Consider the following 115,343-nt stretch of genomic DNA (forward strand, 5'->3'; position numbering starts at 1 on the left):
GGTTTTTATTTGCTCACCACCGATATTACGGAATTTAAAAAACTACAAGATATCTACAAATACGATGCTAACCACGACCGCCTGACCGGGCTGCCCAACCGGCGTGCAGTTGATCACTACCTGGAGAACTACCGAAATCCGTCATTCAAAAAGTTTTCTGGCATCAGCATTCTGTTTTTTGATCTCAATGATTTTAAACAAATTAATGATAACTACGGCCATGATGTGGGCGACAAAACATTGATAGCCTTTGCACGGATTGTGAATGGATTATTGCGCCGCGAGGATTTCTTTGCGCGCCTGGCTGGTGATGAATTTTTGCTGATTACTGAAGGTTTTAAAGATGCTCAGCAGGAAACAGACAGCCTGGTTGACAAAATCCGCCAGGCTCTGGATGCCCCGATTGTCATCAATGATACCCCAATAACTTTACGCGCCAGCATTGGCGTCGCTGTGGAAAAACAGATAAAACAAATTGATATCGATAAATTAATCATCGAAGCCGATAAAAACATGTACCTGGATAAAAAACAGCACAAGGCTGGCCCCCTGGTTTAGTAGGGGCTTGCCGACATTCGTGCTTAAACCTCGGTCCAGGTGCGTAATAAGTTGTGGTACATGTTGAGTAATGACAGAAGCTCCTCGCTGTCGCCATGGCGGGCCTTCAGGCACTGAATAGTATTATCCAGCTCATATAACATGGCGCGTTGCTTTTCATCGCGCACCATTGACTGGATCCAGAGAAATGACGCCACCCTGGCACCCGATGTCACCGGAGTCACGCAGTGCAGGCTGCTTGAAGGGTACAGCACCAGATGGCCTGCGGGGAGTTTTACCCGGTGCTCACCATAGGTATCTTTAATGACCAGTTCTCCGCCTTCATAACTCTCTGGTGCGCATAAAAACAAGGTGGCAGATAAATCTGTCCGCATCCAGCCAGCATTACCATTTTGCCTGACAGCTCCATCCACATGAAAACCATAGGTTTCCCCCTGTTGATAGCGGTTGAATAATGGCGAAGACATAGCGCGGGGTAATGCAGCGGAGAAGAATTGCGGGTTGCGGTTAAGGGCCTGCCTGACAGCATTTTGCAACGCATCATACAACGCAGTTTGGGTATTAATTTGCTGGTTATGCTTAACCTGTGCCCCCTGGTTGCCTACCGTTACTCGTCCATCCACCCATTCAGCCTGGGCAAGCTGTGCACTGAAGGTGGTCAGTTCGTCTGACGTCAGGACATCAGGAATGTGGTACATCATGATGGTGTTCTCTTCTGTATGTGGGGCCGGAGCCCCACACAAGTCAGTTAAAAATGCACGTTGGCAGTCAGCAGGAATGTACGGGGTTCACCCGGGTGATAGCGATAGCCGCTCTTATTAATAGAAGCGACATAATCTTTATCGAACAGGTTATACACGTTCAGTTGCAAGTCGAGGTTGCGGTTTACCCGGTAACCCAGTTTGGCATCTGCCACCCAATAACCTTCAGTGTGGTCCGGTGTACCCACCGCGCCATCACTCCCCCGGCGCAGGCTGCCCACATAGCGCGCACCTGCTCCAACAGAAACCGCGTCCGTTGCCTGGTACTGGCTCCACAGGGTGAACGCATGTTTAGGTGTATAGGCCAGGGCAGATGAACCATCCTGTGCCACGGTATCCCCTTCTTTCACAGAGGCATGCTGCTGGGTATAGCCCATGCTGACCTGCCAGTCAGGCGTAATATTGCCAATCGCAGAAAGTTCATAGCCTTCTACCCGTTTCTTACCGTACTGGGAATAAGTGCCGTCATCATTGCTGGCAACTTCATTCTCGATATCGGTACGGAACAGGGCTGCGTTCAGCAACAGGCGCTTATCAAGAATTTCCCACTTGGTACCAATTTCACTGGATTTGGCTTTCTGGGGTTTAAAATCTGTACGGTTCGCGCTGTTACCACTGCCACCAGCAGCCAGGGCGAAGGTGCTGCCACCCGGTGGTTGCTGAGAAATAGCATAGTTAGCATACAGGTTGCCCTGCGAAGTCAGGCGATACAGCGCCCCTGCTTTCCAGTTAACCAGGTTGCCAGATTTCGCGGTATCAACCGTGGTGACAGGCGTTCCTGTTGCCGCACCTGCCGGGCAGGCAACGGCCCGGCGCCCCGTGCCCCCACATGCTGTGGCACTGTCGTAATCAGTGTGGTAGTTATCAAGGCGGATCCCACCATTAACCTGGAAGCTGTCGGTCAGTTCCAGTGTGTCAAACGCGTAAATCCCAAACGTGTCTGTCTGCCCATTGGCATTTGCACCATTACGTGACAGGCCACCCACAGAAATACTGCTGATGGGGTGGTAAATATTGACCGCTGGCGGGGTGATAGCATCCACGCCGTAGTTGGTCTGTTTCTCTCGGGTAAACTCAACCCCGGCACTGACATCATGCCCCACAAAACCGGTGTGGAATTTCGAGGTCAGGTTGGTCTGGTTGGTAAGAATACTGTTGCTGACATCTTTGGTATTAGCCAGACGCGACCATTCCCAGGTATCCACATTGTTGCTGTCTGGCTGGGTAATATTACTCGCGCCACCCATCACTGCAGTCAGCAGATATTTCTGCTTCACGCGCGACCAGCGGGTGGTATTACGCAGCGTGGTGTTGTCAGTTAAATCATGCTCGAAACGCAGCGTGAAGCTGTCGGTTGTGGACTTATCAAAGTCAGAATCAGTACCGTAGTAATTTTTAGTGTTCACTTTCCCGGAACTATTCAGGGCGCTGGTAGCCGAAGAAGGCGCTGAGTAACCAGGCAGACCAATAGTTGGGATACCGCCATCCGGTGTATTGTTCTGGTGAACGTGCAGGTAATTAATATACAGGCGTGTTGGTGTATCCAGGCCAAATGCCAGTGATGGTGCAACGCCGTAACGCTCATTTTCGACATTATGCCGGCCAGCATCGTGGGTTTTCTCACCCATCAGGTTCAGGCGAAAGGCGCTGTTTTCCCCAAATGCCTGGTTGTAATCCAGCGTGCCACGGCGCATCCAGGCGCTGCCAATGCTGACGGACGCATCTAACCCTGAATCCAGACGGGGTTGTTTGCTGATCATATTGATGGAGCCCGAAGGTGCGCTGCGGCCATAATCAGTACCTGCCGGGCCTTTAATCACCTCTACCTGTTGGGTATTGAAGGTATCACGGGTAACACTGCCAATATCGCGAATACCATCAACATAAATGCTGTCAGAGGTATCCACTCCGCGCATATACACCGCATCACCTGTAGAAGAGCTGCCGTTTTCCCCCGCGTAAAATGCTCCCACACCCGGCACATTTTTCAGCGCATCAGTCAGGTTTGTGACACCCTGGTCCTTAATCATTTGCTCCGGAATTACGGTTACTGTGCGGGTTGTATCTACCAGTGGTTGGGTAAATTTAGGGTCTGCAGATACACCGGGTAAATAAAGTGAAGGTGCCTGAGCCTGAATGACCAGAGTCTCTTCTTTTTTCTGTGCCGTGTTATCAGCGGCATGAGCGACAGATGTTGACGCACCAAGGCATAACCCGGTGAACAACGTAAGTGAATTAAAGCTGCCAAACGGCTGGTTGCGATTTTTATCCATGTGAAATAAAGGTTTTTTATTGTTATGCAGGTATCACCGGGCTCCCTGACAGCATGCTGGCAGGCTCTCATTCCATACTACATAGCCCGAACATCAAATGATAAGGATAATAATTATCATTTTGATTATCATGCTTACACATTTTCTCCATTTTGTGAATACATTTCATTACATAAATTCACATAATCAACAATTTCGAATGAAATATGGAGGAAATGTGTTGCCCGGTTGAATAAGTCTGGTTAAGTGAAATATGCAGCCAAAACCCCAAAACACGGTCGCCGTTCACTGGGTTACCAGGCGCTGTTACTCAGACGGCACCAGAGGGAGCCCCCTGCCACCAGCGGTAATATCTGAATGTGATTAAACCAGCACACCAGACTGAAACCCCAAAATATGGAGAACCGTTAATGTGACCGTTGCCGCAAGCTGCACATATAAATGAACAGTTCAGTTAATGATTGCTAATGTTCTGCGTGGTCTTGCTGAAGTAACAAATAATCCACTTACACCTGGAACACCGCATCATTTGGCCATTTTTATAGATTAATACGCTAAAAATAGCGTTGTAGTAACAAACCAATAACCTGTCGCAACACTGAAACTTTCACAATGATTAAAATATATTTTTAAATCTCCATCACCACTATTAACAAAACTCAATAATTCACTATAAAAATAACTTGCATAACGAAGGCACAATGATTTTTGCGATAAAGATCAATGTTAATTACGTTGAACAGTGTTTTTTGTGCAAAGATACAAATATCACCAATTACATTCATTATTTCTTCCAGTGAGATTTAAATTAACCAGGTCTAGTTTTAAATCTCCTGTTCTCTTTTTAGGTAAACTTATGTCTAATCTGACGAAACTTTTCCTCGCCATAGGAATAGGCGTTATTATTTGGCTATTGCCGGTACCTGAGGGTATATCTATTGACGCATGGCATATATTTGCAGTATTCATTGCCACCGTAATTGGCTTTATTCTACAACCCTACCCTTTCAGCGTTATTTCTTTGCTGGCACTGGGTGTGGTTTCCGTACTTAAAATAATGCCAATTGGTGCTGTGTTACATGGTTATCAGTCTACTGTTGCCTGGCTAATTTTAGTTGCCTTTCTGTACTCAGCAAGCTTTGTTAAGACAGGCCTGGGTAACCGTATTGCGTACTTATTAATAAAATACATGGGCAGTAGCTCATTGCGGCTGGCCTATATTTTAGGGTTAGCCGACATTATTATTGCCCCGGCAACACCATCAAACACAGCGCGTGCGGGAGGGATAATCTACCCAATAGTGAAATCAGTAACTGAAGGGTTTGAGTGCTATCCGGATAAAAACCCGCAAAAAATTGGTTCCTACCTGATGATGTCGACTTTTTATTCTAATTCAATTTCATCATCAATGTTCATGACATCCAGCGCATCAAACCCGCTCCTGGGGTCACTGGTCTTATCAACTATTGGCGTCCATATAGGCTGGGGGTTATGGTCACTGGCAGCATTTATCCCTGCGTTAATCTCTTTTATTTTCTTTCCCCTGTACCTTTATTTTTTCTGCCCGCCCGAACTGAAATCAACACCAGAAGCACGAAAAATGGCAGAGAAAAAGCTGAATGAACTCGGCCCTGTCAGTAAACACGAGACCATTACAGTGGTTATTTTCCTGTTATCTCTGCTTGCCTGGAGCACCTCCTCATTAACCGGCGTAAACCCAACGGCAATAGCAATACTGTCTGTCGCTATTATGCTGCTCACCAAAGTTATCGACTGGGCTGACTGTTTAAAAGAAAAAGCAGCCTTTGATACCTTTGTCTGGTTAGGCGCCATGCTCTCCCTGGCAGACGGAATGAGTTCACTGGGTTTGTTTAAGTGGTTCGCAGATAATATGTCTGTTTTATTCACCAATGTACCGTGGCCACTTACGCTGGTGTTACTGGCCATATTCTATTGCTATACCCATTATTGTTTCACCGGCATGACAACACATATTGTCGCGATGTTTGTTGCTTTATTAAGTATTGCTGTGGGCGCTGGCACACCACCAATGCTTGCAGCATTAAGCCTGATTTTCCTTGATAACCTGATGGCAGTGTTAACGCATTATGGTAACGGGCCTGCCGTTATTTATTACGGCTCAGGTTATATCAAGCAATCAACATGGTGGAAACACGGGTTTATTTCCATGGGGTTATTACTGTTTATCTGGATTGGCCTGGGTTCAGTATGGTGGAAAATATTAGGTCTTTGGTAAACCCCGCCAAATAACTTTATATAAAACGCGATAATTCAAGTTTTCCAGGAGTGAAATCTCTGCTTATGAAAGAAATAAATGTAGTAATTGCCGGCAAATTAAGTGACCGGCTGATGTCTAAAGTTGAAACGGCCTTCACTGCGTACCGTTTATGGGAACAACCCAGCCAGGAAGCGTTTTTTAAGGAAAAGGGTAACGACATTCAGGCGATAGTAACCAGTGGTAACCCTGTAATGGGTGCATCGAAAGCGCTGATTGAGCGTTTCCCTAACCTGAAAATTATCGCCAGTAATGGCGTGGGTTATGACTCCATTGATATAGCGGCAGCCAAAGCCCGCAATGTGATTGTCACCAATACCCCGCAAGTGCTCAATGACTGTGTGGCAGATATTGGTATGGGGTTATTACTGGATGTCGCTCGCGGCATTACCAGTGCTGACCGTTATGTTCGGGAAGGCCGCTGGCCTGTTGAGGGCCGTTTCAGAATGGCGACTAAAGTCAGTGGTAAATGCTGCGGTATTGTTGGGTTTGGCAATATTGGCAGTGCGGTAGCCCGCCGGGCAGCTGCGTTTAATATGGATATTCACTTCTACGACCCCAGTGCCGCTCACAAAGTTACCGGCACTGCCACCTCTCATGAATCGCTGGTTTCCTTAGCACAGGCGGCTGATTTCCTGGTTCTGACCCTGCCTGGCGGCGAAAAAACCCGCGGTGTTATCAACCGCGATGTTTTCAATGCACTGGGTAGCAAAGGCTTCCTGATCAGTATTTCGCGCGGCTCTGTAGTTAACGAAGACGACCTGATTGAAGCACTACAAAACCAGACTATCGCCGGTGCAGGGATGGATGTCTATGCCCATGAACCGCATGTGCCAGAAGCATTGATGGCAATGCCTAATGTGGTGCTGACACCTCATATCGCCAGCGGCACGACCGAAACCTTTAACGCAATGGCAGACCTTGTCTATGACAACCTGGCTGCCTTTTTCTCTGGTAAACCCACACTGACCCCCGTGAAATAACTGGCAGGAAGTTTTGCCAGTTCTGCGCCCGCACCTGTGTGCTGCGGGCTGCTTCGCGAAGCGAGTACATAAAGAGGATTATTATGATTTACGGCTCACTGTACCATATCAGCAGTACACAGATGTCCGCATTCTGCCCGGCAATCAACAGGGCTATCACCTGGTTGCAGGCCCAAAACCTCTCTGCGTTACCATTGAATGAGAAGATTTTTATTGAGGATAAAATATTTTTGTCTGTGGTTGAAAAGGAAACTAAACCCCTCTCTGAGTGCCGCCCAGAGGTGCATCGCCGCTATCTTGATATTCATGTATTGATTGAAGGCGTAGAACGCATTGGCATCGCCTTTGATGACGGGCAAAACGAGATTCTTGAACAGCATCCTGGCGAACGCGACGTTATTTTCTATAACGACGCCAAAATCAATGACAGTTTCCTGGCGCTACACCCGGGGCAATTTGTGATTGTGTTTCCTGAAGATGTTCACCGGGCATTGTATATGCGCGATATACCGCAAACCGTTCGCAAAGCGGTCGTGAAGATTGACATAAGCCTGTTATAAAACTGAGAGGGTTGAAAATGACGAAAATTGCCTTGGTAACTGGCGGAAGTAAAGGTATTGGGTTCGCAGCCGCAAAAGGGCTTTATGAAATTGGCTATACCGTCGTTGTTGCGGCACGTAATCAGGAAAATTTGCAGCAATGCGCTGCAGAGTTTTCCCCGGAACGCTTCATTCCTGTGGTGGCGGATGTCAGCAATGAAGAGCAGGTAATTAACCTGTTTCAACAGATAAAAGACCGCTTTGGGCGGCTGGATCTTCTGTTTAATAATGCCGGAAACAACAGCCCGGCAAAAACCATTGAAGAGATCCCTTTTGAAGAGTGGTTGCGGGTGTTTAATGCCAATGTCCACTCAACGTTTCTCTGTGCCAAAGAAGCGATTAAGGTAATGAAAGCACAAGTGCCGCAGGGAGGAAGGATCATCAACAACGCCTCAATTTCGGCGCTGACACCACGTTTATATACTGCGCCGTACACTGCATCAAAACACGCCGTAACGGGCCTGACAAAATCCATATCTCTGGACTGCCGCCAGTTCAATATTGCCTGTGGGCAAATCAATATTGGTAACGCGGAAACCACATTATCTAACCGGATGCGTAAAGGTGTTTACCAGGCTGATGGCAGCATCAAAGCGGAAGAGATGATGAATGTCGATGATGTAGCAGAAGCCATAAAAATGATGGCGGAGCTGCCCATCAGCACCAATGTACTGGAAATGACCATTATGGCCAACCAGATGCCTTATGTTGGGCGTGGCTGATTGGTAACACAGCACCAGAGCAATACAGAGTTGTTCGTTGCTCTGGTGCATTCAGCTACCAATAATTGAACTACCAGCAGCCAGATAACCAGAAATTAAACTATCAATACCTGAAATTTAATCGGCCTTACGAATTACCCGTGCCGGATTGCCTACTGCCAGCATGCCAGGCGGAATATCTTTAGTTACCACACTCCCGGCCCCGATTACGGCGCCATCACCAATGGTGACACCCGGTAATATAGTGACATTCCCGGCTATCCACACATGGTTGCCAATGGTAACAGGCAAAGTTGTACCGATATGCTCGTCTCGTTTTCCTGCATCCATAGGGTGCAATGCGGTATACAGCGACACATTCGGGCCAATGAATACGTGGTCACCAATAGTTACGAACCCCGGGTCCAGCAACGTGAAATTAAAATTGATAAACACGTGATTACCGAGTGTTGTGGTACAGCCATAATCCACACGTAACGGTTTCTCAATATGAACATCATCGCCAACTTTGGCGAAAATTTCCCGAATCAACGTGTTCTTTTGGGAAACCTCTCTGGCTCCACACTGGTTAAACTGGTCCACCCGGTCACGGGTGCAATAACGAATTTCCACCAGCTCAGCATCGTTAATCCAGTATTCCCGGCCTTCCACCATGGCCTCAAATGCAGCACCCATTGTCATCTCCCTCATTGCCATCTGTTCCACCTGACGGGCAACGCCAGGCTACGTTAGCCTTACAACGCACATGTGCGATACCTTTCCACAGTTTATTGCGCGCCGGGAGTGATTTAACAAGAGGGGCAACATAGCAGGAAACCGGTTTAGCGGTTTCCTGTATGTTTTCAGTGTGTTTATCCATGATTCAGTCAGATGAACCGGTGGTTTTTTGTTATTCAGGTTTCGCGGTACCGGTACCGGGTTTCTCGGTATTGTCTGGTACGCCACCACTGGTTTTTGCCGCATCATTGTTTTTTGCTGCGCCATCGCCCTGTGCGGTTTCATCCTGATTCCCCGGTTCACCCGGCTCTGCTTCTTCTCCGGTGGCCGGTGAAGCGCCCGTTTGCTCTTGCAGCGCTTCCTGCTCTTCCTGCTCTTCCTGCTCTTCAGAGAGTTCAGCTTCTTCGTCTGTATTGACCATCGCAGCCTGGATATCTTCTTCTTCCAGAACCGGGTTAAGCGCAGCGCCAATTGGCGAAGTAGCCAGGCTGTCTGGCATCACCACATGGGGTAAAGGCACTTCGGTAGTCGGAACAGGGTGTAGTTTTACCGGGCGGTTGAGCAGCGCGATAACCACTGCACAAACAGCAAAAAAGATATACAGCATATTGCTGCCAAGCGGTTGCATCACCGCACCAACCATTAGCGGCCCAATACTGGCACCAATCCCAAAGGCCATTAACAGGCAGGCTGTGAGCGAAACCCGCCGCTCCGGCATCACCTGGTCATTCGCCAGAGCAACCTGGAGTGGATACAGGGAAAACTGCATCATGCTGACGGCAAAGGCCACTCCCAACAAGAACTGATAAGGCAGGGATAACAGCACACCCGGAACTAACGCAAAAATGGCATACAGCAACGCAATAATAAACAGCAGGCGCTGGCGGTCAAAACGGTCTGAGAGCCAGCTTAAAGGGAACTGGGAAACCAGACCGGCAAAAATCGTCAGGCTCATAAACATCCCCGTTTGCTCTGTGGTGAAACCTTTCTCACTGGCAAATACCGGGGCCAGGCCGTAAAACGCACCAATCGCCATGCCACTGACCAGCGTTGTCGCCAGTAATTTGGGAATAGTGCGGACAAAATACCCCAACTCCATGGGAGCCGGTGACATCGCTTTCGCATTGGTTCGGGTTGTCAGAGCAATGGGCACCAGACAAAGTGCAAAACACAATGCCACTATCAGTAATGTACTGATACCAAAGCCAGTTTGTGTTGCAAGAATCACCTGGCCGCCACTCAGCCCCAGGTAAGTTGCCACCATATACAAACCAAAAATAACACCACGCTGAGAAGATTCAGCCTGATCGTTAAGCCAACTTTCCAGCACCATATACTGGCACATCATGCACAGGCCAATTATCAGGCGCAGGAAGATCCACAAAGGAATGAAATTAGTTAACCCATGGCCTATCACCGAGGCTGTGATTATCCCCGCGCAGGCCACGTAAGCACGGATATGCCCCACTCTGGCAATCAGGTTGTGCCCGACTTTTCCCCCTACCACCAAACCTACATAGTTTGCAGCAATAATGGCGCCAATCAGTGTGCCACTGACCTGCTCATGGGCGAGGCGTAACGAAACATAAGTGGTCAATAACCCGGAACCCAACAGCATGAGTAAGGTCGTAACATACAAGGGTAAAAACGCATTAAGAACTTTTCTCATCAGGCTCCCTGTCACTACGTCGTTGGACAATAAGCAAATATATAAAGATAGTCTCTTTGCCAGTATGTATTTACCGGTTATGCCCTGTCACCCCCTTTGTTACCAGTTTTAACAATACCTTCCATGCCAGAAATACGGGCAGAACCGGGGAAATTTGCTGTAATATTAATATGATTGACCTTCGCGTTACCTCACCCTGCCGGGTTACATTGTATGAGGACGATGATGATTTCACGCTGGCAGTTTGTACTGACACAAATGTTCCATAAACTGTGGTTCAGGGCTACTCTGTTCGCCATCGCCGCCATTCTCACGGCGCTGATTTCTATTGCTGTAAAGTCATTTATTCCCCCGGCATTTTCCGGGGTAGTCGGTGCCAAAGCGGTCGATAATATTCTGAATATTCTGGCGTCCAGCATGCTGGCCGTAACGACTTTTTCACTGAGCATTGTTGTCACTGCCTATGGCTCAGCCACAACCAATGTCACGCCACGTGCAACCCGCCTGGTAGTAGAAGACACTACAACCCAAAATGTCCTCGCCACTTTTATTGGCTCGTTTCTGTTCAGCCTGGTGGGAATTATCGCGCTGAACATGGGAGCGTATGGTGAACGCGGGCGGGTAATTCTGTTTGTCGTAACGCTGGTAGTGATTGCACTGATTGTTCTGACGCTTTTGCGCTGGATTCAGCACCTGACTTCGCTGGGGCGTGTGGGGGAAACTACAGCCCGGGTGGAAGATGCAGCTTTGCGGGCGTTTCAGGCCCGGGCGCAATCCCCTTGTTTAGGTTGTTTCCCGTGGACAGAAAGTGGTGCGCAACCCGAGGGTACCCAGGCAATTTATTCACCGCAAGTGGGGTACGTTGAACATATTGATATTGGTAAGCTGGCGGCAGTGCTCACAGATAGCCCAGCCCATGTCTACCTGGTTGCCCAACCCGGGAGCTTTGTGCACTCCTCCCAGGCAGTCATGTACACCACTGAAAAATGTAGTGATGAATTGTGCCAGCGCCTGTTATCCGCGCTGAGTATTTCCGATGCGCGTTCTTTTCACCAGGACCCGCGCTTTTGTTTGTGCGTAATGGCAGAAATTGCCTGCCGGGCACTGTCACCGGCCGTGAACGACCCGGGCACCGCTATTGATGTTATTGGCCGTGCTGTGCGGGTGTTGTCGGTGTGGGCTGAACAAACTGAGCGAGCCAAACAAAGCACACAGGTTCTTTACCCACAAATTCATCTTGCGCCTCTAAGCCCGGGCAACCTGTTCGACGATATTTTTTCACCCGTGGCGCGCGATAGCGCCGCCATGCGTGAAGTGCAATTGAGGTTGTTAAAATCACTGGCAATGCTGGCTAAAGCCTGGCCAGAACGCTATGCCAGTGTGGCTCGCAAGCATGCAGAAGAAGTGATGAACCATGTCACACGAGCCGGGCATATTCAGCCAGATTTGGTGTTACTGCGCAGCACTTTTGACACGCTGTTTGCCGGGCAGTTAGCCAAAGATGAGAAAACGAGTGCAGGTTGATAATATGTACCACTCACTTACCACTTAACCAGGGATGCCCGATGTCTGTAAACCGCCTTTTACCTTTGTTTAAATATCATCCAAATCCGCTTAAAACCGGGGTATTCAAACAAGATAAATCAGTTACCTGCTCTTCCTGCCTGCAACCGACCAATGTTTACTACACCACACCATTCTATAGCCGTGAAGATGTCGAGTTCCTCTGCCCCTGGTGTATAGCAGATGGCTCTGCCGCACTGAAGTTTGGCGGAAGTTTTCAGGATGAGTCCAGTATTGAAGGCGTTGAAGCTGAGTATGACAGCAATGGAGAGTTTGCCAGGTTTCATAACCCTTATAGCGATGATCAATTGTTAACCCTCACGGAGCGCACGCCCGGCTACCCTGGCTGGCAACAAGAATACTGGCTTGCTCACTGTGGGGATTTTTGCAGTTTTATCGGTTTTGTTGGTTGGCCGGAAATTAAAAACCGTCTGGATGAATTTGCCGATTTACCTGGTGACTGTGCAAATTTTTCTATGGCAGTCCAGGATTTAGAAAAATATTTGCTAAACAACGGCGATTGCCAGGGCTACCTCTTCCGCTGTCTGAATTGTGGAAAATTACGGCTCTGGGCTGATATGTCCTGATACGAGTTCTGCGGGCCTTGTGCTCTCACCTAACCCAGTCAGAATCACAAGGGCAGTTCCCTGCCCTTTACACGATTTACAGATAGCATCGCGCCAGGTTTAATCAATGATGCGATGAAGACACAGGGTGTTGGTTATCCGTAACTGGCGTACGCCGGTTAGCTGTTGCTGGCCTGCCATCGGGTTCTTCCCGACCGGTAATGACCATGCCCTGGGTTTCACGCCCAAATGCCACCAACACACAAATCAACACAGCAACTGCCCCGGCGACACAGGCCATCGCAAGGCCGTAATTACCCTGGTGCGTTTCAGCAATACGCGCCTGGAGAGTTGCGTTAACTGACGCCAGCAGATTACCCAGTTGGTAGACAAAGCCGGGCAATACTGCACGGGCATTGGCGGGTACCAGTTCATTCAGCCAGGTTGGCACCACACCCCAGGCACCCTGCACCATAAACTGCATCAGGAAAGCCCCTAAACCAATGGTGAAAGAACCACTGGAAAACGCCCACAGCGGTAATACTGGCAACGCCAGAAACGCCGCAATAATAATGGCTTTTTTACGGCCAATATGTTCGGAAAGCGCGCCAAATAAGATCCCGCCCATCATTGCCGCAATGTTATAGCAAATGGCAATAATGCTGACGGTATGGGGAGAGAAGCCATGCTGAACTTTCAGGAAGGTGGGGTAAAGATCCTGTGTGCCATGGCTGAAGAAGTTAAAGCACGCCATCACCACCACCAGATACAAGCAAAGTTTCCAGTGCATGCGTAATATTGGCATCAGCGCGGTACTTTCTTTACGTGCGCGGGCAGACAGCCACACCGGGGATTCCGGTACTTTAAACCAAATGTAGGGCAGCATAAGCACAGGTAATGTGCCAATCAGGAACATACCGCGCCAGCCAACCAGGCTGTAGAAAAGGCCAAAAATAATCGAAGAGAGTAAGTAGCCACAAGGGTAGCCTGCCTGAAAGATCCCGGACATCAATCCACGGGAACGGTCAGGAATCGTTTCCATCGCCAGCGACGATGCAACGCCCCAAATCCCGCCCATCGCGATACCGTAAATCAGGCGGAAGGCCATAAAAGCACCGAATGTAGGAGACCAGGCAGAAAGTAATTCGAACAATGAAAACATAGCGACATTGAGCATCAGCACCGGTTTGCGCCCATAACGCTCCGCCAGGCGCCCAAACAGCAACGCACCAATTGGCCGTACAGCAAGGGTTAACATGATTGCCAGCGAGACTTCAGCCACACTGGAATGGAAATAGCTGGCTAAATCACTCAGTACAAAGACCAGGATAAAGAAATCGAACGCATCAAGAGTCCATGCGCCAAAACAGGCAAAAGCAACATGACGCTGCACTGGCGTCCAGGTAAGAGGTGTAAAAGACATGGGTATTTCCTTTCTGTATTTGCGCACCGCGCTGTGCTGGCGAGCGCAAAGCCAGGCAAGGAGGCAGGGAAAAACCCTTGTCGGATTGGCACTGCCAGCCCCTGTGATACCACGAAAAGCAGAATTGTTACTAATTTGTTATAGCAACAAAAATACAACAATTAATTAAAAAACTTGTTTCATATTGTAATAATAGGCTGCTTAGTATTTCTGGCTGAAAGACCAGGCTGAAGGGGGTTTTGCCGGAAGAATTTATGAGTATTGTCCCGGTACACGGGTTCTGTTTTTTGAATCAATAACCACAGTTCAGAGGGAGCAGCAAAACAACGCAGAGAAGAACAGGATGTGGCTGTAATTATTTGAAATTTTGCTTAAGTCTGGCCTTTGGCACCAATCCATTTGGCTGAATATGCACGGCGAATCGATGTGATTTTTGGCAGTCACGACACAAATACGACACAAGGAGAAAATCAGGCGGGTTTGAGAATTGCGTAACTGTTTGATTTTGATTGGTACGCCCTACAGGATTCGAACCTGTGACCCACGGCTTAGAAGGCCGTTGCTCTATCCAACTGAGCTAAGGGCGCATTACTGCAAGTATCTCCGGCGCAGACACCTGGAAACGCGAGGAATTATACGGTCAGGGCCTTGTGAGTCAATGGCTTTTGTTCCGGGTGCTGGCTAAATGAGCATATTACTTGCAAACGCATCACAAACAGCGAGCCACAGCCGTTAACCACCAGGCAAAAACATCACTGCGGGCTGTTGATACGCCTGGCGCTACCCACGCCAGGCCGACACACCGTTAGTGGCGATCGCGTTTATCCGCACGCTTCGCCAGCCAGTCGCCCAGAACCTGAACCACCTGGACCAGCACAATCAGCGCGACTACCGTCACCACCATAACCTGGGTTTCATAGCGGTAATAACCATAGCGAATAGCAAGGTCGCCCACACCGCCCCCGCCAACAATCCCGGCCATTGCAGAATAGCCAATCAGGCTGACCAGAGTAATTGTCAGGCCGCGCAATAACCCGGCGCTGGCTTCTGGTAGCAGGACGGTGCAAATAATGCGTAGCGGGCTGGCGCCGAAAGCTTCAGCCGCTTCAATAATCCCTTTATCCACCTCACGCAACGCGCTGTCTACCAGGCGCGCATAAAACGCAATGGCAGCGACAGAAAGCGGTACTGAGGCCGCAATGGGGCCAATGGTATTTCCCAACAAGAACTGGGTGAGCGGCAATAACAGCACCAGCAAAATCACAAAGGGGACGGAACGAATAATATTAACCAGTACAGACGTTACCAGGTAAACCGCCCTGTTTTGCCAGAACAAATGCCTGTCGGTAACAAAAATCAGAAACCCCAGGGGCAGGCCGCCTAAAATCGCCAGCACCGTGGAAATGCCCAGCATTTGGAAGGTTTCGCCAAACGCTAATGTTAAATCAGCCAGTAAATCATCCACGGATCACCTCCACTTGCGCAGTCCGCGCCTGAATCTGAGCGACTGCGTTTTCTACCGCCTGCGGGGTTGCAGCCGTAATTTGTACTACCAGCACACCCAGAGCACGCTCGCCAATATAATCAATTTTGCCGTGCAGAATATTTACTGCCACACCGAACTGTACTGCCACTTCCGACAAGACGGGCTGCTCAGCGCTGTCGCCAATAAACTGAATTTTGAGCAGAGTACCCTGCAAGTGTTGTTGCAGGCGTTCAGGCAGAGCCAGGTTCAGCGTGTGCGCCACCAACTGGCGGGTGAATTCATGCTGTGGCCGGGCGAAAATATCGAACACATCGCCCAGTTCCACCACCTTACCCGCCGACATAACCGCCACCCGGTCGCAAATCGACTTGATAACGTTCATTTCATGGGTAATGAGCACAATAGTGATGCCAAGCTGTGCGTTAATCTGGCGCAATAATTCAAGAATATTGGCCGAAGTTTCCAGATCCAGCGCCGATGTTGGCTCATCACACAGCAAGACATCCGGGTGATTGGCAATTGCCCGGGCGATACCCACCCGCTGCTTTTGCCCGCCACTCAGTTGTACAGGAAAACGGTTAGCTTTATCGGCAAGGCCAACCAGGTGCAAAATTTCAGCCACTCTGGGCGCGATATCGGCCCGGGCCCAGCCAGCGGCCTTCAGGCTGAACGCGACATTCTGCGCCACAGTGCGCGTATGCATTAAATTAAAATGCTGAAAAATCATGCCAATCCGCTGGCGTGCTTTACGCAATGGCGCACCACGAAGTGTCGAGAGCGTAACGCCGTTGACAGTGACCCGCCCTTCACTGGGCTGTTGCAGAGCATTCAGTGTGCGCAGCAAAGTGCTTTTCCCCGCACCACTGGTACCCACAATGCCAAAGATTTCACCGGCAGCGATTTTCAGGCTCACGCCTTCAACTGCTCGCGTGTGGCGCCCCTGTCCCGCATCAAAATCTACGCAGACATTTTCAAGCTCAATCATTTGGTACCTCAGAAACACCAAAGGCAGGTCATCGCCTGCCATGGTTAATCGAATATTGAATTATTGCTGCTGTGTTTGTGCGGCTGCCGCCATCCAGTCTGGTTTTTGGAAGCTGATGAAATTATTTTTAGGATCATCAATTACAGCCCGATAAGCCGGTGACTTCACAACCGCAACAATATCTTTGGCAAAGGGCTTATCCGCATCGTCACTGCGTACCGCAATGATATTTTTCAGGTTGTCATCCAGGTGTTCTTGTTTCAGCGCAGATGACAATTTCAACCCTGCGGCAATGGCAAAGTTCCCGTTGACCAGTGCGCCGGTTACGCTGTCAAGGGTGCGTGGGAGTTGTGCGGCTTCCAAAGGCTTAAAGACCAGGCCTTTCGGGTTTTCAGCGATATCGCGCTCAGAAGCTTTGGTTGGGTCAATATTCGGTTTAATGGTCACCAGGCCTAATGATGCTAAAAACCGCAGGCCGCGCGCCAGGTTTGTCGGGTCGTTAGACAGCGTGATGATGTCGCCTTTTTTCAGTTGATCAAGGCTGGTGATTTTATGGGAGTACAGCCCCATACCTGCGGTAGGCACCGAAATCAACCTAGTGAGTTTCAGCCCTTTATCTTCTTTGAATTTATTAAAATAGAGGGTGTGCTGGAATAAGTTGGCGTCAATACTGCCGTTTGCCAGCGCCATATTGGGTTGCACATAATCACTGAATTCGCGTACTACGACTTTGTAGCCTTTTTCTTTCAGTGAAGGTGCAATGGCTTCTTTTACCATGTCGCCATATGGGCCGGGGGCAACACCAAATACGATGGTGTGCGGGTCGCTGTTTGCCTGTGCGGCCTGGATACTACCGGCTAATAACAAGGCGCTGGTCAGTGCGCTGAACGTGAGGCGCAGTTTCATAAATATTCTCCCCCTGGATGAAATGTGTGTGTGGTCCTGACGCGCCATTCGCTGTGACGCATTCTGTAAAATTCGGAAATAGTCGGACAAATAAAATGGCATAAACCAGCCCGGCCTGTAATTGAAAAAAATTCAACTTCCTAATTTGCCGCCACTTCCGGGTGAGTAAATGGCACTCAGAGTTGTCTGTTCCCGCAGCCGAAACCACCCTAAACTCCCTGATTTACACCTGCAAACCAAACGAAATATGTTCTGGTGACTGACAGCGCGCCTCGCTTCTGACAAAATATACACATTCCCTTCCCTTTCTTATTACAGATGGAATTCTCACGCTGATGGCAGCAACAATTATTGATGGTAAAACGATTGCGCAGCAGGTACGGCGCGAAGTCGCGGAAAAAGTACAGGCTCGCCTGGCCGCTGGTAAACGTGCGCCTGGGCTTGCTGTTGTGCTGGTCGGGGAAAATCCGGCGTCGCAAATTTATGTAGGCAGCAAACGCAAGGCCTGTGAGGAAGTCGGTTTTATCTCCCGTGCATGGGATCTGCCGGAAACCACCACTGAAGCGGAATTGCTCAGCCTTATTGATAAGCTGAATGCTGACCCGAGTATCGACGGGATTCTGGTTCAGCTCCCGCTGCCTGCAGGCATTGATAATGTCAAAGTGCTTGAGCGTATCGCGCCCGATAAAGACGTGGATGGCTTCCACCCTTATAACGTTGGCCGCCTGTGCCAGCGTGCCCCTCGCCTGCGCCCCTGCACCCCTCGCGGTATTGTTACCCTGCTTGAACGCTACAATATTGACACCTATGGCCTGAATGCTGTGGTGATTGGCGCTTCAAACATTGTTGGCCGCCCAATGAGCATGGAGTTATTGCTGGCCGGGTGTACCACTACTGTGACTCACCGCTTCACGAAAAATTTACGCCATCATGTGGAAAATGCAGACCTGCTGATTGTTGCTGTCGGTAAGCCGGGTTTTATCCCAGGTGAATGGATTAAGGAAGGCGCAATTGTGGTTGATGTGGGCATCAACCGGCTGGAAAGCGGCAAAGTAGTGGGCGATGTGGTGTTTGAAGATGCTGCCGCCCGGGCCGCTTACATTACGCCCGTACCTGGTGGTGTGGGCCCAATGACAGTTGCGACCCTGATTCAAAATACGCTACAGGCTTGTGAAGAATACCACGATGGAGAAGTGCAATAATGGCAACGTTTTTTCTGGGTAAACACCCCCATGTTGAACTGTGTGACTTGTTAAAGCTGGAAGGCTGGGCTGAAAGTGGCGCACAGGCCAAAATTGTTATCGCCGACGGCCAGGTTCAGGTAGATGGCGCAACAGAAACCCGCAAGCGCTGCAAAATCGTTGCCGGGCAGACTGTCACTTTCGCCGGTTACAGCGTTACAGTAGAAGCCTGATTGTTGCAGCCAGCGGTTGTTCATATAACCGTGCTGGCAAATATCAAAGACAAAAAAGCGGCATAAAGCCGCTTTTTTAATTGCTGAAAACAAACTGTTATTTTCTGCGCCAGGTGGTTCCCTGCGGGCCATCTTCCAGCACAATACCCATTTCATTCAGGCGGTCACGCGCGGCATCTGCAGCAGCCCAGTCTTTTGCTTTACGGGCATCCAGGCGCTGCTGAATCAGTGCTTCAATTTCAGCCACTTCGCCGTCATCTGCCTGTGCGCCGCCTTGCAGGAAGGTTTCCGGGTCTTGCTCAAGAATCCCAAGGACAGACGCGATATCACGCAACGCTGCAGCCAGGCCATTGGCCGCAGCTATATCTTCGCCTTTCAGGCGGTTCACTTCCCGGGCCATATCAAACAGCACAGAGTAGGCTTCAGGTGTGTTGAAATCATCGTCCATTGCTTCACAGAAGCGTGCTTTGAATGCTTCGCCACCTGCCGCAACAGCCGCTTTATCTGTACCGCGCAAAGCAGTGTATAAACGCTCCAGAGAAGCACGCGCCTGTTTCAGGTTCTCTTCGCTGTAATTGAGCTGGCTGCGATAATGCCCGGACATCAGGAAGTAACGCACTGTTTCTGCATCGTAATATTTCAGTACATCACGCACGGTGAAGAAATTGCCCAGGGATTTGGACATTTTCTCACGGTCCACCATGACCATCCCGGAATGCATCCAGTAATTCACATAGTCGCCGTCGTGAGCACAGGTAGACTGGGCTATTTCGTTTTCATGGTGAGGGAACATCAGGTCCGAACCCCCGCCATGAATATCGAAATGGCTGCCCAGATGCTTGCAGTTCATGGCAGAACATTCAATATGCCAGCCAGGGCGCCCTTCGCCCCAGGGTGACGACCAGCTCGGCTCACCTGGTTTGGACATTTTCCACAGAACAAAATCCATGGGGTTACGCTTGGCATCTGCAACATCAACCCGCGCACCTGCCTGGAGCTGTTCCAGGTCCTGGCGGGATAATAGCCCGTAAGAGGCATCGGTTACGACAGAGAACATGACATCGCCGTTATCAGCAACATAAGCATGCCCGCGCTGAATCAGTTTCTCGACGATACCGATGATTTCATGAATATGGTGCGTTGCCCGCGGCTCGCTGCTGGGGCGCTGAATATTCAGTGCATCAAAATCAGCGTGCATCTCGGTTATCATCCGGTCCACCAGCGCGGTAAAACTTTCACCATTTTCCGCCGCACGTTTGATGATTTTATCGTCAATGTCAGTGATATTACGCACAAAGTTAACTTCATAGCCCAGGGAACGCAGGTAGCGCACCACCACATCAAACGCTACAAAAGTTCGCCCATGGCCAATATGACACAGGTCGTAAACAGTTATCCCACACACGTACATGCCAACTTTCCCGGCATGAATAGGTTTAAATTCTTCTTTTTGACGGCTCAGAGTATTGAAAATCTTTAACATCAGCGATTCCATGTATGTGTGTGGTAAAAAAGCAATAATCTATATTACCCCAAAAAACCTTTGTAAAGCAGCACGCATTGCAAGGTGATCGAACCTGATGAGTGTGCTATAACAACGGGCTATTGTGGCCTGCAGCGCAGGCTTAAGCACTACATGGCAGAATAGGATGCACAGCATGGTTACTTTTCATACCAATCATGGCGATATCGTTATCAAAACTTTCGACGATAAAGCGCCGGTAACAGTTAAAAACTTCCTGGACTACTGTCGCGAAGGGTTCTACAACAACACTATTTTCCACCGTGTTATCAATGGCTTTATGATTCAGGGCGGCGGTTTTGAACCGGGCATGAAGCAAAAAGACACCAAAGACACCATTCAGAACGAAGCCAATAACGGCCTGAAAAATACCCGTGGCACTCTGGCAATGGCGCGTACTCAGGCTCCACACTCCGCAACTGCACAATTCTTTATCAACGTTGTTGATAACGACTTCCTGAACTTTAGCAGCGAAAGCCTGCAAGGTTGGGGCTACTGCGTGTTTGCTGAAGTAGTGGAAGGCATGGATGTGGTTGATAAAATCAAAGCCGTTTCTACTGGCCGCAGTGGTATGCACCAGGATGTTCCGAAAGACGACGTAGTAATTGAAAGCGTGACTGTCAGCGAGTAATCGTGGCAACACTCTTTATCGCAGATTTGCATCTGTGCACAGAAGAACCGGCGATAACCGCCGGTTTTCTGCGTTTTCTGGCACAGACAGCCCCACAAGCCGACGCACTGTATATTCTCGGGGATTTATTCGAAGCCTGGATTGGCGACGATGACCCGGAGCCACTTCACCAGCAAATAGCCGATGCCATTCGCATCCTGGTTAATCAGGGTGTGCCTGTCTATTTTATTCATGGCAACCGTGATTTCTTGTTGGGCAAAGCATTTGCCCGGCGCAGCGGTATGGTATTACTGCCCCAGGAACAGTGCCTGTCACTGTACGGGCGTCCGGTCATTATCATGCACGGCGATACATTATGTACTGATGACCAGGCATACCAGGATTTTCGCCGCAAAGTTCACAAGCCCTGGATCCAGCGCCTGTTTCTTGCCCTGCCGCTGTTTATTCGCCGCCGTATCGCCCGGAAAATGCGCGCCAACAGCCAGCAGGCGAACCAACACAAGTCGCTGGCGATTATGGATGTTAACCCACAGGCAGTACAGGAAGCGTTCACCCGCCATCAGGCACAATGGCTGGTGCACGGGCATACGCATCGCCCGGCTATTCATGAGCTTGAAGCTAACGGTCAACCCGCATTACGTGCCGTTTTAGGGGCCTGGCATACAGAAGGCTCAATGATTCGTGTTAGCGCAGAAGAGATGGCACTGATCAACTTTCCGTTTTAACCCATTTCGTTATGGTTGAATGCCCATTTCATCACCACGCAACCGTTTTCCTTGCCCGTTTTACGTGCTATTCTCTGAGCCCTTCTCCGCAACAGTCTGTCGTTGTTTTTGTTTATTCACAGGAGTTTTGAGACGCATGTCTTCCACCCAAAACCCGGCGCGTATCGCCATTGTGATGGGGTCCAAAAGTGACTGGGCTACCATGCAGTTTGCCGCTGAAGTCCTGACTGCTCTGGACGTTCCTCACCATGTGGAAATTGTCTCCGCCCACCGTACTCCCGATAAGCTGTTCAGTTTTGCCGAACAGGCACAGGGTAATGGTTTTCAGGTTATTATCGCCGGTGCTGGCGGTGCAGCGCACTTGCCAGGCATGATTGCCGCCAAAACTCTGGTGCCGGTGTTGGGCGTGCCTGTACAAAGCGCGGCACTGAGCGGTGTGGACAGTCTGTACTCCATTGTTCAAATGCCGAAAGGGATCCCGGTAGGTACGCTGGCAATTGGCAAGGCTGGTGCCGCAAATGCCGCGTTACTGGCAGCACAAATTCTGGCCCAGCATGATACCGCTCTGCTTGCCCGCCTGGAAAACTGGCGCAAAACACAGACTGAAGAAGTGCTGAATAACCCGGACCCGCGGGAGGCTGAATAATGCAAGTTTGCGTACTGGGTAATGGCCAGCTTGGGCGTATGCTGCGCCAGGCCGGGGAGCCTCTGGGGGTCACTGTCTGGCCAGTTGGTCTGGACGCAGACCCGCAAGCCGTTCCCTGGCAGCACAGTGTTATCACCGCTGAAATTGAACGCTGGCCGGAAACCCCGTTAACCCGCGAGCTGGCAAACCATGCAGCATTTGTTAACCGCGATGTTTTTCCGGTCATTGCTGATCGCCTGACACAAAAACAGTTGTTCGATAAATTGCAGTTACCTACCGCGCCCTGGCAATTACTCGCCTCTCAGCAGGAATGGCCTGCCGTTTTTGCCCTGGCGGGTGAGCTGGCAATCGTTAAACGCCGCGTGGGTGGCTATGACGGGCGTGGCCAGTGGCGCCTGCGCCCGGGTGAAACAGACAACCTGCCTGCTGAGTGCTACGGCGAGTGTATTGTTGAGAAAGGCATTAAGTTCTCTGGCGAGGTGTCGCTGGTTGGCGCTCGCGCTAAAGATGGCACAAAGGTATTCTACCCTCTCACCCACAACCTGCATCAGGACGGGATCCTGCGTGCCAGTGTGGCGTTCCCTTCCGCCAGTGCTGAGCAGCAGAACCAGGCTGAGTCCATGTTGTCTGCCATTATGGATGAACTGGGTTATATCGGCGTGATGGCCATGGAGTGTTTTGTCACACCTGCCGGGTTGCTGATTAACGAACTGGCTCCCCGTGTCCACAATAGTGGCCACTGGACACAAAATGGTGCCTCCATCAGCCAGTTTGAGCTGCACCTGCGTGCAATACTGGATTTACCGTTGCCGCGCCCGGTGGTCAGCGCGCCTTCAGTAATGATTAACCTGATTGGTACACCACGCAGTTGGGAATGGCTCAAATTGCCACTGGTTCACCTGCACTGGTATGAAAAAGAAGTGCGGCCGGGCCGCAAGGTGGGGCATCTGAATCTCTCTGATACCGATAAAGGGCACCTTTCTGCCTCACTGGAAGCGCTGGTCCCGTTATTACCGGAAGAGTACGCCAGCGGCATTGCCTGGGCACAATTGCAGTTGCAGTAACCGTTAAAGCGGGTTCAGTGCACAGCCGTCAGTTTATCTGTTGGCGGTTAGCAGGAAGTAGCAGTAGCCTGCAGAGTAAAGACAAGCGCATAACGCGCTTGTCTTTTTTTTATCAGAAGTCGTAACGCAGACGTACCACGTTCATATCACCCAGCGTTTTATCGGTGCTGGAGGTAAATACGTGTTCGTAATCAACCCGGAAACCATAATCCAGTTGGAAACTAACACCCAGGCCATTATCAATGCGCTGATAATTTCTGTCGTTGACGTATTCCAGGCGGTCGCCCATAAAGTATGGCTGAACGGACTGCAGGCCATACTGGCCAATCGGGAATTTGTACCCGGCAAAGTATTCAATACCCCAGGCGTCGCCAGCAAAGTAGTCATTAACAGTGCTCTTCTTGGAGACCAGGAAGTTCTGATACCAGCCACCACCGAAGGAGAACGTCCAGTTATCCGGTTTCCAGCTCAATGCTGTACCTAAAATATTCTGGTTCTGGGTTTTGCTGTCACCGTTAGAAGGGTCACGCATTTCTGCACGGGTCATGTTCCACGCAGTACCCCATGTCAGGTCTTTGGTGATGTGATAATCCACACCCAGTGAGCCGCCGCCTTTACGTTTATAGCGCAGGCCATTGCCTGGCAAATATTCGTCATCGTCAAACAACCAGGCGCCATACAGGTCAACATTACCAACTGCTTTTTTGTATTTCAGCATGCCGCGTGAGCGGTAAGAACCATCGTAGTCGCCACTGATACCGTTACCTGGTGCCTGGGCGAGCATGTCGTAATCCCAGATATCAGTTTTTGCACCAACCACATCATAATAAATACTGTTTTGTTTACCGTAAGTCAGTGTACCCCAGGTATCACTTTTCAGACCGGTATACAGCATACGGCGGTTAGTATTATTTGCGCCTTTGGCATAATGGTCATCCCAGTTAAATACCGCCGGGATATTAACGCCCAGTTCGTAATAACTTATCCAGCTAACATCATCGAACAAATAGTAGTCAGCGGCAAAACGAAAACGAGTACCACCGTCAAAACCATTACGTTTGTAAGAACCTTTATCGCCATCACCTGTCATATTATTAAACTGAGGACGAATACTCCCGCCCACAGTGAAATTTAACCGGCTTAATGGATCTCCAGCAGTAGGATCCTGTTTTAACAATGTAATTTCTGCATGAGCAGGAACTGCCATTGCAGCCAACACCACTGCGGTGCTGACTGCCTGCGCCAGCACTGTTATTTTTTTGTTCATCTCTATTCCTTACCAATAGGTGCTAAAACCACTTTAGCAAGGAGAAGATTACCTGCTATTTATGAAATTTTATTTATTAAAATTATCAATCCGTGCTACTGAAAATAACAATATTATGAATATTTATTACAGAGAATGAAAAAACAAAATAAGTATTATCATTTAGTGCGAAGGTATATAGATAATTATTAATACTCATCACAAAAAAAGAAAAACACTGAATAAAGCAGTGCTTTTCTTTCACAATTTATTTTCTTTTTATTTACCCCTGAACTTGCCGATACAGGGCTTTTCCTTTGACTAAACGCACACCCAACCAGCCACCGAATAGTGCCAAAACCAGCGCACCACATACTGGCAGAGCGAGCCATAAACGCCAGTCAGGTGACCAGGGGAAATCAAATACCCGGGTTTGTAATAAAGCCAACGCACTTTCGGCCCCCCCCGCGGCAACAATGCCCGCCACTACGCCAAGGGCAATAAACTCCCACCACAGCGACTGGCGTAACAGGTTTTTTCCCGCCCCTAAAGTGCGGTAGACCAGCAATTCCTGGTGGCGCTGGCGCATGCCAACCTGCACCTGAGCCAGGAGCAGCAATACACTACACAGAGTTACCAGTACCACCATCACTTCCAGTGCCCGGCTTACCTGCTGCAATACTGTTCCCACCTGGCTTAAAATGGCGCGGATATCCAGCAGGCTCACAGTCGGGAATTCACGGTTAAGCTGTGTCAGCAGCGCGTCCCCCCGATCCCAGCGGAAACTGGTAAGCCAGGTTTGTGGCTGGTTATTTAATTCGCCTTGTGGAAAAATGAAGTAAAAGTTAGGCCGCAGGCTTTCCCAGTCTACTTTACGTAAGCTTGATACCGTTGCCGTGAAAGTGTCTGTATCGCCGGTAAATGTCAGTTTATCTCCCAGCTTCAAATTCAGCCGTTTAGCCAGCCCTTCATCAACAGACACCTCCCCTGCCGCCGGCGGCCAGTTACCAGCGACAATCGGATTATGCGCCGGTTTTTCACGCTGCCATGTCAGGTTGAGCTCGCGGTTAAGCGCTTCATCTTTATTGCCATCGGTGGTATTGCCATTAATTCCGGTTAAACGCGCCCGGACAATGGAATAAAACCGGTCAGGGATAACCTGGTGCTCGGCCAGGAAGCTTTTCATTTCACCTAACTGTTCTGGCGCGATGTTTATCAGGAAATAATTAGGGCTTTCCGGCGGCAATTGTTGCTGCCAGCGATCCAGTAAGTCACCCCGCAAAACCAACAACAGCGCGAGCAACATAAACGACAGGGAGAAAGCCGCAATCTGGCTCAGTGTTGTCAGTGGCTGGCGCAGCAGGCGGTTCACCGCCAGGCGCAGCGATAACACCCGGGTAGTGAAACGCTTTAACACCCACAGAGCCAGCCAGCCTGCCAGGCCGCACAACAATGCCACCACGCAGCTTCCCGCCAGAACTGACCACAGCAACATATTGTTACCCACCAGCAATGCCAACAGTGCCACCACCACCAGCACCATAACAGGCAGATAAATAGCAAGCGGCCAGCGGCGGGCTATGGCATCGCGCCGCAGCACGCGCACGGGCTGGGTCGCCAGCAGGATATGGTACGGACGCGCCCCAACCAAAAAGGCTATCACCGCCATCCCACCCAGTGCCCAGATTAATGGCATCAACCCCGGTTCAGGCAACGTTGCAGGTAACACCGGGCGCAGTAATGCCAGCAATATGGATTCACACAATTTGCCCGCCAGCAGACCCGTACCGGCAGAGACCAGCAATAATAATGACCACTGACCAATAATCAGGCGGCGCAAGGCCTTACGCCCTGCGCCAAGGGTTTTCAATACTGCGACTAAATCGTAACGTGACCGGCAGTAATGATTCATTGCCACAGTAACAGCAGCAATCGCCAGCATTAACGTCAATAATGCGGACAAAAGCAAAAACTGGCGTGAGCGCTCAAGGGATTTGCCCAGCGCGCTGTCTTCCTGATCCGGGCTGTACCAACGGTATTCAGCCGTTAACTGTGGTAATAATGCATTCTCAAAACGGGTAATTTGCCCGGATGTACCGGCAAATTTATACAGCCAGCGCACCCGGCTGCCTGGCTGAACGGCGCCGGTCGCCGGAACATCAGCAAGGTTAATCATCAGGCGTGGTGCAAGCTGGAAAGGGTTAAATCCGGCATCAGGCTCCTGAATAACCTCGCCAGCCACCCGTAAGGTGGCATCGCCCACATCCAGTTCATCGCCCGGTTTCAGGTTGAGCAATGCCATCAGGCGGGGAGCCAGCAAAACAGTGCCAGGCACTGGTGTAAGGCCTTCGGGGTGAGTACTGAGTGAACCATACAGTGGGTAATGCCCGTCAACGGCTTTTACATCAGCCAGTTGTGGCGTATTGCCAGCAAAAGTCATGGTCGAGAACAACAGTTGGGTACTGACCTTAACGCCTTCTTTCTGTGCCAGCGCCAGCCAGTCATCAGGAATAGGGTGGGAGCTGCGTAATGCCCGGTCGCCTGCCAGGAAATCCCGGCTCTGAGCGCTCAGGCCCTTTTCCATTCGCTCGCCAATACTGCTCAGTGCAAAAACACAGGCAACGGCAAGGCTCAGGGCCACCCAGACAATCAACAGTGATGGCGTACGCCATTCACGCCAGAACCAGCGAGCTATCATAGCTCCTCCTGCAATTTGCCATCCCGTAGCCGTAACCGCCGGTCACACCGTGCCGCAAGCTGTAAATCATGAGTAACCAGCAGGAGTGTTGCACCACTTTCCCGGTTCAGGGTAAACAACTGGTCCGCTATACGGTCCCCGGTTTTGCGATCAAGATTGCCGGTTGGTTCATCCGCAAATAATACAGCGGGTTTGCCAATAAACGCTCTTGCCAGCGCCACGCGCTGCTGCTCACCACCAGAGAGCTGGGCAGGAAGATGATGAAGACGCTTTTCAAGCCCCAGTTCGGTTAACAACTCCCGGGCCTGAGAAAGGCTCTGCGCAGAATTTTCACCACGCAACAAAGCAGGTAACTGCACATTTTCCAGTGCAGTCAGTGTAGGTACCAACATAAATGACTGGAAGACAAAACCGACACTGGCTGCGCGCAATGCCGCCCGCGCCTCTTCATCCATCTGGTGCAGCGGTTTACCCAGCAGCCAGACCTCACCTTCAGTGCCATCATCCAGCCCGGCTAAAATTGCCAGCAGAGTTGACTTTCCTGAACCCGACTCGCCAATCAGGGCGATACTTTCCGCTGGTTTGACAATCAGCTCAACTCCGGTGAGGATGTTGAGCTCATGTTCACCCTGACCGACGGACTTACAAAGACGATGTACTTCAACACTATTTTCCGCTGGCATGTGCCCTTCCTGTTGTTGTTCCTGTTAACGTTCCGTGCCGTGGCTGCGGACACGCTATTAATTCTGGGTGACAGTCTGAGTGCAGGTTACAGAATGTCAGCAAACAGTGCCTGGCCTGCAAAACTTAATGAAAAATGGCAGGCAAAGCAGATAGATGTTGTTAATGCCAGTATCAGTGGCGACACCGCCGCTCAGGGCCTGGCCCGCTTACCTGGTTTACTGGCGCAACACCACCCGCGCTGGGTGCTTATAGAGCTTGGCGGTAATGACGGGTTGCGTGGTTTTGCTCCACAAACCATTAGTGAAACCCTGGGCAAAATCATTACACAAGTTAACGCCGCAAATGCACAACCGGTGCTAATGCAAATACGTTTGCCACCCAATTATGGCCGCCGCTACACCGAAGCGTTTCAGGCTATCTACCCACAACTGGCGGAAAAATATGCCATTCCATTGCTGCCTTTTTTTATGGAAGAGGTCTACCTGAAGCCACAGTGGATGCAGGATGATGGTATTCACCCTAACCCGGATGCTCAGCCTTTCATTGCCAACTGGATGGCAGAAAAACTGGCACCTTTGTTAGTTAAACATGAGTCATAAACAATCAGCGCTTTTAACGGGTAAAGTTATGCAAAAATCAGTATTTATCACAGGTAGCTCCAGTGGAATTGGTCTGGCCTGTGCTCATGCGCTGAAGCAACGCGGCTATCATGTTCTTGCTGGTTGCCGTAAACCTGAAGATGTCGAACGTATGTCATCTCTGGGGTTCACTGGCATTCAACTTGATGTTGATGATGAAGCCAGCGTCAGGCAGGCTGCACAAGAAGTGATTCGCCTGACAGGTAACAATCTCTATGGGCTATTTAACAATGCCGGGTTCGGGCTCTACGGGCCGTTAGAAACCATTAGCCGCTCACAACTGGAAAAACAGTTTTCCACTAACTTTTTTGGCGTGCATCAACTCACAATGTTGTTGTTACCCGCCATGAAAGCGCAGAGTGAAGGGCGAATTGTGATGACCAGTTCGGTAATGGGGTTGATTTCCACACCAGGCCGTGGCGCTTATGCGGCCAGTAAATACGCTCTGGAAGCCTGGTCTGATGCGCTGCGTATGGAGTTGCGCTACACCGGTATTCAGGTCAGCCTGATAGAACCCGGCCCAATCCATACCCGTTTTACCGATAACGTTAACCAAACCCAGGCAGATAAACCTGTCCAAAATCCGGGCATTGCCGCACGCTTTACCCTTGGCCCGGAGGCCGTTGCAGCAAAAGTGTGCCATGCTTTTGGCAGCACCAGGCCGCGACTACGCTACCCGGTAACTCTGGTCACCTGGGTGGTTGGTTTCCTGAAACGGCTGTTGCCTGGCCGCATTATGGATAAAATTTTGCGTACCTGAGTTGAAGCCCGGCGTCTCACCCCCATGTACATTAGAAAGTCCTGACTGAGAAAAAAGCATGTCCGTACAGAATATTGTTGAGATTACTGAAGCGAATTTACATACCACACTGGAACAATCAGTTACCACGCCGGTATTGTTTTACTTTTGGTCTGACCGTAGCCAGCAGTGCCAGGAAATGACACCGGTGCTGAAAGGGCTGGCTGCGAAGTATAACGGCCAGTTTATTCTTGCTACTGTGGATTGCGACAACCAGCAGATGGTCGCATCGCAATTTGGGTTGCGCGCTATCCCGACGGTGTATTTGTTCCAGAACGGCCAGCCTGTGGATGGTTTCCAGGGGCCGCAGCCCGAAGAAGCCGTACGCGCGCTGCTGGATAAAGTCCTGCCACGCGAAGAAGAAGTGAAAGCGCAGGAGGCCATGGCATTAATGCAGGAAGGCAAACATGCCGAAGCTCTGCCGCTGCTGGTTGATGCCTGGAAATTATCTGAACAGAACAGCGAAATCGGCCTGTTACTGGCAGAAAACTATATTGCTCTGAACCGCTCAGATGATGCGCAAACTGTGCTGGCCACTATCCCGCTGCAGGATCAGGACACCCGCTACCAGGGGTTACAGGCGCAAATCGATCTACTGAAAAAAGCGGCCGACACCCCGGAAATCCAGTTACTGCAACAGCAAGTTGCAGAGAACCCGCAGGATGCAGAGCTCGCTACCCGCCTTTCTTTGCAATTACACCAGGTGGGGCGTAATGAAGAAGCACTGGCGTTGTTGTTTGGCCACCTGAAACAGGACTTGAGTGCAGCAAATGGCGAAACCCGTAAAGTGATGCAAGAGATCCTCGCAGCCCTGGGCACCGGGAATCCACTGGCTTCACAATATCGCCGCCAGCTTTACTCGCTACTCTATTGATTATTCGGGATTACGCCGTGTAAACCCTCGAATATAGTAGCACCTCCTGTTTATTTTTTAGGGTAGACTTACCGCCACAATTAAACAGGAGGTTTTTTATGCTAATCGTGATCCCGGTTCTTATTGTTGTTGCACTGGTGATCGTCTCTGCCGGGGTGAAAATTGTCCCGCAGGGTTTTCAATGGACAGTTGAACGTTTTGGTCGTTATACCAAAACACTGATGCCTGGCCTGAACCTGGTTGTGCCGTTTATGGATCGTATTGGCCGTAAGATCAATATGATGGAGCAGGTTCTGGATATCCCTTCCCAGGAAGTTATCTCTAAAGATAACGCCAACGTCACGATAGACGCCGTTTGCTTTATTCAGGTGATTGATCCGGCACGTGCTGCCTATGAGGTCAGCAACCTTGATCTGTCTATCATGAATCTCACCATGACAAATATTCGTACTGTGCTGGGCTCAATGGAGCTCGATGAAATGCTCTCGCAGCGTGACAGTATCAATACCCGTCTGTTGCACATTGTTGATGAAGCCACCAACCCCTGGGGCGTGAAAGTAACGCGTATTGAAATTCGCGATGTTCGCCCACCAGCTGAACTGATTGCCTCCATGAACGCGCAAATGAAAGCTGAACGTACCAAGCGTGCTTACATTCTGGAAGCTGAAGGGGTTCGTCAGGCTGAAATCCTCAAAGCTGAAGGGGAAAAACAGTCTCAGATCCTGAAAGCAGAAGGTGACCGCCAGTCTGCGTTCTTGCAGGCAGAAGCGCGTGAGCGTTCTGCGGAAGCAGAAGCACAGGCAACGCGTATGGTTTCTGAGGCCATTGCAGCGGGTGACATCCAGGCTGTGAACTACTTTGTGGCACAGAAATATACTGATGCTCTGCAACAGATTGGTTCCGCAGAAAACAGTAAAGTCGTGCTGATGCCACTGGATGCCAGCAGCCTGATGGGCTCTATCGCAGGTATCAGCGAGTTAATTAAAGACAGCCAGGTGCAACGGAAAATAAAATGATTCCACTGATTGCTGCACATCCGCATGCATTCTGGTTGAGTCTGGGCGGCCTGTTACTGGCCGCCGAAATGCTCGGTGCCAGTGGTTACCTGCTATGGAGTGGCATTGCCGCGCTGGTAACCGGCCTGATTGCCTGGCTCCTGCCGGTTGGCTGGGCGTGGCAGGGCACCAGTTTTGCCGTGTTGACTGTGCTGTGTGCTTTTTTATGGTGGCGTTGGCTGAACCAGAAAAACAGCGACCAGCCCGGTCAGCAACTTAACCAGCGTGGTAACCAACTGGCAGGCCAGGTCTTTGTGCTGGAAAATAACCTGGTCAACGGGCGCGGCCAGGTACGGCTCGGGGACAGCGTTTGGCCAGTAATGGCCGATACCGATTTACCCGCCGGAACGCGTGTGCGCGTAGTGCGTGTTGAAGGAATTACTTTGCGTATTGAGGCATCGGGTTCCCCTGTGGCATGAACCCTGATGCCTGTGTTTCCCTGTGCAGCAAGGTTAGCGCTGCGCAGGGGTACTGTGGTGGCAACACCCGGCAAGATTATCAATGATCGGGCAATCGGCCGTGTCATCGCCAGGGCAACTTTCCGCCAGCGCCTGCAGGCGTGTTTTCATTTCCAGCAATTCCTGAATATGTAAATCGATCTCGTCAATTTTTTGCAGCGTACGCGCTTTCACATCAGCACTGTGCCGTGCAGGATCATTAAACAAATGTACCAGTTCACGGCACTCTTCCAGGGTAAACCCCACCTGGCGTGCCTGGCGCAATAATGTCAGCTCTTCCAGGTGCTTAGGGTTATAGCTCCGGTAGCCATTTTCACCACGCAGCGGCGGCGTCACCAGCCCTTTTTCTTCATAAAAACGAATCGCCTTGCTGGTTAAGCCTGTTTTTTTCGCCACATCGCTGATATTCACATTGCCTCCTTGACCTTCCCCTTAATGGAAGGTTTAACCTTAATCATAACGCAATATCATGCTAATGATTTGCGCAAGATAACTTAGTGCTTCGCTCTGCCAAAAATTGGCGTGAATGCGGGCAATTACAAACAGGAGTGGTTATATGTCTCATATTACTCTCGCACTCGATGGCCTGTCTTGCGGCCACTGTGTCAAACGTGTCAAAGAAAGTCTGGAAAAACGCAGCGATGTAGAAAGCGCTGAAGTTACGCTCAACCAGGCAGAAATCACCAGTAGCGCAAGCGCAGAGCAGTTAATTGCCACCGTGAAAGAAGCCGGGTATGAGGCTCAACTGGCCAGCCACCCAAAATCTGAGCCGCTGGCAGAGTCAAACACTCAGCCGGAAGTACTGGCAGCGGCAGATACCGAGCTTCCGGCAGACACTACCACTGATGACAGCCAGCATTTGTTAATAAGTGGCATGAGCTGTGCCAGTTGTGTTTCCCGGGTGCAAAATGCGCTGGCGCATGTGCCCGGCGTAACCCAGGCACGGGTCAACCTGGCAGAGCGCAGTGCACTGGTTCTGGGCGATGCGCCTGCCAGCGCACTGATCCAGGCGGTACAACAGGCCGGGTATGATGCCGAAGCCATAGAAGATGACCAGCAGCGCCGTGAACGGCAACAACAAACAGCGCAGCATGCGATGTCACGTTTTCGCTGGCAGGCAATCCTTGCGTTGCTGGTTGGTATCCCGGTGATGGTCTGGGGCATGGTAGGCGACCACATGGTGGTCACCGATGCCAACCGCCAGCAGTGGCTGTGGATTGGCTGGCTGACACTGGCCGTCATGGTTATTGCTGGTGGTCACTTCTACCGTAGCGCCTGGAAAAGCCTGCTGAACAAAACCGCGACCATGGATACGCTGGTGGCGCTGGGAACAGGTGTTGCCTGGCTTTACTCCATTAACGTCAATCTGTGGCCCCACGCATTTCCGGACCAGGCCCGCCACCTTTACTATGAAGCCAGCACTATGATTATCGGGTTAATTAACCTGGGGCATATGCTGGAACAACGTGCCCGCCAGCGCTCTTCCCATGCACTGGAGCGCCTGCTGGATTTAACCCCGCCCACCGCACGGGTGGTCACGGAAAAAGGTGAAGAAACCGTTCCGCTTGCTCAGGTCACGAAAGGGATGACCCTGCGCCTGACTACGGGTGACCGGGTACCGGTTGACGGAGAGATAACTCAGGGCGAAGCCTGGCTGGATGAAGCCATGCTCACGGGTGAACCCGTTCCCCAACATAAAAGTGCTGGCGAAGCAGTTCACGCAGGGACACTGGTACAGGATGGCAGCGTGCTGTTCCGGGCCGACGCCACCGGTAACCAGACCACTCTGGCGCGGATTATCCGTATGGTGCGCCAGGCGCAGTCCAGCAAGCCACAAATTGGGCAGATGGCGGACAAAATCGCTGCGGTATTTGTGCCAGCGGTTGTCGCGATTGCCTTGTTCAGTGCCGCCATTTGGTACTTCTTTGGCCCGGCACCACAAATTGTTTACACCCTGGTGATTGCCACTACGGTATTAATTATTGCCTGCCCTTGTGCACTGGGTCTCGCAACCCCCATGTCGATTATTGCGGGTGTTGGCCGGGCCGCTGAATTTGGCGTACTGGTTAAAGATGCCGATGCACTGCAACGTGCCAGCGAAGTCGATACTATCGTGTTTGATAAAACCGGCACCCTGACGGCAGGCAAACCCCAGGTAACGCAGATAGCCACTTTTAGCGAGTTGGATGAATCAGCAGTGCTGCGGTTTGCCGCCAGCCTGGAACAAGGTGCCAGCCACCCACTGGCAAAGGCGATTGTTGATAAAGCCGGAACCCGTGCGTTACTGCCCGCCAGTAGTTTCCGCACTCTGGGTGGTAAAGGTGTGCAGGGTGAAATTGAAGGGCGTCGCGTCACTCTGGGTAACCAGGCGATGATGGCAGAGTCTGGTGTAGATACCCGGCCTGCTCGCGAGGCGCTGGATAACGTGGCAAGCCAGGGGGAAACACCTGTATTACTGGCTGTAGACGGCATGCTGGTGGCGTTGTTCGCCATTGCCGACCCACTGCGTGAAACCAGCAAGGCTGCACTTGAACGCCTGCATGGGATGGGATACCACCTGGTGATGCTGACAGGCGATAACCCCGTTACCGCTGGCGCTATCGCCAAACAGGCCGGTATCGATACAGTGATTGCCGGTGTGCTGCCTGATGGCAAAGCAGAGGCCATTACCCAATTACAGCAGCAAGGCCGTCATGTAGTGATGGTTGGCGATGGCATCAACGATGCCCCTGCGCTGGCACAGGCAGATGTTGGTGTTGCCATGGGTGGCGGGAGTGATGTCGCCATCGAAACCGCTGGCATGACATTAATGCGCCACGACCTGCAAGGGGTTGCTGATGCTATGTCGATATCCCGGGCCACCTTAAAAAATATGAAGCAAAACCTGCTGGGTGCGTTTATCTACAATGCACTGGGGATCCCGGTTGCTGCCGGGGTACTCTGGCCACTGACCGGAACACTGCTCAACCCGGTAGTTGCCGGGGCGGCAATGGCACTTTCTTCTATCACGGTGGTCAGTAACGCCAACCGGCTGTTACGTTACAAACCCCGGTAAAGCGAGGTAAACAGGTGGTTTGCCATCAGCCGCAACACCCCGGATAACGGGGTGTTCATCTTGATGAAAAAGAAGGAAAAAACGTGGTTTTTCCTTCTTTTTAGTTAGCTGCCGAAAATCAACAAGTTAATTTTCCTTGTTTTTTATTAGGCGACACCCGCTTGTTCTGTGCAAACATAAGGTTTGCCATCAGCCGCAACACCCCGGATAGCGGGGTGTTGCTTTTTTTGCCTGCCGGGTTAGCATGGTGTTTTACCGGGACGTGAACGAATGCCATTTTTCAGCCGTTTAAAAGCATTATTGAATCAGTGGGTTAATCAGGGTTATCCCTGGCCCGCGCTTGATGTTGTTCTGCCCGGTGGCCGTTACTTACATCTGGTTGGCAGTATTCATATGGGAACGCCCAATATGGCTCCCCTGCCCGCCAAACTGCTGCGCAAACTGAGTAGTTGTGATGCATTAATTGTTGAAGCCGATATCCTGACTGGCGATTCCCCGTTTAACAATGTTCCCTGGTGTGACCCACTGGCAAGCCGCCTTAGTACCGAACAACTGGCAGAAGTAGAGAAAGTGGCAAATGAAGCAGGTGTCACTATGGGGCAGTTGGATGCCCTGCCATTCTGGCAAATAGCGCTGGTACTTCAGGCACACCAGGCACAACGCCTGGGGTTACGCCCGGAATACGGCATAGACTGGCAATTACTGAATGCCGCACAGCAAAGCGGGCGCAAGATTTTAGAGCTCGAAGGTTCAGACCAGCAAATCGCCCTGCTCAATACCCTGCCAGAAGATGGCCTGCCTCTGTTACTGGATACTCTCACTCACTGGCGAACCAACGCACATTTACTGCAAGTGATGATCAGCTGGTGGCTGCAGGCGCCTCCGGCAACCGGCAACGCGTCGTTGCCAAACACCTTTGGCGATCAATTGTATGATGTATTAATGAACCAGCGTAATATCACCTGGAATGACTATCTGCAGCAGTTGCCTCCCGGGCGCTATGTCGTCGCAGTTGGGGCGCTGCATTTATACGGTACAGGGAATCTGCCTGAGTTATTGCAGGCAAAAAAAAACGGCCAGTAACAGGGTACTGGCCCGTCAAAGAGGAATTCAAATAGTTATTTTTATGATGAGCCCAGGGCTCATATCAGAATTGTCTCGCAGCACGAGCATAATGGCTACGGTTGTTTAGCAATCTGGTACTATTTTTTTTCCCGTCCCCATGTTTATTATCCCTGTAGTTCACTACTAACCAGACGAAACGCCTTATGACTCCGGCAATTAAACTACTCGAAAAAAACAAAATAACTTTCACTCTTCACAGTTATGACCATGACCCGAATGAGACCAACTTTGGTGATGAAGTGGTACGCAAACTGGGTCTTGATGCCCGTCAGGTTTATAAAACGTTACTGGTTGCACTGAACGGCGACATGAAACATCTGGCGGTAGCAGTAACACCGGTCTCCGGGCAACTTGACCTGAAAAAAGTCGCCAAAGCGCTGGGTAGCAAAAAAGTCGAAATGGCCGACCCAATGGTGGCGCAGCGTGTCACCGGGTATTTGGTTGGCGGAATAAGCCCTTTGGGGCAGAAAAAACGCCTGCCAACGGTGATTGATGCGCCTGCCAACACCTTTGCGACGATGTACATTTCCGGGGGTAAGCGTGGGCTGGATATTGAACTGGCGCCGGCAGACCTGGCTAAATTACTGGATGCAACCTTTGCTGATATCGCGAAAGTCGATTAAACCGCGATTGCAGTAATCAGTGACTTTTAGAGGTAGCTGTTAGCCTGATAATTATTTCATCATCAGGTGAAATCAGCTACACTCTGCTTCTTTTCTCTTCACTTGTTATGGTTTTGTTACTCATGAGCCACAACCCTCAGGTGTTACCGGCAACTCCCCAGAATAATGCGAAAGCACGTACTTCATTTAGGATCCTTGGCGCTATCAGCCTTTCGCATCTGCTTAACGACATGATTCAGTCGTTAATTCTGGCTATCTACCCGTTATTACAAAACGAATTTTCCCTCAGTTTTGTGCAAATTGGCCTGATTACACTGGCCTTTCAGTTAGCTTCTTCATTGCTACAACCGGTAGTGGGTTATCTTACCGATAAATACCCCATGCCCTGGTCTCTGCCTGTTGGGATGTGTTTCACTTTATGTGGGCTGGTATTACTGGCACTTGCTGGCAGTTTTTACACGGTTTTGCTGGCTGCGGTGCTGGTGGGTACGGGGTCATCAGTTTTCCATCCTGAGTCATCCCGTGTGGCGCGCATGGCTTCTGGTGGGCGTCATGGGCTGGCACAGTCGCTGTTCCAGGTTGGCGGTAATTTTGGCAGCTCACTGGGGCCATTACTGGCAGCGATTCTGATTGCCCCTTATGGTAAAGGCAATGTGGCGTGGTTTGTGCTGGCAGCATTACTGGCAATCATTGTACTGATTCAAATCAGCCGGTGGTATGCCCAGCAACAACGTACAGCTAAACAGCGCCCCAAAGTACACATCACCAGTACCCTGCCGCGTAATAAAGTTATCCTGGCGGTCTGTGTACTGCTGTTGCTGATTTTTTCTAAGTACTTTTACCTTGCCAGTATCAGCAGTTACTTCACTTTTTATTTGATGGATAAATTCGGCCTGTCAGTTCAAAGCGCTCAGTTGCACCTCTTTGCATTCCTGTTTGCGGTAGCCGCCGGTACAGTAATTGGCGGGCCGGTAGGCGATAAAATTGGCCGTAAATATGTGATTTGGGGTTCGATACTGGGGGTGGCGCCATTCACCCTGCTGTTGCCCTGGGTTTCATTATTCTGGACCGGCGTTCTGGTCATGATTATCGGCTTTATTCTGGCTTCAGCGTTTTCGGCAATTCTGGTGTATGCCCAGGAGTTATTACCCGGGCGCATCGGTGTGGTTTCCGGGCTGTTCTTCGGGTTTGCATTTGGTATGGGCGGGCTGGGAGCGGCGGTTCTGGGGATTGTGGCGGACCACACCAGCATAGAGCTGGTTTATAAAATATGCGCTTATTTACCACTGATTGGGATTATCACGGTTTTCCTGCCTGATAACCGTGAAAAAAAGTAAAAAACAGCAAGATAATTATTAATCAGGAAGAGCCAATATCAGGTTTTTCCTGATATAAAAAAGATAACTTAGTAATACAGGCAATTAAGTATCAGAAAAATATCAAACCTCAAAAACAGACCAATAACTTATCTATTTTTTGGCAAATGCAGGGTGAGTAATTGGTCTGGTGGTTATTATTTAACACCACAGTTACATTCTGATAAAAGCCTGGCTCCGGCCAGGCTGTACTGACAAAAACGATTTACCGCTCCCAGTATGCTTCTTCCAGGCTGTCTTCCCGCTCCGGCAAACCCCGCGTCAGGCGTGGAGAGTGCTGGTTGAGCACCTGGTAGCTGACCCGGTTGGCATATTTACACACCTGCGCCAGTGAGGAATAAGTCAGCCAGGCGCGGCTGTGTTTACTGGAATTGGGTACTTGTTGGCGGTGGTAGTTATTGGCAGTAATATCGTGCAACAAGGCTGCCAGCGCGCCATCTCCGGCACCATTGGTATTCATGATTTTTTCTGGCCCCCCCATATAAGGTGCAATATGGGAGAAAACCCGTACTGGAGAAACACAATCGTTCTGGCGCATTGCCCGGCTGAATTCGTACTGGTTAAATTCGGCTATCGCGCCCGGTAACAGCGGGTGCTGAGTTTTACGTTTGTTGTCATCTTCGGTGTAACCTGCCATGAACAGGCCAACTGGCCCGGCAGTACACAACACCAGGTCCACCCAGTCGAGCGCGCGGTTTGCTGCCAGCAGTGGGTCACGCTCGCCAGTCAGTGCTTCACCCTCTTCTTCATTCATTGCCAGGATGTCGACATTGTCGCGCAGAAAATCCTGCCACCACTGTGCCTGTTCAGTAATGACATACTTGGTTCCAAGGGTAATCACTACCGGGACATTATGTTTTTTGGCGTAAGCAATAGCCTGCATAGTGGCATCGCGCATAGGTTCATCTGGCGCACAGCGCACCAGGTAGGCCGACAACACCAGTGCCGAGGCCCCGGCGATTACCGCTTCAGGGATACTTTCCGGGCGCAGGTGGTTCATCATGCCAGGGCTGATGGCAAATGTCCGTTCGCCATTGTCGCTTATCAGCGTAAAACAGCGCCCGATGGCACCATCCACCCCTTGCAGATAATTCAGGTCTGTTCGGCTGGATGTATTACACAAGTAACGGTATGCGTAACTGCCGGGCGTAATGGAACTGCACATCACCCCTAACAAGACCGAGCGGTCATCAGCCAGTACTGAGTGGTTATGCATCGTGTTGCCAATCGTCCCACCAGCAAATTGATGAGTGATTAACTGATTCTGGGTAAGCTCCTGGTACAACGCTTCCGCTTTGGCATCATCAATCACCAGCGAGTGGCCCTGGCTCAGGCCATAGCGGGTAATGAAGTCATCATCAACCCGGGCTTCAATATCGACCAGTGTCTGGTCAATACCGACAATCCAGGCGTTTGTCTGGTCGCTTTCAGTTTTAACCTGAGCCAGTAACGGATCACGGGCACTGACGGGAAAATAGTGTTTGGATTTACGTTTACCAGGAAATTTCATCGTGTTTTTGCGGGGGAGAGAAAACAAGCCGGAAGTTTAGCACACCCGGCCCGTTTTCTGCGATCACCGATAATGCGCGGTGAGGGCCGACATCATAGTGATATGCGCGGCATCATCATTCAGTGCCGGAATATAGTGGTATGTTTCTCCACCCGCTTCCAGGAAGATTTCACGGTTCTGAACAGCCACTTCTTCGAGCGTTTCCAGACAGTCAGCAGCAAACCCCGGGCACATGACCTGGATATTCTTCACGCCTTTTTTCCCCAGTTCTTTCAGGGTTTCATCTGTATACGGAGTGAGCCATGGCTCGCGCCCAAAGCGCGACTGGTAAGTCATCATGACTTTTTCTGGAGCAATGCCAAGTGCAGAAACCAGTGCCCGGGTTGTGTCACGGCAGCGTTGCGGGTAGGTATCGCCCTGGCTTGCATAACGTTGTGGGATGCCATGGTAAGACAGTAACAGCAGTTCAGGTTCACCAAACTCGGCAAAACTGGCTTTCACCTTCCCGACCAGTGCGGAAATATACTGGGTATCATCCGCGTAATCACGAATAAAGCTGACGGCAGGAATTGACCGTTTGGTGGCGAGAATACGTGCCAGCTCATCCCAAACAGCAGCGACAGTCGAACAAGAATATTGTGGGTAAAGTGGCAGCACAATCAGGTGATCAACCCCCTGAGCCAGCAGGCTGTCAACGGCATCACACATAGCGGGCTTGCCGTAGCTCATTCCCAGCGCAACAGGTGTGTCAGGTAATTGTGCCTGCAGTGCCTGAGCCTGGCGCTTACTGTAAACCATCAGCGGCGAGCCTTCTTCCATCCAGACCGACTGGTACAGCTTTGCCACCCGTGGCGAACGCACAGGCAGAATCACGCCTCGCAGCAGAGGCCACCACAACCAGCGTGGGGTATCCACCACCCGGCGGTCGCTCAAAAACTGGCGTAAATAACGTTTAACAGCGGCAGGGGTTGGGGCATCCGGTGTGCCTAAATTAACCAGTAAAATACCTGTTTTTTGCTGAGTCATTTCCATCTCTCTTACGACTAACGGCCTGATAATTGTAACCGAATGCCGTGTTTTGGAAACCAATCACAGTAACAGGGTAAAACTCGCAGATAAAGCACTGAGGGAAAAGTGCCAGCCCGGACAGGCTGGCAGCAGAATACTTAACCGAGGATGCGTTCCAGTTCAGCACGCACATCGTTCACGGACTGGGTACCGTCGACTTTGGCATAACGGGTATTACCAGACTCGGCTTCTTTGCTGTAATAACCAATCAGCGGCGCAGTCATTTGGTGGTATTCCACCAGGCGTTTACGTACGGTGTCTTCCTGGTCATCTTTACGGATGGTCAGATCTTCGCCAGTCACGTCATCTTTCCCTTCCACTTTCGGCGGATTGAATTTCACGTGATAAACGCGGCCAGAAGCGGCATGAACACGACGACCAATAATACGGTCAATGATAAGCTCATCCGGTACGTCGAATTCCAGAACATAATCAACGTTGATACCGGCTTCTTTCATGGCATCAGCCTGAGGAATTGTGCGCGGGAAACCGTCTAACAGGAAACCATTATGGCAGTCTTCCTGAGCAATGCGTTCTTTAACCAGTGCAATTACCAGTTCGTCAGTGACCAGCTTGCCTGCGTCCATCAAGTCTTTTGCTTGTTTACCAAGGGCTGAGCCGGATTTTACTGCGGCACGTAACATGTCGCCGGTAGAAATTTGTGGGATCCCGTACTTCTCCATAATGAATTGAGCCTGAGTTCCCTTACCAGCGCCAGGGGCGCCGAGCAGAATAATACGCATTGCGTAATTCCTCTTACGAATGGATTTTAATACATCAAAATGAGGCGAAAACCATACCACTAAGGCTGCATCACCACAAGAAAGCCAGCGCTACGGAAGCGATTCCGCCAGCGAATAACCTTAAAAAAAGAAAAGATATGAACGCCTGCAGAAAAAATACCGCCCGGCCAGGACTGGCAGAGCGGTATTGATATCAGGAAACCAGTAACTGGTTCATACGGCGGATGAACTGGTTCGGATCTTCCAGCGTGCCACGTTCAGCGAACATAGCCTGGTCGAGCAACAATTCAACCCACTCTTTGAAAGCGTCTTCTGAAGCAGTATCTGAAGCACGTTTAACCAGTGCATGGTCCGGGTTAAGTTCGAAAATGTATTTCACTTCCGGCACTTTCTGGCCCGCAGCGGCAAACAGTTTTGCCATCTGGGTGCTCATTTCGTCGTTATCGGTTGTGACAATAGCTGGCGTATCGGTCAGGCGGTGAGTCAGGCGCACATCTTTAACACGTTCACCCAACAGCGCTTTTACGCGATCAACAAACGGCTCAAGGGCTTTTTCAGCTTCTTTGGTTTGCTCATCAACTTCATCTGCCAGTTTATCCAGCGACTCATCAGCTTTTGCAACAGACTGGAAGGATTTGCCATCGAACTCCGTCAGGTAGCTCATCATCCACTCATCTACACGGTCTGAAAGCAGCAACACTTCAATGCCTTTCTTGCGCAGCAGTTCCAGATGCGGGCTGCTTTTCGCGGCAGCATAGCTGTCTGCGGTGATGTAGTAGATTTTATCCTGGCCTTCTTTCATCCGGCTAACATAGTCTTCCAGAGCAATGTTTTGTACCGAAGAGTCGTTATGTGTTGAAGCAAAGCGCAGCAGTTTGGCAATAGCCTGCTGGTTCGCCTGGTCTTCTGCCGGGCCTTCTTTCAGTACCAGGCCAAACTGTTCCCAGAATGTCTGGTATTTTTCGCTCTCATTTTTCGCCATTTTCTCCAGCATTTGCAGCACACGTTTTGTCAGTGCGTTGCGCAGGTTGCGGGTAATGGCGCTGTCCTGGAGGATCTCACGAGAAACGTTCAGTGGCAGGTCGCTGGAGTCTATCAGGCCGCGCACAAAGCGCAGATAATTCGGCATGAACTGTTCAGCATCGTCCATGATAAACACGCGCTGAACATACAATTTCAGGCCATGTTTGTGGTCACGGTTCCACATATCCCACGGAGCCTGTGAAGGGATATATAACAGGCTGGTGTATTCCTGCTTACCTTCAACGCGGTTATGGCTCCAGGCCAGCGGGTCAGTGAAGTCATGGGCGATGTGCTTATAAAACTCAGTGTATTCTTCGTCTTTTATTTCCGCGCGGTTGCGCGTCCACAGCGCCTGTGCTTTGTTGATCTTTTCCCAGGAAACAACGGTTTCGCCGTCTTTCTCTTCCTGTTGTTCAATTTCTACCGGCAGCGCGATGTGGTCGGAATATTTGCTGATAACCGAACGAATACGCCAGTTATCCAGAAACTCATCTTCGCCTTCACGCAAATGCAGCGTGATTTCAGTACCGCGGTCGGCTTTTTCAACATCGGCGACAGTGTATTCACCTTCACCAGCAGATTCCCAGAAAACTGCTTCACTGGCAGCAGCACCAGCCGCGCGCGTGCGCACTGTTACTTTATCGGCCACGATAAAAGCAGAATAGAAACCAACACCGAACTGGCCGATTAACTGGCTGTCCTGCGCCTGGTCTGAGCCCATGGATTCCAGAAATGCCTTAGTACCGGATTTAGCAATCGTCCCGAGGTGGTCAATAACCTCATCGCGGCTCATACCAATGCCGTTATCTGAAATAGTGATGGTTCTTTTTTCTTTGTCGCAGGAAACTCGCACACGCAGTTCGCCATCACCTTCATAAAGTTCTGGTTTGGAGAGTGCGCGAAAACGCAGTTTGTCTGCGGCATCGGATGCGTTGGAGATCAATTCACGCAGGAAAATTTCTTTATTTGAATAAAGAGAATGGATCATCAGGTGCAGAAGTTGTTTTACTTCCGACTGAAAGCCACGGGTCTCTTGTCCTTTCATGGTTGTGATACCTCAACAGTTCAGGCAACAAAATAAACAATTTGTGTTGAGGGAGGAGATGGGGACGGGGAAACAAGATTTCAAGCAGAAACCCTGAAACAGGGCTTCTGTTTGGTTAAAAGCTAATCTTTTGGCGGCCAATCAGAGAGTGCGACAGCGTTGTGCCATCCACCATTTCCAGTTCACCACCCACCGGTACACCATGGGCGATACGGCTGGCTTCAACACCATATTGCCCACACAGGCCGGCAATATAGTTGGCGGTTGCTTCCCCTTCCACTGTTGGGTTAGTGGCAAGAATAACTTCTGTTATTTTTTCTGACTCCAGGCGTGCTTCGAGCCTGTCCAGACCAATGTCATTCGGGCCAATGCCATCCAGCGGAGACAAATGCCCCATCAAGACAAAATAACGGCCGGAAAACTGCCCGGTTTGCTCGATAGCGTAGATATCAGCCGGGCTTTCAACGACACAAATCTGGCCATTTTCCTGGCGACGAGGGTTGGTGCAAATTGGGCAGACCTCCTGCTCGGTAAAGGTCCGGCAATCAGCACAGTGACCAATTTCCGACATCGCCCGTGTCAGTGCCTGCGCCAGGCGCATTCCCCCGCTGCGGTCACGCTGCAACAGCGTATAGGCCATACGCTGAGCAGACTTTGGCCCCACGCCAGGAAGGCACCGAAGTGCCTCCATTAACTGCGTTAACAGTGGGCTGGTTTGCATCAGAACGGCATCTTAAAGCCAGGCGGCAGTTGCATACCAGAAGATACAGACGCCATTTTTTCTTTCTGGTTTTCTTCCACCCGACGTGCGGCGTCGTTGAATGCTGCAGCAACCAGGTCTTCCAGCATGTCTTTGTCGTCTTCCAGCAGGCTTGGGTCGATTTCAACACGGCGGCAGTTATGTGCACCATTAATGGTCACTTTTACCAGGCCGGCACCGGATTCACCGGTCACTTCCATGCTGGCGATCTCTTCCTGCACTTTTTGCATTTTTTCCTGCATTTGCTGGGCTTGCTTCATCAGATTGCCCAGACCACCTTTACCGAACATACGCTTCTCTCTATAGGCTGTGGCCGCAAGCCGCCATGCGGTTTACGGCAGTTAAGGTTGACTTATGCAGGCATCCTGCACATCAAATGGGGCGGATACTATCTTCATCAAGATCGGCATCGAAGAAACGCCGAAGTGTCTGGATATTATTATCCGCCAGAATCGCCTCGCGCGCCTGGGCCAGTTTTTCTTCATAAATGGCCTGGCGCCACTCCAGTGGCGTCCGTTGCGCGAGATTATCATCTTCTGTAATGGTCAATTCAATGGGTTGACCAGTAAGAACCTGCATTGCCTGCTGCAGGCTTTGCTGGGCAGACGCTGAATTCAGGTGACGCTGGCCCGGTCGCAGGTGCAACAAAACCTGATTGCCGTCCTGCTCGCGCCATGCATTCAACGCCAGTTGCTGAACCAGTTTCGGCACATTAAGTTGTTGCACTTGTGCCGCCCATTCATCGCGCTCTACTGCTTCTTGCGCAAGCTTTACAGCCAGCTCTGGCGTTTTCTCATGCTCAAGAGCACTACGCAATGCTTTTGGTGTCGCAACGGGTTCAACTGCTGCTTCTGGCACACTTTGCGCTTTCCAGCGATATGCTTCTTCTTTGGCCGGTTTCGCCGCTGCATTTTCTGCTGCGGGGCGAGCCTGTACACGATCCGTCACTGCAGCCAGCCGCTCAAGGGCTGACGTGTTCACCGGCCGCGCTCTGCCTGACGCTGCCGGTTCACGCTTTTTTGACGGGTTATCTCCCTGCTGGCGTTGCAACTGATTGCGTGCCTGTAACACCTGGCTGACAGCACTGGAAACCTGCCCACTGGCAGGATCAGGCGCTGGCGGCACGGGTGCCTGGGGTTGAACTGGCGGCACAGAAGCCCCGGCAGGTGAAACCGGCCGGGCTGGCTCAGTTTGTGGGTAGTGGCTCAACGCCTGGCCTGGCTGCCCTGAGGGTTCAGGCTGCGCGACTGGTGCCTGAGGGTGAAATGCCAGGGCCCGCAGCAGCGCCATTTCAACGCCCATCCGGCGGTCTGGCGCCCAGGGCAGTTCTTTACGCCCAATCAGCAATGTTTGGTAATAAAGCTGCACATCACCTGGTGGTATCTGGCGAGCCAGTTCGCGCAGGCGCTGCTCCTCGGCATCGTTTTCCAGAGGCGGCACTGAAGGAGAAAGCTGCAACATGGCAATACGGTGCAAGTGGCTAAGCATATCCACCAGTAACGCTTCCCACTCTACGCCGCGGGCTCCTGCTTCTGCCACCTGGCTCATCACTCGTTGCCCGTCTGCCTGTAATAAGGCATCGAGTAAATTCAGCGCCTGGAAATCATCCAGTGTGCCCAGCATAGAGCTGACAGCAAGTGTGGTGACTTTACCCTCGCCACTGGCAATTGCCTGATCTGTCAGGCTCAGTGCATCACGCAGGCTACCATCTGCTGCGCGGGATAACAGCTGTAATGCGCGGTTTTCAAATTCCACCTGCTCAGCTGTAAGAATTCGCTCAAGCTGATGGCGGATCTGTTCAACATCCAGCGCTTTAAGGTGAAATTGCAAACAGCGGGACAGAATCGTCACCGGCAATTTTTGCGGGTCAGTGGTTGCCAGCAAAAACTTCACATGCGGTGGTGGCTCTTCCAGCGTTTTCAGCAACGCATTAAAACTGTGGCGGGAAAGCATGTGCACTTCGTCTATCAGGTAGACTTTGAAGCGACCACGCGTTGGGGCGTACTGAACGTTGTCCAGCAGGTCTCGTGTATCTTCAACTTTGGTGCGGGATGCGGCGTCAATCTCAATCAGGTCGACAAACCGCCCTTGCTCTATTTCCCGGCAGTTTTCGCAGACACCACAAGGTGTTGCCGTAATACCTTTTTCGCAATTCAGCCCCTTCGCCAGCAGGCGGGCAATAGAGGTTTTCCCCACGCCTCGCGTGCCCGAAAACAGCCAGGCGTGATGAATACGGCCCAATGACAGACCATTGGCCAGCGCAGTCAGGACATGCTCCTGACCCACCACATCAGCAAATGTTTGGGGGCGCCATTTACGCGCCAGTACCTGGTAACTCATCAGAGATAGGCTCGACTTCGCGGGAAGGTGAATTCAGGTTGGATAATGTAACATAAGCCCCGCCGAATGAGCGAGGCTCCGTCTCACGAATTAGTGCCCCGGGAAAGGCACCAGGCTAAATGAGGTCACGCCAACATCAGCAAGGCGTTGTTCCCCACCTAAATCAAACAGGTTAATAATAAACGCGGCATCAGTTACTTCACCGCCAAGCTGGCGAATCAGTTTTACTGTGGCATCAATAGTGCCGCCGGTTGCCAGCAAGTCATCAACCACCAGCACACGGTCGCCCGCTTTGATTGCATCAGTGTGGATTTCCAGCTTGTCAGTGCCGTATTCCAGCTCATAGGTTTCACTGAGGGTTTTACGTGGCAATTTTCCAGGCTTACGCACAGGAACAAACCCAACCCCCAGGCCCAGTGCTACAGGCGCACCAAACAAAAAGCCACGGGCTTCGGTCCCAACGACCTTGGTAATACCGGCCTGTTTGAAACGCTCAACAATCAGATCAATGCTGAGGGCAAAAGCTTTCGGATCTTCCAGCAAACTGGTGACATCACGGAACAGAATCCCCGGTTTTGGATAATCCTGAATGCTTTTAATGCTGTTTTTAAGATATTCAAGCTGCTGCGCAGTTGCGGTCATAGGTAGTTGCCTATAAAAACGGTGTTACTCACAGAACGCAAACAGGCTGATGCCTGGCTGGTTACACAATAGCCAGCGCGCCCTGTGCTCGAAAACGCTCGAATTTACTGTCTGCGGGGCGTAATTGCAACTCCTGCGACAGGCGTTTAGCTTTTTTGTTGTTTTTCATCAACAACAGGGATACGGGCGAGAAAAATAAAAAGCAGCAGCATCACCACTACTAATATTCCTCTTACCCACCAAAGCTTAACCACCCACAGCGAAATGGCAAACGTCACAGCAACCAGCGCGATAGCCCGCGGCTTTGCACCCGGCGGCATGGCCCGGTATTGCTGCCAGTGGCGTAAATAGCTGCCAAACCAGGAACGGTACAGCAGCCAGTGATGAAACCGGGGAGACGAGCGGGCAAAACACCAGGCAGCCAGAAGTACAAAAGGCGTGGTTGGCAACAACGGCAATACGACACCCAACACAGCAAGTGCTACCGATAACCAGCCGGACATGATTAAAATAAGCCTCAACATGTTCAACCTTTCCTTCTGCGCAGTGGCGTTTGTAGAGGGCCGGAGAATTTATGAAACAGGACGCCCTGCTCCGCCAGCTTGAAGACCAGTTTGCCGGGTTAGCCCGCCACCTGGCACCGTTGGCCACACACCGTTCATTGTCTGCCCGCTTTGATAAGCAGTTGTTCTTAACCAGAAGTACACAAATAAGTGATTATCTGGGCGAAGCGCAAGAAAATTTACGCCATTTGCGCACTGTTGCACAGGAAGGGAATGTGGTTCAAACCGCCTGGATTGCCGAACGGTTAGTTGCCCAGATTGCGGCATTGCAACGCGAAGCGGCAACCTGGCCTTTACGCCAGTACGATACCGCTCACAAAGGTGCGGGCGCACTGCGTAACAGTCTTCTTAAACACCAGGACTACGAAAAACGCCTGGTCGAAATGCTGCAGGCACGCGAAACTCAGTTAAACCGCACCACTTTGCTCACCGAACAACAACAATTATTGCGGGAAAAAACGGCGCTGGAAGGCAGGCTTGCCCGCTGCCGCACCGCACTTGAACGTATTGAAGATGCGCTGGACCGCGTTGTTCGTTAACACATTTACATTTATTGCACACAGATTAACGGTGCCGGGTTAACCGGGCCTGAACATCGGGAGATAACATGTCACTGGAAACTGCCCCTGACGATGTCAAACTGGCTGTCGATTTAATTATGCTGCTGGAAGAGAGCGGGGTAGCGCCACAAGTGGTGCTTTCTGCACTGGAAATGGTACGCAAAGATTTTGAACGCAAAGCGCAGGAAGCATAAGCCCCCTGCGCATCAAGGTACCAGGTACCTGCGTTAGTCGGCCAGTTTCGGTGTGGCGTTACCCGCTGCGTTATTTTCAATAGTACGGCTGACTTCCGTTACTGTATCGCCGCTATTGTTATACAAGTGAACATCTAACTGGTTGAAGGCTATTTCTATTCCATTTTCACGGCACAGCCTGTCAATAGCCCGGTTCAGTTCGTCTACGGTATAACTACGATCACGTAATTCGCGCACATACAGGCGCAATTCGTGATCCAGCGTGCTGGCACCAAAGGTCGTGAAGAAGACCGAAGGCTCCGGATCACGCATGACTTTAGGATGCTCCATTGCCGCCTGTAATAACACCGCTTTCACTTTATCAAGATCCGATCCATAAGCTACACCCAGGCTTATCACCACACGGGTAATGGTATCTGACAATGACCAGTTGATAAGCCGCTCGGTGACAAACGCTTTATTGGGGATGATCACTTCTTTACGATCAAAATCCGTAATAGTAGTGGCACGAATGCGGATCTTACTCACTGAGCCGGAAAACGATCCAATCGTAATGGTATCGCCAATACGTACCGGTCGTTCAAACAGGATTATCAGGCCAGACACAAAGTTACCGAAGATCTCCTGTAAACCAAAACCGAGGCCAACGGACAATGCCGCCGCCAGCCATTGCAGTTTGTCCCAGGATACGCCCAGCGCACCAAACACGGCCATGGTACCCACCGCGATTATCACGTAATTCAAAATGGTGGTAATAGCGTAGGAAGAGCCCTGGCGCATATTCAACCGCGACAGCACCAGCACTTCCAGTAAACCCGGTAAGTTGCGAATTAACGCCCAGGCCACCACTGTGGCAATGACCGCAAACAACAGACTGCCCAGGGTAACATTTCTGATAACCGCACTACCTGCCTCTGTGCCACTGGAGTGCCACAAAACAATGCTGTCCAGATAAGCAAAGACGGTAATTAAGTCTGACCAAATCATCCAGAAGAACAGCCCAAACAACGCAAACATCAACAATGTTGTGATACGCAATGTCTGCTGGTTAATTTGGTCCAGACCCAGCGGTGGCTCTTCAACAGGTTCCGCGCCTTCCGCCCCTTCTTTCACCATATTCTGGCGGCGCGCCAGTGCACGCCGGTAGGCAATACGCCGCGCGGCCACACTCAGCCCACGCAGCACTGTCTGGTAAAGTAAGTTCCACAAAATGACCAGATAGACGGTATCAATCCAGCGGTTAGCCAGACGCAGTGTGGTATAGAAATAGCCCATCACTGTCAGTACCAGTAACCCGATTGGCACCAGAGCCAGTATGGATACAGTAATCAGCCTTATTGAGTGCGATTCTTTATCGCGCCAGCTGTCACGGCACATCGGCCAGACCAGCCCGGCAATCAGCAGTAAATTAAGCAGAATGATGGACTGCCCAAGGACGTCATCCATCAAATGCAGTGGAGACAACTCACCCACCACTGACCAGAACAGTAAAGGCAGTAAAGCAATGCTGATACGAATTATCTGGCGGCGATAATGGCTGGTAAGGTTTACCGGCATCATAAAGTGTTTTACTGCTACACCATCTGTATCCAGAATGCGCCAGCTCAGGCCAAAGACCAGCAAATAAACCGCCAGCTCTTTACTGAAGCTCCATATCAGCTCACTGATATTGAGTTGTAAAAACAGGATGCACCAGCCACAGGCAATGATAACCAGGCATAAAGGCAGTGCCTTGAACAAGGTAAGCAGTATGGCTTTGGGAGTATGCAACTGGCTGTCGTTACGCAGTTGGCCAACGTTGGCGCTTAGTTTTGCCAGGGTGTTATTCACCCAGCGGAAACGCCAGCGAATAATCCCTGCCAGTAACAACCATGGAAGGCTGGCAAGCAATGCAACCAGAGCAGTGGTAAGGCTCCAGTTGTTTGCAGTAATTTTCATCTGGCCAAGTTGCGTTTTGAGTGCTTCAGGGAAAGCAGTCACCCAACTCCAGTTCATGGGCTTATTACTGTTCACCCAAAAGATCTGCTGCGTTACCGTTTTCTGCAGGCGAGAAGATACGCTCATCAGTTGTTGCTGATTTATTTGCAATGCAATCGCCATCATCAACTGGTTACCCAGTTGTTTATTTAGCTGATCCAGCAAATCTTTACGGGAATCCAGAACCTGATTCAGTGCGTCATTAACTTCATCGCTTACTTCATCTTTATGGCCAGCTTCAATTGTCGCAATATAGTTATCGCTTTGCATCAGCGCATCACGCTTCTGGCCAACATCAAACTGCTCAAGGCGCAAGTCGGCAATCTGGTTGGTCATATCTTCAAGGTCATCGGCCCGCGGCAGAGACTGTTGCTGCTGATACAGAATACGCGAGAGCAACAAACTCCCTTTCAGCATGGCAATTTGCTCTTTCAGGTTGTGTTCAGCCTGAACAGCACGGTCGAGCCAGTTTTTCACCCGAATATTTTGCTGGACCAGTTCGTTACCATCCTGGGTTGCTTTGATTAACCGGTCACTCAGTTGGCGGTTAATTGCCAGCTCTTGTTTTACCAACGGGTTGTTCTGAATGGCACTGGCTTCGTCCGTCGTGGCCGCTTCCTGAGCGGTTTGCTCAGTGAGTGACAGGCGTTTATGGCTGATTGCGGTCTGAATCAGTTGCAGGTCGTGCTCAAGCTTATTGATATACTGCGTGTTGTAATCACGCTGCTTTTGCAATGAATCCTGCAGAACCGTATTGCCAGACAGACTTTTACGCTGCTCATCAATTTGTGCATTTAATAATGCCTGTTGCGCCAGTAGCAGCCCTTGCTGAGTTTGGCGCAGTTGGGTGCCATCCGGGCCATTCCCGCCCAATTCGGCCTGAATTTGCTGTAACTGTTGAGACGCATTAAACAGGGCATTCTGCACCCGCTCAGGCTGGGTCTGTAATGCAACCAACTGGCTGTTAATACTGGATAACTGCGTTTGTGCTGACTGCAGGTTATCCAGCAGGCTCCCCATTTTGCTTTCAAGAGAGCGCATGGAGAGCTTGTCGTAATACTTCGCCTGGTCTTCATCACTGGTGGTATTTGCCAGTGCGGCAAGGGATTCTTCCGCTTTGTTCATTTTGTCCGGCGCCTGGGCAATTTGCTGGCGCAGGTCATCTGAATCCTGTTTCACCTGATCAATCTTCGCCAGGACATCCAGGGTTTTATTCAGGTCAGCAAGACTGAGCTTTTCCTGAGCAGACAAGCTCTTTTGTTTGTTAAGTGTATTAATCTGATTTTGTACATCTGTTTTTGTCGGTACATCACTGCTCGTTTGCGCACTGGCAAACGGCACAATACCGGCAAAAACGCCGCAACAAAGCAAAAGAACAACACAGGCTGCTTTTCTGACAATTCGTGTAAGTTGCATAATTTCTGGATGTGTAATAGATGAAACGTCTGGCGGAATCGCACTCAAGTTTCTATGATAAGACGCGCAGGATAGCACGCCTTCTGCTTATGGAATAGTGAATGCTGCGGTGTTACTGCCAGGCGAAGTCTGAAACTTCACCTGTAGCCGGGTTGCGTCACGAAAAGGTCATAACCCAGGCGTAGCATGCCGAAATTTATGTGAAGAGATCAGTGCTTTTGGGGCTGCGATTGTAAACCTGTACAATGCTGGTACATTTCCAGTAATACATCGACATAGACACGGGCTTCAGCTTTTAAATCAAAGGTTTCCGGTGCAAACAACCAACTTTCCATTAACCCGCACATATAACTACGCATTAAAATAGCGGCGCGCCTGGAGAGTAAGTTTGCTGGCAGTAACCCGGCATCCATGCACTGGATAATTGCGTTTTCAATACGCTCATATTCCTGAACATAGAGTTCGCGTTTCGCCTGATGGGCGTTAAGCATCTCGCCCACAAATTCGCATTTATGGAAAATGATTTCCATCATGGAACGGCGGCGTTCATCTTCAACCGTCGCTTCCAGAAGATAAACCAATAGCTCACGCATTACAGAAAGTGGATCGTCAGGAAATTTTGCCCGATACTCAATTTCTAAGTCATTTATTGTTGAATCGGTTAACGCCCAAATTTCATTAAAAACATCTGACTTATTTTTGAAATGCCAATAAATCGCCCCCCGGGTGACACCAGCCTCTTTGGCTATATCAGAAAGGGATGTTGACGATACGCCGTACTGTGAAAACAAGCGAATTGCTGCATCCAAAATCTGCTGCCGGGTCTCCATCGCTTGTTGTTTGGTTTTTCGTGCCATATGTCGGTGAATTTACAGGGGTAAGACTTACATACATTTTTGAATGTATGTAACATAACATGTTCTAAATAGAAACGCAGCAATGGGATTATGGACAAGCGTTAGCGTTCCATTGATCAACTTTGAAATCGGACACTCGAGGTTTACCTATGAACAAAAACAGAGGGTTAACGCCTCTGGCGATGGTTCTGATGCTTTCAGGCAGCTTAGCGCTTACAGGATGTGACAATAAACAGGATCAGCAACAAGCGGCAGGCGCGCCTGCAGTTGGTGTGGTAACGCTGAAAACTGAACCCTTGCAAATCACAACCGAACTCCCAGGCCGTACCAGTGCGTTCCGGGTTGCTGAAGTTCGCCCACAGGTCAGCGGGATCATCCTTAAGCGTAATTTTGTTGAAGGAAGTGATGTTAAAGCGGGTGAATCGCTTTACCAGATAGACCCAGCGACTTATCAGGCCACTTACGACAGTGCAAAAGGTGATTTAGCCAAAGCAGAAGCTGCGGCCAATATCGCCAGACTGACCTTAAAACGTTACCAGCCTCTGCTGGGTACCAAATATATTAGCCAACAAGACTACGACACAGCACAGTCAACCTTACAACAGGCTAATGCTTCGGTACTGGCAGCTAAAGCCGCTGTGGAAACGGCGCGCATCAACCTGGCCTACACTAAAGTCACCTCACCTATCAGTGGGCGGATTGGGAAATCCTCTGTGACAGAAGGTGCGCTGGTACAAAGTGGGCAAACCACTGCATTGTCAACGGTGCAACAGCTTGACCCTATTTATGTAGATGTCACGCAATCCAGTAACGATTTTCTGCGCCTGAAACAAGAGCTGGAAGACGGTACGCTGAAACAAGAAAACGGCAAAGCAAAAGTCGATCTGACAACAACCGAAGGTTTCACATACCCGCAAAGTGGCACGCTGGAATTCTCTGACGTCACTGTCGACGAAACCACTGGCACCATTACTCTGCGCGCTATCTTCCCTAATCCGGACCACACATTGCTCCCGGGTATGTTTGTTCGCGCACGTCTGGAAGAAGGTGTTCGCCCCGATGCACTGCTTGTTCCGCAACAAGGCGTAACGCATACACCTCGTGGTGATGCTACCGCCATGGTTGTAGATAAAGACAACAAAGTGGAAGTGCGCCAGGTAACAGCAAGCCAGGCTATTGGCGATAAATGGCTCGTTACTAAAGGGCTTCAGGCTGGTGACCGCGTGATTATCGAAGGGCTGCAGAAAGTCAGACCTGGTGCCACTGTGACTGCGCAAGAAGTCACAACTGACGAGAAAGCCAGCGATAAAGCTCAGGGAAAAACGTCAGAATAAATCCGTCTTAACTAAAACAGGAGCCGTTAAGACATGGCTAAGTTTTTTATCGATCGCCCAATTTTTGCCTGGGTAATCGCAATTATCATCATGCTCGCAGGTGCGCTTGCTATCCTGAAACTGCCTATAGCGCAATATCCAACGATTGCGCCTCCGGCGATTCAGGTTACAGCAAGCTACCCGGGTGCGGATGCTAAAACGGTACAGGATACAGTCACTCAGGTCATCGAACAGAATATGAACGGTATCGATGGCCTGATGTATATGTCTTCTACCAGCGATTCCTCTGGTACCGTGCAAATCACCCTGACATTTGATTCTGACACTGACCCGGATATTGCTCAGGTACAGGTGCAGAACAAACTGCAATTGGCAATGCCGCTGCTTCCGCAGGAAGTACAGCAGCAAGGTGTGAGTGTTGAAAAATCGTCCAGTAGCTTCTTGATGGTAATGGCGATGATCAGCACTGATGGCTCAATGACGCAGGATGATATTGCCGACTACGTAGGTTCAAATATTAAGGACCCTATCAGCCGTACTTCTGGCGTGGGTGATGTTCAGTTGTTTGGTGCCCAGTATGCAATGCGTATATGGATGGACCCAAACAAATTGAATAACTTCCAACTCACACCTGTGGATGTTATCAGTGCTATCACCGCACAAAACGCCCAGGTTGCTGCTGGTCAGTTAGGGGGTACACCTCCGGTTAAAGGCCAACAACTCAACGCTTCTATCATTGCGCAAACCCGTCTTAATTCTCCGGAGCAATTCGGTAATATTCTGCTGAAAGTTAATCAGGATGGGTCACAGGTTCGCCTGAAAGATGTGGCAAAAGTTGAGCTGGGTGGTGAAAGCTATGATGTTATCGCCCGCTATAATGGCAAACCAGCCGCTGGTCTGGGGATCAAGCTGGCAACCGGTGCCAACGCACTGGATACAGCTGCGGCCGTTCGCGCCACTATCGATAAACTGCAACCTTTCTTCCCGCACGGGCTGAAAGTGGTTTATCCCTACGATACAACGCCGTTTGTAAAAATCTCCATTAAAGAAGTGGTTAAAACGCTGGTAGAAGCCATTGTGCTGGTGTTCCTGGTTATGTATCTGTTCCTGCAGAACTTCCGGGCGACACTGATTCCTACCATCGCGGTACCTGTCGTCTTGCTGGGGACATTTGCCATTCTTTCCGCTTTCGGCTTCTCGATAAACACACTAACGATGTTCGCCATGGTTCTGGCGATAGGGCTATTGGTGGATGACGCCATCGTCGTGGTGGAGAACGTCGAGCGTGTTATGTCGGAAGAAGGGTTGCCGCCTAAAGAAGCTACAAGACGTTCAATGGAGCAAATACAGGGTGCACTGGTCGGTATTGCACTGGTGCTGTCTGCTGTATTTATTCCGATGGCATTCTTTGGTGGTTCCACCGGTGCCATTTACCGCCAGTTCTCCATCACTATTGTTTCGGCGATGGTTCTGTCGGTTATGGTGGCCATGATCCTGACACCAGCACTGTGTGCCACCATGCTCAAGCCGATTAAAAAAGGCGACCATGGGTCCACAAAAGGTTTCTTCGGCTGGTTCAACAATATGTTCACGAAGAGTACGCACCACTACACCAATAGTGTGGCGAATATTCTTCAGAGCACTGGCCGCTACCTGGTGCTGTATTTAGTGATTGTTGTTGGTATGGCATGGCTGTTCTTGCGCCTGCCCAGTTCATTCCTGCCTGATGAAGATCAGGGGGTATTCCTCACCATGGCGCAATTGCCAGCCGGGGCAACTCAGGAACGAACTCAGAAAGTACTGGATGAAGTCACTAACTACTACCTGACCAAAGAGAAAGACAACGTGAACTCTGTGTTCACGGTGAATGGCTTTGGTTTTGCTGGCCGTGGTCAGAATACCGGTATTGCGTTTGTTTCACTAAAAGACTGGGATGAACGCCCGGGAGAAGCGAATAAAGTTCCTGCAATTACCGCACGAGCCAGTGCTGCGTTTTCGCAGATCAAAGATGCGATGGTCTTCGCGTTTAACCTTCCGGCAATTGTGGAACTGGGGACTGCAACAGGCTTTGACTTCGAACTTATTGACCAGGGTGGCCTGGGGCACGACAAACTCATGCAGGCTCGTAACCAGTTGTTCGGCATGATTGCTCAACACCCGGATACACTGGTTGGTGTGCGCCCTAATGGTCTGGAAGATACGCCGCAGTACAAAATCGACATCGATCAGGAAAAAGCGATGGCGCTTGGGGTAACTATCAGCAACATCAACACCACGCTTGGCGCTGCCTGGGGGGGAAGTTATGTTAACGACTTCATCGACCGCGGGCGCGTGAAGAAAGTGTATGTAATGTCTGATGCCAAATACCGCATGCTGCCCAGTGATTTGAATTACTGGTATGTGCGAGGTAGCGATGGCCAAATGGTGCCATTCTCTGCGTTCGCGACTGCACGCTGGGAATACGGTTCTCCACGCCTGGAACGTTACAATGGTTTGCCTTCAATGGAAATCTTAGGGCAGCCAGCGCCAGGTAAAAGTACCGGTGACGCCATGGCGCTGATGGAGCAACTGGCAAGTAAATTACCTGCTGGTATTGGCTATGACTGGACGGGGATGTCTTACCAGGAACGTCTGTCTGGTAACCAGGCTCCGGCACTGTACGCCATTTCACTGATTGTGGTGTTCCTGTGCCTTGCCGCTCTGTACGAAAGCTGGTCTATACCGTTCTCGGTAATGCTGGTCGTACCGTTGGGGGTTGTCGGTGCGTTGCTTGCAGCTTCTCTCCGTGGCCTGAATAACGACGTTTATTTCCAGGTAGGCTTGCTTACCACTATCGGGGTATCGGCGAGGAACGCCATCCTGATTGTTGAGTTCGCCAAAGACCTTATGGAAAAAGAAGGCAAAGGTCTGGTAGAGGCGACTCTGGATGCAGTTCGTATGCGTCTGCGTCCCATCCTGATGACCTCGCTGGCATTTATCCTCGGGGTTCTGCCATTGGTGTTAAGTTCTGGTGCAGGTTCCGGTGCGCAGAACGCCGTAGGTACCGGGGTATTTGGTGGGATGATTTCTGCCACGCTGCTGGCTATCTACTTTGTTCCCATGTTCTTCGTGGTGGTTCGCCGCCGCTTTAGCCGCAAAGGTGAAGATGTGGAACACCGCCACGAGACACCGCAGTCACACTAGTTACGTACCATGTGTTCGTATCGTTAAAGGCCGCCTTGTGCGGCCTTTATTTTTAACTAACGCCTGCACGTTCTCTGGTATGTCTCAGTACCTGTTCACGCCAGTATTGAGCCGGTTTAAGCCCCCTGCCCCATAAACATAGCCCCAGGTGTTTTACCATTAATGGCTGAATATCCACCAACAGGTCGCGGCTGGCAGACTTGTTATGGTACAGTCAGCCCCCATATTAGTTTGTGAGAAAGCGAATTAGCGGTATTTTTGCGCCATATTTCCCCGGTTGCGTTACTCAATATACGCCTATATTTAACGATATCGGGTGGGGTTGTTGTACAGAGCAAAGCAGTACGCAGGGCTTGATGGTGAGGCCCGAAAGCAGCAAATCAGAGCTATGTGCCGTATTGGTTGTCTGTTTTACTGCTGCCGGCACAATGCACAGTACACAATGCACAGTACACAATGCACAGTAAATGTAGTTACCAGGCATGTTCTCGTGTATCCATTGAGGTGGAATGACGCTAAATAGCCTAATAAGAAAGCACGAAAAACGTAACGTTAAATTGCCATTTGCTTTGGATGAAAAACCAGGATTATTCCGACATTATTTATAATTCACAACAAAAACATAATTACTCAAGATTTAACCTGTATATTGAGTCTGAAAGAATCAGCCACTACCCACTAAGGGTAAGCTGTTTTAAATCATCTGTTTTTCGAGAAAGCAGCGTTACGCAGGGGAATTCTCATTATTTAGAATTTTTCACACTATTAAGATGAAAATTACTTAAGTGTGACTTATAGTTAAATCATTAACCCGGTGATGTAAAACACAAGTGCTCTCTTTTGTCAGCCCCGAAGTATTGTATTTATCAGAAAATTTTCGATAATAAGGGGGTATCATATGGACGAATACTCGCCAAAAAGGCATGATATAGCGCAGCTCAAATTCCTCTGTGAATCACTTTATCATGATTGCCTCTCGAGTCTCGAGGGTAGTACCCAGACCTGGGTTAATGATCCTACATCTCCAGCCAGCCTGCAGATGAACGATCTGATTGAGCACATCGCAACCTTTGCACTTAATTACAAATTAAAGTACGAAGACGATAGTGACTTGATAGAGAAAATAGATGAATATCTGGACGACACTTTTATGTTGTTCAGCAGTTACAGCATTAATGCGAAAGATTTACAGAAGTGGCGCAGAACAGGCCTTAACCTGTTTCGGTGTTTTTCTACGGTGAGTAAAGAAAATCCCGTCAGCCATTCCTGTTAGTATGAATATTTCTTAAGGTAAAGTTATGTCTATCACCAAACCGTTAACAAAAACCGATTATTTGATGCGTTTAAGGCGTTGTCAGACCATCGACACCCTCGAAAGAGTTATTGAAAAAAATAAATATGAACTTTCTGATAGTGAGCTGGCAGTATTTTATTCAGCAGCAGATCATCGCCTTGCAGAACTGACGATGAATAAATTGTACGATAAAATCCCATCTTCAGTATGGAAGTTTGTCCGCTAAGTGACTTTCTGATTCAAACACAATTCTGAACCTGAAGATAACACACTTCTGGTTCTGTTCTGTTATGGTTCAAAAAACCGGTTTCCCGGCGGCGTGGTTACATCCGCATCTCTGCATCGCACTGGCTGTGTGAGGCTGAGTTCTGTTCAGCAATCGGCAACTGTTATGCAAATATTCCGGGAAACTGTTACTGGTTACTGAGCCCCACCCCTCTACAATCCAGAGGATATTTCCAGAATTGTTTTCTGTAGAGGCTTGTATGACGGAAATTCAGCGCCTGCTGACCAATACCATAGAGCAACTGAACCACCACGAAAAGCGGGATAACCGGCCGCGTTTTAGCATCAGCTTTATTCGCCGTTACCCAGGGTTGTTTGTTGCCATGTACGCAGGGTGGCTGGCGACACTGATTGTTGTCGTGAAATCACCAACGCTTGAGGATTTTGTCTGGCTACATGTCGGGCTGTTTGTATTACTCAACGGTTTCTTCTTCTTTGATGTCAACCCACGTTACCGGTATGAAGATATAGACCTGCTGGATTTTCGCGTATGTTATAACGGCGAATGGTATAACACACGTGATGTACCGGGCGAATTGATCAGTAACATCCAGGCTTCCTCACAAGTCAGCAACCAGCAAAAAGATTTACTGGCTAAGATGTTGGTCAATAAAAAACGCCTGACATTTTACGATATCTACAGTCTGGATAACCAGGCGTCGTAGCCCGGCAGAGTAACTACACTGAGCTGCTCCATTCCGGGCTCCTGGCTCGCTACGAGCTCAGTTGCTGTGCAAGCTGGCGCAGTGTATCGGCAATTTGCTGCAAATCACGGGTATCATCCTGTTTCGGCCCGGTGGAATTACGTACCACCAGTTTCGCAGGCAAAACAGAGGATGAACGCCCGTCTTCTTTCTGCCCCGCATTGAGCAAACGCCGCACCGCTTCTTTCCCCTGTAAATCTAAATCCAGAGAAACTGTGGTCAACGCAGGGTAAAAGAACGAGCTTTCCCAGGTATCATCATACCCAATCACCGATTTCTGCCCAGGAATGCTCAGTTGATGCTGATGGAACGCACTCAGTACGCCCAGCGCCATTTGATCATTACCGACCAGTACCGCAGAAAATGAAGGGGTTTCACGCAACATCTGGAGTGCGCCAGCGTACCCGCTACGGGCATCCCAGTCGCCATGCAGAACTGTCACGGGTTTTAGCCCATAACCGTCCAGCGTCTCGCACCAGGATTTCAAACGTAAGCGCGCTGACACGGAGTGTGCTGGCCCCGCCAGTATCGCAATCTCACGATGCCCTTGTTCATAGAGGTATTTCACACTGGCGCGGGTACCATCTGCCGGATTAAACGAAACGTTAAACACAGAGCTGAAAGGATCCACATCCAGAAACAGGCAAATGATATCATCGTTCTCAATAGCGATTTTTTCTGCATTTTCGCTTTCCAGAGGCACGTTAATTATCACTTTATCAACCCACTGAGACTTCAGTTCATTGATAGCACTTTGGATGCTTTGTTCTACGTTCTCATCAATCATGGAAATCAGCACCTGATACCCATCCTGGTTTGCGTAACGTTTCACCGCTGCTGCCACCTGCGAAGGGGCGTGTAACGCCAGTGAAGTAGTAACCAGGCCAATCGTATTACTTTGCTTCCCTACCAGTTGCTGCGCCAGACGATTAGGTACATAGCGCAGCGCCTCAATAGCTTCCTCCACTTTCCGGCGTGTAGTTTCAGATACATTGGCTGATTTATTCAAAACCCGGGAGACCGTCTGGTATGAGACGCCTGCATACCGGGCAACATCCTCTAATGTCGCACTTTTAGACTTCATCTTTCTTATTCCACGTAGGCTACTAATCAAATTGTATCAGGCGTCCGTCTGAAATACCTGTGGAAAAACCACCCCACCAACGCCAAACAAAAAAGTAAGACGCTCACATAACAAAAACATGTGAGCAACCTCACCACGTGATAACAAAACTAGTTGTTTTATTTGCGTCAAATCACATTACCGCTTGTTCCAAATTGAAAGAAATCATAATTAGGCATTTTATTACATCGATTATGTGAACGTAATACAAACAATAAGAGGGTATCATGAATACGACGCTACGCACACTCACTGTCGCGTTGACAGCTGCGCTGACTTCAACCTGGGCGATGGCAGACAACGCTATCGATTTTCACGGCTATTTGCGTTCTGGTATAGGCGTTTCCAGTGATGGAGGTATGCAGGAATGGCAGAAAAACAAACTCGGCCGTTTGGGTAATGAAACAGATACATATGGCGAACTTGAACTGGGTTCAGAAGTGTATAAAAAGAATGATGTCAGCTTCTACCTGGACAGTATGGTCAGCATGGTTTCTGATGGTTCCAATGACAATGAAACCACAATTGGCGATGATGCAGAATTCGGTTTACGGCAGTTAAACCTGCAAATCAAAGGTCTGGTACCTGGCGATAAAGATGCCGTTATCTGGGGTGGCAAACGTTACTACCAACGTCACGACCTGCATATTATTGATACAAAATACTGGAACATTTCCGGAGCAGGTGCCGGGATTGAAAACTACAGCGTTGGCCCGGGTGCAGTTTCCTTCGCATGGATAAGGGGTGATGCCAATGATGTCGACTACCGCGTGGACAACGATAATGACGTCAACATCAACTACCTTGATTTACGTTATGCCGGTTTAAAACCCTGGCAGGGCTCCTGGGTGGAAGTCGGTATCGACTACGCCATGCCTAACCCAACCAACAAGCAGAAAAGCTATGGCGGGTTATATGATGCAGATAACGGTGTCATGCTGACAGGTGAAATCAGCCAGGATATGTTCGGCGGATACAATAAGTTGGTAGTGCAGTACGCCAACAAAGGCCTGGCGCAGAATATGGTTTCGCAGGGCGGTGGCTGGTATGACATGTGGAATGACACCAGCAGCGCCACGGGCTACCGTATTATCAACACGGGCCTGATTCCGATTACTGACCGTTTCTCGATAAACCACGTACTCACCTGGGGTTCAGCCAACAATATTACCGCCACTACAGATAAAACCCGGATGGTCTCGTTGGTTGGCCGTGCACAGTATCAATTCACTAACTACGTGCGTGGGATTGGTGAAGCGGGTGCCTTTTACCAAAAAGATACATATAACGATGGGTCAAATTACAAGCAAAGCGGCGAGAAATACACTATTGCTCTGGCACTGGCGGATGGCCCTGAATTTATGTCGCGCCCGGAGCTGCGTATTTTTGCTTCATACCTGACGGATGGCGAAAAGCGCGATACCTTCCGCGACAATACAGCCAGCGATACCTGGAACTATGGCGTGCAGGTGGAAGCCTGGTGGTAAGCATTACCTGACAGAATCATCATCATTATATCTCTTTTTTTGATGTTATTTTCTCCGACATCATAGCCACTGCATGTTGTTTTTTTAAGGCAATCATTATTTTGATTGCCTTATTTTTTTAGATAAATAATAAAAAAGCTGGTCCCTGGCCAGCTTTTTTATTATCGCTTAATAACCCATCATAACTGTGAAAAATGTTTTTCCAGAAGTTGGCGCAAATTGTCTGACTGGGTACCGAAAATAGCATGAACCTCGTGACCAATAATAATCACACCAAGTGCTCCTTCACTCTGCAGAGCCTGTGAGTCAACCTGCGATAGCTGCGCCACGGTAACCCGCAGGCGTGTCATGCAGGCATCAATATGGCAGATATTATCCCGGCCACCAAAGCCACTGACCAGGCGCTCAGCCTGCGCTTTATCTGTATCATTCATTGTACATTCCACTTCATGGCGAAAATACTGGAGAAAGGATTTCAGGCTTACCATAGGCTGTTCCTTATGCTGATAATTACAGGAAAGAAATAAAAACACGCCCACTATTCAGGGCGCAGGATGGCACTATAAGAAGGGCATATTCCCGCCCCAAAAAGGCAGGCGGGAATAAATTACTAACATGCGCAGGAGAGTACCCGGCAATCCCATGCTGTGAGGTTTACCGTGCCAGAAACCGGCAACCCGGTCAGCATATCGGTATACCCTTGCGGCAGGACGAGGTTATGCTGCTTGTCGCTGTAGTTTTCCAGGAAGATGTAATTCTGTTCCCCGTCAGTGCGTTGGTGTGCGGTAACACCCGGCGGCAATGGCACAGGCAGAGGCCCGCATAAGCCTGATTCAGCAATGATATTGCCGAAAAAATCACGCTGGAAAGCCAGATCATTACGCGATGCGATATACCATGCTTTACCCCGACCAAACGCATTCACAGTGACCGCCGGCCTGCCTGCATAGAAATCTTCCCGGTAACAGGCCAGTGGCCTGGCACTTTCGGTATTAATAAGCTCACACAAGTGTCGAACACGATACGGCCCCTGCAAGCCCGCCTCATTACCGGCAAGCCCCTGAATCAGGTTGCTTTCACCTTCAGCCAGGCTGTCAATTTCCTCAGCCCAAATCCCCAGCACGTTACGTAATGGGCCAGGGAACCCGCCTAAATGGCACAAGTCACTTTCGTCAACAATGCCACTCCAGTACGTAGCAACAAATTGCCCGCCCTGTTCAACAAAGGATTCCACCCGGCTGGCAAACCCATCACGAACCATGTAGAGCATCGGAGCTATAACTAACTGATACTGGGATAAATCAGCATCAGCATTGATCACGTCAACACTGATTCCCTGCTCCCAAAATGGACGGTAATGCTCTGCAACCGTCTTTTCATATTCAAGCCCCAGGTTACGAGGCCCCTGGGCGTTATCCATTGCCCAACGGCTTTCCCAGTCGAAAATTATTGCGACATGTGCTTCAACCCGGCACCCAACCACCGGCGACAGGTGCTGAAGGATATCGCCCAGTTTGCAGACCTCGCGGCCAACACGGGTATCAATATGCCCTACGTGATCCACCACGGCGCCATGGAATTTCTCTACCGAACCCCGGCTTTTACGCCACTGGAAATATTGCACCGCATCCGCGCCATGAGCGACTGCCTGCAGTGAAGAAAGAATATGCATACCCGGTTTTTTGAGCTTACTGGTCGGCTGCCAGTTAGTCACACTGGGTGTTGACTCCATTAAAACAAAGGGCTTGCCCTGTTTTAATGTGCGCATCAGGTCATGGTACATCGCGGTATAACAGGCCAGAGTGGTCTCATCTTTATCCTGGTGCCACATGGGGTAACTATCCCAGGAAATGAAATCGATGGCCTGCGCCAGTTTCCAATAATCGTAGTCGTAGAAATATTCCATGAAGTTAGTCGTGACTGGCAATGCCGCATTTGCCGCTTTGAGCGGTGCCACTTCATTACGGCAAAAATCAACGACCTGGTCTGTAGTAAACCGCCGCCAGTCAAGGTTCAGCCCATGAACAGACTCTTCGCCCTGGGGAGCGGGAGACTCGATCTGCGACCAGTCTGTATAGGTATGGCTCCAGAACGTACTCCACCAGGCATGGTTTAGCTCATCCAGTGACGAATAGCGTTGTTGCAGCCATTCACGAAAGCGCGCCTGGCAAGCCGGACAATGGCATTCTCCACCGTATTCATTGGAAACATGCCAGCCAATAACGCCCGGGTGATGACTGTACCGCTCAGCCAGACGGGTATTTAACTGGCGAACTTTTTCACGGTATACGGGCGAAGTCAGGCAGTGGTTATGGCGGCCACCATGCAGAGCTGGCACCCTGTCGCGCCCCACCCGCAATACCTGAGGGTAAGCCTGTGATAACCAGGCTGGCCGGGCACCACTGGGGGTGGCAAGAAAAACGGATATACCACTGGCATATAATTTATCCAGCACATTATCCAGCCAGCCAAACTGGTATTCACCTTCTTTTGGCTCAAGCTTCGCCCAACTGAAAATACCCACCGACATAATATTGCACTTTGCCTGTTGCATCATGGCAATATCTTTTTCCAGAATATCGGGGTAATTATCCCACTGTTCCGGATTATAGTCGGCACCATGCAATAAGGTAGCGACCTTTGAACTCAAAGGTGGAAACTTATTCATAAAAAACCCTTAGAATGAAATGAAAACTTAATTAAAAACTTTTATTGATGGCAGCACCTCGCCCTGGCAATTAAATAGCGCCTGGTTTTCACGCGCATTACCCAATTTCCAGTGGTCATTGATATATTTCATCCCAGCCTCTGTTGCCCATGTATTTCCCGGAGGCGTTATCCAGGCTGGCTCCCAATAAAATATGCCTTTGCCACGTTGTTGCGGTACATCAATCACACTTTGCATTAAATCATGTAAATAATCTGCCTGGCCCTGCAATGTTGCCGGGTAGCCTCCGGCCGTTTCTTCTTTTTGTTGAAAACTGTTCTCGGCTTTATCGCAATTTGCCAGAGTCCAGGCATATGCAGCTTCCACGACAATGACATCTTTATGGTAACGCTTGCTGATATCATCCATATTGGATTGCAGCGCGCTAATCGGGCCATTCCAGTAGGTGTACATTGATAAACCAATGACATCAAACGGTACATCGCGTTTAGTAATTTCATCAAACCACCAGCGGAATGTGTCATTTTTGGTGCCTTCTGCCAGGTGCAACATAATTTTGACATGGTCGTCCGGCCCGAGGCTGGATTTCATCCCACTAATTGCTGCTTTTAATAGCCCGGCGAGCCGGTCAAATTCGCCGCCACCCTCTCCCCAACTTTTGCCTTCCGGCCACAATATACCGCTATTAATTTCATTACCGATTTGCACCATATCTGGTAATGCACCTGCCTGCCGGAACTGCTGCATGGTGTCACGGGTATAATCATGGATAGCCGTAACCAGTTGGTCGTAGTTCATTCCTTGCCAGGCTTTAGGCTTGAACTGTTTTCCCGGATCAGTCCAGAAATCACTATAATGAAAATCCAGCAACACTTTCATACCCAGCGCTTTTGCACGCTTTGCCAGAGCAAGAGTGGTAGCCAAATCATTGTCGCCACCACCATAAGGATGGCCAGCGCTGTCTTTCGGATCCACCCATAACCGCAGCCGAATATAGTTAAAACCATTGGCTTTTAAAATCGCCATCGCATCTTGTTGTTGATGCTGTGCGTTATAAAACTTCGCGCCCTGATGCTCCACCTCATATAAAGTAGAAACATCCGCACCTTTAATAAAATCAGTTGGCTCATTACGCAATGGTTTAATCACCACGGTTTCACTGGCATAAAGCGGTAAACTGGTTGCAGCTGCCAGTCCCCAGATAACAAAAGAAAGCACGGTCTTTTTCATAATAATTACCCTTTGGTACTCCCTGAAGTCAGGCCAGAAACAAAATACTTCTGTAATGCCAGGTACAATATGGCAACAGGCAATGCAATCAACACAGCACCTGCCGCATATGTGGTGTAACTGGCCCCCATTTTTTGTGCTACCAGGTTATATAACCCAATAGGCAAAGTGTATTTATCCGGTGTGCGTAAAATCGTACTGGAAAGGATAAAATCCCCCAATGGGCCAGTAAAAGAGAACAGCGCGACCACCGCAATAATTGGCTTTGATAACGGCATAATAATTTCCAGGAAAATGCGTAAATTACTGGCACCATCCATTCGGGCCGATTCATCCAAATCTTTCGGTATCGCGTCCAGGTAACCTTTCATCAGCCAGGTATTCATCGGGATCATGCCAGCGACATAAATCAGTACTAACGCCAGATGGCTGTTAATCAGCCCCAGCAGCTGCGACAACACGAAGATGGCAATTAATGCCGAGAACTGCGGGATCATTTGCAGTAACAAAAACAGCATCAGTCCGTTCTGACGACCTTTAAAACGAAAACGCGAAAAAGCATACGCGGTAAAACTGACACTGATTAACGTCAGCACCATGGTCATCAGGCTTATCTTCATTGAGTTCCAGTACCATGTCAGGTAATTTACCTGGCCATTAAATAAATCCTGATAATGCTGAAAAGAAAGATTATCTGGAATAATAGAGGTACTGAGCAGGCTGTTTCCGGCATTCAATGATGCCCCCACAGTCCAGATCAACGGATAAATAATAATCACCGAAACCACCACTACAACCAGCCAGGATAATGACAGGCGTATCCATTTTTCACGCTTAATACTTTGTGTTTTCACCCTGAATACTCCTTACGCCATCTCGTCATTTTTGAATGATTTCGTGGCACGGAATTGCCACAGTGCAACACCCACAACAAAAATCGACAAAAGAATAGTGATAGTTGCAGCAATAGCGTACTGAGACGATGACATCGTTAGCTTATAAATCCATGAAACCAGAATATCTGTGCCACCCGCATTAGAGCCGGCCACTGCCGGGCCACCATTGTTAAATAAGTAAATGATGTTGAAATTATTAAAGTTAAATGTGTATTGAGTAATAATAATAGGTGCAATGGAATAGAGAACCAAAGGCAAAGTAATGGTGCGTAATTTGGTAAATGTACTGGCTCCATCCATAGTTGCGGCTTCATATAAATCGTCCGGAATTGCCTGCAGCACGCCAGTTGTCATGGCAAAGACAAATGGAAAACCGAGCCAGGTTTGCATCATGATCAATGCCGTTTTAGTCCAGAATGGATCCGTCATCCAGGCTTTGGGGCTTATCCCCAGAAAAGACAGAATAGAGTTATTAATCACACCAAAAGAGTCATTAAACATCCCGGCAAAAACCAGAATCGTGACAAATCCGGGCACAGCCCACGGAAGAATGAAAATAGTCCGAATCACCGGTTTAAAGCGCAGATCTTTTTGATTCACCAAAATCGCCAGCATGACACCCACGGTGCATTGCAGCGTTGTTGCCAGCAAGGTCCACACTACCGTCCACTGCAACACATCAAAAAAAGTATTACGCCAAATTGACAGGGTAAAAATATTGATAAAGTTTTTAATTCCCACCCAGTCCACCAGTTTTGCAGGTGGGGTGTGATACAGGTTGTAATTGGTAAAAGCGATAGCAAAACCAAATAAAATCGGGAAGATAACCACAAACACTAACAGGATAAAACCTGGTGTTATCATTAAATACGGGAACCCTTCATTGAGCAGGATCTGGTACTGGCGGCGCACACTGTGTAACGGTATACCGCTATCCCGACGGCGGCCATTTACCCAGGCATCACGTAATGAAAGCAGATAAACCGCCACCCCGAAGCCAATGATCAACAGGCTTAATATTCCCTCCGCTAATAAGAAGACAGAATTATCACGGGGAACCTCTTCACCAAGTGTCCATAATCCCCACAGACCTTCACCCAAAAAATCATGGAACACGCCCAGGAAACTACTGAGTAGCACCAGAAAAATAAGCCCTTTTGCCCACTGGCGGTTATAAAACTGACCGAATCCAGGCAGGCAGGCCAGCAACAACGCTGCCCACGCATGACGACCCGGCCCGGTTGATGCGGATAAACTTTCACTGGAACTGATAATCACACCTGGCTCCTTCTGCTGTACGGGGAAGCCCCGCTCCCCCGTAACAAAACAATACCTGGAATTACTGGTTACTGGCCTGCATGGCTTCTATTTGCATTTTGATTTGTTTAACTGCGCTATCGAGCGCATCTTTTGGCGACTGCTTACCCGTCATACTCAGTTGCAGTGCCGCATTCGCAGGCCCCCAAACCTCACCCATTTCAGGAATGCCCGGCATTGCGACAGCAAACTTTGACTGTTCAGCCACAGCACTGGCGCGCTCATCATTTTTAATCACCGGATCATTCATAACAGCCAGCAATGGTGGGATCTCTTTCGTCACTTCATAACGCGTTTTCACGTATTTCGGCTGGTTAATAAAGGTGATGAATTTATCGGCAAGCGTTTTATCTTTGCTCCAGGTGGAGACCACATAACCTTTCACGCCCAGAAACGCGCTCATCGGTTTACCATTTTCCAGCAGGGGTAATGGTGCCACGCCGTAATTCACACCAGCCGCTTCATAAGGCTGGAACGCCCAGGGGCCATTAATAACTGCCGCAGCTTTTTTCTCTGTGAACAAGGAATCAATTGCATTGAGGCCGTTTTCCCCAACAATACCGCTGGGAAATAACTGTTCACTGTAGAATTTTTTTAACGTAGTGACGGCATCCACAGCACCTGGTGTGTTCAGCCCAATATCCAGGGGATTGAGCTTACCGCTGCTGTCTTTACCGAAGATATACCCGCCCATAGGGCTGACAGCACCCCAGCTATAATAGAGCTCATCGAATTTTGCCAACAGGCCAATCTTGTTCTGTTCATGTTGCTGGCGAGAGAAGTTAAACCACTCATCCAGTGTCTTGAATGGGGTTTTTACGAGATCTTTGTTATAGATCAGTACCAGTGTTTCAACCGCTTTAGGTAAACCATACTGTGTGCCATTCATCTGGAAAGCATCTACCGATGAAGGTGTAAAACCCGCAAGTATCGATTTATCCAGCGTTAGCGGTGCCAGAAGCCCCTGCACCACCGCACCACCGAGCTGATCATTTGGAATGACCAGGACATCCGGACCAATACCTGCGGGCCCGTCGAGGCGTAATTTTTCCAGTTGCTGAGCAAATGGCATCTCGAGGACATTCACTTTCACCTGATACTGCTTTTCAAAATCACTGATAGCGACTTTGATACCGTCTGATTTCTTAATATCTTCCCAAACAGTAAGCTGCTGTGCGGCGGCGGATGCCTCAAATGCAACGAACTGGCTGCCTGCCAGCGCGGAAAGTAACAGGGCGGAGCATAGCGTAATTTTCATTATTGACCTCTTGTGAAGGTATTACATTTAAGATGTTCTGCTAACTTTTTTGTTTTTTCTCGTAACTGAGTCATTTCCATAATTTAAATGCTTTTTGATGATGATACAGCTCACCATCAATGATGTTATACGTTACTCTTTGAAAATAATGTGAACCATCACTTAGTGGTTATTCTGTGATCATGATTGCAGAAATGAAACAGCAGCATACTGCCTGCTATAACTGAGATATATAGTTTCAGCATCTCAAAAAACCACCCTGCTCTTGCTTGCTTTCATGGTATGTTATACGTACTACATTAAAACCATAAAACAGCATTAGCTGCATTCATTAAGCCAGGAGAAGTGGATGTCCAGCATACAGCTCAGAAACGTCACCAAGCGCTTTGGCAAAACCGTCACGCTGCACAATATTCAACTTGATATCGAAGACGGAGAATTTGCGGTATTCGTCGGCCCGTCAGGGTGTGGTAAATCCACGCTGTTGCGCATGATCGCGGGCCTTGAGGATATTAGTGAGGGCGAGATAATGATTGGGCCAACGGTTGTCAATGATATTGCCCCGGCCCACCGTGGGGTGGCAATGGTCTTTCAGTCCTATGCCCTGTATCCGCACATGACCGTTGCTGAAAATATGGGTTATGGGCTGAAGGTAAATAAAGTTCCCAAAGCAGAGATCCGCCATCAGGTAGAGATGGTGGCAAAAACACTGCAACTAACCCACCTGCTTGAACGCAAACCAAAACAACTTTCAGGTGGCCAGCGCCAGCGTGTCGCTATTGGCCGGGCAATTGTGCGTAACCCACAAGTGTTTATGTTCGATGAGCCTTTATCCAACCTGGATGCTGAACTGCGGGTTGAAATGCGTCTGCATATTGCCCGGTTGCATCAGGAAATGAAAACCACAATGGTGTATGTCACCCATGACCAGGTAGAGGCCATGACGCTGGCAGACAAAATTGTGGTCATGAACTATGGCAAGGTGGAACAGACAGGCTCACCAATGCACCTCTACTACAACCCGGTTAACCGGTTTGTCGCAGGGTTTATCGGGTCGCCAAAAATGAATTTTCTGCCTGCAACAGTGAAGCACTGGCAGGAAGGCGAACTGGTGGTGGACATTGCCGGGCAGCAAACGCTGACACTCGCATTGCATACACAGCAATTACATCCAGGCGATAACATCACATTGGGTATTCGCCCTGAGCATTTGCAGGTGGGTGAACAGGTGGGTTGCCAGCTTCAGTTCCAGTGCGAAGTGGTGGAACGCCTGGGGAACAATACCTGGCTGTTTGGCCAGTGCTATGGCCATGACAACTTCAAAGTACTTATTCCGTCAGATATTCATTTCAGCCCCTGGCAGAAGATAACAACGTATTTTGAAGCCCGGCAATGTATGGTCTTCGACGAAGCCGGGCTGCGTATCAGTGCTGAAATTCAGGTTCCGGATAATACCCTGCCCACACACCAGGCAGAGGCACAGGCGATCCCCGCCTGACACTGGGCTATTATTTACGTAACAACTGCTGCAGGCGTCTTTGCCTGCGGCGCGCCAGCCAGTCGTGCAGCACAAATAACCGGCACCCACGCACCAGTAACAACCCGCCCCAAATCCCCAGAGGCCAGAGAAACCACAATACTTCGTGGCTGGTGAGCAGGTTTATTACAGCAAGCCCCCCGCAAATCACCGCCCAGGTAAATAATGAACGCAGAAACCCGCTTTCTTCATCCAGCCGGGCATTGGCGGCTATAACGCGCTGGTCGGCCCCTTCTTCAGTTGGCTCACTGTGTTCATCCGCCGGGCTCATTAATTCAGCAACCGGGCACTCAAATACCGCCGCTAACGCACTCATGGTTTCAATACTTGCCTGTTCACCATTCTCAATACGCTGAATAGTGCGGACACTCAGTGCCGATAATGCCGCCAGTTGCTCTTGCGACCAGCCCCGGGCAAGGCGCAGGGCTTTAATATTGTTATGCTGCATCCTGTTTCTCCTTTGTTCTGTTGACGATAAAGACTGTCCGCCAACCCCGGCGAAAACACCACGACAGGAACCTGACAGCAACCCGACAATCACCCGCCACCCACCGGACACCCGGCAACAACGCCCTGTTTGCGGGCAACCACGCAAGTATCTGGCAAACAACCTCACGCCCGGCCAGGAAACGACTATTATCCTGTATAACAAGCCATACAGGAGGCAATATGAAAAAGTACCCTTATCCTGTTAGTGAGGTGCGCCGTTTTTTGGAGCCCGGCCCCATCGTGCTGGTCAGTTCTCACTGGCAAGGGAAAGACAATATCATGACGCTCGGCTGGCAAACTGTCATGGAGTTTTCACCTTCACTGATTGGCTGCATGATTTCCGCAGGCAATCACAGTTTTGAGATGATAAAGGCCAGCAGAGACTGTGTTATTAATCTCCCGGAAGTAGGATTACTTGATACCGTTGCCCAAATAGGGAACTGCTCAGGGAGTAACACCGACAAATTTACCCGTTTTGGTTTGACGCCAGAGCCCGCGCAAAGTGTTGGTGCGCCAGCGGTTGCCGAGTGTTTTGCCAGCTTTGAATGCCAAATCTATGATGATGTTCTGGTAGACAGCTATAACTTTTTTATTTTCGAAGTCGTTTGCGCACGGGTAAAAAGCCTGACTGACTGGCCTCAGACCATGCACTATACCGGCGATGGCATTTTCCGCCTCGACGGTGAAACGGTAAACCGCCATCAGTGGTTCACCAAAGTGAGTTGATGGCGGTGGTTGTTCTCACACCGTCGTGGTCTTACCCAGGTATAGTCTTACCCAGGCAGGGACCAGCTAAGCTGGTAACGCAGGGTTGATGTGGCGAGGATGTCATCCTGGTGCACACTCGGTCTCCAGGAGTCATCACCACCAACCCCCATATGAAACGCATCCAGATTCAGCCATACCCCCGGCTCTTCTGCCAGTAAATGCACATGGCTGGCCGCACGCAGTTGTTGCAGGCTGTAGCGGCCAATCCCGAAGTGGAACATCCCCTGCCACTGGTGGCCTGCGTAACGTAGCCAACGGGTGTCACAGCGCAGGCCATTTTCACTGGGGAAAATATAAGGGGTATGCAGTTCTGGCAATGGTAAAGTCCAGCGCCCCTGGCAGGCAGCCAGTTTTCTGTCCGGGTAGTTTTCATAAGGACCAAGCCCGTCCCAACTGACTACAGGCGCCAGGCCCGCCAGGTGGCACACCAGGCCAATACGCGGCGGTGGTGGAATATCTGCAGCCACGTCAACCCGGACATCAAGCTGCAATTGCCCGCTGCCATCTATCTGCCAGCGTTTTTCACTAATAAAACAACAGTGTTGCAGGTGTAACCAGGCATGCCGTGTTTTGATAACCACACCCTCAGGTGCTTCATGGGCTTCGCACTGTAAAACCTGCGCCTGTAAATCATAAAGCCCTGCTGCTTTCCAGCGCTCCACCCAGGCATTCGGGTCAACCCGTGCGGCTTCACTGGTACCAATGTCGTTATCCAGTGGTGCGCGCACAAACTGATCTTCAACAGGGCCAAGCAGGTGCGCTGTCTCGCCGGTAAAACACTGCGCCAGTGTGCCCAGTTTGCGGTCAAACACCCAGCGGTTATCCCCGCTGGTGACCTGGTACAGCCCGTTTTCCTCCACCAGCTGTGGGCGCGGAAGTTGAGGCTCAGATACCGCTAACTCCGGTAACGGAAGTGAACCCGTAACTGGCCACTGTGCCCAGGCACAACGCTGCCCGGCCTGAGCCCACTGTGTATCGGCTAAATATTCAACCCAGACGGTAAACCAGCGCGGCTCACAGCCATGACGTTCAGGGAATGGTGGGACAACCAGACACTGGCTGGACTCCGGAGCCAGCGTCAGTGACTCCCGCCCCTCAAGCAACACATCACCAGCTTGTGTCAGAGCCCAGCACAGGCATTCGTTATCTGTGGTACGGAACAGATATTCGCTGGTAACCTGCAACTGCTGAGGTTGGCTGGCATCCCAGTGAAACTGGAAAAACTGCTGAGCGCGTTGTACTTCATATAATGCCGGGTGTGGGGTGCGGTCCGGAAATACCAGCCCATTCAGGCAAAACTGGCGGTCATTGGGTTTATCCCCGAAATCCCCACCGTAAGCCCACCATGGTTTGCCCTCTGGCGTATATTTTGTCAGCGCCTGGTCAACCCAGTCCCAGATAAAGCCCCCTTGCAGGCGCGGATACTGCCGGAAAGCCTGCCAGTATCGGTAGAACCCGCCCAGGCTATTTCCCATCCCATGAGCGTATTCACATAAAATCAACGGACGATGTTCGTCTGGCATCCCCACCCATTTTTTAATTGACCACTTGGGAACCTGTTCAAAAGGCTGGTCTTCATCTACGCGGGCGTACATCGGGCAAATGATATCAGTGGCCGCAGTATTGGCACCGCCACCTTCATACTGCACCGGGCGGCCGGGGTCGGTACTTTTCACCCAGCGCCATAACGCATCATGAGCCGCGCCATGGCCGGACTCATTGCCTAAGGACCAAATAATAATGCATGGATGGTTACGATCCCGCAGGACCATGCGGGTAACCCGCTCACTCATTGCAGCAAACCATACAGGGTCTTGTGCAAGGCGTGACATAGGCTGCATGCCATGGGTTTCAATATTGGCTTCGTCCACAACATACAAGCCGTACTCATCGCATAACTGATACCAGAGCGGGTGGTTGGGATAGTGAGAACAACGAACTGCGTTAATATTGTGTTGTTTCATCAACACAATATCCTGGCGCATGGTGGCTTCGTCCATTACCTGGCCATGCTCCGGGTGGTGCTCATGGCGGTTCACACCGCGAATGAGCAGTGGCCTGCCATTTAACTTCAACAACCCTCCGGTAATGGTGACTTCGCGAAATCCTACCTCGCAGGCTTCGGCATCAATACAGTTGCCCTCGCTATCCACCAGTGCCATTACCAGGCGGTACAAATGTGGCGTTTCCGCACTCCAAAGCGCGGGCGTGGTAACAGATAAAGTAAGCCGGGCCTGTTCAGGGTAATGGCCACGTTCATCAATCACTGGGCTGCCCACGGGCTGTTTTTCGCGAGTGATACACTCCCCATGCCGCCACAGGCTGGCCTCAACCTGGTATTGCTGTGGATGGTCACCGGCCATACTCACATTCAGCATTAATTCAGCACGGGTGTAGTCACTATTGAAGGTAATTTGGTGGTGATAATCCGCAATATGCGCATCGGGCTTATGCAGTAGCGTAACATCACGGAAAATCCCGCTCATGCGCCACATGTCCTGGTCTTCAAGCCAGGTACCATCGCACCAGCGCAGTACCATCACGGCAAGCCGGTTTTCGCCCGCCTGCAACCAGGGAGTCAGGTCAAACTCAGCAGGCAGGCGGCTGTCCTGGCTGTATCCCACCCAATGCCCGTTGCACCACAGGTAAAATGCAGAATTCACGCCATCAAAAATAATGCGTGTTTGCCCGCTATCAAGCCAGTGCTGGTCCACAGTAAACACGCGCGAATAGCACCCGGTAGGGTTATCCACGGGGACTTGCGGCGGGGTTGTGGCAATAGGGTAATTCACATTGGTGTACACCGGCACATCAAACCCCGGAAGCAACTGCCAGTTTCCCGGAACCACCACCTCTATAGCTGATTCCAGTGGCCGGGCAACCCATTCTGCAGGCACCGCTTCAGGGCGGGGAAACCAGGTAAATTGCCATGCCCCGTTCAGGCTTAACCGGCCATTACCCGGTTTTTTATGCACAGCGCTCACTTCATCAGGCCAGCCCGCAAGTGGAGCATGGCTCGCCAGGCGATGCCAGTGAGTAACCGATGGATTCTCCCAGTCACGGCGTGCAACCAGGGCAGACAAAGCAGAAAGCTGTTCAGAACAAGGCGTGGCAGACATAGTTCCCTCATAAATTGCGAAGCGCTCACATTCACAATAATGTGAATTAATCTGAGCACACCGTAAACCTGAATAAAGGGAATAAGCGAAGCGGATCACATCCAGTTTACGAAGGCAATTTCGCAACCTGTTCCGCCAGCACATGTAACTGCTGTGCCAATGCTGCTGGCTGAGGCCTGCCCTTGCCAGCCTCACCAGTCGATTCACGAACCACCAGCGTAACAGGCAGGCATTGTGATGCAGGCGTTTTTTTCCCGGCCACACTGTTCAGCCAGAACACACAGGACTCACCCAACTGGCGAAAATCCTGGCGGATGGTGGTTAAAGGCGGGGTGAACCATGCGCTGTCTGCTGTATCGTCGAAACCAACCACACTTACCTCACCCGGCACAGAGATACCACGCTCAGCGCAAGCGCGCAGCACACCCAGGGCCATTTGATCATTGGCAACCAAAATACCCTGCGGCTGGTAACTGAGTAATACCTGAGCCTGCAAATAACCACTGGCCGCACTCCAGTCGCCTTCGCCCTGAGCAACGGGTTGTACACCGGCCTGTGCCAGCGTATCCACCCAACCGGCACGGCGTTGTACAGCACTGACAGAAGATAACGGCCCATGAAGTAACGCTATGCGGTTTAATGACTGCGACAAAAGATGCTTCGCCCCCAACGCAGCACCCTGTGCGGCGTCAAAAGTGACACTGGGCACCTGTGCGCTGGCTGGCACATCTAAAAAGAGTATCGGGGCATGAGCATAACGAGCCACCAGTGCCGATGCCTGGCTGGCGGACAAAGGCAAATTAACCGCTACAGCTTCCACTCGTTGTGCCAGCAGGGTGTCCAGTGCCTGGCAACACGCCTGTTCACTCAACGCCTCCAGCATGGCAATAGAGACATCCACGCCAGCCTGTGAGGCCTGGGACTTAATCGCCGCCGCTATTTGCGAAGGCGCGTGCAGGGATAAGTCTGTAGTTACCAACCCCCATATACGCCGCCTTTTCCCGGCGAGCTGCCGTGCTGCGGGATCTGGCACATAATGGAGCGCCTGCATCGCCTGTTCAACATTGTGCCGGGTACGAACCGATACATTTGCCGCCCCATTGATAACACGAGAAACGGTCTGATAAGACACGCCCGCTCGCGCCGCGACATCATATAAGGTTATCGTTTTATTGCTCATAACCGGCCTCTGAGGGTAAAAACGCTATACTACCTCAGAGCGGGCTTTTGAGATCAGAAAGTGTATTACCTTGTGATTTTTCGCCAGTTTCAACCCTGGGTTGCTGTGAACTTCGGGCAGAAAACCAGGGGAGTGTCAGTTGAATAAGTGGCCCAATACTCACGGCATACAGCACGGTGCCAATCCCCAGGCTGCCACCCATCAAGAAACCCACAAGCAGTACTGTCAGTTCAATAACTGTGCGGATACGCCGTATTGGCCAGCCCATTCGGTTATGCATGCCGGTCATCAACCCATCACGAGGGCCAGCGCCAAACCCGGCGCCAATATACAAACTGGTTGCCAGAGCATTAAGCACTATCGCAATAACCAGGCACAGGCTGCGTAACCACAAATCAGTTATTGGGGGGAAAACAGCCAGTACTGCATCGGCCACCAGCCCCAGCACCACCACATTGCTGATTGTCCCCAGGCCTGGTTTCTGGCGCATCGGCCACCACAACAATAAAACTAACGCTCCCACCACAATGACGGTTTGCCCAAGCTTCAGCCCGGTCAGTTGGGCAAGCCCCATGTGGAACACATCCCACGGATCCAACCCCAGGTTGGCACGATAGAACACCGCAATTGAGATGCCATAAAACACCAGGCCTGTGTACAACTGAATTAACCGGCGCAACATAAGGATTTCCTGTTTTTTGCAGACATGTTTATACTTTGCGCAACAATGGACTTAATAATAAGGTCCAGTTTATAAAAAGTGGACTGCTATGACACAACGACAACTGCGCAGCGCCTCGTTACTGAAAATACTGGGCCAGTGGCATCATCCGGACACGCGTATTCCCGTTTACCGGCAACTGGCTGAAGGGCTGCGCTTGCTGATACTTGATGGCCGGTTGCCTTTAAACAGCCGGTTGCCTGGGGAACGAGAACTGGCAGATTCACTGGCACTGAGCCGCACAACCGTCGCGAATGCACTAAACCAGTTGCGTGAAGAAGGTTACCTGCAAAGCCGCCAGGGGTCGGGGTCAGTTACTCGCCTGCCTGATACTCAGGTAACCCAACAGGCCTATACGGTTCCCGGCGATACACTGGACCTTGCCACCGCGGCCCTTCCCGCCAGCCCGGCAATCCACCAGGCTTACCAGCGAGCCATTACCGGGCTGACAGAGCACCTGGGCTCAACTGGCTATGATTCACAGGGCCTGCCGCGCCTGCGAACAGCGATTGCACGGCATTACTGCCAGAGAGGCCTGGCAACCACACCAGACCAGATAATGGTGGTCAACGGCGCGGTCAGCGGGCTGGCATTACTATTGCGGTTGTTCACCGGGCCCGGAGACAGAGTGTTGGTTGACCACCCCACGTACCCAATGGCGCTGGATGCCATCCGGGGTGCTTCCTGCCGCCCGGTAGGCGTCAGCCTGCCGGCAAATGAAGGCTGGGACTGTGATGGTTTCGCCGCCACACTGGCTCAAACATCTCCCCGCCTTGCCTACCTTATCCCTGATTTTCATAACCCAACCGGGCGTTGTATGAGCCTTGCAGAGCGCCAGAGCATTGCGGCCATTGCACAACGCAGCCACACCCCGCTGGTGGTTGACGAAACCATGGCGGAATTATGGTATGACGCCCCGCCACCACCACCTTTGGCCTGTTTTGGCGATGCAGAAAACATAATTTCTCTGGGTTCTTGCGGCAAAAGCTTTTGGGGTGGTTTACGGCTGGGCTGGATACGAACGTCTCCAGGGGTGATAGCCCGCCTGGTACAACAACGTAACACCCTCGATTTGGGTTCTCCGCTGCTTGAGCAACTCACTGCGGCTATTTTGATAGAAGAGGAAGAGGCGATTTTACAGGAAAAACGCCACCAACTGCGGGTACAACGCGACCAGTGTTTGGCACTGATACAGTCATATTTTCCTCACTGGCAAACCACTCCACCACCCGGTGGGTTATCGCTGTGGGTAACGCTGCCTTCCCCTGCTGCAACACGGTTTGCAGCCAGTGCAGAGAATATTGGCATCCACCTGGGGCCTGGCCCCCGGTTCGGTATTGATGGTGCTTTTGAACGTTTCTTGCGCCTGCCTTTCACGCTGGAAACGGTCAGAATGGAGATGGCACTGATGCGCCTGCTTCCGGTGTGGCAACAACTTGCTCTGGTTCGCTCACCAGCAAGCAATATGATGATTTAACCTGCACCAGCCAGCCACACAACAGCACCCAAAAGAGAACGGCGAGCCGCAAAGCTCGCCGTTTTTAATATCATCCATGATGCACATTACCTTTGAGGCAATGCCACCTTAACAAGTGGTTATGAATACTCCAGGTAATTCCGGTTGCATAAAAATGATATTTTTATGACACTATTATTTCATATAAATTTCATTTTCATGTCAGTAATATGACAATCAGCATTAAGTCCCAATTAATATTCATGCCGGACAGTTACAATCATATATCTGTATAACATGAAAAAAAGTGGGGAAATCAATGCTGACGTGGAACCGGAAAACCTTTTACAGAAATAACAAACCCATTATCTCTGCGTTTTATTTTTGCACCGGCGTCACACCAGTCTGAAGCTATGCGAAAAAACTCATCACTCCCCACATTCCAGTCAAGGCGAACATGCTTAACAAAACCGGAGCGCAATAATTCACATGCCTCATTATAACTGTGAGCCACACTCACATTATCGTCAGCCATTATTTCCTCTTTTTAAGAAGTTTTCTCAATGCTTTGATTTCTTTAGCATTTAATGGTTGAACTCCTTCTTCTTCTGTGTGCTGGTTATCAATATCATCTTCCTTAACCCCAGCATCAAGGCTTTCAAAAGCCATTCTCAGAAACTGCTCTGTTACCGCACCCAATGTTTCCCCATGCAGTTCAGCATAACTACGCACTTGTTCTTTAAGTTCACTGCTAATTTTTACATTTAGCACTGCGGTTTCCATATGCTTTCCTTCGAGTTTATTTAGCGCAATAATATAATTCTTATTACACGAATCGACAGGAAAAATCCATCACTATTCAGTTGCAGAAAGATGACCTGCAATTCAGGATGGAAAATAAATGTGACCAGGAACTCATTCTGTAGCAATAAATTTCATTGTTACATTGACTGCCATTAAAGCGTGTTATTTCGGCTTAACAGGCAATGGGAAAACAATCAGTAAACACGCAGACAGAAGAATAGCCACTGCATTACGCCTGCTCACTACTTGTTATTCAACCAGCCTGGCGGACTATACAAGTAACATGCCCACACCCGGCGGAAGTACTCCACCAGGTGTTAACAACCAGAGGCTGCGCTATGTTCAGGTATCCAGGCTAAAGGCAGATCCAGGGTCACTTTGAATACCGTCACTACCTTCAAGCTGTTCAATGTTGAAAAATTTCACCACATTGTGGCTATCCAGGCATATTAATAGCACATTCATCTTTCTGACTGGCGTTGCTCCCCCCTGAGCCATTAGCGGGTTTTCGTGCCAGACATACATCATGATTTTATTACCGTCATCATCAAACAAGTAGTTACGAGGTTCCCCTAAGCGGGCAATAACCCCCGTTTCAGTGGAAACCCCTTTGGTGATGATTTTATTCAGATGTAGCTTACTGTCTGAACTCAAAAAGCTGTTCTGCATACCTACAGGGTAGCGATGGACCCAATGCTTCTCGACGACATCACCATTAATTAATGCCGTCAGTTGCGTTGTCTGTGCAGCTTGTTGCCCCTGCGGCCCTGCCCAGTTCTGCATCCAGACTGCTATTTGTTTACCTTGTGGTGACCAGAGCGTGCGCGACGGTACACCATACTGTTGAATCAGCCCGGTTAATGAAGTGGTCCCGTCGATAATCCCGGACTGCGTTGCCGACACAGTGTTTGCGCTAAGAGCAGGAACAGCTGGTGGTTTTGCCACACAGCCAGCCAGCCCAATTACGGCAATGACATAAAGTGTTTGTGTTATTTTCATCGTTCTTTCCCAAAAAACGGCCAGGCCTGGCTGGGTTGCAGATTGCCGGCACTGACAACCAGAGCGATTTCCTCATCGCCTGTCATTAGCGCTGTAACCCACACCCGGCAAAGAAGTGTCTCATGAATGAGACTAACAAAGCCCGCACACTGGCAATTTAAATAAAGAGCCCGCAAGCAAAAAATCGCTTTCAAAGCTACCAAAGAAAATACCTAAAAATGAAGCCGTAAAGTCTCATTTTATCAATTAGTAATACGATTATTTTTTACTTTTAAAATACTTCACCACATATAACACAGAGTGAGACCTTTCCTAACATACCCACCAAAGCAGGTTTTACCAACGATTAACTTTATTCATCCCAATGAGCTTTCGTTGAAGTTCACTCCAATACACTACACAGACAATTCTTATTTGATTTATTTTTAAGCTGTTGGGGCATTTATGTCTGTGAATGAAACACCGTTACACACCGCTAATGAGCAAGGCATTGGCACCGGATCACTGGTTTTTGCTATCGCCCGGGGGCTGGTTGTTCCTCCCGCTGCTATCTGGCAGAAAAAGCGCTACCGGTTAAAATTTTTGCTGCGTTCGCTATGGTACTGGAAACCTACCAACAGCATGCTGGCAGCTTTAGCCCGGTTACCTGAATTCCCGGCATTGCTGCGGGCACAGGTTACGCTGCCCAGTAAACCACACCGCCATTATCTGCGGCTTGGTTTGACTGCCTCACAACGCGCTCAGGCCGTTGTGGATCACTACCATTTCTTGCACCAACATACCGGAGCAACACTTTTCCAGGCACTGACAGCCAGCGAACCGACTCTGCTGTTTAACTTCTCCGGGCGTAACGATGAAGTGTTTTCACTTAAGGCATCCACTGCCCGCACGGCAGAGCGCGAAGGTGAAAGCACGCTGTGGTTGTTTATGGGCGACGAGTTACTGGCCAGTTTAACCTTCTGTATTACTGAGCCTGCACAGTGCCCGGTACTATTTATTGGTGGTGTTCAGGGCCCACGCCGCCAGGTTACCAATGACACGATTAAACAGGCCACCAAAGCCTGCCATGGCCTGTTCCCCAAACGTATTTTGCTGGAAGTTATCTGGCAATTATGTAGCCAGTGGCAGCCAGAAAAGATCTATGGTGTGAGTGATGCCGGGCATGTATTCCGCGGCTGGCGCTACCGTTTCAGTAAGGCACGCCATCTGCATGCCAGTTATGACGAATTCTGGGAATCGGTGAGTGGGATTAAAGCCGGGCAATATCAATGGCAGCTTCCGCTATCCTTACCGAGAAAGGAACTTGAAGACATCGCCAGCAAAAAACGCGCGGAATACCGCCGCCGATACCTGTTGCAGGATGAGATTGAGCAAAAAACGCTCGCACTGATAACAAGTGGCCCGCAAAGCAATTCATAATTCCCGGGATCACCGCCAAAAGCACGCCCAAAAGAACATAACCCGGCATCGCAGGTTGGGCGGAAGATAGTCTCAGCCTGCACACGTTATTGCGCCAGAGGTGTTTAATTAAAACCGGGGAAAAAACCAGAACGTGCAGAACGCACAAATGGGTGGGGGCCCTGCCAGCTACATCCCGGCACACACGTCGCCTGCTGCGGCTGCTTCCTTCCGGACCTGACCGAGTTCACAAGTTAGTGTTGCGGGAGAACCAACAGGGCCCCCATTGAGAGCGTTGTATTCCAACGCGCGGGGCGCATTATCTCTGTTGATTCCGCTAATTGCAAGTCAACAGGGTCCGGATGACGGTTTATTGCGCAGTTGCCTCAGTTTCTTCCTTACTGGCCACCGGGTATAGTCGCATGGATGGAGAACAGGAGTAACACATGGCCTCAACAGACAATTTCGCCCAACGGGTATACCAGATAATTGCGGCAATTCCTTCCGGCAGGATAACTACTTATGGTGATGTGGCTCGTATGGCAGGTTCGCCACGTGCGGCTCGCCAGGTAGGCGGCGTGCTCAAACGGCTCCCGGAAGGTTCACGCCTGCCATGGCACCGGGTTGTGAACCGCACAGGCCAAATATCACTGACCGGCCCGGACCTCAGCCGCCAGCGCCAGGCATTACTGGCTGAAGGCGTGCAGGTATCCGGGGATGGGAGAATTGATCTGCCACGCTACCGTTGGCCTGAATAAAAGAAAACAGCGCCCAAAGGCGCTGCAAGATTAATGAAAAAGAAGGGAAAAGCATGGTTTCCCTTCTTTTTAGTTAGCGGGCGAAAATCAATTACCGGTTTGCATTTGAGTTTGCTGCTGTTGCGGCAAGAAGTGCGTAGGTACCGGATACGCTTCAGTCACTTTTGCTGGTTGTACAGCAACTGCGGTATTTTGCAACGGAATCAAGTGCAGGTCGGTACTGTTCACACCATTGGTGATAACCGGTTTAAAGGAATCAGACCGGAACATCAGTTTGCCGTCCACGGTGATTGCAGCACTTAATAAAATCCGCGCGTTCTGGCGGATATCGGCCAGGTCGTAAGGCAGCACATAGCTGAATGGCGCCTGGTGGCCTTCAAGATTGACCACTTTTTGTGACAAGACTTTCGCCGGAGCATCCGCACGTGAAGCATCAGACAAAGTGACTGTCAGTACTGCATTCTGTGGCAAGGCAAAACGCTGGTTAATGACAACATCACCAGACAGATGAGGTTTCTGCATATCGGCCTGTGAGGCCAGGCGAGAATAGGCAAAGTCCGGGTTTGGCACTTCATAAGTATTGCGAAATTGTTGTGCACAGCCAGCCAGGACAAAAGCAGCAGCCAGACCGAAAATTACGGGTGTCAGTTTCATCGTTTTTCTCCTTCTCCTGCCACCACACCAATACAGTTAATATCGTTGTGGTGAGGGGTTGGTTTATTGCTTATCAGGGTAAGTCTGGCATATTACCTGATTTTTTGCTGCTAAAAGACAGGAAATTCAGATAATTGAACCCATCGGACCAGTTAGAAATCCAGGTTATACTTAACAATATGTGTCGCATTGCAGCTGTGCGAATCACCTGGATTATTGGCACTTACCCGAACTCAGGGCGATTACGCTACAACGTTTTGTCGCAAAGCCGCGCATCAGGCCATATGGTCACTACACACACCGACTAAAAACTCCGCAGCCAGAGGGTGTACTATGAGTCAGGCGTTAAATAATTTGTTAGCCCTGTTAAATCTTGAAAAAATTGAAGAAGGCCTGTTTCGTGGGCAAAGTGAAGACCTTGGCCTGCGCCAGGTATTTGGCGGCCAGGTCGTTGGGCAGGCGCTGTATGCAGCAAAAGAAACTGTTCCTGCAGAACGCCTGGTGCACTCCTTTCACAGTTACTTTTTACGCCCCGGAGACAGCAAGAAAGCCATTGTTTATGATGTTGAAGTGCTACGTGATGGCAACAGCTTTAGTGCCAGGCGCGTGTCCGCCATTCAAAATGGTAAGCCAATCTTTTATATGACTGCATCATTTCAGGCACCTGAGCCTGGTTTTGAACACCAGAAAACCATGCCAGAGGCCCCGGAACCGGAGTCACTAAAATCCGAAACGGATATCGCCAAACTGTTTGAGCATATGCTCCCGCCACTGGCTAAAGAAAAATTCTTAAGCGATAAACCGCTGGAGATCCGCCCGGTAGTGTTCCATAACCCTCTGAAAGGCCATGTGGATAAACCTGAACGCCAGGTCTGGATGCGGGCGAATGGCACAATGCCGGATGATTTACGCATTCACCAGTACTTACTGGGTTATGCGTCTGACTTTAACTTTCTGCCCACCGCGTTGCAGCCACACGGAATAGGGTTTCTGGAGCACGGAATGCAGGTTGCCACTATTGATCACTCTATGTGGTTCCACCGCCCTTTCAGCCTTAACGAGTGGTTGCTCTACAGCGTGGAAAGCACATCAGCATCCAGTGCCAGAGGTTTTGTACGCGGCGAGTTCTATACGCAGGATGGGGTTTTGGTGGCTTCAACAGTGCAGGAAGGCGTTATGCGCCAGCGGGGTTAACCCACGCTATTTATCTAAAAGCAAAAAAGAGAGACACAAGTCTCTCTTTTTTATGCCTGGCTATTACACCAGGCACTCAGCAACCAGCGGGATTATGCGTTGTAAGCATTTTCACCGTGGCTGTTAACATCCAGACCTTCACGTTCCTGATCTTCCGGAACACGCAGGCCAACAGTCATATCGGCAATTTTGTAACCAATGAAGGCAACAACGCCAGACCAGACAATGGTAATCAGCACGCTTTCCAGCTGAACCATCAGCTGATGACCCATAGTGACACCTTCTGCGAAACCAACACCACCCAGTGAAGAGGATGCGAAGATACCAGTCAGGATACAACCTACGATACCGCAAACACCGTGAACGCCGAACACATCACACGGGTCATCAACACGCAACCAGCGTTTCAGTGCAGTTACGCCCCACAGGCCAGCGATACCCGCAGCGATACCAACAATAAGCGCGCCGCCAACACCGATGTAACCACAAGCAGGCGTTACCGCAACCAGACCCGCGATAGCACCGGAGCAAGAGCCCAGCAGAGACGGTTTACCGCGAATCGCCCACTCGCCGAATACCCAGGCAAGGATAGCAGCACCCGTTGCAACAACGGTGTTCAGGAAAGCCAGGCCAGCGATTTCATTCGCTGCACTTGCAGAACCGGCGTTGAAGCCGAACCAGCCAACATACAGAATCGCTGTACCAGTGAAGACCATTGGCAGGTTATGCGGTTTGAACGCTTCTTTGCCGAAGCCAACGCGTTTGCCCATCATGTAGGCACCAACCAGGCCTGCAACAGCTGCGTTGATATGCACCACTGTACCGCCTGCGAAATCCAGCGCACCGTGGCTTGCCAGCAGACCGCCACCCCATACCATATGCGCAATCGGCACATAAGACAGGGTCATCCACACAGCAACGAAGATCAATACTGCAGAGAAACGGATACGTTCAGCCAACGCACCAACAATCAGGCCAACGGTGATACACGCGAAGGAGCCCTGGAAGGAAACGTGGATGTACTGATAGAAAGTACCCATCAGATCGGTAATTTTGATGCCTTTCAGCATGGTCCAGTCAAAGCTACCGAAGAAATTGTTACCAGTGCTGAATGCCAGGGTATAGCCATAAACCACCCACAGCACGCATACCAGTGCGAAAGTTACAGAAACCTGAGTCAGCATAGACAGCACGTTCTTGGAACGAATCAGGCCACCGTAAAACAGTGCAATCCCAGGAATCGACATGAACAGCACCAGTGCGGTGCAAATCATCATAAAAGCGTTATCTGCTTTATCAGCTACTGCTGGTGCAGCCATTGCAAGTGATGGCAACAATGCCAGCGCCCCGAGGCCAAGTTTAATGCCAAATTTACTCATTTTATCCATCCCTTTCACCATTGCCAGGAATCAGAGGGCCGCTTCGTCGGCTTCGCCCGTACGAATACGAATAACACGTTGTAATTCAGCAACGAAAATTTTGCCGTCGCCAATTTTGCCTGTGTAGGCAGCTTTACTAATTACATCAATAACTTCGTCGAGTTGATCGTCAGCAATGGCTACGTCAATTTTCACTTTTGGGAGAAAGTTAACGCTGTATTCTGCTCCGCGGTACAACTCGGCGTGCCCTTTCTGGCGACCAAAGCCTTTTACTTCAGTCACTGTCAGCCCTTGAATGCCAATAGATGAAAGCGCTTCACGGACGTCTTCCAGTTTGAATGGTTTAATTACCACGGTAACCAGCTTCATAAATCCCCTCCAGTAAGAAATCGGTAAGTGCCGCAGCGAACAGGGATTATTAAGCAATCAACGTGCCAAAAGTATAAATCAGCAACTTTCAGCGTCTTAACGAGGTGAGAGGCGGGTTAACTGAAAAGACCGGAAACAATGTTGTCGCCAGGAACATTCCTGAAAAACAAAAACGCACCTTTTTGGTGCGTTTTTATAAAAACCACTGCACCATTAGTGCAATGGGTTAAATGTTCGCCAGATAATGGTGCATCACATAACAGCGGACTCTTCGTAGCCGCTGGAGGCTAATTCTTCGCCAGCCAACTGTAACTGATACATTTGCCAGTACCGGCCACGTTTCGCCAGGAGTGCCTCGTGCCTGCCACTCTCAACCGCCTGCCCACGGTGCAGCACCAGAATGGTATCAGCCTGAGTAATAGTGGAGAGCCGGTGCGCAATCACGACCAAAGTGGTTCGCTGGCGTAGCGCACTGAGCGCATGCCCTATTGCCTGCTCGGTACCGGAATCAATATTAGCAGTCGCTTCATCCAGAATAAGTATTTCCGGGGTATCAACCAGCACCCGGGCCAGCGCCAGCAGTTGTTTTTGCCCAACCGACAACGTATTGCCCTGCTCACCTAATTGGGTATGGATACCGTCAGGCATTGAGCGCACAAGCTCAGCCAGTTGCACGGTTTCCAGCGCCTGCCAGACACGCTCTTCACTGATATCCCGCCCCAGTGTCACATTCATATATAGCGATTCGGCCATCACCACCGGGTCTTGCTGCACCATCGCCACACCTTTGCGCAGGACACTATGGCTCAGGCTCTCTAACGGGCGGCCATCGAGGCGAATCTCCCCCTGTGACAACGGGTAATAACCCATCAATAAATTTGCCAGTGTGCTCTTGCCGCTCCCGGTATGCCCTACCAAAGCGATAAAGCTTTTCGCCGGTGCCTGCAGGTTAATATCACGCAGCACATACTGGCCATCACGGTAAGCAAAAGAGAGTTCAGAAACATCAATGCGCCCGGACGCCAGTGGTTGGTTATCTGAGCCATAACGCTGCTGCTGGCAGTCCATTAACTCAAACACGCGCTCCCCGGCCACAACCGCCTGTTGCAGCATCGACTGCTGGGTTGTTAACTGAATTAAAGGCTCATTCAGCCGCCCCAGATAGCTGATAAAGGCGTACAACACCCCAACTTCAATTGCGCCATTACCGGCATAGCCGAACTGGAACAGCAGGCCGCATAGAATAAGGGCTGAAAACAGGCTCAACAAAGGGCGGAGCAGAAAACCTTCCAGCTTCAGAGTTTGCATGCGCGCGTCATAGTGCGCTTCACTGGCATCCGCCAGCTTTTTACCAAAGCGCATCTGCTGGCGAAATTGCTGGATAACGCCCATGCCATTAACCGCTTCATTAAAGCCGTCGTTGATATCCGCGAGGTAACTGCGCACCCGCCGGACAATGGGCGTACTCAGGCGTTGGTAAACCAGCATAACCACCAGCACGGCAGGGAAAATAACAATAGCTACCAGCGCCATACGCCAGTTTAGCGAGAACATCGCCACCAGCATCGCGCCAATTAACGCAGCACTGCGCAATACAGTCGCCACCACCGTGACATACAAATCGCGAATAACTTCGGTATCGTTTGTCACACGGGAGATAAGTTGACCAACAGGCTGGGTGTCAAATGCACTCACTGGCTGGCGCAACGCTGCATCCATAACATCAGTGCGCAATTGCTGCACAACCCCCACGGCCGCTTCGTTAAACAACAAGGCCTGCGTGTAATGCAGCAATGCGGCCAGCCCCTGTAGCAGAATATAAGCAGCAGCCAGCCCACAGACCATCGCCAGCGGTAGCTGTTTTTCTGCAACCAGGTGGTCAATAAAATAACTGATTAAGGCCGGGCCGCTCACTTCCGCCGCTGAAGCCACCCACAGCATAATCACCGCTTTGACAATAGATTTACGCCAGGGAGAGCCATAAGCCAGGAGACGTTTTAGCGTCGGCCATAATGCAGGTTGAGATGGATTACGCATGGGCCTGCTCCCCGGTGTCATCTTCTTCATCCAGCGCAGCTTCCAGTTGCTGGTAACGGTACATATCACGATACCAGCCCTGCTGGTTCGCCAGTTCAGGGTGGCGGCCACGTTGCACCACATTCCCTTGTTGAAGAACCAGTATTTCACTGGCTTCAGTAAGCGCAGATAAACGGTGAGCACTGATAATCAGTGTGTGCCCTGAACCCCATTGCCTCAGGTTGTGCAGAATTTGCTGCTCAGTTCTGCCGTCCACCGCAGATAACGCATCATCAAGGATGAGTATTTCGGCATTAAGCAGCAGTGCCCGAGCAATAGATATACGCTGTTTTTGCCCACCAGAGAGCATTACCCCACGCTCACCCACTTCTGTTTCATAGCCTTGAGGCAGGCGCAGAATATCGTCATGCACACTGGCAAGTTTCGCAACTGCTTCAATTTCAGCGCGGCTGGCGCCGGGCTTGCCGAGCGCAATATTGTTCGCCACCGTGTCAGAAAATAAAAAAGGTGTCTGATTGACGACAGCCAGCCGTTGGTGCCAACTGCTAAGCTGCAACTGGCGTAACGGCATGCCGTGAAACGAAATATCACCGTCATCTATGTCGAAATGGCGTTGTACCAGTGATAACAACGTGCTTTTCCCACCACCGGTAGGGCCACATAAACCGAGGATTTTCCCTGGCGCCAGCGTAAAACCAGCCTGATGCAGTTGTGGGTGCTGGCTCCCCGGCCAGGTAAACGAATTGATCTGGCAAACCAGTGTTCCCGGCCCTGTGGGTAATACCTGCGAGCCATCTTCCACAACAGGTTTTTCCGCCAGTAGATCACGAATACGGCTGTAGGCAGCGCTGCCACGCTCAACAATATTGAACATCCAGGCAAGCGCCAGCATCGGCCAAATCATCAGCCCCAGGTACATCGCAAAACTTGTCAGCTGCCCAAGCGTCAACATTCCCTGACTGACCATCCATGCTCCCCCGCCAATGGCGAGCATATTCGCCGTTGCGATAGCAACATAAATAGTTGGATCAAAACGGGCATCCACCGTCGCAACCCGCATATTTTTCTCGCCCGTATCCCGGGCATCTTCAGCAAATAAGGCAGACTGGCGGTCTTCAAGACCGAAAGCTTTAATCATGCGGATACTGGTCAGACTTTCTTGTGTCCGATCATTGAGGGAGGAAAAAGCAGCCTGAGCCAATTTGAAGCGTTGGTGTAACTGTTCACCATAGCGCTTGATAACCAGCGCCATCACAGGCATTGGCAACAACGCCAGCAATGTCAGTTGCCAGCTAATCTGGGTACACATCACTACCAGCACGGCACAGCCCATCACCAGGGAATCCACCAGGGTCAATACCCCTTCGCCAGCAGCAAACACCACCCGGTCAACATCATTGGTTGCCCGCGCCATCAAATCACCAGTGCGGTGGCGCAGGTAAAATGCCGGGCTCTGGCGGCTCAGTTGCCGGTAAAAATCCGCGCGTAGCTCAACCGCAAGCCGGTAAGATGCGCCAAATAACAGCACCCGCCAGACATAACGCAGCAAGTACACCACGACAGCGATAGCAGCCATCACGCCAATCCACAGCAGTAATTTGCTGAGCGTGAAATGTTCCAGCGTAACACCATCGACAATAATCCCCACCAGCTTAGGTGGAGCAAGTTGCAAAATCGCAATCACAATGAGTAGCGTCACCGCACCCAAATAACGGCGCCATTCCCGGCGGAAGTACCAATGAAGTTGAGCAAATAATCGCACAGCAACGAGTCCTGAAACTGGCCTTCATGAGCCAGTTTGTTGTATGAAATGGTTCAAAGAGTGAACGAGTGCCTACAGTGGCAATGATGTGGTGTATTTTATCTGTTCCATGGCAAAACTCGAAGTGACATCGCTCAGCCCAGGCACATTGTTGACCAAACGCTTATAAAAATCATCAAACCGCTTCATATCTGCCACCTGAACACGCAACAAGTAATCGTATTCACCTGCCATGCGCCAAAAACCCAACACCTCAGTCATTGCAGAAACAACGGTAACAAACTGGTTATACCATTCACTGCTGTGATTCTGCGTTTTTATCAGCACAAATGCGGTGAGATTCAGCCCCAGAAGTTCCGGGTTCAGCAACGCCACTTTACCCAGAATATACCCTTCATCCTCAAGGCGTTTCAGCCGTTTCCAGCAGGGTGTTGTGGTCAGATTAACGGCATCCGCCAGCGCCTGCAAAGAGCATGTGCAATCTTCCTGCAGTAGCGCCAATAAATGACAGTCCGTTTTATCTAGCATAACCACCTCAAAGAGAAATATTTTCTCCCAATACTGAATATGACAGAGAAAATAGCAACTTTTTTTTCTCCAGGCTGCGGTACGCTGAGCACAAATAGACAAACGGGCCAGAGCCATGAATAACTGGGTAACACACGCCATTCGTGAAATTAATGCTGATTACCAGCGTTCCGCCGATACACATTTAATTCGCCTGACACTTCCTGCGTTTCCGGGAATACATATTTATCTCAAAGATGAAAGCACACACCCGACAGGCAGCCTGAAGCACCGGCTGGCACGTTCACTGTTTTTGTACGGGTTATGCAATGGCTGGATCAAAGAAGGCACCACGATAATCGAGGCCTCTTCGGGTTCCACCGCTGTTTCGGAAGCCTATTTCGCCCGTTTGCTTGGCCTGCCTTTTATTGCCGTTATGCCAGCCTGCACGGCCAAACGTAAAATTGAACAGATTACGTTCTATGGTGGCCGCTGCCATTTTGTTGACAGCCCTTGCCAGATCTATGATGCCTCAGAAACACTGGCCCGCGAACTTAACGGCCATTATATGGACCAGTTTACTTATGCTGAGCGGGCAACAGACTGGCGTGGTAACAATAATATTGCCGACAGTATTTTCCGCCAGATGGCAAACGAACCTTACTCTGAACCTGAATATATCGTCATGAGCGCGGGTACTGGCGGGACATCAGCAACCATTGGGCGTTATCTGCGCCACCAGGGGCATCAAACCCGCCTGATGGTTGTCGACCCGGAAAACTCAGTGTTCCTGAACTACTGGCGGGATGGCGACAACCAGCGCAGGAGCGATACCGGAAGCCGTATTGAAGGAATTGGCCGCCCGCGCGTGGAACCGTCGTTTATTCCCGGTGTGATTGATGACATGATGCGTGTGCCAGACTGCGCCACAATTGTCGCCATGCAATGGCTTGAAACCGTTCTCGGCCGCAAAGTGGGGGCTTCCACAGGTACCAATATGTGGGGAGTACTGAGCCTCGCGGCGCAAATGCGAGATGCCGGGCAAACAGGTTCAATTGTTACCTTACTGTGCGACAGCGGTGAGCGTTACCTGGAAAGTTACTACAACCCTGAATGGGTTGCGGCCAGCATTGGTGATCTGAGCGAAGCCCGCCAGGCTTTACAGGCCTTGTTGAAGTAACAGGCTGCCGGCTTCCATCATGCTGATGCATGCCGGTCACACCCACTGAAAACCAGCAGTGAGCGTGGTGCGGGTTTCATTTTTATACAAACCCGCACCTTCCTTGTTATGAAGCTGGTGAGCCAGCGGCAGGCGCGTTACCATACCCCATCTGTTTTCACTCATTACAAGGTTTACTATGAAACGTGCTGTTGTCGTGTTCAGTGGTGGGCAGGACTCCACTACTTGCCTGATTCAGGCACTACACCAGTATGACGAAGTGCACTGCGTCACATTTGATTACGGGCAGCGCCACCGGGCGGAAATTGATATTGCCCGTGAACTGGCACTGAAACTGGGTGCGAGAGCACACAAAGTGCTGGATGTCGGTTTGTTGAATGAACTGGCCGTTAGCAGCCTGACCCGGGACAGCATCCCGGTGCCGGATTATGACCCAAATGCCAGTGGCATCCCTAATACCTTTGTCCCCGGGCGTAATATCCTGTTTTTAACTCTGGCCGCCATTTATGCCTGGCAGGTAAAAGCTGAAGCAGTTATCACCGGCGTGTGTGAGACTGATTTCTCCGGCTACCCGGATTGCCGCGATGAATTTGTGAAAGCACTTAACCACGCGGTTAACCTGGGCATGGCCAGTGAGATTCGCTTTGAAACGCCACTGATGTGGATAGATAAAGCACAAACCTGGGCACTGGCTGATTACTGGGGCAAGCTTGATTTAATTCGCACCGAAACGCTAACCTGCTATAACGGTATTAAAGGCGATGGTTGCGGTGAATGTGCATCCTGTAACCTGCGGGCCAATGGCCTGAAACGCTACCTTGCCGATAAAACCGCTGTCATGGCGGCGATGAAGCAAAAAACAGGCCTGCGTTAAACCGGCACAGCTACTGGCATGCTGATGCATGCCAGTGCTATTCAGCCAATCATCTGCATCAGTTTCTCTTTTAACTCCCCTTCTACTGGCAGCGCTTTCTGGCTTTTCAAATCGACGCATACAAATGTAATCAGTGCATCTGCTACCACCTCGCCCCCAGGCTTGAGTGTAATAACCTGGCTCAGTACACCACTTTTCCCGTTGAGTTGTTGAAGTGCGCTGGTCACCAGTAAACGCTCCCCCAGCAAGGCCGGGCGCCGGTAGTTGATATTGATATTGACGACGACAAAGGCAATATTTTGTGCACTCATCCAGCGGAAGCTTTCTTCTTCTTCCAGGGCGGCCCAGCGGGCTTCTTCAAGGAACTCTAAATAACGCGCATTATTCACATGCTGGTAAACATCTAAATGGAACCCGCGAACAGTGATTTCGGTCTGCATAACCATAGCCTGTATGCCTTTATGTTGTTATGAGGTAAGGAGGCCACACCAACTGGTATGACCTCCTTATTGTGGCAAAAATTAACAGTTATGCAACATTCACAATGTGATGCGCTCGATATTCCGTTCAACCAGTGAGTGACCGATACCCGGTACATCACTCAGTTCGTCAACGGAGGAAAAAGCACCGTACTGCTCGCGCCATTCAACAATGGCCTGCGCTTTCTTCAGGCCAATACCACTCATGGCACTGGCTAACTCCTGAGCGCTGGCCTGGTTAATACTGACTTTTTCTGCTGTGCTGGCCGTTGCCTGAACAGATGACTCTGGTTGTGCCCAGGCTGGCGCAATCCCAACGCTCATACCCAAAGCCAGAACTAAAGCTGCAGATTTAAAACTGGTCTTCATGCCGTTTCTCCTTGTGTTTTAACAGCCCGGGAACAGTAAACCGAACAAAACTGGAGGACAAACGGTGAATGATGGAAATGGAAAGGGCCGCGAAAGCGGCCCTTGTCTGTTGCAATTTATTGCAAAAGGATGCGATCAGGTTTGTTATTGCTGCTGTTGCACAACATCACTGACTTTGATTTTCGCTTCCTTACGCAAGGTATTAAGCAGCGATTCCAGCGCAATTTGCGCATTGTTACTGGCGACCTGGCTTGCCATGGCAGTTTTTTGCGCTTCTGGCATGTCACCCGCTTCAGCGGCATCCAGAGCAATAATCAGCACATTGCCCTGCAAATCATTACTGGTGCCATAAACCGGCTGATCTTTCGCCGGTAACGGCAGCTCAAAAGCAGCGCGTGTAACCGGGTCCTGACCACTGCGCGTCAGGGTTTGCTTTTCACCAAAAGCAAGGCCTGCTGCTTTCATGGCATCATCGCCTTTACCGGCTTTTAATTCAGTAAGCAGTTTGCTGGCCTGAATACGCGCCTGCTCACTGGCTTTCTGCATTTTCACCGCAGCAACTACCTGGTCTTGTACCTCTGCCAGAGGTTTCGTGCTTTCAGCTTTATGTTGTGCAATACGCACCACAAACGCACGGTCGCCATCTACAGTAATGATGTCAGAGTTGCTGCCTGGCGCACCATCCTGCCCCAGCAAGCCGCCGTTAAAGATGGCATCGGTCACCGGCTTAAAGTTCAGCTCAGCCGGAACAGAATCCTGAGTGAACCAGCCGGTTTCAACAGCTTTAACACCAGCAACCTGCTCTGCTGCTTCCAGAGACTGGTTGTCGTTACTTGCTGCATCACTGACTTTCTGTTGCAGCGCATAATAGGCATCCAGCGCTTTTTCGCCTTTCACTTTTGCTGTGATTGAGTCACGCACATCTGCCAGCGGTTTAACCACGGCTGGCTGAACGTCATCAAGGCGGGCAACCAGGAAACCCACAGAAGATTTGATAACGCCTGACAGCTGCCCTTTCTGGGTCAGCCCTGCGTTTTTCAGCTCATCTGGTGTGGTTGATTGCTCCAGCCACCCCATATCACCGCCAGTACGGGCAGAAATAATATCTGTGGATTTCTCTTTCGCCAGGGTGGCAAAATCAGCACCCTTTTTCAGTGCATCCAGCACGTCCTGCGCATCTTTTTCCGTTTTAGTCTGAATCACGCTGTAGCGATCACGCTGCGGCTGAGTAAACTCGCCACGGTGTTCGTCGTAATAGGCCTGGATATCAGCGTCTGTCACGTTCGCTTGCATATTCGCAGCATCAAGTTTGATATAACTGACGCGGAATTGCTCAGGAACCCGGTAGAGTGACTGGTGCTGGTCATAATATGCTTTAACCGCATCGTCTGGCGCAGTCTGTTTATCTGCCAGCGCTTTCACATCAATAGTGGCTTCGCGCACAATGCGTTTCTGAGAAACCAGTGCAGCAAGGCGGTTTTCTTCACCCGGCAGGATGAAACCAGTACCTTCCACCGCATCAATCAACTGCTGCGTTGTCAGTTGGTGGCGCAGAATTTCTGCATAGCGTTCCGGCGTATACCGGGCATTTGCCAGCACGGTGTTAAAACGGTTGTTATCAAATTTACCGTTATTCTGGAAAGCCTGGGTGTTAAAAATATTCTGTTTAATCTGGTCATCGCTGATGCTCAACCCCAGATGTTTTGCATACTGGTCAATCAGCGCTTCATCAATCAGGCGTTGCAGAACCTGTTGACGCATTTCCTGCATATAGCCTTCATTGGCGGCCAGCACTGAATACTGGTCTCCCAGCTGTTGTTGCAAGTTGCTGCGCTGTGCAGTTACTGCATTTTCAAACTGCGCACGGTCAATCTTCTGCCCGTTAACTTTTGCGGCAAAATCGTTGCTACCGCCAATTAGGTAGCTGCTTACACCTGTCAAAACGAATGACAGGATAATTGCCCCCAGAATGATCTTGAGTACGACATTGCTGGATGCCGCACGTAACGTGTCCATCATGGTGTAACAACACTCCGCTGTAATGTGACAAAAACCTGGTGTAATAGCATGTTGCTCATGGGTAACCTTCCCAAAGCCATTACACGCGAAAGCGTATTGTGAAAGAAACTGGGGCGGTTGTCAGCCCGTATCACACAGAAAGTCATACAGAAAAGAAAAAAGGCACATCTTAGATGCGCCCTTAAGCTGTTTACTTGCCAGCGCCCCGCCCTGACGGGGGTGCTAATCAGTTAACCGCGTCTTTCAGCGCTTTACCTGCACGGAAACCCGGAACTTTTGCAGCAGCAATGGTAATTTCTGCACCTGTCTGTGGGTTACGACCCGTACGGGCAGCACGTTCACGAACGGCAAAAGTACCAAAGCCAACCAGTGCTACGTCGTCCCCGGACTGCAGGGATTCAGTAACGGAAGCAATCAAAGCGTCTAATGCACGTCCAGCCGCAGCTTTGGAAATATCAGCATTTGCGGCAATTTTGTCGATCAGTTGAGATTTATTCACTCTTCTCTTCCTCTGTTTATTTTTTTTGTATCGCACCTGAATCCTTCGAAGTACGACCGCGAAGCAGTTATATCAGGCCTGCCATGCCCTTACAACTCCCAACCCGATGTTTATTTGGTCAGGAGAAAGACATATCCCCAGCCAGCGTCCTAAAGTAGCCAGACAAAAAAAGGCTGGCAAGTGACAATTCACCTGCCAGCCCTGTTTTTCCTGGTACTCTTTGCGTCAGGTCACTATTTTGCGCTAACGACTTCCATTCCAAACGGTGAGTTTTGCAAAGCCAGAGTCAGAACTTCTTCAATGCGTTTCACCGGATGAATATCCAGATCAGCCAGAACGTTATCAGGAATTTCTTCCAGATCGCGTTTGTTCTCATCCGGGATAAGCACCGTTTTAATACCACCGCGGTGAGCTGCCAGTAATTTCTCTTTCAGCCCGCCAATAGGCAGCACCAGACCACGCAGAGTGATTTCCCCGGTCATAGCGACATCAGCACGCACCGGGTTACCTGTCAGGCAGGATACCAGTGCTGTACACATCGCGATGCCCGCACTTGGGCCATCTTTTGGTGTTGCACCTTCCGGTACATGCACATGGATATCGCGTTTCTCATAGAAATCGCTGTTGATACCCAGTTTTTCAGCCCGTGCACGCACAACAGTTAACGCAGCCTGAATGGATTCCTGCATTACTTCACCCAGTGAACCGGTATAGGTCAGTTTGCCTTTACCCGGGACACATGCGGTTTCAATGGTCAGTAAATCGCCACCAACTTCAGTCCATGCCAGACCCGTTACCTGGCCAACACGGTTTTCGTTATCGGCACGCCCGTAGTCAAAACGCTGAACCCCAAGGAAATCCTTCAGGTTATCGCCATTGATTTCAATTTTCTTCAATGACTTATCCAGCAGCAGTTGTTTCACTGCTTTGCGGCACAGTTTGGAGATTTCACGCTCCAGGCCACGCACGCCCGCTTCACGGGTGTAATAACGGATAATGCCGACAATCGCACTGTCATCAACCTTGATTTCGGTTTTCTTCAGTGCGTTACGTTCAACCTGTTTCGGTAACAGATGCTGTTTGGCAATATTCAGTTTTTCATCTTCTGTGTAGCCAGAAAGACGAATCACTTCCATACGATCCAGCAACGGTGCCGGAATGTTCATGGAGTTGGATGTAGCAACGAACATCACGTCAGACAGATCGTAATCCACTTCCAGGTAATGGTCGTTGAATGCGATATTCTGTTCCGGATCCAGAACTTCCAGCAATGCTGAAGCCGGATCACCGCGCATGTCAGAAGACATTTTGTCGATCTCATCCAACAGGAACAGTGGGTTTTTCACCCCCACTTTTGCCATTTTCTGAATCAGTTTGCCCGGCATTGAACCAATGTATGTCCGGCGATGCCCACGAATTTCAGCTTCGTCGCGCACCCCACCTAATGCCATACGCACGTATTTACGCCCGGTGGCTTTGGCAATGGACTGCCCCAGAGAGGTTTTACCTACCCCCGGCGGCCCAACCAGACAAAGGATTGGCCCTTTAATTTTATTAACGCGGCTCTGAACAGCAAGATACTCAAGAATACGGTCTTTAACCCGTTCCAGACCATAGTGGTCGGTATCCAGAATTTCCTGAGCCTGGCGCAAATCTTTTTTCACTTTGCTGCGTGAGTTCCACGGAACCTGAACCATCCAGTCGATGTAACCGCGAACCACTGTCGCTTCAGCAGACATCGGCGACATCATTTTCAGTTTTTGCAGCTCAGCTTCCGCTTTTTCACGCGCTTCTTTCGGCATTTTCGCCGCTTCGATTTTGCGTTTCAGCGCTTCGGTTTCGTCTGGCGCGTCATCCATTTCGCCCAGTTCTTTCTGAATGGCTTTCATTTGCTCATTCAGATAGTACTCTCGCTGGCTTTTTTCCATCTGCTTTTTGACGCGGTTACGGATACGTTTCTCAACCTGTAACAGGTCAATTTCCGATTCCATCATCGCCATCAGGTATTCGAGACGTTCGTTAATATCAGACATCTCAAGCACAGACTGCTTATCTGCCAGTTTCAACGGCATATGCGCAGCTATGGTATCAGCCAGACGCGCCGGATCATCGATGCTGTTCAGTGAAGTCAGCACTTCCGGCGGAATTTTTTTATTCAGCTTGATATAACCTTCAAACTGATTGATGGCGGTACGAACCAGGACTTCTTGTTCACGCTCTTCAATAACTGGCGACTCAAGGTATTCAGCCTGAGCAATGAAATGCTCGCCGTTATCAGAGAGCGTCGTGATCCGGGCGCGCTGTAAACCTTCGACCAGCACTTTTACCGTACCATCCGGCAGTTTGAGCATCTGCAGAATAGAAGCCACAGTGCCGACAGTGAAAAGGTCGTTTATACCAGGCTCATCCGTCGAGGCCTCTTTCTGCGCCACCAGCATGATTTTCTTGTCGTTATCCATCGCCGCTTCCAGGCAGCGGATAGACTTTTCCCGTCCGACAAATAACGGAATAACCATATGCGGATAGACCACCACATCGCGCAATGGCAATACGGGGATTTCTATGCGTTCAGAACGCTCAGGATTCATAGAGCTCTCTCTTAGTTTTAACCTGTTCATACCACCATGATACAGGCGATTGTTTCCGCCAGGTGATGAGGCGCTCGTGAACCCTCTTCACGGCATCACCAACAAGTGAAACAGTATATGGGGATAATTCCCGGACATTCAACGGCAGGCAGGCAGGAAAAATAAAAGGGGGATTAAATCCCCCATTTTTTGGTAACTGCTTGTTGACGAATGATTAATTATTCGCCAGATGCTTGCTGCGCTTCTGGCTTGCCATAAATCAGCAACGGTTCTGACTGCCCCGCAATAACAGATTCATCAATCACAACTTTCTCGACATCATCCATGGACGGCAAGTCATACATGGTATCGAGCAGTGCAGCTTCAACAATAGAGCGCAGGCCACGGGCACCGGTTTTACGCTGCATTGCTTTTTTGGCAATGGCGTCCAGCGCATCATCACGGAACTCCAGCTCAACGCCTTCCAGGTTAAACAACGCCTGGTATTGTTTGGTAAGCGCATTCTTCGGCTCTTTGAGGATTTGGATCAACGCCTCTTCACTCAGCTCGCTCAAGGTTGCGACAACCGGCAGACGGCCAATAAACTCCGGGATCAAACCAAATTTGATTAAATCTTCTGGCTCAACCTGACCTAACAACTGGCTTTCACTGGCTTTCTGCGACTTACCTTTTACCGTCGCGCCAAACCCGATACCGGAACCTGTTTCAACACGGTTGGCAATAACTTTATCCAGCCCTGCGAATGCACCGCCACAGATAAACAGAATTTTTGAGGTATCAACCTGCAAAAATTCCTGCTGCGGATGCTTGCGCCCGCCTTGAGGTGGAACAGCTGCAACCGTACCTTCAATCAGTTTCAGCAATGCCTGCTGCACACCTTCACCAGACACATCACGAGTGATGGACGGGTTATCAGACTTACGTGAAATCTTGTCGATTTCATCGATATAAACGATGCCACGCTGCGCTTTCTGCACATCGTAGTCACATTTTTGCAGCAATTTCTGGATAATATTCTCAACGTCTTCACCCACATAACCAGCTTCGGTCAGTGTGGTTGCATCCGCCATGGTGAAAGGAACATCCAGCAGACGAGCCAGCGTCTCAGCCAACAGTGTCTTACCACTCCCGGTCGGCCCGATAAGCAGAATGTTACTTTTACCCAGCTCAACACCATTACTGGTATCGCCGTTACGCAGACGTTTGTAGTGGTTGTACACCGCTACAGACAGCACCTTTTTAGCCGGTTCCTGGCCTATGACGTAATCGTCAAGGTGGCTGCGAATTTCATGGGGTGTGGGCAGCGCACTACGCTCGCGATGCGGAGCCACTTCTTTAATCTCTTCGCGAATAATGTCGTTACATAAATCGACGCACTCATCGCAGATATACACTGACGGCCCGGCAATCAGCTTACGCACTTCATGCTGGCTTTTGCCGCAAAAAGAGCAGTACAGCAATTTGCCTGAACCGTCTTTGCGCTTATCTGTCATCAGTAAAACCTCTTTTCTGTTACTTTGTGCCGCACACGACGACGCAGTTGCCACTCTCAGGCGCAGCTGGCTACACGGGCTGAGCCACTAGAAACTTATTACAGTATAGCGGCTCAGCCACTCCTGGGCGTTAATTACGGTGAGTTAATATTGAGTCAACTAAACCGTACTCTACCGCTTCTGGCGCAGAGAGGAAACGATCGCGCTCAGTATCACGCTCAATTTGCTCCAGCGGTTTGCCTGTATGTTCTGCCATCAGCTCATTCATCCGGGCCTTAACTTTCAGGATTTCACGGGCATGGATTTCGATATCCGTTGCCTGGCCCTGATAACCGCCCAGTGGTTGGTGAATCATGACACGTGAGTTAGGCAGACAGAAACGCTTACCTTTGGTGCCTGCTGTCAGCAAAAATGCGCCCATTGAAGCCGCCTGGCCCATACAAATGGTGCTGACATCAGGTTTAATAAATTTCATGGTGTCGTAAATAGACATCCCGGCGGTAATCACGCCACCTGGTGAGTTAATGTACAAATAGATGTCTTTTTCCGGGTTTTCTGCTTCGAGGAACAACATCTGCGCCACAATCAGGTTCGCCATGTGGTCTTCAACCTGACCCGTCAGGAAGATAACTCGCTCCTTAAGCAGACGGGAATAGATATCGTAAGAACGTTCACCGCGTGATGTTTGTTCCACAACCATCGGCACCAACGCCATATGGGGTGCAAATTGTTCTTTTTCGCCACTGTATGACATTTTCCGTCTCCTTTTTCGTTGTTAGAACTGACAGGTCGTACTGATTTTACTTGAGCTCACCTGGTATAACTATGTAACTATGCCCGGCTACCCAAAGGCTTTTTACAGACGGATTATCAACCAGTATTCCAACAGTTACCCACAAGAGATGGGGCCAGCCCCATTTATTTTCAAGCATAACAATCTTTCAGCGTTACGCTACCACTGAAAACAGGATTACGCACGTTTCGCACTGACAAAAAAAAGCCCGCCACCAACCGGAGACGGGCTTTAATACTGACAGATGTACCGGCAGTATTACGCCTGCTGGTTCATCAAATCATTGAAGGAAACAGCTTTATCGCTAACTTTGGCTTTTGCCAGAACAGTTTCAACAGCCTGTTCTTCCAGCGCAACGTTACGCATATTTTCCATCAACTCTTTGTTTTTACCGTAGAACTCGATCACTTCAGACGGATCTTCGTAAGCAGAAGCCATTTCTTCGATCAGAGCTTTAACACGGTCTTCGTCAGCTTTCAGCTCGTTGCTGCGAATCACTTCGCCCAACAGCAGGCCAACAACAACACGGCGTTTAGCTTGTTCTTCAAACAGTTCACGCGGCAGTTCCAGCGCTTGTTTTTCGTTACCACCGAAACGCTGAGCAGCCTGGCGACGCAGTACGTCGATTTCGCTGTCGATCAGTGCGGCAGGCACGTCAATTTCATTCGCTTTAACCAGACCGTCGATTGCCTGAGACTTAATGCGGTTACGCACAGCGCCTTTCAGTTCGCGTTCCATGTTTTTACGCACTTCAGCGCGCAGACCTTCAACAGAACCATCGTCAACGCCGAAACGTTTGATGAATTCAGGAGTCATTTCTGGCAGTTCGCGCTCTTCAACTTTTTTCAGGTTGATAGCGAATTTCGCTGCTTTACCTTTCAGGTTTTCAGCGTGGTATTCTTCCGGGAAAGTCACGTCGATAGTGAACTCTTCACCCGCTTTATGACCAACCAGCGCTTCTTCAAAGCCTGGGATCATGCGGCCCTGGCCCATAGCCAGAACGAAATCAGACGCTTTACCGCCTTCAAACTCTTCGCCGTCAACAGAGCCGGAGAAATCAACAGTAACGCGGTCTTCAGCAGCCACTTCACCGTCTTTGTCTTTCCAGGTAGCCTGTTGTTTACGCAGGGTTTCCAGCATGGTGTCTACATCTGCGTCAGTCACTTCAACAACCGGTTTTTCAACTTCGATTGCTTCAATACCTTGCAGTTCGACTTCCGGGTACACTTCAAACTCAACAGAGTAAGTGAAGTCTTCGCCCAGTTTGTATTCGCCCGGAACATAGTTCGGTGCGCCAGCCGGGTTAATTTTTTCTTTGATGATAGCATCAACGAAGTTGCGGCTCATCAGGTCACCCAGTACATCCTGACGCACAGATGCGCCATAACGCTGAGCAACGATATTCATCGGTACTTTCCCTTTACGGAAGCCGTCAATACGGACTTTTTTAGCCACGTTGACCAGCTCGCTTTTCACCGCATTCTCGATGTTATCCGCAGCGATAGTGATAGTTACACGGCGGCCAAGGCCCTGAGTGGTTTCTACTGAAACTTGCATCTTGTTACCTCAAAAAATCACAGTGCTCGGTCAACTCTGGAAGCCCTAATGTATTTCGCTTCACAGAACCGGGATGGTTTCTGTATCCAGAACGCACTCCCTGTCACCAGAATCATCCCGAATACATTCCGAAAATTAAGACGCAGCATTATAGCGGCATCATCTGAGGGAGTCGAGAACCGCAACCAACGGATAACCGCACCGATTCACATTCTCGACATCCACCCGGCTGTTTACCCGAATTTCTCCGGCAAACAGGCAAAAGAAAACGGCCCTATGGCCGTTCTGACTGACAACAACTAACAGCCCGGTTAACCAACCAGGTCTGCAATCAGGCTGCGCAAATAAAGAAAATCAATTGATTGATTTCAAGCCACTGAGCCCGGGCAAAGAGAAAATACCTGTTTCTCTGTGAATACCTGCTAAGGCTCAATAAAAACAAACGGCCTGCAGGCCGTTTGTTGGCAGCCGGCTATCACCATACCGGATAACCGCCATTATTGACAATAACCCTGTCAGGCCAATGTGCCTGCCCCACGACAAGGAGGAGATGGTAAAACGGTGTCCTGCAAATTTTCCCACTCAGAAACGGAGTAAGTATGCAACGCCAGTGCATGAACCTGACCGGCCAGTTCGTCGGCCAGCACTGTATAGACCTGGCGGTGGCGCGCTAACATGCGTTCAGCGGAAAACTTATCGCTGACAAGCACAACCTTAAAGTGGCTTTCTGAGCCTGCCGGCACATTATGGCGATAACTTTCATCAAGAATATCAATAAACACAGGGTCAAACGCCGCCTGTAACTTGGCTTCAATCTGTGCGCGCATCATAGTAAGTTCTCCCCGACAACAACAGGTTGCCCGTCCCTTTAAATGTTAGCCGCTTTTACCTGTTAGCGAAGCATATGGCAATAAAATTTTCCCTCAAGTCTGATTGCTCTGAATGCAGACAACAGGTCTAATAGCCGGGGTTCTGGTGCGCGAACCTCTGGTTTTTTCTTCCTTATTACAGGGAAAAAGGCCGAAGCAGCAGATAAAACAATTTTCCCTGCTGCCTGCTTCCCCCTGTCACCAGCAATGTTATGATGACGGGGACTTTTTTGGATAGAAAATGGTACTTGAGAGATAATCATGTTAAAAAAACTCTTTTTCCCGTTAATGGTGATGTTTGTCCTCGCAGGCTGCGCCACGCCGCCCAGCACCATTGATGTTACCCCGAAAATTACATTGCCTTCCCAGGATCCCAGCCTGATGGGTATCACCATCAGCATTAATGGGGCAGACCAACGTCCGGACCAGGCGCTGGCTCGAATCAACCGTGATAACCAGCTCGTCACGCTGACCGCCTCCCGTGACCTGCGTTTCCTGCTGCAGGAAGTGCTGGAGAAACAAATGTCGGCCCGCGGTTATATGGTTGGCCCGAACGGCGCAGTTGACCTGCAAATCATCGTCAACAAACTGTATGCCGATGTCTCTCAGGGTAACCTGCGTTATAAAATTGCCACTTCAGCCGATGTCTCTATCATTGCAACCGCGAAGAACGGCAATAAGATGACCCGTACTTACCGTTCCAGCTATTCCGTTGAAGGTGCCCTGCAGGCCAGTAACAAGAATATCGCGAATGCAGTTAACTCCGTGTTGAGCGACACTATCTCTGATATGTCACAAGACACCAGCATTAATGAGTTCATCAAACAGAACGCTCACTAATCATCTATTACAGCCAGTTTGCTACGGTAAACTGGCTGATGAGTAAGCCATGCCCACGCAATATTTACGGATATTTCAACAGCCCCGGTCTGCAATTCTGTTGATACTGGGGTTTGCTTCAGGACTGCCACTCGCACTCACCTCAGGTACACTTCAGGCCTGGATGACGGTTGAAGGTATTGATCTTAAGACCATCGGTTTTTTCTCTCTGGTCGGCCAGGCTTATGTATTCAAGTTTCTCTGGTCACCGGTCATGGACCGCTATACCCCTTCTTTCTTAGGGCGCAGGCGGGGCTGGCTGGTTATCACCCAGGTTTTTCTGGCTTTCGGCATCGCCGCTATGGGTTTTCTTGACCCTGGCAGCCAGTTACGCTGGATGGCAGCGCTCGCGGTCTTAATTGCGTTTTGTTCTGCCTCGCAAGATATCGTGTTTGATGCATGGAAAACCGATGTTCTCCCGGCCGATGAGCGTGGCGCAGGTGCGGCGATAAGTGTGCTGGGTTACCGCCTGGCTATGCTGGTGTCTGGCGGTCTGGCTTTATGGCTGGCAGACAAATGGCTCGGCTGGCATGCTATGTACTGGTTGATGGCTGCACTGCTGGTGCCCTGCATTATCGCTACGCTGCTGGCGCCAGAGCCCCAGGATTCCATCCCGGTTCCCCGTTCCCTTGAACAGGCCGTGTTACACCCTCTGAAAGACTTTTTTGGCCGTAACAACGCCTGGCTTATTTTGCTGTTAATTGTGCTCTACAAACTGGGTGATGCATTCGCCATGAGCCTGACCACCACTTTTTTGATTCGTGGGGTGGGGTTTGATGCGGGTGATGTGGGCCTGGTGAACAAAACCCTTGGCTTACTGGCCACGATTATTGGCGCGTTGCTGGGTGGGGTGCTGATGCAGAGGCTGACACTATTTCGCGCGTTGTTGATTTTCGGCATCCTGCAAGGGGCATCTAACGCGGGTTACTGGCTGCTGTCTGTCACTGATAAGCATATCTACACCATGGGTGCCGCCGTTTTTTTTGAAAACTTATGCGGCGGTATGGGTACATCCGCTTTTGTTGCCCTGCTCATGACGCTGTGTAACAAGTCATTCTCCGCTACACAATTTGCCCTGCTCTCCGCACTTTCTGCTGTTGGCCGTGTTTATGTTGGCCCACTTGCTGGCTGGTTTGTTGAACTGTACAGCTGGCCCACATTTTATCTTTTCTCCATTTTTGCAGCCATTCCGGGCATTGCTCTGCTGTTGGTGTGCAAAAAAACACTGGAGCACACCCAACAAACCGAACAGTTTTTGCCGCGGGAATTTTTCCCTGTGGCGTATGCCGTTGCACTTAAAGCATTGCTGCTGGGTTGCCTGATGTTGTTGTTCGGACTAGGGTTACTGGGCGTTCAGGCTTATGGCTGGCTGGTTTTCTTACCTGGCGCGCATATCACTGAATGGGGAGCTGTGTTGATGGCTGTTGGGTTGTTCGGGGGAGCCATTCTGGATGTGGTGGCATTGCGTAAATCAGCCCTTATTTAAAACTCAATATCAATTCAAATGATTAACGGGCTGGTATTATTTCGGCATATAATTACGTGGTGTAACAAATATGTTTATTTTTGCACCAGTTTCCCACAAAACTATATTGCTAATTTGTGCTGAATCGACAGAAATAAATTAATGTTCTACGCTTTTTTATATTTACATTTTATCGATTCAGCTAATTTTTCTTTAATATTAAGTTTTCTTAATGTCTGTAATTTGTCTTATGCATGTTAATCAGTTGTTTATTTTTTAAATTGGTTATACCATTTACCCTTACAGCGACAGGCGCATGATCTGTTTAGGTTATAACAGGTGCCACTCAGCCGCCTTTTACTGTCTCTGTCATACTTAGCAACATATGTGACATGAACAGCAGAACCCGGTAACACCTTACTGACACTAAGCCAATCATGTTTACAGTAATGTAACCATCCCGTAAAATGCCAGCACACTTTAAGCGCCACCAGATCCCGTGGAATTGAGGTCGTTAAATGAGACTCAGGAAATACAATAAAAGTCTGGGAATGCTGTCATTAGTTACAGCCACTGTATTACTCAGTGGTTGTGACTCGGCACTTCTCAACCCTAAAGGACAGATTGGCCTGGAACAACGTTCATTGATACTGACAGCCCTGGGGCTGATGTTGATTGTCGTTATTCCTGCCATCGCAATGGCAATTGGCTTTGCCTGGAAATACCGGGCATCGAACAAGGATGCTAAGTACTCGCCCAACTGGGCACACTCAAATAAGATTGAGGCAGTCGTCTGGACTATCCCCATTCTTATCATCCTGTTCCTTGCCGTACTGACATGGAAAACCACCCATTCACTTGAGCCAAGCCGCCCAATTGCCAGCGACCAGAAACCGCTGAAAATTGAGGTTATCTCAATGAACTGGAAATGGTTCTTCATTTATCCGGAACAAGGTATTGCGACCGTCAACGAGATTGCCTTCCCGGCACATCGCCCCGTTGAATTCAAGCTTACCTCTGAAGACGTGATGAACTCGTTCTTTATTCCACGTTTGGGCAGCCAGTTGTATACCATGCCAGGCATGCAAACCAAACTGAACCTGATCGCAGATGAACCCGGTACTTACGATGGTATCTCTTCCAGCTACAGCGGCAAGGGGTTCTCCGGGATGAAGTTTAAAGCGATTGCGACGCCTGACGAAGCCGGTTTCGACCAGTGGGTTGCCAAAGTTAAACAGTCATCGCTGACAATGGATGATATGGCGACGTACAAAAAGCTGGCACAGCCCAGCGAATACAACAGTGTCGAGTACTTCTCCAGCGTGAAACCTGATCTGTTCGCCGATGTGGTTAATCAGTACATGCAGTACATGTCCCACGGTGAGCACATGACGCAAGCTGAAGGTGCAGTAATGCATCATGAAGGCATGCAGGGCATGGACATGGGCGACACGGAAACCTCTCACAAGGGCGCCGAGGAATAAATACGATGTTCGGAAAACTTTCACTGGATGCAATCCCCTACCATGAACCCATTATCGTGGTTACGGTCGCAGCCATTATTATCGGTGGTTTGGCGATAGTCGCCGCCATCACTTACTTCGGTAAGTGGACCTATTTGTGGAAAGAGTGGTTCACCTCAGTCGACCACAAAAAACTGGGCGTTATGTACGTCATCATGGCAATTGTCATGCTGTTGCGTGGCTTTGCTGATGCCATCATGATGCGTAGCCAACAGGCGCTCGCCTCCGCAGGCGAAGCCGGCTTCCTGCCGCCTCACCACTACGATCAGATTTTCACCGCTCACGGTGTGATTATGATCTTCTTCGTGGCGATGCCTTTTGTTGTCGGTCTGATGAACCTGGTTGTGCCATTGCAAATCGGCGCTCGTGACGTAGCCTTCCCATTCCTTAACAACCTGAGCTTCTGGTTCACTGTTGTTGGTGTGGTGCTGGTTAACCTGTCACTGGGCGTGGGCGAATTTGCACAAACTGGCTGGCTGGCTTATCCGCCACTATCAGGAAGCGAGTACAGCCCGGGGGTTGGGGTCGATTACTGGATATGGAGCTTGCAGCTCTCTGGTATCGGGACCACGCTAACCGGGATTAACTTCTTCGTGACTATCCTGAAGATGCGCGCGCCGGGCATGGATATGTTCAAAATGCCTATCTTTACCTGGGCATCTTTGTGCACCAACGTACTGATTGTCATTTCCTTCCCGATTCTGACTGCGACTATCGCACTGTTGACGCTGGATCGTTATCTGGGCACCCATTTCTTTACCAATGATATGGGCGGCAACATGATGATGTACGTCAACCTGATTTGGGCATGGGGCCACCCGGAAGTGTACATTCTGGTGCTGCCGGTGTTCGGGGTCTTCTCCGAAGTGACCGCCACCTTTGCGAAAAAACGCATGTTCGGTTACACCTCAATGGTGTGGGCGACCGTATGTATCACCCTGCTTTCCTTTATAGTCTGGCTGCACCACTTCTTTACCATGGGCAGCGGCGCGAACGTGAACGCCTTCTTTGGTATTACCACGATGATTATCGCCATCCCGACCGGGGTTAAGATCTTCAACTGGTTGTTCACCATGTACCAGGGCCGTATCACCTTTAACTCCGCAATGCTGTGGACCGTTGGTTTTATTGTCACCTTCTCTGTTGGTGGTATGACCGGGGTTCTGCTGGCAGTGCCTGGCGCTGACTTCGTTCTGCATAACAGCCTGTTCCTGATTGCCCACTTCCATAACGTTATTATCGGTGGTGTGGTATTTGGGTGCTTCGCTGGCCTGACTTACTGGTGGCCGAAAGCCTTTGGTTTTACCCTGAATGAGAAATGGGGCAAACGCGCTTTCTGGTTCTGGATTATCGGCTTCTTTGTTGCCTTTATGCCGCTGTACGCACTGGGCTTCATGGGGATGACTCGTCGTCTGAGCCAGCACATCGACCCGGCATTCCATCCGTTACTGATGGTAGCGGCTGGCGGTGCGGCACTGATTGCTCTGGGTATTCTGTGCCAGTTGACTCAGTTCTACGTTTCTATCCGTGACCGTGAGCAAAACCGCGATCTGACGGGTGACCCGTGGGGTGGCCGTACACTGGAATGGTCAACTTCTTCTCCGGCTCCGTTCTATAACTTTGCCCACGTACCGCACGTTCATGAACGTGACGCGTTCTGGGAACTGAAAGAGAAAGGCGAAGCATATAAAAAACCTGAGCATTATGAAGAAATTCATATGCCGAAAAACAGCGGTGCGGGCATTGTTATCGCAGCATTCGCAACCGTGTTTGGTTTTGCCATGATCTGGCATATCTGGTGGCTGGCGATTGTTGGCTTTGCTGGCATGATTGTCACCTGGATTGCGAAGAGCTTCGACGAAGACGTGGATTACTACGTACCGGTTGCCGAGGTCGAAAAACTGGAAAACCAGCATTTCGAGGAACTCAACAAAGCAGGGCTGAAAAATGTCAACTGATACTCTGACTCACTCAAAAGCCCATGACCATGGGCACCACGATGCAGGGCCGAATAAAGTCTTCGGTTTCTGGATCTACCTGATGAGCGACTGCATTCTGTTCTCGTGCCTGTTTGCCACCTATGCAGTGCTGGTAAACAACACCGCAGGCGGCCCGTCCGGGAAAGACATTTTCGAACTGCCGTTTGTGCTGGTTGAAACTTTCCTGCTGTTGTTCAGCTCCATTACTTATGGCTTTGCTGTCATTGCCATGAACAAAGGTAACAAGAGCCAGGTTATGTCCTGGCTTGCCCTGACCTTCTTGTTCGGTGCTGGCTTTATCGGGATGGAGCTCTATGAGTTCCATCACCTGATTGCCGAAGGCTTTGGCCCGCAACGCAGTGGCTTCTTGTCCGCGTTCTTCACGCTGGTAGGCACCCACGGTCTGCACGTGACCTCTGGTCTCATCTGGATGGCGGTCATGATGTTCCACATTTCTCGTCGTGGGCTGACCAGTGCTAACCGTTCACGTATCATGTGCCTGAGCCTGTTCTGGCACTTCCTTGATATCGTGTGGATTTGTGTGTTCTCGGTTGTTTATCTGATGGGGGCAATGTAATGAGTCATTCAACTGATAACAGCGGCGCTCATCACGGCAGCGTAAAAACCTACCTGACCGGGTTTATTCTGTCCGTTATTCTGACCGTTATCCCCTTCTGGATGGTGATGACTGGTGCGGCATCTCATGGCGCGCTGGTTGGTGTTGTCATTGTTACCGCAGTGGTGCAGTTACTGGTTCATCTGGTGTGCTTCCTGCATATGAACACCTCTTCAGAAGAGCGCTGGAACCTGGTTGCCTTTGTCTTTACCGTGCTGATTATCGCCATTCTGGTGGTGGGCTCGATTTGGATTATGTGGAACCTTAACCACAACATGATGCTGGACTAAGAGCGGCTAAAATGATTAAGCAATACCTGCAAGTTACCAAGCCCGGCATTATTTTCGGGAACTTGATATCCGTGATCGGAGGCTTTTTACTGGCCGCAAAAGGGAATATTGATTATCCCCTGTTTGGCTTTACGCTGCTGGGTGTAAGCCTGGTGGTGGCCTCAGGTTGTGTGTTCAACAACGTGATTGACCGTGACATCGACCCTAAGATGGAACGCACCAAAAATCGCGTAATGGTAAAAGGCCTCATTTCTCCGGAAGTGGCGTTGGTTTACGGCAGTTTGCTGGGTATTGCTGGCTTCATGATGCTGTTCTTTGGCGCTAATCCGCTGGCTATGTGGCTGGCGGTAATGGGGTTCGTTGTCTATGTAGGCATTTACAGCCTGTATATGAAACGCCATTCAGTTTACGGTACCTTAATTGGCAGCCTGTCTGGTGCGGCTCCGCCAGTTATCGGTTACTGTGCTGTGACTAACGAGTTTGACACTGGCGCGTTGATCCTGCTGGCTATTTTCAGCCTGTGGCAGATGCCGCACTCTTATGCCATTGCGATTTTCCGCTTTAAAGATTACCAGGCCGCCAACATTCCGGTGTTGCCTGTAGTAAAAGGCATTTCCGTCGCGAAAAACCATATTACGCTGTATATCATTGCGTTTATGGTCGCAACATTAATGCTCTCTTTAGGTGGTTATGCCGGGTATAAATACCTGGTGGTTGCCGCGGCAGTCAGTGTGTGGTGGCTGGGCATGGCGTTATCAGGTTATAAAACCGAAAACGACAAAGTCTGGGCGCGCAAACTGTTTGTGTTCTCCATTGTTGCAATTACCTCACTCAGCGTGATGATGTCGGTGGACTTCATGGTCCCGGACTCACACAGCCTGCTGACCTATGTCTGGTAATTTTCCCGCTTCAACACAAAAGGTGCCCCTGGCACCTTTTTTTATTCATATTATTCGTATTATTTGTAGTATCAGCCGCACGTTACGTGATCATCTTTGTAATATTTGCTAAACAAGCTGGCATTTACCCCACCGGACACCCCGCTCTACACTATGCCCGGCTTTTCTTCAGAGGTAACAATGAACGATAACAAAATGACACCGCTTGAATTGCGGGCAACCTGGGGGCTGGGTACAGTATTTTCCCTGCGTATGCTGGGCATGTTTATGGTATTGCCGGTTTTGACAACATGGGGCATGGCTCTGCAAGGTGCTAACGAAGCGCTGATAGGCCTGGCAATTGGTATTTACGGCCTGGCTCAGGCTGTGTTTCAAATTCCTTTTGGCCTGCTGTCAGACCGCATTGGCCGCAAACCGTTAATTGTTGGCGGGCTGGTTATCTTTGTCATCGGCAGCGTGATTGCCGCAACCACACACTCCATCTGGGGCGTGATACTGGGCCGGGCACTACAAGGTTCAGGCGCCATCGCCGCAGCAGTGATGGCTTTGCTGTCAGACCTGACCCGGGAACAAAACCGCACCAAAGCCATGGCATTTATTGGAGTCAGCTTCGGTGTTACCTTCGCCATTGCCATGGTTGCCGGGCCAATAGTAACGCACCATATAGGGCTTAATGGCCTGTTCTGGATGATTGCCCTGCTGGCAACCCTGGGGGTTGTTATCACGCTACTGGTTGTACCGGGCAGCAAAGACCATGTACTGAACCGTGAATCCGGCATGGTGCGTGGGTGTTTTAAACAAGTGCTCGCCAACCCCAGCCTGCTAAAACTTAACGCCGGCATTATGTGCCTGCATATTTTGCTGATGTCCACATTTGTCGCCCTGCCAGGCGAACTGGAATCCGTTGGTTTTCCCGCATCTCAGCACTGGAAACTCTACCTGGGAACCATGGTTATCGCATTTATCGGTGTGGTGCCCTTTATCATCTACGCCGAAGTAAAACGCAAAATGAAGCGTGTCTTCGTGGGTTGTGTGGCAACCCTGGTCGTTGCAGAAATCGTCCTGTGGGGCGCTGGCGAGGGTTTCTGGGAACGCGTTATCGGTGTTCAGCTGTTTTTCCTCGCTTTTAACCTGATGGAAGCCATACTGCCTTCACTTATCAGTAAAGAGTCACCCGCTGGTTATAAAGGCACAGCCATGGGCGTTTACTCCACCAGCCAGTTCCTGGGCGTAGCGCTGGGTGGCACGCTGGGTGGCTGGCTGGACGGGCACTTTGATTCACAAACCGTCTTCCTGGGTGGCGCATTAGTAGCTGTATTGTGGTTATTACTCAGCACCACGATGAAAGAGCCGCCTTACGTCAGCAGCCTGCGTATTGAATTACCAGACTACGCAATTGATGGCGATGTACTGAAAGCACGGCTGCTGGCCAAAGAGGGTGTGAAAGACGCACTGATAGTCAGTGAAGAGCGCAGTGCCTATGTGAAGATTGACAGCAAAGTCACTAACCGGGTGGAAATTGAATCCCTGGTGAAAAGCGCCTGATTCCCGGCAAACTCAGGTGGGCTGCAGCACAGCCCACCGGGTTATCAGTCACGGAAGTTATTGAACTGGAATGGCTGCCCAAGGTTACCGCCACGCACCAGTGCCATAACGGACTGCAAATCATCACGAGATTTGCCAGTAACCCGCACCTGCTCACCCTGAATTTGTGCCTGGACTTTCAGCTTACTGTCTTTAATTAATTTCACGATTTTTTTCGCCAGCGCCGCATCAATCCCCTGTTTCAGGCTGGTTTCAACACTCCAGGTTTTACCACTGTGCTCAATGGTTTCAGGTACTTCCAGTGAGCTGCCTTCAATACCACGTTTAAGCAGTTTGGCACGCAAAATATCCACCAACTGGCTCACCTGAAAATCAGACTCGCTCTCAACTTTAATGGTGTTATTTTTGTCATTGAACTCAAAACTGGCTGTTACGTTGCGAAAGTCAAAGCGCGTTGCCAGTTCGCGGGTGGCGTTTTCCACCGCATTACGTACTTCCTGAACTTCCACTTCTGAAACAATATCGAATGACGGCATGATTCTTCTCCCCTTTCTTCTGTTGCCAGCATGATACCCAGTGAAACGCACAAAACAACCCGCAAGCAGTAACTAAGCTGCCGGACAATGCCCCTGATTGCCACTGACAGGCGCTTTTACCAGCAAAAGCATACTAACAGGGGATGGTGAGGCACAGCTATTCACTGCAACATGAACATTTTCAGGTATATAATCATATCATGTGCTTTGAACTGTTCTTGATACAGGATAAACCTGTCAGGATCCGGTGTTCATGCGGCCATTAAGGGCAACATGATGTATGACGAGAAAACCTGCCAGGAGGGAAAATGAACATTACTGTACTGGGTTGTGGCGCGTTAGGTCAGGTTTGGCTGGCGGCTTTATTATCCCAGGGGCATCAGGTTCAGGGTTGGTTACGAGTGCCACAAGATACCTTTGTATTCAACCTGGTCAACCTGGATGGAAGCAAAGTTCAGCACCGTGTTCAGGCGAACTCCCTCCCCCAGCTTGCTCAGTGCGATCTCCTCCTGGTGACGCTCAAGGCATGGCAAGTTTCCAACGCAGTCAAAAGCCTGGCACCACATTTACCCCCATCCTGCCCAATTCTGCTTATTCACAATGGCATGGGTACGCTGGAAGAGCTAAGGCAGTTAGCAAACCCGTTACTAATGGGTGTCACTACTCATGCTGCCCGCAGGGATGGTAACCAGGTGATTCATGTCGCCAGCGGCACCACACATATTGGCCCTGGTAACAAACAAGGGGAAGCCTGGAGTGAAATGGCGGATGTCCTGCAACCTGTTTTGCCTGATGTCGCCTGGCATGATGTGATTCGCGCGGCCTGCTGGCGGAAACTCACGGTAAACTGCGTTATCAACCCACTGACTGCACTGTACGACTGCCCGAATGGTGGTCTGAAAGCCTTCCCTGAGCATATCAATGCTATTTGTAGTGAAGTGGCGCTGGTGATGGAACGCGAAGGGTTCCATATTTCGCAGGAAAACCTGGTAAGTTATGTAAACCAGGTTATCGACAATACCGCAGAAAATATCTCTTCCATGCTGCAGGATGTCCGTATTCAACGCCATACGGAGATTGATTATATTACTGGCTACCTGCTGCAACGCGGGCGTGCCCACGGCATTTCTCTGCCTCACAATAGCCACCTCTACGAGCAAATCAAACGCAAGGAGAATGATTATGAGCGCCTCGGCACTGATATGCCTGGCTCCTGGAACTGAAGAAACCGAAGCAGTCACAACAATCGACCTGCTGGTTCGCGGTGGAATTGCAGTGACTACTGCGAGTGTCGCCAGCGATGGTGATTTAACCATTACCTGCTCCCGGGGTGTAAAACTACTGGCTGATGCGCCGCTGGTTGAAGTAGCTGACAATCCCTATGATGTCATAGTCCTGCCGGGGGGCCTCGCTGGTGCAGAATGTTTCCGCGACAGCCCGTTACTGGTGGAAACAGTACGCCAGTTTCACCTGTCCGGGCGCATTGTTGCTGCTATTTGCGCTGCTGCTGGCACTGTACTGGTTCCGCATAAGATTTTCCCCATCGCAAACATGACGGGTTTCCCGGGCCTGAAAGACCGGATCCCTGAAGAACAATGGCAGGAAAAGCGCGTGGTATGGGATCCGCGCGTAAATTTGCTGACCAGCCAGGGGCCGGGCACCGCAATGGATTTTGCCCTGAAGATTATTGATTTATTGCAGGGGCCGGAAAAAGCCCGTGAAGTTGCCAGCCAGTTGGTTCTGGCCGCAGGGATTTATAACTACTATAGTTGATGGCTAAAGCACGCGGCTGAACCCGCGTGCTTTACATTACGTAATTACTGGCACCAGAGACCCAGTATAAATATCCGTTTCTCAGGTGCCCATTTGTTATTGAGTATTATTGCGCTGAACCTTTACCCGGGCCTGCATAGCGTGACAGCCAGTAGCCATATTGCACCGGCAGCACAAACTGAGCTGGTTTTTCAATACCCAGTTCACTTGCCATTTGTACCGGGTAATGTGGGTTTGCCAGGTGCGCACGCCCAATCATAGCAAGGTCAATTTTCCCTTCATTGAGTACTGTTTCCACGGTTTTGGCGTCATCAAGGCACCACCCGGTCGCCACCGGCAAGCCCGTTTCATGGCCCACTTTCTCCGCTAC

General features: G+C 50.2%; 104 protein-coding genes, 1 tRNA gene, 1 other RNA gene, 2 pseudogenes and 1 other annotated feature (2 of these 109 only partly in view). Of the genes and pseudogenes, 50 read left to right on the forward strand and 58 right to left on the reverse strand.

Features of this window, described 5'->3' with window-relative positions; genetic code table 11:
* Positions 1-558: the 3' end of a sensor domain-containing diguanylate cyclase gene (locus DT73_RS13810; protein WP_036109897.1), read on the forward strand. Its footprint begins 1,098 nt before the window's first position; the window shows 558 of its 1,656 coding nt (coding positions 1,099-1,656); its start codon lies off the left edge, out of view; it ends in the stop codon at positions 556-558.
* Positions 559-581: 23 nt separating this feature from the next.
* Here the strand turns inward: DT73_RS13810 and ybiX are convergent, their stop codons facing one another.
* Positions 582-1,259 carry a PKHD-type hydroxylase YbiX gene (ybiX, locus tag DT73_RS13815; RefSeq protein WP_036109898.1) on the reverse strand — a complete coding sequence of 226 codons (678 nt, stop codon included), beginning with the start codon at positions 1,257-1,259 and terminating at the stop codon, positions 582-584.
* 47 nt (positions 1,260-1,306) lie between these two features.
* The gene (locus DT73_RS13820) at positions 1,307-3,592 is read right to left on the reverse strand and encodes a catecholate siderophore receptor Fiu (RefSeq protein WP_036109901.1); all 2,286 of its coding nucleotides are present in this window, start codon (positions 3,590-3,592) and stop codon (positions 1,307-1,309) included.
* 856 nt (positions 3,593-4,448) lie between these two features.
* On the opposite strand from DT73_RS13820, the gene DT73_RS13825 reads away from it, so the two are divergent.
* From DT73_RS13825 to DT73_RS13840, 4 genes are all read left to right on the forward strand, one after another.
* Positions 4,449-5,849 (forward strand): DASS family sodium-coupled anion symporter, encoded by a 1,401-nt coding sequence (locus DT73_RS13825; RefSeq protein ID WP_036109903.1) that lies wholly within the window; start codon positions 4,449-4,451, stop codon positions 5,847-5,849.
* A gap of 65 nt (positions 5,850-5,914) precedes the next feature.
* Positions 5,915-6,871: a 2-hydroxyacid dehydrogenase gene (locus DT73_RS13830; protein ID WP_235234507.1), complete on the forward strand. Its 957-nt coding sequence runs from the start codon at positions 5,915-5,917 to the stop codon at positions 6,869-6,871.
* 83 nt (positions 6,872-6,954) lie between these two features.
* Positions 6,955-7,431, forward strand: coding sequence for a YhcH/YjgK/YiaL family protein (locus DT73_RS13835; protein ID WP_036109906.1), 477 nt, complete (start codon positions 6,955-6,957; stop codon positions 7,429-7,431).
* A gap of 17 nt (positions 7,432-7,448) precedes the next feature.
* Positions 7,449-8,192, forward strand: a complete 744-nt coding sequence (locus tag DT73_RS13840; protein WP_036109909.1) for an SDR family oxidoreductase — start codon at positions 7,449-7,451, stop codon at positions 8,190-8,192.
* Positions 8,193-8,309: 117 nt separating this feature from the next.
* Here DT73_RS13840 and DT73_RS13845 read toward each other — a convergent pair whose 3' ends face one another.
* Both DT73_RS13845 and DT73_RS13855 read right to left on the reverse strand, forming a co-directional pair.
* Positions 8,310-8,888 carry a sugar O-acetyltransferase gene (locus DT73_RS13845; RefSeq protein WP_235234508.1) on the reverse strand — a complete coding sequence of 193 codons (579 nt, stop codon included), beginning with the start codon at positions 8,886-8,888 and terminating at the stop codon, positions 8,310-8,312.
* A gap of 382 nt (positions 8,889-9,270) precedes the next feature.
* A pseudogene (locus DT73_RS13855) lies at positions 9,271-10,578 on the reverse strand (MFS transporter); the annotation flags it as partial.
* 225 nt (positions 10,579-10,803) lie between these two features.
* Here DT73_RS13855 and DT73_RS13860 point away from each other — a divergent pair.
* Entirely contained in the window at positions 10,804-12,102 is a 1,299-nt protein-coding gene (locus tag DT73_RS13860; RefSeq protein WP_036109919.1) for a DUF2254 domain-containing protein, read from the forward strand.
* A gap of 41 nt (positions 12,103-12,143) precedes the next feature.
* Positions 12,144-12,728 (forward strand): PF03691 family colicin E2 tolerance protein CbrC, encoded by a 585-nt coding sequence (gene cbrC, locus DT73_RS13865; protein ID WP_036109923.1) that lies wholly within the window; start codon positions 12,144-12,146, stop codon positions 12,726-12,728.
* 103 nt (positions 12,729-12,831) lie between these two features.
* On the opposite strand, the gene DT73_RS13870 is transcribed toward cbrC, so the two are convergent.
* Positions 12,832-14,130 (reverse strand): MFS transporter, encoded by a 1,299-nt coding sequence (locus tag DT73_RS13870; protein WP_051691389.1) that lies wholly within the window; start codon positions 14,128-14,130, stop codon positions 12,832-12,834.
* A 384-nt stretch (positions 14,131-14,514) separates the two neighbouring features.
* On the opposite strand from DT73_RS13870, the pseudogene DT73_RS26785 reads away from it, so the two are divergent.
* Positions 14,515-14,625: pseudogene (locus DT73_RS26785) on the forward strand (hypothetical protein); the annotation flags it as partial.
* A gap of 15 nt (positions 14,626-14,640) precedes the next feature.
* On the opposite strand, the gene DT73_RS13875 reads toward DT73_RS26785, so the two are convergent.
* The 4 genes from DT73_RS13875 to DT73_RS13890 form a co-directional block, all read right to left on the reverse strand.
* Positions 14,641-14,717, reverse strand: a tRNA-Arg gene (locus DT73_RS13875).
* 218 nt (positions 14,718-14,935) lie between these two features.
* Positions 14,936-15,595 (reverse strand): methionine ABC transporter permease, encoded by a 660-nt coding sequence (locus DT73_RS13880; protein WP_036109924.1) that lies wholly within the window; start codon positions 15,593-15,595, stop codon positions 14,936-14,938.
* Positions 15,588-16,601 carry a virulence-associated ABC transporter ATP-binding protein SfbB gene (gene sfbB / locus DT73_RS13885; RefSeq protein ID WP_036110781.1) on the reverse strand — a complete coding sequence of 338 codons (1,014 nt, stop codon included), beginning with the start codon at positions 16,599-16,601 and terminating at the stop codon, positions 15,588-15,590. The genes DT73_RS13880 and sfbB overlap by 8 nt, the downstream gene beginning before the upstream one ends.
* Before the next feature lie 60 nt (positions 16,602-16,661).
* Positions 16,662-17,507 (reverse strand): MetQ/NlpA family ABC transporter substrate-binding protein, encoded by an 846-nt coding sequence (locus DT73_RS13890; RefSeq protein ID WP_036109927.1) that lies wholly within the window; start codon positions 17,505-17,507, stop codon positions 16,662-16,664.
* Between the two features lie 335 nt (positions 17,508-17,842).
* Between DT73_RS13890 and folD the strand changes: the two genes are divergently transcribed.
* A complete protein-coding gene (gene folD / locus DT73_RS13895) occupies positions 17,843-18,709 on the forward strand; it encodes a bifunctional methylenetetrahydrofolate dehydrogenase/methenyltetrahydrofolate cyclohydrolase FolD (protein ID WP_036109930.1) in 867 nt (288 codons plus the stop codon).
* Positions 18,709-18,921, forward strand: coding sequence for a ribosome-associated protein YbcJ (gene ybcJ, locus DT73_RS13900; RefSeq protein ID WP_036109935.1), 213 nt, complete (start codon positions 18,709-18,711; stop codon positions 18,919-18,921). The genes folD and ybcJ overlap by 1 nt, the downstream gene beginning before the upstream one ends.
* A 97-nt stretch (positions 18,922-19,018) precedes the next feature.
* On the opposite strand, the gene cysS is transcribed toward ybcJ, so the two are convergent.
* Complete coding sequence (gene cysS / locus DT73_RS13905) at positions 19,019-20,404, reverse strand: cysteine--tRNA ligase (protein ID WP_036109938.1); 1,386 nt, start codon at positions 20,402-20,404, stop codon at positions 19,019-19,021.
* Between the two features lie 175 nt (positions 20,405-20,579).
* Between cysS and ppiB the strand changes: the two genes are divergently transcribed.
* The 4 genes from ppiB (at position 20,580) to purK (ending at position 23,509) form a co-directional block, all read left to right on the forward strand.
* Complete coding sequence (gene ppiB, locus DT73_RS13910; RefSeq protein WP_036110784.1) at positions 20,580-21,074, forward strand: peptidylprolyl isomerase B; 495 nt, start codon at positions 20,580-20,582, stop codon at positions 21,072-21,074.
* 2 nt (positions 21,075-21,076) lie between these two features.
* Positions 21,077-21,799, forward strand: a complete 723-nt coding sequence (lpxH, locus tag DT73_RS13915) for a UDP-2,3-diacylglucosamine diphosphatase (protein WP_036109942.1) — start codon at positions 21,077-21,079, stop codon at positions 21,797-21,799.
* A gap of 136 nt (positions 21,800-21,935) precedes the next feature.
* Complete coding sequence (purE, locus tag DT73_RS13920) at positions 21,936-22,445, forward strand: 5-(carboxyamino)imidazole ribonucleotide mutase (protein ID WP_036109945.1); 510 nt, start codon at positions 21,936-21,938, stop codon at positions 22,443-22,445.
* Positions 22,442-23,509 (forward strand): 5-(carboxyamino)imidazole ribonucleotide synthase, encoded by a 1,068-nt coding sequence (gene purK, locus DT73_RS13925; RefSeq protein ID WP_036109948.1) that lies wholly within the window; start codon positions 22,442-22,444, stop codon positions 23,507-23,509. The genes purE and purK overlap by 4 nt, the downstream gene beginning before the upstream one ends.
* Before the next feature lie 112 nt (positions 23,510-23,621).
* Here purK and DT73_RS13930 read toward each other — a convergent pair whose 3' ends face one another.
* From DT73_RS13930 to ybbA, 3 genes are all read right to left on the reverse strand, one after another.
* Positions 23,622-24,776, reverse strand: a complete 1,155-nt coding sequence (locus DT73_RS13930) for a porin (RefSeq protein WP_036109951.1) — start codon at positions 24,774-24,776, stop codon at positions 23,622-23,624.
* Between the two features lie 262 nt (positions 24,777-25,038).
* Complete coding sequence (gene ybbP / locus DT73_RS13935) at positions 25,039-27,453, reverse strand: putative ABC transporter permease subunit YbbP (RefSeq protein WP_036109954.1); 2,415 nt, start codon at positions 27,451-27,453, stop codon at positions 25,039-25,041.
* Positions 27,450-28,136 carry a putative ABC transporter ATP-binding protein YbbA gene (gene ybbA / locus DT73_RS13940; protein ID WP_036109956.1) on the reverse strand — a complete coding sequence of 229 codons (687 nt, stop codon included), beginning with the start codon at positions 28,134-28,136 and terminating at the stop codon, positions 27,450-27,452. Before ybbA ends, ybbP begins: the two co-directional genes overlap by 4 nt.
* Here ybbA and tesA point away from each other — a divergent pair.
* From tesA to DT73_RS13965, 5 genes are all read left to right on the forward strand, one after another.
* Positions 28,107-28,736, forward strand: coding sequence for a multifunctional acyl-CoA thioesterase I/protease I/lysophospholipase L1 (gene tesA / locus DT73_RS13945; RefSeq protein ID WP_036109960.1), 630 nt, complete (start codon positions 28,107-28,109; stop codon positions 28,734-28,736). The two genes, ybbA and tesA, sit on opposite strands and share 30 nt — an antisense overlap.
* The gene (locus DT73_RS13950; protein ID WP_110026141.1) at positions 28,726-29,535 is read left to right on the forward strand and encodes an SDR family oxidoreductase; all 810 of its coding nucleotides are present in this window, start codon (positions 28,726-28,728) and stop codon (positions 29,533-29,535) included. The genes tesA and DT73_RS13950 overlap by 11 nt, the downstream gene beginning before the upstream one ends.
* Before the next feature lie 58 nt (positions 29,536-29,593).
* Entirely contained in the window at positions 29,594-30,448 is an 855-nt protein-coding gene (locus DT73_RS13955) for a co-chaperone YbbN (RefSeq protein WP_036109962.1), read from the forward strand.
* Positions 30,449-30,546: 98 nt separating this feature from the next.
* The gene (locus DT73_RS13960; protein WP_036109966.1) at positions 30,547-31,464 is read left to right on the forward strand and encodes an SPFH domain-containing protein; all 918 of its coding nucleotides are present in this window, start codon (positions 30,547-30,549) and stop codon (positions 31,462-31,464) included.
* On the forward strand, positions 31,461-31,922 hold the full coding sequence (locus tag DT73_RS13965; protein WP_036109969.1) for an NfeD family protein: 462 nt from the start codon (positions 31,461-31,463) through the stop codon (positions 31,920-31,922). The genes DT73_RS13960 and DT73_RS13965 overlap by 4 nt, the downstream gene beginning before the upstream one ends.
* Before the next feature lie 33 nt (positions 31,923-31,955).
* Here the strand turns inward: DT73_RS13965 and cueR are convergent, their stop codons facing one another.
* Complete coding sequence (gene cueR, locus DT73_RS13970; protein ID WP_036109971.1) at positions 31,956-32,372, reverse strand: Cu(I)-responsive transcriptional regulator; 417 nt, start codon at positions 32,370-32,372, stop codon at positions 31,956-31,958.
* Positions 32,373-32,517: 145 nt separating this feature from the next.
* On the opposite strand from cueR, the gene copA reads away from it, so the two are divergent.
* The 4 genes from copA to DT73_RS13990 all read left to right on the forward strand — a co-directional run bounded on the left by copA (position 32,518) and on the right by DT73_RS13990 (position 38,101).
* Positions 32,518-35,016 (forward strand): copper-exporting P-type ATPase CopA, encoded by a 2,499-nt coding sequence (gene copA / locus DT73_RS13975; protein WP_036109974.1) that lies wholly within the window; start codon positions 32,518-32,520, stop codon positions 35,014-35,016.
* Between the two features lie 270 nt (positions 35,017-35,286).
* Entirely contained in the window at positions 35,287-36,099 is an 813-nt protein-coding gene (locus tag DT73_RS13980) for a TraB/GumN family protein (protein WP_036109977.1), read from the forward strand.
* A gap of 185 nt (positions 36,100-36,284) precedes the next feature.
* The gene (gene ybaK / locus DT73_RS13985) at positions 36,285-36,764 is read left to right on the forward strand and encodes a Cys-tRNA(Pro)/Cys-tRNA(Cys) deacylase YbaK (protein ID WP_036109980.1); all 480 of its coding nucleotides are present in this window, start codon (positions 36,285-36,287) and stop codon (positions 36,762-36,764) included.
* 107 nt (positions 36,765-36,871) lie between these two features.
* Positions 36,872-38,101 (forward strand): MFS transporter, encoded by a 1,230-nt coding sequence (locus DT73_RS13990; RefSeq protein WP_036109982.1) that lies wholly within the window; start codon positions 36,872-36,874, stop codon positions 38,099-38,101.
* A 244-nt stretch (positions 38,102-38,345) separates the two neighbouring features.
* On the opposite strand, the gene DT73_RS13995 is transcribed toward DT73_RS13990, so the two are convergent.
* From DT73_RS13995 to DT73_RS14035, 9 genes are all read right to left on the reverse strand, one after another.
* Positions 38,346-39,650: an inosine/guanosine kinase gene (locus tag DT73_RS13995; RefSeq protein WP_036109986.1), complete on the reverse strand. Its 1,305-nt coding sequence runs from the start codon at positions 39,648-39,650 to the stop codon at positions 38,346-38,348.
* A 63-nt stretch (positions 39,651-39,713) separates the two neighbouring features.
* Positions 39,714-40,676, reverse strand: a complete 963-nt coding sequence (hemH, locus tag DT73_RS14000; protein WP_036110789.1) for a ferrochelatase — start codon at positions 40,674-40,676, stop codon at positions 39,714-39,716.
* A 140-nt stretch (positions 40,677-40,816) separates the two neighbouring features.
* Positions 40,817-41,461, reverse strand: a complete 645-nt coding sequence (gene adk, locus DT73_RS14005; RefSeq protein WP_036109989.1) for an adenylate kinase — start codon at positions 41,459-41,461, stop codon at positions 40,817-40,819.
* 193 nt (positions 41,462-41,654) lie between these two features.
* On the reverse strand, positions 41,655-43,529 hold the full coding sequence (gene htpG, locus DT73_RS14010; protein ID WP_036109991.1) for a molecular chaperone HtpG: 1,875 nt from the start codon (positions 43,527-43,529) through the stop codon (positions 41,655-41,657).
* A gap of 115 nt (positions 43,530-43,644) precedes the next feature.
* Complete coding sequence (gene recR / locus DT73_RS14015; RefSeq protein WP_036109994.1) at positions 43,645-44,250, reverse strand: recombination mediator RecR; 606 nt, start codon at positions 44,248-44,250, stop codon at positions 43,645-43,647.
* Positions 44,250-44,579, reverse strand: a complete 330-nt coding sequence (locus DT73_RS14020) for a YbaB/EbfC family nucleoid-associated protein (RefSeq protein WP_036109998.1) — start codon at positions 44,577-44,579, stop codon at positions 44,250-44,252. Before DT73_RS14020 ends, recR begins: the two co-directional genes overlap by 1 nt.
* Positions 44,580-44,661: 82 nt before the next feature.
* Complete coding sequence (dnaX, locus tag DT73_RS14025; RefSeq protein WP_036110001.1) at positions 44,662-46,629, reverse strand: DNA polymerase III subunit gamma/tau; 1,968 nt, start codon at positions 46,627-46,629, stop codon at positions 44,662-44,664.
* Positions 45,265-45,329, reverse strand: a sequence feature (DnaX frameshifting element). It overlaps the preceding gene by 65 nt.
* A gap of 90 nt (positions 46,630-46,719) precedes the next feature.
* The gene (gene apt, locus DT73_RS14030; RefSeq protein WP_036110004.1) at positions 46,720-47,271 is read right to left on the reverse strand and encodes an adenine phosphoribosyltransferase; all 552 of its coding nucleotides are present in this window, start codon (positions 47,269-47,271) and stop codon (positions 46,720-46,722) included.
* Positions 47,272-47,417: 146 nt separating this feature from the next.
* On the reverse strand, positions 47,418-47,795 hold the full coding sequence (locus DT73_RS14035; RefSeq protein WP_036110007.1) for a DUF454 family protein: 378 nt from the start codon (positions 47,793-47,795) through the stop codon (positions 47,418-47,420).
* A gap of 50 nt (positions 47,796-47,845) precedes the next feature.
* Here DT73_RS14035 and priC point away from each other — a divergent pair, with 50 nt between their 5' ends.
* Together priC and rsmS are read left to right on the forward strand one after the other, a co-directional pair.
* Positions 47,846-48,373 carry a primosomal replication protein PriC gene (gene priC, locus DT73_RS14040; RefSeq protein ID WP_036110010.1) on the forward strand — a complete coding sequence of 176 codons (528 nt, stop codon included), beginning with the start codon at positions 47,846-47,848 and terminating at the stop codon, positions 48,371-48,373.
* 68 nt (positions 48,374-48,441) lie between these two features.
* Positions 48,442-48,588 (forward strand): pleiotropic regulatory protein RsmS, encoded by a 147-nt coding sequence (gene rsmS / locus DT73_RS25595; protein ID WP_072006964.1) that lies wholly within the window; start codon positions 48,442-48,444, stop codon positions 48,586-48,588.
* Between the two features lie 33 nt (positions 48,589-48,621).
* Here rsmS and mscK read toward each other — a convergent pair whose 3' ends face one another.
* Positions 48,622-51,981, reverse strand: a complete 3,360-nt coding sequence (gene mscK, locus DT73_RS14045) for a mechanosensitive channel MscK (RefSeq protein WP_036110025.1) — start codon at positions 51,979-51,981, stop codon at positions 48,622-48,624.
* A gap of 209 nt (positions 51,982-52,190) precedes the next feature.
* Complete coding sequence (gene acrR, locus DT73_RS14050; protein ID WP_036110028.1) at positions 52,191-52,838, reverse strand: multidrug efflux transporter transcriptional repressor AcrR; 648 nt, start codon at positions 52,836-52,838, stop codon at positions 52,191-52,193.
* Positions 52,839-52,987: 149 nt separating this feature from the next.
* On the opposite strand from acrR, the gene DT73_RS14055 reads away from it, so the two are divergent.
* The 5 genes from DT73_RS14055 to DT73_RS14075 all read left to right on the forward strand — a co-directional run bounded on the left by DT73_RS14055 (position 52,988) and on the right by DT73_RS14075 (position 59,599).
* Positions 52,988-54,172: an efflux RND transporter periplasmic adaptor subunit gene (locus DT73_RS14055; protein WP_036110031.1), complete on the forward strand. Its 1,185-nt coding sequence runs from the start codon at positions 52,988-52,990 to the stop codon at positions 54,170-54,172.
* Between the two features lie 33 nt (positions 54,173-54,205).
* Positions 54,206-57,355: a multidrug efflux RND transporter permease subunit AcrB gene (gene acrB, locus DT73_RS14060; RefSeq protein WP_036110035.1), complete on the forward strand. Its 3,150-nt coding sequence runs from the start codon at positions 54,206-54,208 to the stop codon at positions 57,353-57,355.
* 898 nt (positions 57,356-58,253) lie between these two features.
* Complete coding sequence (tomB, locus tag DT73_RS14065) at positions 58,254-58,628, forward strand: Hha toxicity modulator TomB (protein WP_036110039.1); 375 nt, start codon at positions 58,254-58,256, stop codon at positions 58,626-58,628.
* A 25-nt stretch (positions 58,629-58,653) separates the two neighbouring features.
* On the forward strand, positions 58,654-58,875 hold the full coding sequence (locus DT73_RS14070) for an HHA domain-containing protein (RefSeq protein WP_036110043.1): 222 nt from the start codon (positions 58,654-58,656) through the stop codon (positions 58,873-58,875).
* 259 nt (positions 58,876-59,134) lie between these two features.
* Entirely contained in the window at positions 59,135-59,599 is a 465-nt protein-coding gene (locus DT73_RS14075; protein ID WP_036110046.1) for a YlaC family protein, read from the forward strand.
* A gap of 49 nt (positions 59,600-59,648) precedes the next feature.
* Here the strand turns inward: DT73_RS14075 and DT73_RS14080 are convergent, their stop codons facing one another.
* Complete coding sequence (locus DT73_RS14080) at positions 59,649-60,722, reverse strand: LacI family DNA-binding transcriptional regulator (protein ID WP_036110048.1); 1,074 nt, start codon at positions 60,720-60,722, stop codon at positions 59,649-59,651.
* Positions 60,723-60,988: 266 nt separating this feature from the next.
* On the opposite strand from DT73_RS14080, the gene DT73_RS14085 reads away from it, so the two are divergent.
* A complete protein-coding gene (locus DT73_RS14085) occupies positions 60,989-62,248 on the forward strand; it encodes a maltoporin (protein WP_036110051.1) in 1,260 nt (419 codons plus the stop codon).
* A 179-nt stretch (positions 62,249-62,427) separates the two neighbouring features.
* Here DT73_RS14085 and DT73_RS14090 read toward each other — a convergent pair whose 3' ends face one another.
* The 6 genes from DT73_RS14090 to DT73_RS14115 form a co-directional block, all read right to left on the reverse strand.
* Positions 62,428-62,736 (reverse strand): glucose PTS transporter subunit EIIB, encoded by a 309-nt coding sequence (locus DT73_RS14090; protein WP_036110054.1) that lies wholly within the window; start codon positions 62,734-62,736, stop codon positions 62,428-62,430.
* Positions 62,737-62,858: 122 nt separating this feature from the next.
* Positions 62,859-64,916 (reverse strand): beta-galactosidase, encoded by a 2,058-nt coding sequence (locus DT73_RS14095; protein WP_036110058.1) that lies wholly within the window; start codon positions 64,914-64,916, stop codon positions 62,859-62,861.
* 27 nt (positions 64,917-64,943) lie between these two features.
* Positions 64,944-66,146: an arabinogalactan endo-beta-1,4-galactanase gene (locus DT73_RS14100; protein WP_036110061.1), complete on the reverse strand. Its 1,203-nt coding sequence runs from the start codon at positions 66,144-66,146 to the stop codon at positions 64,944-64,946.
* 5 nt (positions 66,147-66,151) lie between these two features.
* Positions 66,152-67,000: a sugar ABC transporter permease gene (locus tag DT73_RS14105; protein ID WP_036110063.1), complete on the reverse strand. Its 849-nt coding sequence runs from the start codon at positions 66,998-67,000 to the stop codon at positions 66,152-66,154.
* 12 nt (positions 67,001-67,012) lie between these two features.
* Entirely contained in the window at positions 67,013-68,320 is a 1,308-nt protein-coding gene (locus DT73_RS14110) for a carbohydrate ABC transporter permease (RefSeq protein WP_036110066.1), read from the reverse strand.
* A gap of 61 nt (positions 68,321-68,381) precedes the next feature.
* Positions 68,382-69,617: an extracellular solute-binding protein gene (locus DT73_RS14115; protein WP_036110069.1), complete on the reverse strand. Its 1,236-nt coding sequence runs from the start codon at positions 69,615-69,617 to the stop codon at positions 68,382-68,384.
* Between the two features lie 349 nt (positions 69,618-69,966).
* Between DT73_RS14115 and DT73_RS14120 the strand changes: the two genes are divergently transcribed.
* On the forward strand, positions 69,967-71,115 hold the full coding sequence (locus DT73_RS14120) for an ABC transporter ATP-binding protein (protein WP_051691392.1): 1,149 nt from the start codon (positions 69,967-69,969) through the stop codon (positions 71,113-71,115).
* Between the two features lie 10 nt (positions 71,116-71,125).
* On the opposite strand, the gene DT73_RS14125 is transcribed toward DT73_RS14120, so the two are convergent.
* Positions 71,126-71,602 (reverse strand): helix-turn-helix domain-containing protein, encoded by a 477-nt coding sequence (locus DT73_RS14125; protein WP_036110072.1) that lies wholly within the window; start codon positions 71,600-71,602, stop codon positions 71,126-71,128.
* Between the two features lie 221 nt (positions 71,603-71,823).
* Between DT73_RS14125 and DT73_RS14130 the strand changes: the two genes are divergently transcribed.
* Positions 71,824-72,369: a flavin reductase family protein gene (locus tag DT73_RS14130; RefSeq protein ID WP_036110075.1), complete on the forward strand. Its 546-nt coding sequence runs from the start codon at positions 71,824-71,826 to the stop codon at positions 72,367-72,369.
* A gap of 47 nt (positions 72,370-72,416) precedes the next feature.
* Here the strand turns inward: DT73_RS14130 and DT73_RS14135 are convergent, their stop codons facing one another.
* From DT73_RS14135 to DT73_RS14145, 3 genes are all read right to left on the reverse strand, one after another.
* Positions 72,417-75,530: a beta-galactosidase gene (locus tag DT73_RS14135; protein ID WP_036110077.1), complete on the reverse strand. Its 3,114-nt coding sequence runs from the start codon at positions 75,528-75,530 to the stop codon at positions 72,417-72,419.
* Positions 75,531-75,636: 106 nt separating this feature from the next.
* Positions 75,637-76,710 (reverse strand): LacI family DNA-binding transcriptional regulator, encoded by a 1,074-nt coding sequence (locus tag DT73_RS14140; protein ID WP_036110081.1) that lies wholly within the window; start codon positions 76,708-76,710, stop codon positions 75,637-75,639.
* A 34-nt stretch (positions 76,711-76,744) separates the two neighbouring features.
* Positions 76,745-77,392, reverse strand: coding sequence for a YitT family protein (locus DT73_RS14145; RefSeq protein ID WP_051691393.1), 648 nt, complete (start codon positions 77,390-77,392; stop codon positions 76,745-76,747).
* Positions 77,393-77,480: 88 nt separating this feature from the next.
* On the opposite strand from DT73_RS14145, the gene DT73_RS14150 reads away from it, so the two are divergent.
* Positions 77,481-78,908: a PLP-dependent aminotransferase family protein gene (locus DT73_RS14150; RefSeq protein ID WP_036110087.1), complete on the forward strand. Its 1,428-nt coding sequence runs from the start codon at positions 77,481-77,483 to the stop codon at positions 78,906-78,908.
* Between the two features lie 295 nt (positions 78,909-79,203).
* Here the strand turns inward: DT73_RS14150 and DT73_RS14155 are convergent, their stop codons facing one another.
* The 3 genes from DT73_RS14155 to DT73_RS14165 form a co-directional block, all read right to left on the reverse strand.
* Positions 79,204-79,422, reverse strand: a complete 219-nt coding sequence (locus DT73_RS14155; RefSeq protein ID WP_036110090.1) for a hypothetical protein — start codon at positions 79,420-79,422, stop codon at positions 79,204-79,206.
* Positions 79,422-79,670: a hypothetical protein gene (locus DT73_RS14160; protein ID WP_036110092.1), complete on the reverse strand. Its 249-nt coding sequence runs from the start codon at positions 79,668-79,670 to the stop codon at positions 79,422-79,424. The genes DT73_RS14155 and DT73_RS14160 overlap by 1 nt, the downstream gene beginning before the upstream one ends.
* Before the next feature lie 363 nt (positions 79,671-80,033).
* Positions 80,034-80,690 carry a hypothetical protein gene (locus DT73_RS14165; RefSeq protein WP_036110095.1) on the reverse strand — a complete coding sequence of 219 codons (657 nt, stop codon included), beginning with the start codon at positions 80,688-80,690 and terminating at the stop codon, positions 80,034-80,036.
* Between the two features lie 444 nt (positions 80,691-81,134).
* Here DT73_RS14165 and DT73_RS14170 point away from each other — a divergent pair, with 444 nt between their 5' ends.
* The gene (locus tag DT73_RS14170; protein WP_084172288.1) at positions 81,135-82,109 is read left to right on the forward strand and encodes a VirK/YbjX family protein; all 975 of its coding nucleotides are present in this window, start codon (positions 81,135-81,137) and stop codon (positions 82,107-82,109) included.
* 159 nt (positions 82,110-82,268) lie between these two features.
* Here the strand turns inward: DT73_RS14170 and ffs are convergent.
* Positions 82,269-82,365, reverse strand: an RNA gene (gene ffs / locus DT73_RS25600) — signal recognition particle sRNA small type.
* A gap of 169 nt (positions 82,366-82,534) precedes the next feature.
* Between ffs and DT73_RS14175 the strand changes: the two genes are divergently transcribed.
* The gene (locus tag DT73_RS14175) at positions 82,535-82,846 is read left to right on the forward strand and encodes an MGMT family protein (protein ID WP_036110098.1); all 312 of its coding nucleotides are present in this window, start codon (positions 82,535-82,537) and stop codon (positions 82,844-82,846) included.
* Between the two features lie 87 nt (positions 82,847-82,933).
* Here the strand turns inward: DT73_RS14175 and DT73_RS14180 are convergent, their stop codons facing one another.
* Positions 82,934-83,500 (reverse strand): YbaY family lipoprotein, encoded by a 567-nt coding sequence (locus DT73_RS14180; RefSeq protein ID WP_051691394.1) that lies wholly within the window; start codon positions 83,498-83,500, stop codon positions 82,934-82,936.
* A 333-nt stretch (positions 83,501-83,833) separates the two neighbouring features.
* On the opposite strand from DT73_RS14180, the gene tesB reads away from it, so the two are divergent.
* Positions 83,834-84,694 (forward strand): acyl-CoA thioesterase II, encoded by an 861-nt coding sequence (gene tesB / locus DT73_RS14185; RefSeq protein ID WP_036110100.1) that lies wholly within the window; start codon positions 83,834-83,836, stop codon positions 84,692-84,694.
* A 92-nt stretch (positions 84,695-84,786) separates the two neighbouring features.
* Here the strand turns inward: tesB and amtB are convergent, their stop codons facing one another.
* The 5 genes from amtB to DT73_RS14210 all read right to left on the reverse strand — a co-directional run bounded on the left by amtB (position 84,787) and on the right by DT73_RS14210 (position 90,769).
* Entirely contained in the window at positions 84,787-86,073 is a 1,287-nt protein-coding gene (amtB, locus tag DT73_RS14190) for an ammonium transporter AmtB (RefSeq protein WP_036110803.1), read from the reverse strand.
* Between the two features lie 30 nt (positions 86,074-86,103).
* A complete protein-coding gene (gene glnK, locus DT73_RS14195) occupies positions 86,104-86,442 on the reverse strand; it encodes a P-II family nitrogen regulator (protein WP_002891893.1) in 339 nt (112 codons plus the stop codon).
* Between the two features lie 252 nt (positions 86,443-86,694).
* On the reverse strand, positions 86,695-88,479 hold the full coding sequence (locus DT73_RS14200) for a SmdB family multidrug efflux ABC transporter permease/ATP-binding protein (RefSeq protein WP_036110104.1): 1,785 nt from the start codon (positions 88,477-88,479) through the stop codon (positions 86,695-86,697).
* Complete coding sequence (locus DT73_RS14205) at positions 88,472-90,241, reverse strand: SmdA family multidrug ABC transporter permease/ATP-binding protein (protein ID WP_036110107.1); 1,770 nt, start codon at positions 90,239-90,241, stop codon at positions 88,472-88,474. Before DT73_RS14205 ends, DT73_RS14200 begins: the two co-directional genes overlap by 8 nt.
* Positions 90,242-90,313: 72 nt before the next feature.
* The gene (locus tag DT73_RS14210; RefSeq protein WP_036110805.1) at positions 90,314-90,769 is read right to left on the reverse strand and encodes an Lrp/AsnC family transcriptional regulator; all 456 of its coding nucleotides are present in this window, start codon (positions 90,767-90,769) and stop codon (positions 90,314-90,316) included.
* Between the two features lie 115 nt (positions 90,770-90,884).
* On the opposite strand from DT73_RS14210, the gene DT73_RS14215 reads away from it, so the two are divergent.
* Both DT73_RS14215 and queC read left to right on the forward strand, forming a co-directional pair.
* Positions 90,885-91,928, forward strand: coding sequence for a PLP-dependent cysteine synthase family protein (locus tag DT73_RS14215; protein WP_036110109.1), 1,044 nt, complete (start codon positions 90,885-90,887; stop codon positions 91,926-91,928).
* A gap of 178 nt (positions 91,929-92,106) precedes the next feature.
* Entirely contained in the window at positions 92,107-92,802 is a 696-nt protein-coding gene (gene queC / locus DT73_RS14220) for a 7-cyano-7-deazaguanine synthase QueC (protein WP_036110113.1), read from the forward strand.
* Positions 92,803-92,843: 41 nt separating this feature from the next.
* Here the strand turns inward: queC and DT73_RS14225 are convergent, their stop codons facing one another.
* From DT73_RS14225 to tig, 8 genes are all read right to left on the reverse strand, one after another.
* Positions 92,844-93,242, reverse strand: coding sequence for a thioesterase family protein (locus DT73_RS14225; RefSeq protein ID WP_036110810.1), 399 nt, complete (start codon positions 93,240-93,242; stop codon positions 92,844-92,846).
* Positions 93,243-93,341: 99 nt separating this feature from the next.
* Positions 93,342-93,650: a ComEA family DNA-binding protein gene (locus tag DT73_RS14230; RefSeq protein WP_036110116.1), complete on the reverse strand. Its 309-nt coding sequence runs from the start codon at positions 93,648-93,650 to the stop codon at positions 93,342-93,344.
* Positions 93,651-93,794: 144 nt separating this feature from the next.
* Positions 93,795-95,669 carry a peptidylprolyl isomerase gene (gene ppiD / locus DT73_RS14235; RefSeq protein ID WP_036110119.1) on the reverse strand — a complete coding sequence of 625 codons (1,875 nt, stop codon included), beginning with the start codon at positions 95,667-95,669 and terminating at the stop codon, positions 93,795-93,797.
* Between the two features lie 226 nt (positions 95,670-95,895).
* Positions 95,896-96,204, reverse strand: coding sequence for a nucleoid-associated protein HU-beta (gene hupB, locus DT73_RS14240; protein WP_226568746.1), 309 nt, complete (start codon positions 96,202-96,204; stop codon positions 95,896-95,898).
* Between the two features lie 197 nt (positions 96,205-96,401).
* Entirely contained in the window at positions 96,402-98,756 is a 2,355-nt protein-coding gene (gene lon, locus DT73_RS14245; protein WP_036110124.1) for an endopeptidase La, read from the reverse strand.
* Positions 98,757-98,974: 218 nt separating this feature from the next.
* On the reverse strand, positions 98,975-100,249 hold the full coding sequence (gene clpX, locus DT73_RS14250) for an ATP-dependent protease ATP-binding subunit ClpX (RefSeq protein WP_036110127.1): 1,275 nt from the start codon (positions 100,247-100,249) through the stop codon (positions 98,975-98,977).
* 130 nt (positions 100,250-100,379) lie between these two features.
* A complete protein-coding gene (clpP, locus tag DT73_RS14255; RefSeq protein ID WP_036110130.1) occupies positions 100,380-101,003 on the reverse strand; it encodes an ATP-dependent Clp endopeptidase proteolytic subunit ClpP in 624 nt (207 codons plus the stop codon).
* Positions 101,004-101,300: 297 nt separating this feature from the next.
* Positions 101,301-102,599, reverse strand: coding sequence for a trigger factor (gene tig, locus DT73_RS14260; protein ID WP_036110133.1), 1,299 nt, complete (start codon positions 102,597-102,599; stop codon positions 101,301-101,303).
* Between the two features lie 48 nt (positions 102,600-102,647).
* Here tig and DT73_RS26480 point away from each other — a divergent pair, with 48 nt between their 5' ends.
* On the forward strand, positions 102,648-102,902 hold the full coding sequence (locus DT73_RS26480; protein WP_036110136.1) for a hypothetical protein: 255 nt from the start codon (positions 102,648-102,650) through the stop codon (positions 102,900-102,902).
* A 212-nt stretch (positions 102,903-103,114) separates the two neighbouring features.
* Here the strand turns inward: DT73_RS26480 and bolA are convergent, their stop codons facing one another.
* Both bolA and DT73_RS26790 read right to left on the reverse strand, forming a co-directional pair.
* Positions 103,115-103,429, reverse strand: coding sequence for a transcriptional regulator BolA (gene bolA, locus DT73_RS14270; protein WP_036110138.1), 315 nt, complete (start codon positions 103,427-103,429; stop codon positions 103,115-103,117).
* A gap of 62 nt (positions 103,430-103,491) precedes the next feature.
* Complete coding sequence (locus tag DT73_RS26790; protein WP_146211513.1) at positions 103,492-103,731, reverse strand: hypothetical protein; 240 nt, start codon at positions 103,729-103,731, stop codon at positions 103,492-103,494.
* On the opposite strand from DT73_RS26790, the gene DT73_RS14275 reads away from it, so the two are divergent.
* The 8 genes from DT73_RS14275 to DT73_RS14310 all read left to right on the forward strand — a co-directional run bounded on the left by DT73_RS14275 (position 103,730) and on the right by DT73_RS14310 (position 112,664).
* Positions 103,730-104,308, forward strand: a complete 579-nt coding sequence (locus DT73_RS14275; RefSeq protein ID WP_036110140.1) for a lipoprotein — start codon at positions 103,730-103,732, stop codon at positions 104,306-104,308. The two genes, DT73_RS26790 and DT73_RS14275, sit on opposite strands and share 2 nt — an antisense overlap.
* 49 nt (positions 104,309-104,357) lie before the next feature.
* A complete protein-coding gene (gene ampG, locus DT73_RS14280; RefSeq protein WP_036110143.1) occupies positions 104,358-105,833 on the forward strand; it encodes a muropeptide MFS transporter AmpG in 1,476 nt (491 codons plus the stop codon).
* Between the two features lie 497 nt (positions 105,834-106,330).
* The gene (cyoA, locus tag DT73_RS14285) at positions 106,331-107,296 is read left to right on the forward strand and encodes a cytochrome o ubiquinol oxidase subunit II (protein ID WP_036110148.1); all 966 of its coding nucleotides are present in this window, start codon (positions 106,331-106,333) and stop codon (positions 107,294-107,296) included.
* 5 nt (positions 107,297-107,301) lie between these two features.
* Positions 107,302-109,293 carry a cytochrome o ubiquinol oxidase subunit I gene (gene cyoB, locus DT73_RS14290; protein WP_036110151.1) on the forward strand — a complete coding sequence of 664 codons (1,992 nt, stop codon included), beginning with the start codon at positions 107,302-107,304 and terminating at the stop codon, positions 109,291-109,293.
* Entirely contained in the window at positions 109,283-109,891 is a 609-nt protein-coding gene (locus DT73_RS14295) for a cytochrome o ubiquinol oxidase subunit III (RefSeq protein WP_036110154.1), read from the forward strand. Before cyoB ends, DT73_RS14295 begins: the two co-directional genes overlap by 11 nt.
* Complete coding sequence (locus DT73_RS14300) at positions 109,891-110,220, forward strand: cytochrome o ubiquinol oxidase subunit IV (RefSeq protein ID WP_036110157.1); 330 nt, start codon at positions 109,891-109,893, stop codon at positions 110,218-110,220. The genes DT73_RS14295 and DT73_RS14300 overlap by 1 nt, the downstream gene beginning before the upstream one ends.
* 11 nt (positions 110,221-110,231) lie before the next feature.
* On the forward strand, positions 110,232-111,119 hold the full coding sequence (cyoE, locus tag DT73_RS14305) for a heme o synthase (protein WP_036110160.1): 888 nt from the start codon (positions 110,232-110,234) through the stop codon (positions 111,117-111,119).
* A 180-nt stretch (positions 111,120-111,299) separates the two neighbouring features.
* Positions 111,300-112,664 (forward strand): MFS transporter, encoded by a 1,365-nt coding sequence (locus DT73_RS14310; RefSeq protein ID WP_036110162.1) that lies wholly within the window; start codon positions 111,300-111,302, stop codon positions 112,662-112,664.
* 44 nt (positions 112,665-112,708) lie between these two features.
* On the opposite strand, the gene DT73_RS14315 is transcribed toward DT73_RS14310, so the two are convergent.
* Positions 112,709-113,200 (reverse strand): YajQ family cyclic di-GMP-binding protein, encoded by a 492-nt coding sequence (locus DT73_RS14315; RefSeq protein WP_036110164.1) that lies wholly within the window; start codon positions 113,198-113,200, stop codon positions 112,709-112,711.
* A gap of 308 nt (positions 113,201-113,508) precedes the next feature.
* Here DT73_RS14315 and panE point away from each other — a divergent pair, with 308 nt between their 5' ends.
* Positions 113,509-114,423, forward strand: coding sequence for a 2-dehydropantoate 2-reductase (panE, locus tag DT73_RS14320; protein WP_036110167.1), 915 nt, complete (start codon positions 113,509-113,511; stop codon positions 114,421-114,423).
* Positions 114,383-114,973 (forward strand): protein deglycase YajL, encoded by a 591-nt coding sequence (gene yajL, locus DT73_RS14325; protein WP_036110170.1) that lies wholly within the window; start codon positions 114,383-114,385, stop codon positions 114,971-114,973. The genes panE and yajL overlap by 41 nt, the downstream gene beginning before the upstream one ends.
* 106 nt (positions 114,974-115,079) lie before the next feature.
* Here yajL and DT73_RS14330 read toward each other — a convergent pair whose 3' ends face one another.
* On the reverse strand, positions 115,080-115,343 hold the final stretch of the coding sequence (locus DT73_RS14330; RefSeq protein ID WP_036110813.1) for an NADH:flavin oxidoreductase/NADH oxidase. 855 nt of this gene lie beyond the right edge of the window; the window shows 264 of its 1,119 coding nt (coding positions 856-1,119); the start codon falls outside the window, past its right edge; its stop codon occupies positions 115,080-115,082.

The sequence above is a fragment of the Mangrovibacter sp. MFB070 genome, from assembly GCF_000705335.1.
GTDB classification, from domain to species: Bacteria; Pseudomonadota; Gammaproteobacteria; order Enterobacterales; family Enterobacteriaceae; genus Mangrovibacter; species Mangrovibacter plantisponsor.

Coding starts and splice junctions, on each gene's coding strand:
- DT73_RS14295 (WP_036110154.1), top strand. CDS start 109,283: ATGTCAACTGATACTCTGACTCACTCAAAAGCCCATGACCATGGGCAC.
- DT73_RS13870 (WP_051691389.1), bottom strand. CDS start 14,130: ATGTCTTTTACACCTCTTACCTGGACGCCAGTGCAGCGTCATGTTGCT.
- sfbB (WP_036110781.1), bottom strand. CDS start 16,601: ATGATTGAGCTTGAAAATGTCTGCGTAGATTTTGATGCGGGACAGGGG.
- ybbA (WP_036109956.1), bottom strand. CDS start 28,136: ATGCCAGCGGAAAATAGTGTTGAAGTACATCGTCTTTGTAAGTCCGTC.
- DT73_RS13990 (WP_036109982.1), top strand. CDS start 36,872: ATGGTTTTGTTACTCATGAGCCACAACCCTCAGGTGTTACCGGCAACT.
- panE (WP_036110167.1), top strand. CDS start 113,509: ATGAACATTACTGTACTGGGTTGTGGCGCGTTAGGTCAGGTTTGGCTG.
- acrB (WP_036110035.1), top strand. CDS start 54,206: ATGGCTAAGTTTTTTATCGATCGCCCAATTTTTGCCTGGGTAATCGCA.
- DT73_RS14165 (WP_036110095.1), bottom strand. CDS start 80,690: ATGAAAATAACACAAACACTTTATGTCATTGCCGTAATTGGGCTGGCT.
- DT73_RS14125 (WP_036110072.1), bottom strand. CDS start 71,602: ATGCAGCATAACAATATTAAAGCCCTGCGCCTTGCCCGGGGCTGGTCG.
- copA (WP_036109974.1), top strand. CDS start 32,518: ATGTCTCATATTACTCTCGCACTCGATGGCCTGTCTTGCGGCCACTGT.
- DT73_RS13830 (WP_235234507.1), top strand. CDS start 5,915: ATGAAAGAAATAAATGTAGTAATTGCCGGCAAATTAAGTGACCGGCTG.
- DT73_RS14080 (WP_036110048.1), bottom strand. CDS start 60,722: ATGAAGTCTAAAAGTGCGACATTAGAGGATGTTGCCCGGTATGCAGGC.
- DT73_RS13960 (WP_036109966.1), top strand. CDS start 30,547: ATGCTAATCGTGATCCCGGTTCTTATTGTTGTTGCACTGGTGATCGTC.
- DT73_RS14145 (WP_051691393.1), bottom strand. CDS start 77,392: ATGTTGCGCCGGTTAATTCAGTTGTACACAGGCCTGGTGTTTTATGGC.
- recR (WP_036109994.1), bottom strand. CDS start 44,250: ATGCAAACCAGCCCACTGTTAACGCAGTTAATGGAGGCACTTCGGTGC.
- DT73_RS14140 (WP_036110081.1), bottom strand. CDS start 76,710: ATGAGCAATAAAACGATAACCTTATATGATGTCGCGGCGCGAGCGGGC.
- ybcJ (WP_036109935.1), top strand. CDS start 18,709: ATGGCAACGTTTTTTCTGGGTAAACACCCCCATGTTGAACTGTGTGAC.
- DT73_RS14090 (WP_036110054.1), bottom strand. CDS start 62,736: ATGGTAAGCCTGAAATCCTTTCTCCAGTATTTTCGCCATGAAGTGGAA.
- DT73_RS13840 (WP_036109909.1), top strand. CDS start 7,449: ATGACGAAAATTGCCTTGGTAACTGGCGGAAGTAAAGGTATTGGGTTC.
- DT73_RS26790 (WP_146211513.1), bottom strand. CDS start 103,731: ATGATTATCTCTCAAGTACCATTTTCTATCCAAAAAAGTCCCCGTCAT.
- hemH (WP_036110789.1), bottom strand. CDS start 40,676: ATGACTCAGCAAAAAACAGGTATTTTACTGGTTAATTTAGGCACACCG.
- purE (WP_036109945.1), top strand. CDS start 21,936: ATGTCTTCCACCCAAAACCCGGCGCGTATCGCCATTGTGATGGGGTCC.
- queC (WP_036110113.1), top strand. CDS start 92,107: ATGAAACGTGCTGTTGTCGTGTTCAGTGGTGGGCAGGACTCCACTACT.
- DT73_RS14175 (WP_036110098.1), top strand. CDS start 82,535: ATGGCCTCAACAGACAATTTCGCCCAACGGGTATACCAGATAATTGCG.
- DT73_RS14115 (WP_036110069.1), bottom strand. CDS start 69,617: ATGAAAATTACGCTATGCTCCGCCCTGTTACTTTCCGCGCTGGCAGGC.
- DT73_RS13980 (WP_036109977.1), top strand. CDS start 35,287: ATGCCATTTTTCAGCCGTTTAAAAGCATTATTGAATCAGTGGGTTAAT.
- DT73_RS13820 (WP_036109901.1), bottom strand. CDS start 3,592: ATGGATAAAAATCGCAACCAGCCGTTTGGCAGCTTTAATTCACTTACG.
- DT73_RS14225 (WP_036110810.1), bottom strand. CDS start 93,242: ATGCAGACCGAAATCACTGTTCGCGGGTTCCATTTAGATGTTTACCAG.
- DT73_RS13825 (WP_036109903.1), top strand. CDS start 4,449: ATGTCTAATCTGACGAAACTTTTCCTCGCCATAGGAATAGGCGTTATT.
- tesA (WP_036109960.1), top strand. CDS start 28,107: ATGTACTTCAACACTATTTTCCGCTGGCATGTGCCCTTCCTGTTGTTG.
- adk (WP_036109989.1), bottom strand. CDS start 41,461: ATGCGTATTATTCTGCTCGGCGCCCCTGGCGCTGGTAAGGGAACTCAG.
- DT73_RS14315 (WP_036110164.1), bottom strand. CDS start 113,200: ATGCCGTCATTCGATATTGTTTCAGAAGTGGAAGTTCAGGAAGTACGT.
- bolA (WP_036110138.1), bottom strand. CDS start 103,429: ATGATGCGCGCACAGATTGAAGCCAAGTTACAGGCGGCGTTTGACCCT.
- htpG (WP_036109991.1), bottom strand. CDS start 43,529: ATGAAAGGACAAGAGACCCGTGGCTTTCAGTCGGAAGTAAAACAACTT.
- DT73_RS13965 (WP_036109969.1), top strand. CDS start 31,461: ATGATTCCACTGATTGCTGCACATCCGCATGCATTCTGGTTGAGTCTG.
- apt (WP_036110004.1), bottom strand. CDS start 47,271: ATGACCGCAACTGCGCAGCAGCTTGAATATCTTAAAAACAGCATTAAA.
- cyoA (WP_036110148.1), top strand. CDS start 106,331: ATGAGACTCAGGAAATACAATAAAAGTCTGGGAATGCTGTCATTAGTT.
- DT73_RS14210 (WP_036110805.1), bottom strand. CDS start 90,769: ATGCTAGATAAAACGGACTGTCATTTATTGGCGCTACTGCAGGAAGAT.
- DT73_RS14035 (WP_036110007.1), bottom strand. CDS start 47,795: ATGTTGAGGCTTATTTTAATCATGTCCGGCTGGTTATCGGTAGCACTT.
- acrR (WP_036110028.1), bottom strand. CDS start 52,838: ATGGCACGAAAAACCAAACAACAAGCGATGGAGACCCGGCAGCAGATT.
- DT73_RS14075 (WP_036110046.1), top strand. CDS start 59,135: ATGACGGAAATTCAGCGCCTGCTGACCAATACCATAGAGCAACTGAAC.
- cbrC (WP_036109923.1), top strand. CDS start 12,144: ATGTCTGTAAACCGCCTTTTACCTTTGTTTAAATATCATCCAAATCCG.
- DT73_RS14070 (WP_036110043.1), top strand. CDS start 58,654: ATGTCTATCACCAAACCGTTAACAAAAACCGATTATTTGATGCGTTTA.
- ybiX (WP_036109898.1), bottom strand. CDS start 1,259: ATGATGTACCACATTCCTGATGTCCTGACGTCAGACGAACTGACCACC.
- mscK (WP_036110025.1), bottom strand. CDS start 51,981: ATGCAACTTACACGAATTGTCAGAAAAGCAGCCTGTGTTGTTCTTTTG.
- tesB (WP_036110100.1), top strand. CDS start 83,834: ATGAGTCAGGCGTTAAATAATTTGTTAGCCCTGTTAAATCTTGAAAAA.
- clpX (WP_036110127.1), bottom strand. CDS start 100,249: ATGACAGATAAGCGCAAAGACGGTTCAGGCAAATTGCTGTACTGCTCT.
- priC (WP_036110010.1), top strand. CDS start 47,846: ATGAAACAGGACGCCCTGCTCCGCCAGCTTGAAGACCAGTTTGCCGGG.
- DT73_RS13955 (WP_036109962.1), top strand. CDS start 29,594: ATGTCCGTACAGAATATTGTTGAGATTACTGAAGCGAATTTACATACC.
- DT73_RS14155 (WP_036110090.1), bottom strand. CDS start 79,422: ATGGCTGACGATAATGTGAGTGTGGCTCACAGTTATAATGAGGCATGT.
- DT73_RS14200 (WP_036110104.1), bottom strand. CDS start 88,479: ATGCGTAATCCATCTCAACCTGCATTATGGCCGACGCTAAAACGTCTC.
- cyoE (WP_036110160.1), top strand. CDS start 110,232: ATGATTAAGCAATACCTGCAAGTTACCAAGCCCGGCATTATTTTCGGG.
- DT73_RS14020 (WP_036109998.1), bottom strand. CDS start 44,579: ATGTTCGGTAAAGGTGGTCTGGGCAATCTGATGAAGCAAGCCCAGCAA.
- DT73_RS13995 (WP_036109986.1), bottom strand. CDS start 39,650: ATGAAATTTCCTGGTAAACGTAAATCCAAACACTATTTTCCCGTCAGT.
- DT73_RS14275 (WP_036110140.1), top strand. CDS start 103,730: ATGTTAAAAAAACTCTTTTTCCCGTTAATGGTGATGTTTGTCCTCGCA.
- folD (WP_036109930.1), top strand. CDS start 17,843: ATGGCAGCAACAATTATTGATGGTAAAACGATTGCGCAGCAGGTACGG.
- ybbP (WP_036109954.1), bottom strand. CDS start 27,453: ATGATAGCTCGCTGGTTCTGGCGTGAATGGCGTACGCCATCACTGTTG.
- DT73_RS14300 (WP_036110157.1), top strand. CDS start 109,891: ATGAGTCATTCAACTGATAACAGCGGCGCTCATCACGGCAGCGTAAAA.
- DT73_RS13890 (WP_036109927.1), bottom strand. CDS start 17,507: ATGAAACTGCGCCTCACGTTCAGCGCACTGACCAGCGCCTTGTTATTA.
- glnK (WP_002891893.1), bottom strand. CDS start 86,442: ATGAAGCTGGTTACCGTGGTAATTAAACCATTCAAACTGGAAGACGTC.
- DT73_RS14310 (WP_036110162.1), top strand. CDS start 111,300: ATGAACGATAACAAAATGACACCGCTTGAATTGCGGGCAACCTGGGGG.
- DT73_RS14215 (WP_036110109.1), top strand. CDS start 90,885: ATGAATAACTGGGTAACACACGCCATTCGTGAAATTAATGCTGATTAC.
- ppiB (WP_036110784.1), top strand. CDS start 20,580: ATGGTTACTTTTCATACCAATCATGGCGATATCGTTATCAAAACTTTC.
- ampG (WP_036110143.1), top strand. CDS start 104,358: ATGCCCACGCAATATTTACGGATATTTCAACAGCCCCGGTCTGCAATT.
- dnaX (WP_036110001.1), bottom strand. CDS start 46,629: ATGAGTTACCAGGTACTGGCGCGTAAATGGCGCCCCCAAACATTTGCT.
- lon (WP_036110124.1), bottom strand. CDS start 98,756: ATGAATCCTGAGCGTTCTGAACGCATAGAAATCCCCGTATTGCCATTG.
- yajL (WP_036110170.1), top strand. CDS start 114,383: ATGAGCGCCTCGGCACTGATATGCCTGGCTCCTGGAACTGAAGAAACC.
- cysS (WP_036109938.1), bottom strand. CDS start 20,404: ATGTTAAAGATTTTCAATACTCTGAGCCGTCAAAAAGAAGAATTTAAA.
- ppiD (WP_036110119.1), bottom strand. CDS start 95,669: ATGATGGACACGTTACGTGCGGCATCCAGCAATGTCGTACTCAAGATC.
- DT73_RS13930 (WP_036109951.1), bottom strand. CDS start 24,776: ATGAACAAAAAAATAACAGTGCTGGCGCAGGCAGTCAGCACCGCAGTG.
- clpP (WP_036110130.1), bottom strand. CDS start 101,003: ATGTCATACAGTGGCGAAAAAGAACAATTTGCACCCCATATGGCGTTG.
- tig (WP_036110133.1), bottom strand. CDS start 102,599: ATGCAAGTTTCAGTAGAAACCACTCAGGGCCTTGGCCGCCGTGTAACT.
- DT73_RS13860 (WP_036109919.1), top strand. CDS start 10,804: ATGATTTCACGCTGGCAGTTTGTACTGACACAAATGTTCCATAAACTG.
- DT73_RS13950 (WP_110026141.1), top strand. CDS start 28,726: ATGAGTCATAAACAATCAGCGCTTTTAACGGGTAAAGTTATGCAAAAA.
- DT73_RS14135 (WP_036110077.1), bottom strand. CDS start 75,530: ATGTCTGCCACGCCTTGTTCTGAACAGCTTTCTGCTTTGTCTGCCCTG.
- DT73_RS14100 (WP_036110061.1), bottom strand. CDS start 66,146: ATGAAAAAGACCGTGCTTTCTTTTGTTATCTGGGGACTGGCAGCTGCA.
- DT73_RS14170 (WP_084172288.1), top strand. CDS start 81,135: ATGTCTGTGAATGAAACACCGTTACACACCGCTAATGAGCAAGGCATT.
- ybaK (WP_036109980.1), top strand. CDS start 36,285: ATGACTCCGGCAATTAAACTACTCGAAAAAAACAAAATAACTTTCACT.
- DT73_RS14085 (WP_036110051.1), top strand. CDS start 60,989: ATGAATACGACGCTACGCACACTCACTGTCGCGTTGACAGCTGCGCTG.
- DT73_RS14160 (WP_036110092.1), bottom strand. CDS start 79,670: ATGGAAACCGCAGTGCTAAATGTAAAAATTAGCAGTGAACTTAAAGAA.
- DT73_RS14180 (WP_051691394.1), bottom strand. CDS start 83,500: ATGAAACTGACACCCGTAATTTTCGGTCTGGCTGCTGCTTTTGTCCTG.
- tomB (WP_036110039.1), top strand. CDS start 58,254: ATGGACGAATACTCGCCAAAAAGGCATGATATAGCGCAGCTCAAATTC.
- amtB (WP_036110803.1), bottom strand. CDS start 86,073: ATGAGTAAATTTGGCATTAAACTTGGCCTCGGGGCGCTGGCATTGTTG.
- DT73_RS14095 (WP_036110058.1), bottom strand. CDS start 64,916: ATGAATAAGTTTCCACCTTTGAGTTCAAAGGTCGCTACCTTATTGCAT.
- rsmS (WP_072006964.1), top strand. CDS start 48,442: ATGTCACTGGAAACTGCCCCTGACGATGTCAAACTGGCTGTCGATTTA.
- DT73_RS26480 (WP_036110136.1), top strand. CDS start 102,648: ATGTATTTCGCTTCACAGAACCGGGATGGTTTCTGTATCCAGAACGCA.
- DT73_RS14130 (WP_036110075.1), top strand. CDS start 71,824: ATGAAAAAGTACCCTTATCCTGTTAGTGAGGTGCGCCGTTTTTTGGAG.
- DT73_RS14055 (WP_036110031.1), top strand. CDS start 52,988: ATGAACAAAAACAGAGGGTTAACGCCTCTGGCGATGGTTCTGATGCTT.
- DT73_RS13835 (WP_036109906.1), top strand. CDS start 6,955: ATGATTTACGGCTCACTGTACCATATCAGCAGTACACAGATGTCCGCA.
- DT73_RS14150 (WP_036110087.1), top strand. CDS start 77,481: ATGACACAACGACAACTGCGCAGCGCCTCGTTACTGAAAATACTGGGC.
- DT73_RS14120 (WP_051691392.1), top strand. CDS start 69,967: ATGTCCAGCATACAGCTCAGAAACGTCACCAAGCGCTTTGGCAAAACC.
- cyoB (WP_036110151.1), top strand. CDS start 107,302: ATGTTCGGAAAACTTTCACTGGATGCAATCCCCTACCATGAACCCATT.
- DT73_RS14230 (WP_036110116.1), bottom strand. CDS start 93,650: ATGAAGACCAGTTTTAAATCTGCAGCTTTAGTTCTGGCTTTGGGTATG.
- DT73_RS13845 (WP_235234508.1), bottom strand. CDS start 8,888: ATGGCAATGAGGGAGATGACAATGGGTGCTGCATTTGAGGCCATGGTG.